The organism is Aliivibrio sp. S2TY2, assembly GCF_028765525.1.
Taxonomy (GTDB): Bacteria; Pseudomonadota; Gammaproteobacteria; order Enterobacterales; family Vibrionaceae; genus Aliivibrio; species Aliivibrio finisterrensis_A.
In genome coordinates, this window is the sequence record NZ_JARACS010000004.1 from 1 (window position 1) to 115,343 (window position 115,343).

At 41.0% G+C, this 115,343-nt stretch carries 106 protein-coding genes, 1 tRNA gene, 1 pseudogene and 2 riboswitches (1 of these 110 running past the window's edge); of the genes and pseudogenes, 59 read left to right on the top strand and 49 right to left on the bottom strand.

The window, feature by feature from the left end; all coding sequences use genetic code 11:
- The first annotated feature begins 259 nt into the window (after window positions 1-259).
- Window positions 260-802 (top strand): gamma carbonic anhydrase family protein, encoded by a 543-nt coding sequence (locus PVK63_RS08160; RefSeq protein ID WP_130087516.1) that lies wholly within the window; start codon window positions 260-262, stop codon window positions 800-802.
- Here the strand turns inward: PVK63_RS08160 and PVK63_RS08165 are convergent.
- The 3 genes from PVK63_RS08165 to PVK63_RS08175 form a co-directional block, all read right to left on the bottom strand.
- A complete protein-coding gene (locus PVK63_RS08165) occupies window positions 795-1,058 on the bottom strand; it encodes a DUF1488 domain-containing protein (protein WP_130049256.1) in 264 nt (87 codons plus the stop codon). The genes PVK63_RS08160 and PVK63_RS08165 overlap by 8 nt on opposite strands.
- A complete protein-coding gene (gene aroE / locus PVK63_RS08170) occupies window positions 1,058-1,879 on the bottom strand; it encodes a shikimate dehydrogenase (RefSeq protein ID WP_130049255.1) in 822 nt (273 codons plus the stop codon). The genes PVK63_RS08165 and aroE overlap by 1 nt, the downstream gene beginning before the upstream one ends.
- 71 nt (window positions 1,880-1,950) lie before the next feature.
- Complete coding sequence (locus PVK63_RS08175) at window positions 1,951-2,508, bottom strand: Sua5/YciO/YrdC/YwlC family protein (RefSeq protein ID WP_130049254.1); 558 nt, start codon at window positions 2,506-2,508, stop codon at window positions 1,951-1,953.
- 199 nt (window positions 2,509-2,707) lie between these two features.
- On the opposite strand from PVK63_RS08175, the gene purE reads away from it, so the two are divergent.
- Window positions 2,708-3,193, top strand: a complete 486-nt coding sequence (gene purE / locus PVK63_RS08180) for a 5-(carboxyamino)imidazole ribonucleotide mutase (RefSeq protein WP_005421516.1) — start codon at window positions 2,708-2,710, stop codon at window positions 3,191-3,193.
- A gap of 2 nt (window positions 3,194-3,195) precedes the next feature.
- Window positions 3,196-4,308: a 5-(carboxyamino)imidazole ribonucleotide synthase gene (locus PVK63_RS08185; RefSeq protein ID WP_130087514.1), complete on the top strand. Its 1,113-nt coding sequence runs from the start codon at window positions 3,196-3,198 to the stop codon at window positions 4,306-4,308.
- A gap of 36 nt (window positions 4,309-4,344) precedes the next feature.
- On the opposite strand, the gene PVK63_RS08190 is transcribed toward PVK63_RS08185, so the two are convergent.
- The 4 genes from PVK63_RS08190 to PVK63_RS08205 are packed head-to-tail and all read right to left on the bottom strand — an operon-like array spanning window position 4,345 to window position 7,588.
- Window positions 4,345-4,914 (bottom strand): DNA topoisomerase family protein, encoded by a 570-nt coding sequence (locus PVK63_RS08190; protein ID WP_130049252.1) that lies wholly within the window; start codon window positions 4,912-4,914, stop codon window positions 4,345-4,347.
- A gap of 9 nt (window positions 4,915-4,923) precedes the next feature.
- A complete protein-coding gene (locus PVK63_RS08195; RefSeq protein WP_130045727.1) occupies window positions 4,924-5,397 on the bottom strand; it encodes a DUF494 family protein in 474 nt (157 codons plus the stop codon).
- Between the two features lie 2 nt (window positions 5,398-5,399).
- On the bottom strand, window positions 5,400-6,503 hold the full coding sequence (gene dprA, locus PVK63_RS08200) for a DNA-processing protein DprA (protein ID WP_188863545.1): 1,104 nt from the start codon (window positions 6,501-6,503) through the stop codon (window positions 5,400-5,402).
- 14 nt (window positions 6,504-6,517) lie between these two features.
- A complete protein-coding gene (locus tag PVK63_RS08205; protein WP_130049250.1) occupies window positions 6,518-7,588 on the bottom strand; it encodes a LysM peptidoglycan-binding domain-containing protein in 1,071 nt (356 codons plus the stop codon).
- A gap of 117 nt (window positions 7,589-7,705) precedes the next feature.
- Between PVK63_RS08205 and def the strand changes: the two genes are divergently transcribed.
- The 5 genes from def to PVK63_RS08230 all read left to right on the top strand — a co-directional run bounded on the left by def (window position 7,706) and on the right by PVK63_RS08230 (window position 13,467).
- Complete coding sequence (gene def / locus PVK63_RS08210) at window positions 7,706-8,215, top strand: peptide deformylase (RefSeq protein ID WP_130049249.1); 510 nt, start codon at window positions 7,706-7,708, stop codon at window positions 8,213-8,215.
- A gap of 70 nt (window positions 8,216-8,285) precedes the next feature.
- Window positions 8,286-9,233: a methionyl-tRNA formyltransferase gene (gene fmt / locus PVK63_RS08215; protein WP_130087512.1), complete on the top strand. Its 948-nt coding sequence runs from the start codon at window positions 8,286-8,288 to the stop codon at window positions 9,231-9,233.
- A 104-nt stretch (window positions 9,234-9,337) separates the two neighbouring features.
- Window positions 9,338-10,618 (top strand): 16S rRNA (cytosine(967)-C(5))-methyltransferase RsmB, encoded by a 1,281-nt coding sequence (gene rsmB, locus PVK63_RS08220; protein ID WP_130045732.1) that lies wholly within the window; start codon window positions 9,338-9,340, stop codon window positions 10,616-10,618.
- 24 nt (window positions 10,619-10,642) lie between these two features.
- A complete protein-coding gene (gene trkA, locus PVK63_RS08225) occupies window positions 10,643-12,019 on the top strand; it encodes a Trk system potassium transporter TrkA (RefSeq protein ID WP_130045733.1) in 1,377 nt (458 codons plus the stop codon).
- A 2-nt stretch (window positions 12,020-12,021) separates the two neighbouring features.
- Complete coding sequence (locus PVK63_RS08230) at window positions 12,022-13,467, top strand: TrkH family potassium uptake protein (RefSeq protein ID WP_130049247.1); 1,446 nt, start codon at window positions 12,022-12,024, stop codon at window positions 13,465-13,467.
- 110 nt (window positions 13,468-13,577) lie between these two features.
- On the opposite strand, the gene trhA is transcribed toward PVK63_RS08230, so the two are convergent.
- Complete coding sequence (trhA, locus tag PVK63_RS08235) at window positions 13,578-14,225, bottom strand: PAQR family membrane homeostasis protein TrhA (RefSeq protein ID WP_130049246.1); 648 nt, start codon at window positions 14,223-14,225, stop codon at window positions 13,578-13,580.
- 121 nt (window positions 14,226-14,346) lie between these two features.
- Entirely contained in the window at window positions 14,347-15,135 is a 789-nt protein-coding gene (locus PVK63_RS08240) for a sporulation protein (RefSeq protein WP_130087510.1), read from the bottom strand.
- Window positions 15,136-15,385: 250 nt separating this feature from the next.
- On the opposite strand from PVK63_RS08240, the gene PVK63_RS08245 reads away from it, so the two are divergent.
- The 5 genes from PVK63_RS08245 to PVK63_RS08265 all read left to right on the top strand — a co-directional run bounded on the left by PVK63_RS08245 (window position 15,386) and on the right by PVK63_RS08265 (window position 19,249).
- Entirely contained in the window at window positions 15,386-15,544 is a 159-nt protein-coding gene (locus PVK63_RS08245) for a hypothetical protein (protein ID WP_165369971.1), read from the top strand.
- A gap of 127 nt (window positions 15,545-15,671) precedes the next feature.
- Window positions 15,672-15,935, top strand: coding sequence for a YihD family protein (locus tag PVK63_RS08250; protein WP_130045738.1), 264 nt, complete (start codon window positions 15,672-15,674; stop codon window positions 15,933-15,935).
- A gap of 210 nt (window positions 15,936-16,145) precedes the next feature.
- Window positions 16,146-17,564, top strand: coding sequence for a cytochrome c oxidase accessory protein CcoG (gene ccoG / locus PVK63_RS08255; RefSeq protein WP_130087508.1), 1,419 nt, complete (start codon window positions 16,146-16,148; stop codon window positions 17,562-17,564).
- A 57-nt stretch (window positions 17,565-17,621) separates the two neighbouring features.
- Window positions 17,622-18,605: a serine/threonine protein kinase gene (locus PVK63_RS08260; protein ID WP_130087506.1), complete on the top strand. Its 984-nt coding sequence runs from the start codon at window positions 17,622-17,624 to the stop codon at window positions 18,603-18,605.
- Between the two features lie 44 nt (window positions 18,606-18,649).
- Entirely contained in the window at window positions 18,650-19,249 is a 600-nt protein-coding gene (locus PVK63_RS08265; protein WP_207215676.1) for a thiol:disulfide interchange protein DsbA/DsbL, read from the top strand.
- A 36-nt stretch (window positions 19,250-19,285) separates the two neighbouring features.
- Here PVK63_RS08265 and PVK63_RS08270 read toward each other — a convergent pair whose 3' ends face one another.
- Window positions 19,286-20,149, bottom strand: a complete 864-nt coding sequence (locus PVK63_RS08270) for an acyltransferase (RefSeq protein ID WP_207215673.1) — start codon at window positions 20,147-20,149, stop codon at window positions 19,286-19,288.
- Between the two features lie 98 nt (window positions 20,150-20,247).
- Window positions 20,248-21,774: a YifB family Mg chelatase-like AAA ATPase gene (locus PVK63_RS08275; RefSeq protein ID WP_130087500.1), complete on the bottom strand. Its 1,527-nt coding sequence runs from the start codon at window positions 21,772-21,774 to the stop codon at window positions 20,248-20,250.
- 405 nt (window positions 21,775-22,179) lie between these two features.
- On the opposite strand from PVK63_RS08275, the gene ilvG reads away from it, so the two are divergent.
- The 5 genes from ilvG (at window position 22,180) to cspE (ending at window position 27,980) form a co-directional block, all read left to right on the top strand.
- Window positions 22,180-23,826: an acetolactate synthase 2 catalytic subunit gene (gene ilvG / locus PVK63_RS08280; protein WP_130045743.1), complete on the top strand. Its 1,647-nt coding sequence runs from the start codon at window positions 22,180-22,182 to the stop codon at window positions 23,824-23,826.
- Window positions 23,826-24,071 (top strand): acetolactate synthase 2 small subunit, encoded by a 246-nt coding sequence (gene ilvM / locus PVK63_RS08285; RefSeq protein WP_061030392.1) that lies wholly within the window; start codon window positions 23,826-23,828, stop codon window positions 24,069-24,071. The genes ilvG and ilvM overlap by 1 nt, the downstream gene beginning before the upstream one ends.
- A gap of 27 nt (window positions 24,072-24,098) precedes the next feature.
- On the top strand, window positions 24,099-25,955 hold the full coding sequence (gene ilvD, locus PVK63_RS08290; protein WP_274440337.1) for a dihydroxy-acid dehydratase: 1,857 nt from the start codon (window positions 24,099-24,101) through the stop codon (window positions 25,953-25,955).
- Between the two features lie 5 nt (window positions 25,956-25,960).
- Window positions 25,961-27,493, top strand: a complete 1,533-nt coding sequence (ilvA, locus tag PVK63_RS08295) for a threonine ammonia-lyase, biosynthetic (RefSeq protein WP_130087498.1) — start codon at window positions 25,961-25,963, stop codon at window positions 27,491-27,493.
- A gap of 277 nt (window positions 27,494-27,770) precedes the next feature.
- Window positions 27,771-27,980 (top strand): transcription antiterminator/RNA stability regulator CspE, encoded by a 210-nt coding sequence (cspE, locus tag PVK63_RS08300; RefSeq protein WP_005421580.1) that lies wholly within the window; start codon window positions 27,771-27,773, stop codon window positions 27,978-27,980.
- Between the two features lie 125 nt (window positions 27,981-28,105).
- Here cspE and glmU read toward each other — a convergent pair whose 3' ends face one another.
- The 23 genes from glmU to PVK63_RS08415 all read right to left on the bottom strand — a co-directional run bounded on the left by glmU (window position 28,106) and on the right by PVK63_RS08415 (window position 48,231).
- Entirely contained in the window at window positions 28,106-29,464 is a 1,359-nt protein-coding gene (glmU, locus tag PVK63_RS08305; RefSeq protein ID WP_130048467.1) for a bifunctional UDP-N-acetylglucosamine diphosphorylase/glucosamine-1-phosphate N-acetyltransferase GlmU, read from the bottom strand.
- A 221-nt stretch (window positions 29,465-29,685) separates the two neighbouring features.
- Window positions 29,686-30,108: a F0F1 ATP synthase subunit epsilon gene (locus PVK63_RS08310; RefSeq protein WP_130045748.1), complete on the bottom strand. Its 423-nt coding sequence runs from the start codon at window positions 30,106-30,108 to the stop codon at window positions 29,686-29,688.
- Between the two features lie 18 nt (window positions 30,109-30,126).
- Entirely contained in the window at window positions 30,127-31,530 is a 1,404-nt protein-coding gene (atpD, locus tag PVK63_RS08315) for a F0F1 ATP synthase subunit beta (RefSeq protein WP_130045749.1), read from the bottom strand.
- Between the two features lie 34 nt (window positions 31,531-31,564).
- Window positions 31,565-32,431, bottom strand: a complete 867-nt coding sequence (gene atpG, locus PVK63_RS08320; RefSeq protein ID WP_130045750.1) for a F0F1 ATP synthase subunit gamma — start codon at window positions 32,429-32,431, stop codon at window positions 31,565-31,567.
- Between the two features lie 45 nt (window positions 32,432-32,476).
- On the bottom strand, window positions 32,477-34,018 hold the full coding sequence (gene atpA, locus PVK63_RS08325; protein WP_130045751.1) for a F0F1 ATP synthase subunit alpha: 1,542 nt from the start codon (window positions 34,016-34,018) through the stop codon (window positions 32,477-32,479).
- A 13-nt stretch (window positions 34,019-34,031) separates the two neighbouring features.
- Window positions 34,032-34,565 carry a F0F1 ATP synthase subunit delta gene (atpH, locus tag PVK63_RS08330; RefSeq protein WP_130048468.1) on the bottom strand — a complete coding sequence of 178 codons (534 nt, stop codon included), beginning with the start codon at window positions 34,563-34,565 and terminating at the stop codon, window positions 34,032-34,034.
- A 17-nt stretch (window positions 34,566-34,582) separates the two neighbouring features.
- Window positions 34,583-35,053, bottom strand: a complete 471-nt coding sequence (gene atpF / locus PVK63_RS08335; protein ID WP_165366906.1) for a F0F1 ATP synthase subunit B — start codon at window positions 35,051-35,053, stop codon at window positions 34,583-34,585.
- Between the two features lie 56 nt (window positions 35,054-35,109).
- The gene (atpE, locus tag PVK63_RS08340; protein ID WP_004411110.1) at window positions 35,110-35,367 is read right to left on the bottom strand and encodes a F0F1 ATP synthase subunit C; all 258 of its coding nucleotides are present in this window, start codon (window positions 35,365-35,367) and stop codon (window positions 35,110-35,112) included.
- A 47-nt stretch (window positions 35,368-35,414) separates the two neighbouring features.
- On the bottom strand, window positions 35,415-36,212 hold the full coding sequence (gene atpB, locus PVK63_RS08345; RefSeq protein WP_130045753.1) for a F0F1 ATP synthase subunit A: 798 nt from the start codon (window positions 36,210-36,212) through the stop codon (window positions 35,415-35,417).
- 8 nt (window positions 36,213-36,220) lie between these two features.
- The gene (locus PVK63_RS08350) at window positions 36,221-36,610 is read right to left on the bottom strand and encodes a F0F1 ATP synthase subunit I (protein ID WP_130045754.1); all 390 of its coding nucleotides are present in this window, start codon (window positions 36,608-36,610) and stop codon (window positions 36,221-36,223) included.
- Between the two features lie 188 nt (window positions 36,611-36,798).
- Complete coding sequence (locus PVK63_RS08355) at window positions 36,799-37,683, bottom strand: ParB/RepB/Spo0J family partition protein (RefSeq protein ID WP_130087496.1); 885 nt, start codon at window positions 37,681-37,683, stop codon at window positions 36,799-36,801.
- Window positions 37,676-38,473, bottom strand: coding sequence for a ParA family protein (locus PVK63_RS08360; protein WP_130048470.1), 798 nt, complete (start codon window positions 38,471-38,473; stop codon window positions 37,676-37,678). The genes PVK63_RS08355 and PVK63_RS08360 overlap by 8 nt, the downstream gene beginning before the upstream one ends.
- A gap of 15 nt (window positions 38,474-38,488) precedes the next feature.
- Entirely contained in the window at window positions 38,489-39,121 is a 633-nt protein-coding gene (gene rsmG / locus PVK63_RS08365; protein ID WP_130048471.1) for a 16S rRNA (guanine(527)-N(7))-methyltransferase RsmG, read from the bottom strand.
- A gap of 1 nt (window position 39,122) precedes the next feature.
- Window positions 39,123-41,012 (bottom strand): tRNA uridine-5-carboxymethylaminomethyl(34) synthesis enzyme MnmG, encoded by a 1,890-nt coding sequence (mnmG, locus tag PVK63_RS08370; protein WP_130048472.1) that lies wholly within the window; start codon window positions 41,010-41,012, stop codon window positions 39,123-39,125.
- Between the two features lie 423 nt (window positions 41,013-41,435).
- The gene (gene mioC / locus PVK63_RS08375) at window positions 41,436-41,870 is read right to left on the bottom strand and encodes an FMN-binding protein MioC (protein ID WP_130048473.1); all 435 of its coding nucleotides are present in this window, start codon (window positions 41,868-41,870) and stop codon (window positions 41,436-41,438) included.
- A gap of 59 nt (window positions 41,871-41,929) precedes the next feature.
- Window positions 41,930-43,297 (bottom strand): tRNA uridine-5-carboxymethylaminomethyl(34) synthesis GTPase MnmE, encoded by a 1,368-nt coding sequence (gene mnmE / locus PVK63_RS08380; protein WP_130048474.1) that lies wholly within the window; start codon window positions 43,295-43,297, stop codon window positions 41,930-41,932.
- A gap of 98 nt (window positions 43,298-43,395) precedes the next feature.
- The gene (gene yidC, locus PVK63_RS08385; RefSeq protein WP_130087494.1) at window positions 43,396-45,021 is read right to left on the bottom strand and encodes a membrane protein insertase YidC; all 1,626 of its coding nucleotides are present in this window, start codon (window positions 45,019-45,021) and stop codon (window positions 43,396-43,398) included.
- Between the two features lie 2 nt (window positions 45,022-45,023).
- Window positions 45,024-45,281, bottom strand: coding sequence for a membrane protein insertion efficiency factor YidD (gene yidD / locus PVK63_RS08390; RefSeq protein ID WP_130045762.1), 258 nt, complete (start codon window positions 45,279-45,281; stop codon window positions 45,024-45,026).
- The gene (gene rnpA / locus PVK63_RS08395) at window positions 45,248-45,601 is read right to left on the bottom strand and encodes a ribonuclease P protein component (protein ID WP_130045763.1); all 354 of its coding nucleotides are present in this window, start codon (window positions 45,599-45,601) and stop codon (window positions 45,248-45,250) included. Before rnpA ends, yidD begins: the two co-directional genes overlap by 34 nt.
- Before the next feature lie 15 nt (window positions 45,602-45,616).
- On the bottom strand, window positions 45,617-45,751 hold the full coding sequence (gene rpmH, locus PVK63_RS08400) for a 50S ribosomal protein L34 (RefSeq protein WP_005416778.1): 135 nt from the start codon (window positions 45,749-45,751) through the stop codon (window positions 45,617-45,619).
- Between the two features lie 187 nt (window positions 45,752-45,938).
- The gene (locus tag PVK63_RS08405; RefSeq protein WP_130087492.1) at window positions 45,939-46,676 is read right to left on the bottom strand and encodes an amino acid ABC transporter ATP-binding protein; all 738 of its coding nucleotides are present in this window, start codon (window positions 46,674-46,676) and stop codon (window positions 45,939-45,941) included.
- On the bottom strand, window positions 46,673-47,344 hold the full coding sequence (locus tag PVK63_RS08410) for an amino acid ABC transporter permease (RefSeq protein WP_130048477.1): 672 nt from the start codon (window positions 47,342-47,344) through the stop codon (window positions 46,673-46,675). The genes PVK63_RS08405 and PVK63_RS08410 overlap by 4 nt, the downstream gene beginning before the upstream one ends.
- Before the next feature lie 134 nt (window positions 47,345-47,478).
- Window positions 47,479-48,231 carry an amino acid ABC transporter substrate-binding protein gene (locus PVK63_RS08415; protein ID WP_130048478.1) on the bottom strand — a complete coding sequence of 251 codons (753 nt, stop codon included), beginning with the start codon at window positions 48,229-48,231 and terminating at the stop codon, window positions 47,479-47,481.
- A gap of 294 nt (window positions 48,232-48,525) precedes the next feature.
- On the opposite strand from PVK63_RS08415, the gene dnaA reads away from it, so the two are divergent.
- The 5 genes from dnaA (at window position 48,526) to PVK63_RS08440 (ending at window position 55,452) form a co-directional block, all read left to right on the top strand.
- Complete coding sequence (gene dnaA / locus PVK63_RS08420; RefSeq protein WP_130048479.1) at window positions 48,526-49,935, top strand: chromosomal replication initiator protein DnaA; 1,410 nt, start codon at window positions 48,526-48,528, stop codon at window positions 49,933-49,935.
- Window positions 49,936-49,966: 31 nt separating this feature from the next.
- Entirely contained in the window at window positions 49,967-51,067 is a 1,101-nt protein-coding gene (dnaN, locus tag PVK63_RS08425; RefSeq protein ID WP_130045768.1) for a DNA polymerase III subunit beta, read from the top strand.
- 13 nt (window positions 51,068-51,080) lie between these two features.
- The gene (gene recF, locus PVK63_RS08430; RefSeq protein WP_130045769.1) at window positions 51,081-52,160 is read left to right on the top strand and encodes a DNA replication/repair protein RecF; all 1,080 of its coding nucleotides are present in this window, start codon (window positions 51,081-51,083) and stop codon (window positions 52,158-52,160) included.
- Between the two features lie 17 nt (window positions 52,161-52,177).
- Window positions 52,178-54,595 carry a DNA topoisomerase (ATP-hydrolyzing) subunit B gene (gyrB, locus tag PVK63_RS08435; protein WP_130048481.1) on the top strand — a complete coding sequence of 806 codons (2,418 nt, stop codon included), beginning with the start codon at window positions 52,178-52,180 and terminating at the stop codon, window positions 54,593-54,595.
- Window positions 54,596-55,017: 422 nt separating this feature from the next.
- Window positions 55,018-55,452 (top strand): Hsp20 family protein, encoded by a 435-nt coding sequence (locus PVK63_RS08440; RefSeq protein ID WP_130045771.1) that lies wholly within the window; start codon window positions 55,018-55,020, stop codon window positions 55,450-55,452.
- A gap of 376 nt (window positions 55,453-55,828) precedes the next feature.
- On the opposite strand, the gene PVK63_RS08445 is transcribed toward PVK63_RS08440, so the two are convergent.
- Entirely contained in the window at window positions 55,829-57,076 is a 1,248-nt protein-coding gene (locus tag PVK63_RS08445; RefSeq protein ID WP_130087490.1) for a valine--pyruvate transaminase, read from the bottom strand.
- Window positions 57,077-57,294: 218 nt separating this feature from the next.
- Here PVK63_RS08445 and glyQ point away from each other — a divergent pair, with 218 nt between their 5' ends.
- The 4 genes from glyQ (at window position 57,295) to PVK63_RS08465 (ending at window position 62,483) form a co-directional block, all read left to right on the top strand.
- Window positions 57,295-58,227 (top strand): glycine--tRNA ligase subunit alpha, encoded by a 933-nt coding sequence (gene glyQ / locus PVK63_RS08450; protein WP_130048483.1) that lies wholly within the window; start codon window positions 57,295-57,297, stop codon window positions 58,225-58,227.
- 2 nt (window positions 58,228-58,229) lie between these two features.
- On the top strand, window positions 58,230-60,311 hold the full coding sequence (gene glyS / locus PVK63_RS08455; RefSeq protein WP_130087488.1) for a glycine--tRNA ligase subunit beta: 2,082 nt from the start codon (window positions 58,230-58,232) through the stop codon (window positions 60,309-60,311).
- 143 nt (window positions 60,312-60,454) lie between these two features.
- The gene (locus PVK63_RS08460) at window positions 60,455-62,083 is read left to right on the top strand and encodes an alpha-amylase (protein WP_130087486.1); all 1,629 of its coding nucleotides are present in this window, start codon (window positions 60,455-60,457) and stop codon (window positions 62,081-62,083) included.
- 148 nt (window positions 62,084-62,231) lie between these two features.
- A complete protein-coding gene (locus PVK63_RS08465) occupies window positions 62,232-62,483 on the top strand; it encodes a hypothetical protein (protein WP_130048486.1) in 252 nt (83 codons plus the stop codon).
- 50 nt (window positions 62,484-62,533) lie between these two features.
- Here the strand turns inward: PVK63_RS08465 and tusA are convergent, their stop codons facing one another.
- Window positions 62,534-62,785: a sulfurtransferase TusA gene (gene tusA / locus PVK63_RS08470; protein ID WP_130045776.1), complete on the bottom strand. Its 252-nt coding sequence runs from the start codon at window positions 62,783-62,785 to the stop codon at window positions 62,534-62,536.
- Between the two features lie 177 nt (window positions 62,786-62,962).
- Between tusA and PVK63_RS08475 the strand changes: the two genes are divergently transcribed.
- Window positions 62,963-63,154, top strand: a complete 192-nt coding sequence (locus PVK63_RS08475) for a hypothetical protein (RefSeq protein WP_130045777.1) — start codon at window positions 62,963-62,965, stop codon at window positions 63,152-63,154.
- Between the two features lie 161 nt (window positions 63,155-63,315).
- Complete coding sequence (locus PVK63_RS08480; RefSeq protein ID WP_130045778.1) at window positions 63,316-64,257, top strand: LysR family transcriptional regulator; 942 nt, start codon at window positions 63,316-63,318, stop codon at window positions 64,255-64,257.
- A 113-nt stretch (window positions 64,258-64,370) separates the two neighbouring features.
- Here PVK63_RS08480 and acuI read toward each other — a convergent pair whose 3' ends face one another.
- From acuI to fadB, 3 genes are all read right to left on the bottom strand, one after another.
- On the bottom strand, window positions 64,371-65,351 hold the full coding sequence (gene acuI / locus PVK63_RS08485; RefSeq protein WP_130087484.1) for an acrylyl-CoA reductase (NADPH): 981 nt from the start codon (window positions 65,349-65,351) through the stop codon (window positions 64,371-64,373).
- A 797-nt stretch (window positions 65,352-66,148) separates the two neighbouring features.
- Window positions 66,149-67,312 carry an acetyl-CoA C-acyltransferase FadA gene (gene fadA / locus PVK63_RS08490; protein WP_130048488.1) on the bottom strand — a complete coding sequence of 388 codons (1,164 nt, stop codon included), beginning with the start codon at window positions 67,310-67,312 and terminating at the stop codon, window positions 66,149-66,151.
- A 13-nt stretch (window positions 67,313-67,325) separates the two neighbouring features.
- Window positions 67,326-69,506, bottom strand: a complete 2,181-nt coding sequence (fadB, locus tag PVK63_RS08495) for a fatty acid oxidation complex subunit alpha FadB (RefSeq protein ID WP_130087482.1) — start codon at window positions 69,504-69,506, stop codon at window positions 67,326-67,328.
- A gap of 243 nt (window positions 69,507-69,749) precedes the next feature.
- Here fadB and PVK63_RS08500 point away from each other — a divergent pair, with 243 nt between their 5' ends.
- The 13 genes and pseudogenes from PVK63_RS08500 (at window position 69,750) to thiH (ending at window position 84,067) form a co-directional block, all read left to right on the top strand.
- On the top strand, window positions 69,750-70,367 hold the full coding sequence (locus PVK63_RS08500) for a YigZ family protein (protein ID WP_130087480.1): 618 nt from the start codon (window positions 69,750-69,752) through the stop codon (window positions 70,365-70,367).
- A gap of 56 nt (window positions 70,368-70,423) precedes the next feature.
- Window positions 70,424-71,881, top strand: coding sequence for a TrkH family potassium uptake protein (locus PVK63_RS08505; protein WP_130045783.1), 1,458 nt, complete (start codon window positions 70,424-70,426; stop codon window positions 71,879-71,881).
- Window positions 71,882-71,911: 30 nt separating this feature from the next.
- On the top strand, window positions 71,912-72,436 hold the full coding sequence (gene hemG, locus PVK63_RS08510; RefSeq protein ID WP_130087478.1) for a menaquinone-dependent protoporphyrinogen IX dehydrogenase: 525 nt from the start codon (window positions 71,912-71,914) through the stop codon (window positions 72,434-72,436).
- Between the two features lie 118 nt (window positions 72,437-72,554).
- Window positions 72,555-72,631, top strand: a tRNA-Trp gene (locus PVK63_RS08515).
- Window positions 72,632-73,063: 432 nt separating this feature from the next.
- Window positions 73,064-75,817, top strand: coding sequence for a M16 family metallopeptidase (locus PVK63_RS08520; RefSeq protein WP_130087518.1), 2,754 nt, complete (start codon window positions 73,064-73,066; stop codon window positions 75,815-75,817).
- Between the two features lie 82 nt (window positions 75,818-75,899).
- Complete coding sequence (locus PVK63_RS08525; RefSeq protein WP_130087476.1) at window positions 75,900-76,094, top strand: hypothetical protein; 195 nt, start codon at window positions 75,900-75,902, stop codon at window positions 76,092-76,094.
- A 108-nt stretch (window positions 76,095-76,202) separates the two neighbouring features.
- A riboswitch (Fluoride riboswitch) is annotated at window positions 76,203-76,269 on the top strand.
- Between the two features lie 126 nt (window positions 76,270-76,395).
- A complete protein-coding gene (locus PVK63_RS08530) occupies window positions 76,396-77,775 on the top strand; it encodes a voltage-gated chloride channel family protein (RefSeq protein WP_130087474.1) in 1,380 nt (459 codons plus the stop codon).
- Window positions 77,776-78,174: 399 nt separating this feature from the next.
- Window positions 78,175-78,287, top strand: a riboswitch (TPP riboswitch).
- Window positions 78,288-78,476: 189 nt separating this feature from the next.
- Window positions 78,477-80,411, top strand: a complete 1,935-nt coding sequence (gene thiC / locus PVK63_RS08535; RefSeq protein WP_130087472.1) for a phosphomethylpyrimidine synthase ThiC — start codon at window positions 78,477-78,479, stop codon at window positions 80,409-80,411.
- A 67-nt stretch (window positions 80,412-80,478) separates the two neighbouring features.
- Window positions 80,479-81,141 (top strand): annotated as a pseudogene (gene thiE, locus PVK63_RS08540) (thiamine phosphate synthase); the annotation flags it as partial.
- Window positions 81,134-81,967, top strand: a complete 834-nt coding sequence (locus tag PVK63_RS08545; protein WP_130087468.1) for a HesA/MoeB/ThiF family protein — start codon at window positions 81,134-81,136, stop codon at window positions 81,965-81,967. The pseudogene thiE and the gene PVK63_RS08545, both read left to right, overlap by 8 nt.
- Entirely contained in the window at window positions 81,960-82,172 is a 213-nt protein-coding gene (thiS, locus tag PVK63_RS08550; protein WP_130087466.1) for a sulfur carrier protein ThiS, read from the top strand. Before PVK63_RS08545 ends, thiS begins: the two co-directional genes overlap by 8 nt.
- 1 nt (window position 82,173) lies before the next feature.
- Window positions 82,174-82,944, top strand: a complete 771-nt coding sequence (locus PVK63_RS08555) for a thiazole synthase (RefSeq protein ID WP_130087464.1) — start codon at window positions 82,174-82,176, stop codon at window positions 82,942-82,944.
- A 10-nt stretch (window positions 82,945-82,954) separates the two neighbouring features.
- On the top strand, window positions 82,955-84,067 hold the full coding sequence (thiH, locus tag PVK63_RS08560) for a 2-iminoacetate synthase ThiH (protein ID WP_274440336.1): 1,113 nt from the start codon (window positions 82,955-82,957) through the stop codon (window positions 84,065-84,067).
- Window positions 84,068-84,209: 142 nt separating this feature from the next.
- On the opposite strand, the gene PVK63_RS08565 is transcribed toward thiH, so the two are convergent.
- Both PVK63_RS08565 and PVK63_RS08570 read right to left on the bottom strand, forming a co-directional pair.
- Entirely contained in the window at window positions 84,210-86,003 is a 1,794-nt protein-coding gene (locus PVK63_RS08565) for an aminopeptidase P family protein (RefSeq protein WP_274440335.1), read from the bottom strand.
- Between the two features lie 82 nt (window positions 86,004-86,085).
- Entirely contained in the window at window positions 86,086-87,051 is a 966-nt protein-coding gene (locus PVK63_RS08570; RefSeq protein WP_130087458.1) for a LysR family transcriptional regulator, read from the bottom strand.
- 97 nt (window positions 87,052-87,148) lie between these two features.
- On the opposite strand from PVK63_RS08570, the gene PVK63_RS08575 reads away from it, so the two are divergent.
- Window positions 87,149-88,366 carry a multidrug effflux MFS transporter gene (locus PVK63_RS08575; protein ID WP_130045795.1) on the top strand — a complete coding sequence of 406 codons (1,218 nt, stop codon included), beginning with the start codon at window positions 87,149-87,151 and terminating at the stop codon, window positions 88,364-88,366.
- A gap of 148 nt (window positions 88,367-88,514) precedes the next feature.
- Window positions 88,515-88,799: an H-NS-like global regulator TsrA gene (gene tsrA, locus PVK63_RS08580; protein ID WP_130045796.1), complete on the top strand. Its 285-nt coding sequence runs from the start codon at window positions 88,515-88,517 to the stop codon at window positions 88,797-88,799.
- Between the two features lie 79 nt (window positions 88,800-88,878).
- Here the strand turns inward: tsrA and PVK63_RS08585 are convergent, their stop codons facing one another.
- Complete coding sequence (locus PVK63_RS08585; protein ID WP_130087456.1) at window positions 88,879-89,787, bottom strand: DMT family transporter; 909 nt, start codon at window positions 89,785-89,787, stop codon at window positions 88,879-88,881.
- Between the two features lie 127 nt (window positions 89,788-89,914).
- On the opposite strand from PVK63_RS08585, the gene rmuC reads away from it, so the two are divergent.
- The 7 genes from rmuC to tatC are packed head-to-tail and all read left to right on the top strand — an operon-like array spanning window position 89,915 to window position 95,966.
- A complete protein-coding gene (gene rmuC, locus PVK63_RS08590) occupies window positions 89,915-91,435 on the top strand; it encodes a DNA recombination protein RmuC (protein WP_130048505.1) in 1,521 nt (506 codons plus the stop codon).
- Between the two features lie 56 nt (window positions 91,436-91,491).
- Window positions 91,492-92,256 carry a bifunctional demethylmenaquinone methyltransferase/2-methoxy-6-polyprenyl-1,4-benzoquinol methylase UbiE gene (ubiE, locus tag PVK63_RS08595; protein ID WP_130045799.1) on the top strand — a complete coding sequence of 255 codons (765 nt, stop codon included), beginning with the start codon at window positions 91,492-91,494 and terminating at the stop codon, window positions 92,254-92,256.
- Between the two features lie 12 nt (window positions 92,257-92,268).
- On the top strand, window positions 92,269-92,892 hold the full coding sequence (locus tag PVK63_RS08600; RefSeq protein ID WP_274440334.1) for a ubiquinone biosynthesis accessory factor UbiJ: 624 nt from the start codon (window positions 92,269-92,271) through the stop codon (window positions 92,890-92,892).
- Window positions 92,889-94,523 carry a ubiquinone biosynthesis regulatory protein kinase UbiB gene (ubiB, locus tag PVK63_RS08605; RefSeq protein ID WP_130045801.1) on the top strand — a complete coding sequence of 545 codons (1,635 nt, stop codon included), beginning with the start codon at window positions 92,889-92,891 and terminating at the stop codon, window positions 94,521-94,523. Before PVK63_RS08600 ends, ubiB begins: the two co-directional genes overlap by 4 nt.
- A gap of 52 nt (window positions 94,524-94,575) precedes the next feature.
- On the top strand, window positions 94,576-94,827 hold the full coding sequence (tatA, locus tag PVK63_RS08610; RefSeq protein WP_130048507.1) for a Sec-independent protein translocase subunit TatA: 252 nt from the start codon (window positions 94,576-94,578) through the stop codon (window positions 94,825-94,827).
- 3 nt (window positions 94,828-94,830) lie between these two features.
- The gene (gene tatB, locus PVK63_RS08615; protein WP_130045803.1) at window positions 94,831-95,208 is read left to right on the top strand and encodes a Sec-independent protein translocase protein TatB; all 378 of its coding nucleotides are present in this window, start codon (window positions 94,831-94,833) and stop codon (window positions 95,206-95,208) included.
- A gap of 2 nt (window positions 95,209-95,210) precedes the next feature.
- Complete coding sequence (gene tatC / locus PVK63_RS08620) at window positions 95,211-95,966, top strand: Sec-independent protein translocase subunit TatC (RefSeq protein ID WP_130048508.1); 756 nt, start codon at window positions 95,211-95,213, stop codon at window positions 95,964-95,966.
- 1,802 nt (window positions 95,967-97,768) lie between these two features.
- Here the strand turns inward: tatC and PVK63_RS08625 are convergent.
- Window positions 97,769-98,530 (bottom strand): TatD family hydrolase, encoded by a 762-nt coding sequence (locus PVK63_RS08625; protein ID WP_274440333.1) that lies wholly within the window; start codon window positions 98,528-98,530, stop codon window positions 97,769-97,771.
- A 151-nt stretch (window positions 98,531-98,681) separates the two neighbouring features.
- Here PVK63_RS08625 and hemB point away from each other — a divergent pair, with 151 nt between their 5' ends.
- Window positions 98,682-99,695 (top strand): porphobilinogen synthase, encoded by a 1,014-nt coding sequence (gene hemB / locus PVK63_RS08630; RefSeq protein ID WP_130048026.1) that lies wholly within the window; start codon window positions 98,682-98,684, stop codon window positions 99,693-99,695.
- Between the two features lie 308 nt (window positions 99,696-100,003).
- Here hemB and gppA read toward each other — a convergent pair whose 3' ends face one another.
- Both gppA and rhlB read right to left on the bottom strand, forming a co-directional pair.
- Window positions 100,004-101,500: a guanosine-5'-triphosphate,3'-diphosphate diphosphatase gene (gppA, locus tag PVK63_RS08635; protein ID WP_274440332.1), complete on the bottom strand. Its 1,497-nt coding sequence runs from the start codon at window positions 101,498-101,500 to the stop codon at window positions 100,004-100,006.
- 33 nt (window positions 101,501-101,533) lie between these two features.
- Window positions 101,534-102,838 carry an ATP-dependent RNA helicase RhlB gene (rhlB, locus tag PVK63_RS08640; RefSeq protein ID WP_151654950.1) on the bottom strand — a complete coding sequence of 435 codons (1,305 nt, stop codon included), beginning with the start codon at window positions 102,836-102,838 and terminating at the stop codon, window positions 101,534-101,536.
- A 112-nt stretch (window positions 102,839-102,950) separates the two neighbouring features.
- Between rhlB and trxA the strand changes: the two genes are divergently transcribed.
- The 6 genes from trxA (at window position 102,951) to fre (ending at window position 109,103) form a co-directional block, all read left to right on the top strand.
- On the top strand, window positions 102,951-103,277 hold the full coding sequence (gene trxA / locus PVK63_RS08645; protein WP_005416871.1) for a thioredoxin TrxA: 327 nt from the start codon (window positions 102,951-102,953) through the stop codon (window positions 103,275-103,277).
- 240 nt (window positions 103,278-103,517) lie between these two features.
- Window positions 103,518-104,777, top strand: a complete 1,260-nt coding sequence (rho, locus tag PVK63_RS08650; RefSeq protein WP_130048028.1) for a transcription termination factor Rho — start codon at window positions 103,518-103,520, stop codon at window positions 104,775-104,777.
- A 161-nt stretch (window positions 104,778-104,938) separates the two neighbouring features.
- Window positions 104,939-105,934, top strand: a complete 996-nt coding sequence (locus PVK63_RS08655) for a hypothetical protein (protein ID WP_274440331.1) — start codon at window positions 104,939-104,941, stop codon at window positions 105,932-105,934.
- Between the two features lie 90 nt (window positions 105,935-106,024).
- Window positions 106,025-107,869 (top strand): 4-hydroxy-3-polyprenylbenzoate decarboxylase, encoded by a 1,845-nt coding sequence (gene ubiD, locus PVK63_RS08660; RefSeq protein ID WP_274440330.1) that lies wholly within the window; start codon window positions 106,025-106,027, stop codon window positions 107,867-107,869.
- Window positions 107,870-108,031: 162 nt separating this feature from the next.
- Window positions 108,032-108,295 (top strand): 2Fe-2S iron-sulfur cluster-binding protein, encoded by a 264-nt coding sequence (locus PVK63_RS08665; RefSeq protein WP_045100884.1) that lies wholly within the window; start codon window positions 108,032-108,034, stop codon window positions 108,293-108,295.
- 97 nt (window positions 108,296-108,392) lie between these two features.
- Window positions 108,393-109,103, top strand: a complete 711-nt coding sequence (gene fre, locus PVK63_RS08670) for an NAD(P)H-flavin reductase (protein WP_274440328.1) — start codon at window positions 108,393-108,395, stop codon at window positions 109,101-109,103.
- Between the two features lie 237 nt (window positions 109,104-109,340).
- On the opposite strand, the gene PVK63_RS08675 is transcribed toward fre, so the two are convergent.
- From PVK63_RS08675 to hemC, 4 genes are read right to left on the bottom strand one after another with little or no spacing between them, the layout of a single operon-like run.
- Window positions 109,341-110,525: a heme biosynthesis HemY N-terminal domain-containing protein gene (locus tag PVK63_RS08675; RefSeq protein ID WP_274440327.1), complete on the bottom strand. Its 1,185-nt coding sequence runs from the start codon at window positions 110,523-110,525 to the stop codon at window positions 109,341-109,343.
- Complete coding sequence (locus PVK63_RS08680; protein WP_274440326.1) at window positions 110,522-111,760, bottom strand: uroporphyrinogen-III C-methyltransferase; 1,239 nt, start codon at window positions 111,758-111,760, stop codon at window positions 110,522-110,524. The genes PVK63_RS08675 and PVK63_RS08680 overlap by 4 nt, the downstream gene beginning before the upstream one ends.
- Window positions 111,747-112,517: a uroporphyrinogen-III synthase gene (locus PVK63_RS08685; protein ID WP_274440325.1), complete on the bottom strand. Its 771-nt coding sequence runs from the start codon at window positions 112,515-112,517 to the stop codon at window positions 111,747-111,749. The genes PVK63_RS08680 and PVK63_RS08685 overlap by 14 nt, the downstream gene beginning before the upstream one ends.
- Window positions 112,518-112,519: 2 nt before the next feature.
- Window positions 112,520-113,455 (bottom strand): hydroxymethylbilane synthase, encoded by a 936-nt coding sequence (gene hemC / locus PVK63_RS08690; RefSeq protein WP_274440324.1) that lies wholly within the window; start codon window positions 113,453-113,455, stop codon window positions 112,520-112,522.
- Between the two features lie 255 nt (window positions 113,456-113,710).
- Between hemC and PVK63_RS08695 the strand changes: the two genes are divergently transcribed.
- Window positions 113,711-115,343, top strand: partial view of a class I adenylate cyclase gene (locus tag PVK63_RS08695; RefSeq protein ID WP_274440323.1) — the 5' portion only. It continues 884 nt past the right edge of the window; 1,633 of the gene's 2,517 nt are visible here — the first part of the coding sequence; the start codon lies at window positions 113,711-113,713; its stop codon lies beyond the right edge, outside the window.

The following is a 115,343-nucleotide window of genomic DNA, read 5'->3' on the forward strand; positions in this document are numbered from 1 at the left end:
TATTTAAGCTTCAGTGTCAAGCACTTATTTGAAACTAAATTTTTAACCATCATCCTGAACCAGATTGCTAACCCCTTATGGGACGGGCTCTCCGTGTCAGTGAGGTCGCATTATAGAGAGTTCGATCACATTAGCAAGGGCTTTTTTAATAATATTCCAATTTTATGTTTTTATGGTTAAAGTCCATACAATTCAGTGTTAAATTAGCCTTAAAGACGCATTCTATTAACAGTTAGTTATCATTTTAAGGGCATATAATATGAATTCTCCATTACGAAGCTATAAATCTACCTTTCCTGCTATTGGATCAAATACCTATATAGATATTTCATGTGTTCTAATTGGAGATATCACTATCGGTCAAAACTCTAGTGTTTGGCCTTTGGTTGTGGCTAGAGGTGATGTAAATAGTATCTCTATCGGCGATAGAACTAATATTCAAGACGGTTCAGTTCTGCACGTTACGCATAAAAATACAGAAAACCCAAAAGGAGCCCCATTACTTATTGGTAATGATGTCACTATTGGCCATAAAGTCATGCTGCATGGTTGCGTAATTGAAGATCGAGTTCTTGTTGGAATGGGAAGCATTATTCTAGACAACGCTTATATTGAAGCAGATGTAATGATTGGCGCTGGTAGTCTGGTTCCACCAAATAAACGACTGGAAAGTGGCTACCTTTATATAGGTAGCCCAGTTAAGCGAGTTCGCCCTCTATCTATAGAGGAAATAGCATCACTTAAAAAATCAGCATCAAATTACGTTGCATTTAAAAACGGCTACATAGAAGAAACTAGCTGATTTCAATTTCTCCTGAAGCATTGAACTCTTCATCTTCGATCAATGCTTCAGCTGTGTCTTCAATATCAAAACGCAAGTGATTAAAAATCTCACAGGCTTTCTCTTGACTGCAAACAGGTTCTCCGCTTTCTTCTTCAAGCCATGAGAATAAAACCAAGCAATTAATTAAGCTTCCCATTTGTTGTGCTGAAAAACGCACACACTGGTTATCCAGATCTACGGTTAAATCATCTGAAAATAGAATCGATTGATTCATTACATACCTTCTAAGTTTTTTCGTAATTCGCGTAAAATTTGTTTGCTGCCTGGACGTAGCCCTCTCCACACAGTAAAACTTTCTGCAGCTTGACCCACTAACATACCTAACCCATCATAAGCTTGGTAAGCATCGTTTTCTAATGCCCATTGGTTAAAGATAGTTTTTCCTGAACCATACATCATGTCATAGCTAATCGCACCACCAGAGAATATAACAGGATCAATTTGAGGAAGCTCTCCAGATAAACTTGCCGATGTTGAATTAATAATGACATCAAAACTCTTATTAATGTCACTCATCTCTTTTGCTTCGATCCTTCCATAAGAAGAAAACAACCCTTCAAGTTGTTTTGCTTTTTCATAAGTTCGATTAACAAGCGTAATAGAAGCTGGGTTTTGCTTTAATAAAGGAAGAATGACACCACGAGCTGCACCACCAGCACCAATTAATAAAATGTGTTTATCTTCTAAAGGTACTTGGTACTGCAATAAATCTTGAACTAACCCTTCGCCATCTGTGTTATCACCTAAAATAATGCCATCGTCCAATTTTTTAAGTGTATTTACGGCTCCTGCTAGCTTTGCTCTTTCGGTTAATTGATCGACAAACTGAAATGCTTCTTCTTTAAAAGGGACCGTTACATTACAGCCTTTTCCTTGTTGAGAAAAAAACGCGGTCACTGACTCAACAAAACCATTTATGGGTGCTTCAATTGCTGAATATTCTAAATTCTGCATTGTTTGACGAGCAAATAAGGTATGAATAAAAGGTGATTTACTGTGTTTAACCGGGTTACCAAAAACGGCATACTTATCCATGTGAAAATATTCCCTGCAATGAAAGCGCTAAATGATGTTAGTAACCTTACCTTAAACCTATCATTGATGCATTAACCCTGGCGTAGCGTATTACCTGTTTTCGCATCACGAATTTCGGTTGGTTGAGTGCGATTACCCACTTCTCCTTGAAAAATTACCACACCTGTATTTCCTAGTTGAGCTTCAACTTCGGCAACACTTCGACAAGGTTCTAATCCTGAGAGGTTAGCACTGGTTGAAGTAATGGGTTTACCAAATGCATTACAAATAGCTTTCACTTGAGGATGACCCGTTACTCTGACAGCAATACTATTAAACTGCCCAGTAACTAAAGATAATGTGGTTTCTTTAACAGGAACAATCCAAGTGACAGGACCAGGCCATGATGCTTTAATGGCATTAACTTGATCTTCTGTTAATTGTTCTAAATCTATATAAGGTAATAGTTGTTCAATAGATGCTGCAATTAAGATTAACCCTTTTTCTTTTGGTCTCTGTTTTACATCTAACAATTTTAGTAAGGCTTGCTCATTATCTGGATCACAACCAACACCAAAAACACCTTCGGTCGGATAAGCGATAACATTCCCTATGTTCAAGGCTTCTACGACTTGATTTAGATTCTTCACATTAATACCACTCTCTTCTATATATTGTATCTATTCTATTGATCTACTCAAATCACACAACTGCTTTCCTTTTTTGAATTGTCATCAATCATTAATAAGTTGAGCATTTCCTTACGCAAACGTTTTCCTTAATAAAAAATAACCGTATAATGCAGATAACTTTTCTATATTGCCAATATCTTTATTTAAGGAGTTCACAATGAAAGTCGGTATTATCATGGGTTCAAAATCAGACTGGCCAACAATGAAACTGGCCGCTGAGATGCTTGACCGCTTTAATGTGCCTTATGAGACAAAAGTGGTTTCTGCACACAGAACTCCTCAATTACTTGCCGATTATGCAACTCAAGCAAAAGATCGTGGCATTAAAGTAATTATCGCTGGAGCAGGCGGCGCTGCACACCTTCCTGGAATGGCCGCTGCATTCACAAGCGTTCCGGTTTTAGGTGTTCCAGTACAATCTCGCGCACTTAAAGGAATGGATTCATTGCTTTCAATTGTGCAAATGCCAAAAGGTATTGCTGTTGGTACGCTTGCGATAGGTGAGGCGGGAGCGGCTAATGCGGGTATTCTTGCTGCTCAAATCATTGGCACATCAAACGAAGAAGTAATGGCTGCGGTTGAAGCTTTCCGTAAAGAACAAACTGAAATGGTGTTAGAGAACCCAGACCCATCAGAGGATTAATCATGAATGTTCTTATTTTAGGTTCAGGTCAATTAGCTCGAATGATGTCTTTAGCTAGTGCTCCACTGAATATTGATGTGATCGCTTATGATGTTAATAGCCAACAAATTGTACATCCATTAACTCAACAGCCAATTGATTTATCATTAGAGCAAGCGATAAACAATGTTGATGTAATTACCGCTGAGTTTGAACATATTCCTCATCATATTCTAGATATTTGCAGTATTAGTGGAAAATTCCAACCAACGCCTGATGCAATAAAGGCGGGAGGAGATCGTCGTCTTGAGAAAAAGTTATTAGACAATGCTCATGTTGCAAACGCCAAATACCATATCATCAATACCAAACAAGACTTTCTTAATGCTATCGATACTGTAGGGATCCCTATGGTTTTGAAAAGTGCCTTAGGTGGTTATGATGGAAAGGGTCAATGGCGCTTAAAAGATCTTTCTCAAGTTGATTCTATTTGGGAAGAAATGGATGAGCTAATCAAAAACTCTCCAGATCAAGCCATGGTTGCTGAACAATTTATTCCATTTAACCGTGAAGTTTCACTTATTGGCGCTCGTAATAAAAACGGTCAAATGGTGACTTACCCACTGACTAAAAATGTTCATGTCGATGGAGTTTTGGCTTTATCAACCGCATTAGAAGGCACCAGTGAGTTGCAAGAACAAGCCGATCGTATGTTTACTGCTATCGCAGATGAGCTTAATTATATCGGAGTGCTTGCTATTGAGTTTTTCGATGTAGACGGAAAGTTACTTGTAAATGAAATCGCGCCACGAGTTCATAACTCTGGACATTGGACTCAGCAAGGTACTGATGTTTGCCAATTTGAAATGCACATTCGAGCAGTATGCAACTTACCATTAACAGGCAATGAATTACTTCGCTCAACAGCGATGATTAATATTTTAGGTGAAGATAGCTTACCAGATGAAATATTAACAATGCCGAATTGCCATATTCATTGGTATGGAAAAGAGAAGCGAGCGGGTAGAAAAATGGGCCATATTAACGTGTGTGCCGACTCTCCTGAAATGCTACAAAAAGAGCTTTCTAAACTTGCGAATATTTTAGATAAACAAGCCTTTAAAGCTCTTTCTTAAATCTTAGGTATGAGTAACTTAATACTAGTGATTAAGTTACTCTGCTTGGTTCTGAACTTCGGCACACTTTTTATCTGCACAAATGAGTCGTACCCCTACTGCTGTTTCTTTTTTTAGCAGCAACTCAAAACCACATTTTTGACAACACCCTTGTTGCGGCTCTAAATTGACAGCAAAACGACAGGCCGGATAAGCGTCACACGCATAAAATGATTTACCAAAACGTGACTGTTTTTCATGCAACAAGCCTTTTTTGCAACTCGGGCATTCAATCAACTCTTTTGGTTCTTCCTTTTTCTGCTCTAATGATTCAATGTGCGTACATATGGGATAAGTAGAACAACCGATAAACATTCCATATCGACCTTGCCTTAATACTAACTCATTTTCACACTCAGGACATGGGATCCCCAGCTCTTTAACTATATGACCATCATTACTTTTTAATGGGCGAATATAGTCGCATTCAGGATAATTTTGGCACCCCAAAAATGGACCTCGTTTACCATAACGGATCATAAGTTCACCGCTACATTCCGGACAACTTTGATGCTCTAGCGCGTGTTCGTGAGCTTGAAATAATTGCTTATCTATTTTCCCAGACATTCAAAAACCTTAATGCGTAATGCCTACATCTGCAGTATAAAGCAGCTCTTCCATCTGCGTATAAGCACTCTCTTGACCTGGAACATTGAACAACACCATTAGCACGACCCATTTCAAATCGTCCAAAGAAAGATCCTCTGTTTCTAATGCCATTACCTGTTCGATGACCATTTCTCTCGTTTCACTTGTCAGAACTTTAATTTGCTCTAAAAAAAGTAAAAAACCACGACAAGCAGTGTCAATTCCATCAATTTCTTGTTGAGTATACACGCGCATTGACGTTGATGTACTTGGTTCTATGTGCGTATAAGAATCCGATTCTTGTAGACGAGCTAAGTCTTCTAACCAATCAAGTGCTTTATAAATAGCCTCTTGGTGAAAGCCTGCTTTTAATAATTCTTCTTCAAGTTTTTCTTGTTCTACGTTTAGTTCAACATCACTATGGATATATGTTTCAAATAGATACATAAGAACATCCATCATGGCTAGCCCCTCCGCTTTTTAATGTAACCCCCTGGGACTGCAGCGATGAAACCTTGCAACTCTAATTCAAGTAATTGCATCATGATTTCATGTACAGGCATCTGACACCGCTCTGCGATTATATCAACAGGCGTCGCCTCACTGCCTACGGTAGCGAACACTTCAGGAAATGGCAATTGTTCTGTGATAACTTCTTGATCGAATAAGGACGGTTGGTGAGATATTGCACATTCAGTTAAAGCCCCAATTTCATCAAAAATATCTTCTGGAGATGAAACCAGTTTTGCTCCTGCTTTAATTAAGCTATTTGATCCTTGAGCCGTAGGGTTTTGAATCGACCCTGGAAGTGCAAAGACTTCTCGACCTTGTTCATTAGCATACCTTGCTGTAATCAGCGATCCTGAACGCTCAGCAGCTTCAACAACCAATACACCCGTCGAGAGTCCACTAATGATCCGATTTCGCCTGGGGAAATTATCAGCTCTTGGTGGTGTGTCAGGTCTAAACTCAGAAACCAAGGCGCCATTTTCACTCACTCGCTGAGCCAAGGCTCGATGCTTAGCTGGGTATATCTTTTCTAGTCCAGAACCAAGAACAGCAATGGTTTTTCCTTTTGCTTCTATTGCACCATGATGTGCATACCCATCCACACCTAACGCAAGACCACTGGTTACAACATAATTATGTTGAACAATTGAGCGAGCAAATTCTTTAGAGCAATCTAATCCTTCAAGACTGGCATTTCTACTCCCAACTATCGCAACTTGTGGTTCAGACAAACACAACGCATCGCCCTTAACAAAAAGTACAGGAGGTGGAGCACTAATCTCAGACAACAACTTAGGGTATCTAGGGTCGGTTAATGGCAAGATAGTATGATCAGAACTCTTTGCTTGCCAAGTCAAGCAGGCCTCAACTTGCTTATTCCCCATCTGTTTTAAATAAGTAATTTGAGATGAAGATAGGCCTAAAGCTTGTAACTGCTCATTATTGTATTGCAGAATATTTTCAACTGAATCGACACTGAGTAAACGAGACATTACCTTCCCACCTACTCTAGGACAAAAGCATAAAGTTAACCAAGCCGATAGATGATCTTCAGAAATGGGCATAACTTTATTTATTCCTCATTAGGAGACACCGCTATAACGCCTTTGTGTATTGGCATTTCACTTTTTGTAATGAGTGCTAAGCTAAATTTTTCATAAGGTCTAATAACGATTAACTCACCAATTTCAGTCTGGGGCAATTGAATACCTTTTTTCTTGGTGTCTTTATCCGTCTCATAGTAATACTCGCCTTTATTACCATTAACAATATTTCCTTTCTCTCTCAAAGAAAACATACTTCCTTGTAATAAGCCGTCATTACTTCCTTTATCGATCACTGCGACTTGATTAACCGCTAAGTATTCTCCACCATCAATTGAACCTAATATGGATACATCAATATCTATTGGTGCAGGCTGGGGATAAAAAGTTGTTGTTAATTCTGTTTTTATTTCATCAGAAGAAATAGGTAAAACCACATCGTTAATTGCAATTTCTTGCTGCTGTTTAATGATTTTTAACCCGCTCATTCCTTCATTTCTTTCTGCTAACTCTGCAACACCTACAAGACGAAGAGCATAAGATGAGGCTTTATCGTCCTTACGCGAAAACTCATTAACGACTCGGTATATGCCCCATTCTTTATGTGATAACTCAGCATCCACATACACTCTTTCACTCGCACTTAAAAATTTACGACCGTCACTGGTTCCTAGCACTCTGTATGACGTTTCATAATTTATGTCGTCGATTAAACGATCGGACTGTAAATAAGGCACAACTAAACTCGTCGGTAATGTAGGGACAGGCTCTTTCACTACCTTACGCACTTTAGGCGACAATTTCTTAAGCGGCTTAACACTTAATACTGGGCTTCCATTATGCCAAGTTAACGTTAATTCATCCCCTGGGTAAATTAAGTGAGGATTATTTATACCAGGGTTAATTTTCCATAGTTTTGGCCAAAACCAAGGACTATCTAAGAATAACGCCGAAATATCCCAGAGAGTATCCCCTTTCTTAACGGTGTATTGTTCCGGGTAATCTTGTTTTAAAACCAGTTTATCGTCACTTGATATTGATGGTGATGAAAATAAAATAGCGCTAATTAATGATGAAAAAATGAGTGTTTTTTTTAACATGGTCCGCTTTCCTTGTCAGACATACCAACCGATGCTGTCATTTGCTCAATAAAATGTCTAGAATTGGAGCTATTAGGTTTATGCCGTTTTCGGCGCAGTTCAACATTTAGAGTAATTATGGCTTTATTAGAAGTTTTAACGTTTCCGGACGATCGTCTACGCACCGTAGCAAAACCGGTAGAAGCAGTAACACCTGAAATCCAAAAGTTTGTCGATGACATGATTGAAACCATGTACGACGAAGAAGGTATTGGCCTTGCTGCTACGCAAGTTGATTTCCACCAACGTATTGTTGTGATCGATGTATCTGACACTCGTGACGAACCAATGGTATTAATCAACCCTGTTATCACACAAAAAAGTGGCGATGATGGCATAGAAGAAGGTTGCTTATCTGTTCCTGGCGCAAAAGGAATGGTTCCTCGTTCTGCTGAAGTATCAGTAACAGCTCTTGATCGCGATGGTAAAGAATTTAGCTTTGATGCTGATGATTTATTAGCGATCTGTGTTCAACACGAATTAGACCACCTTGATGGCAAATTATTCGTTGATTACTTATCGCCTCTAAAGCGTAAACGCATCAAAGAAAAACTAGAGAAGATTAAAAAATTCAACGCTAAAAACTAACCATCGTAAGCCCAAATAAGCAGTAAGTAACTGCCTTATTTGGGTTGATATTAGAGACTCCGAGGTCAACTTGAATAAACCATTACGCATTATTTTTGCGGGCACGCCCGATTTCGCGGCTCGCCATTTGTCAGCACTTATCGACTCTCACCATGAAGTGATTGGCGTATATACTCAACCAGATCGCCCTGCGGGTCGTGGTAAAAAGCTAACGGCAAGCCCAGTAAAAGAACTGGCGCTTGAGCACAATATCCCAGTGTTCCAGCCTGAAAACTTTAAGAGTGACGAAGCAAAACAAGAACTGGCTGACCAAAATGCAGATTTAATGGTTGTGGTTGCTTATGGCTTATTGCTACCACAAGCGGTGTTAGATACACCAAGGCTGGGTTGCATTAACGTTCATGGTTCTATTCTTCCTCGCTGGCGTGGTGCTGCTCCTATTCAACGCTCTATTTGGGCTGGTGATGCTGAAACAGGCGTAACCATTATGCAAATGGACATTGGTTTAGATACTGGCGACATGCTAAGCATTGCAACACTGCCAATTGAAGCAACAGATACCAGTGCGTCAATGTACAATAAATTGGCTGAACTTGGTCCTGTTGCTCTTGTTGAATGTTTATCGACGATTGCTGACGGCACTGCTGTTGCTGAAAAGCAAAACGATGAACAGGCTAATTACGCGAAAAAACTCAGCAAAGAAGAAGCTAAGATTGATTGGACAATGGATGCAGAAGCGATTGAACGTTGTGTTCGTGCTTTTAACCCTTGGCCAATGAGTCACTTCTCTGTTGAAGAGAAAGCCATTAAAGTGTGGCAATCTCGTGTTGAAGAATACGCAGGAAATGCAACGCCTGGCACCATCATTCAAGCAGATAAAACAGGAATTTATGTTGCCACTGGCTCAAATGCCATTGTATTTGAACAACTGCAAGTTCCTGGAAAAAAAGCAATGGGCGTTCAAGATATTTTGAACTCTCGCAAAGAATGGTTTGAAGTGGGTAATACCCTTAACTAATTCTTCAAAAATATAAAAAGGTGGCATAATTGCCACCTTACTTTTTAAATGGCAAATATTGTATTTGCCTTTTTATTTTTGCCAACCATATTTTAGGTGATGACATGAACGTTCGTGCTGCGGCAGCCAAAGTTATTTATCAAGTTGTCGATCAGGGTCATTCTCTCTCTTCAGCGCTTCCAAAAGCTCAATCTGAGATCAAACCTCGTGATCAGGCTTTACTGCAAGAGATCTGCTATGGCGTACTGCGCTTTCTTCCTCGTTTAGAGTCTGTTGCTCAATCATTAATGGATAAACCATTAAAGGGAAAACAACGAGTATTCCATCACCTAATTCTTGTTGGTATCTATCAACTGAGTTTCATGCGTATTCCTGCACACGCTGCTGTAGCTGAAACGGTTGAAGGCACAAAGAATTTAAAAGGTCCAAAGCTGAGTGGGTTGATCAACGCGGTACTACGTAACTATCAACGTAGCCAAGAAGAATTGGATGCGAAATCAGTAAGTCATGATTCTGGTAAATACGGTCACCCTGGTTGGTTATTGAAAATGCTACAACAAGCCTACCCAGAACAATGGGAAAATATTGTTGAAGCCAATAACAGTAAAGCACCAATGTGGTTACGTGTTAACAGTCAGCACCACACTCGTGATGAGTACATAGCTCTTCTTGAAAAAGAAGAGATTGAAGTGACTCCACACAGCCAAGCAACAGACGCATTATTGTTAGATAAAGCACGCGATGTATTTACACTACCAGGCTTTGAGCAAGGTTGGGTTTCAGTGCAAGATGCTGCAGCGCAATTATCGGCAGAATATCTACAGCCTCAAGATGGCGAGTTAATTTTAGACTGTTGTGCTGCGCCAGGTGGTAAAACGGCTCACATTTTAGAACGCACAAAAAACACCAATGTGGTTGCGATTGACTGTGATGAAACACGCTTAACTCGCGTGTACGAAAACTTAGAACGCCTTAACCTAACTGCAAAAGTTATTTGTGGTGATGCTCGTTATCCTGAACAATGGTGGAAAGGCGAGCAGTTTGACCGCATTTTATTAGATGCGCCTTGCTCTGCAACTGGTGTTATTCGTCGTCACCCAGACATCAAGTGGCTACGTCGTTCTGAAGATATTAAAGCGCTGGCTGAGCTGCAAAGTGAAATCTTTGATGCGATGTGGCTACAGTTAAAATCTGGCGGCACCATGGTGTATGCGACGTGTTCAATCACTCCGCAAGAAAACTGTGACCAAGTAAAAGCCTTTTTAGAGCGCACAGAAAATGCCTCTTTAGTAGACAATACCGATCCTGCGAAACCAGGACGTCAAATTCTTCCTGGTGAAGAGAATATGGACGGCTTCTATTACGCTGTTCTACAAAAAGCATAACCTATATACGAGCGAGCAAGCGGTATGAAAATCATAATCTTAGGTGCAGGGCAGGTTGGCGGCACACTGGCTGAAAACTTGGTGGGCGAAAACAATGACATTACCGTTGTTGATAAGAGTTCGGAGCGACTGCGTGAGTTACAAGATAAATATGACCTTCGTGTTGTTCAAGGATTTGCCAGTCATCCAGACACCTTGAGAGAGGCTGGGGCACAAGATGCCGATATGCTGGTTGCGGTAACCAATTCTGACGAAACCAATATGATTGCGTGTCAGATAGCATTTACGCTCTTTAATACCCCAAACCGTATTGCTCGTATTCGGTCACCTGAATACTTAAAAGAAAAAGATCGCCTGTTCCAATCAGACGCTATTCCTGTTGATCACTTAATTGCACCTGAAGAATTAGTGACGGGATATATTGAACGTTTAATTGAATACCCAGGTGCGCTTCAAGTGGCTAGTTTTGCAGAGAAAAAAGTCAGCTTAGTGGCAGTAAAAGCCTACTATGGTGGCCCTCTCGTTGGGAATGCGTTATCTGCACTTCGAGATCATATGCCACATATTGATACTCGCGTTGCTGCTATTTTCCGACAAGGTCGTCCTATTCGTCCTCAAGGCACCACCGTTATCGAAGCCGATGATGAGGTTTTCTTTGTTGCAGCAAGTAACCATATCCGTTCAGTAATGAGTGAATTACAACGCTTAGAACGCCCATACAAACGAATAATGATTGTTGGTGGCGGTAACATCGGTGCAGGCCTTGCGCGACGTTTAGAGCACAATTACAGCGTGAAATTGATTGAACGCAACATGAAACGCGCTGAAGAGTTATCTGAGTTACTTGAAGAAAGCATCGTTTTTTGTGGTGATGCTGCCGATCAAGAATTATTGAGTGAAGAACACATCGACCAAGTAGATGTGTTCATTGCTGTAACCAATGAAGATGAAGCCAACATCATGTCAGCCATGCTTGCAAAACGCATGGGAGCCAAAAAAGTCATGGTACTGATCCAACGTGGTGCTTATGTCGACTTAGTTCAAGGGGGCGTGATTGATGTTGCCATTTCTCCACAGCAAGCGACCATTTCAGCGCTATTAACACACGTTCGTCGTGCTGATATCGTAAATGTCTCTTCTCTTCGTCGTGGTGCAGCAGAAGCGATTGAAGCCATTGCTCATGGTGATGAAACGACATCGAAAGTGGTTGGCAAAGAGATTCAAAACATCAAACTCCCACCAGGCACAACCATTGGCGCTATTGTTCGTGGCGAAGAAGTACTCATTGCCCATGATAAAACCGTGATAGAACAGGATGATCACGTTGTTATGTTCCTAGTGGATAAGAAATACGTTCAGGATGTCGAACGCTTATTCCAACCGAGTCCGTTCTTCTTATAATTATGGTTAACTACAAACCGATCCTATTTGTAATAGGGCTTGTTTTATCTAAACTTGCCCTATTTATGTATATCCCAACACTCGTCGCTCTTTTCACTGGTACTGGCGGTTTCATCGAGTTTGGACAAGCGGTTGCTATTACTCATATAGTGGCATTTGCTTGTTTAACTTTTGGCCGTAGTAAACAGTTTAAAATGAACGTGCGGGATATGTTCCTTATCACCACATTAGTCTGGACCATTGCCAGTGCCTTTGCTGCATTGCCATTTGTCTTCATCAACCATATCAGCTTTACTGATGCCTACTTTGAAACCATGTCAGGAATAACAACAACAGGCTCTACGGTTCTCAGTGGTTTGGATGATATGGCGCCCAGCATTTTACTATGGCGATCAACGCTACAATGGCTTGGCGGAGTAGGATTCATTGTAATGGCGGTTGCTATTCTTCCAATGCTAAATGTTGGTGGTATGCGACTGTTCCAAACAGAATCGTCCGATTGGTCAGATAAAAGTGCACCAAGGACTAAATACGTAGCTAAATACATCGTCAGTGTGTATTTAAGTTTAACCCTTTTATGTTTTTTAAGTTACTTAGTGACAGGAATGACGCCGTTTGAAGCCATAAATCATGCCTTCACGACGCTATCCACTGGGGGCTATTCAACGTCAGACAGTTCTATGAACCGTTTCTCTAATAGCACACACTGGGTTGCTGCCTTCTTTATGTTTGCTGGCGGATTGCCTTTTCTGCTCTTTATTCAAGTATTGAAAAAGCGGGATCCAAAAGTATTATTTAAAGATGCTCAGGTGGTAGGCTTTCTCAAACTAGTTTTAATTACCAGTTTATCTGTTGCTATTTGGCTTGTTCTCCATAATGACTATACCGTTATGGATGCGTTACGCGTGTCAGTGTTTAATATCATTTCAGTGATAACCACAACAGGCTTTGGTTTGGATGATTTTACGGCGTGGGGGGCATTCCCTGCGATTATTTTTGCTTTTGTTATGATGGCTGGCGCTTGCTCAGGCTCGACTGCTGGTGGGATAAAAATCTTCCGCTTTCAAATTGCAGCAACAATGCTGAATAAGCAGATGATGAAACTCATTCACCCATCAGGTATTTTTGTTCAGCGTTACAATGGACGCCCTGTTACTGACGATATAGCACGCTCTGTCGTTGCCTTGGTGTTTACCTTCTTCCTCACCATTATTGTTATTTCTGCATTACTCGGTAGCTTAGGTCTTGATCCTGTTACCAGTATCACAAGTGCCATTACTGCTGTTGCTAACGTAGGACCGGGAATGGGGCACATTGTGGGCCCAACAGGAAACTTTGCCACTTTACCAGACAGTGCTAAATGGATATTAAGCATTGGTATGTTGATGGGACGACTCGAAATCCTAACAGTGCTTGTACTGTTCTTCCCAGCGTTTTGGAAGGGTTAAGTTAAGGGTTAATACTAAATTTAACTCACTAACGAATAACACAGTAACAATAAAAATGGCCTCGTATTTCTACTAGGCCATTTCTGATCACTTACTTACTGTTATTGGTATTAAACCGGCTTTACATAATAATAAATCGATAAAAATTGAGTAATGCAGCCACCTAACACAAACAAATGCCAAATAGCGTGGTTATATGGGATCTTCTTCGCGACATAAAAAATAACCCCTAAAGAGTAAATTACCCCACCAAGTCCTAACAAAATAACGCCATTAATATCGATATGAATAACCAATTGATAAACCGCAATAACTGACAACCATCCCATGATCAGATAAGTAATCAGCGACAATTTTTTAAATCGATAAACAAAGATAATCTTGCCAATAATGCCTATTAGCGCAATAGCCCAAATAACACCCATTAACCAGTACGCCAATGGGGTTCTCAAACTCACTAATAAATAAGGTGTATAACTACCTGCAATCAAAAGAAAGATAGCGCAATGATCTAAGGTTTTTAATAACCTTTTCGCTTTTGGTGCAGCAATAGAATGGTAAAGCGTCGACGCTAAAAAAAGTAAAATAATACTGGCGCCATAAACAGACATACTTGCTATGGTTAACCAATCTGCATCCGCAGCATTTGCTTTTACTAATAGTAATATTAAAGCAACAACACCAAACACCATCCCTAATGCATGACTTAAACTGTTGGCTAATTCTTCTTTTTTTGAATAAGTGGCAGAAGTGGACATAATTTATCTCATAGAGTGATTGCTCGATGAAATAAGTATGACACATTTAAGCGTACAACTGTAAGCTTAAATGTGTCCTTTTTTATTTGAATAACAAGTGAGACTGATAGTGCATAAACTATTAGGTCGTTTGATTTAAGAAATCAATAACTTGCTTTCCCGCCTCTTCCGGAGTTAAGCGCGTAGGTAAGCTTAATTGTCTTTTTAACTCACCACGTCCAAGCATTGATGATAGTAGCCCCAAAGCTCCGCCTTGATGTCTTCTGTCTATCTCAAACCATAGTTGCAGTTCATCCTTGGCTCTGTGAGCTATCATTTCAAGCTCTCGCCAGCGACCGTGATAAGGCCCATCGAACGGGACGAACTCAAACTCTTGAACAAAAGGCAGCTCAAACCCTTTGACATATTCACATTCAACCTGGCGAATTCGTAACCCTTCTGTTTCTAATGCCGTTAGAACACCATCAAATAAATCATCGGGACGAACGGTAATAGGATCTTTATCTTTTGGGTCTAAACCAAGAGAGATGTCTAACCCGGTTTGAACCCACACGTTGGCATCACCAATCGTAATAGGTGTATTTAATGGAAGGTCTAATTCAAGCTCAAACTTTCGTTCTTGCTTTGGCTCTATTGTAAATGCATAAGGTAAGCTCCAATCAGCCAAAACATGAGTCTGCTTAATGATTTGGGTTTGTGACCCATTTTCACTTTTACGATGAACTTCTTTTTTGTACTGACAACATAATTTCAGGTCAATGTTATCAATATGCTGCTCTGTCGCTCCACCAGTTACCTCTATTGTAACTTGAACTTTCTGACCTGGAACTAATGCTTCCTGATGAATAATTGTATCGACATTGGCAGAACCAATACCTAACGATGCTAATGTTTTCTTAAAAAAGGACATGGTTACTCTCCTCCGCCACGCATATATCTATCAACATAGTATTACGTAATATTCATAATTACGTTGAGATGTACCTCGACTAATTGACAGTTTATGATACTCTTACTGTGTGTTTTATGAACACATATCCCTGATGACTTATTTGGATTGGCGAAAGCTAAATAGAGTTCACCTTGATGTAACTCATAAGTTGTTAGGTCATTAATTTGGCCATGGAAGTGCCTGACTATAGAGATAACCAATGCGTCCTATGACTGTCAGGTTCTCACGCTCTGCTTCAACGCACAGCGTGGATCGTCGTCGCAGCCACTTTGTAAAAGTAGTTGCAACGAAAAAGAACGTACCAGAAATGACTCTTGTAATTTCCGAGAAAAAAGAAACTCAAGCTGATGTTTCATGTGCGGCTTAATTTAAAAGCGTAGCCTATGGGTTGCGCTTTTTCTTTTTGCATCATGATGTACTCTTCGACATATCACTTTCATTCCCCACCCTAACTTAGCTATACTTCTCCTTAATAAAAATAAGGAGAATGCTCAATGAAATGTCACCGCGTTAATGAACTTATCGAATTAATTCACCCAGAATGGCAAAAAGAACCAGAATTGAACTTAATGCAGTTCATTACGAAACTGGCTGAAGAAACAAAATACGAAGGTAAACTAGAAGATCTGACTGATGATGTTCTTATCTATCACCTAAAAATGCGCAATAGTGAAAAAGATGAAATGATCCCTGGTCTTGCAAAAGACCAAGAAGACGACTTTAAAACGGCAATATTAAGAGCGCGTGGCCTGCTATAACCTCATTATCTCGATCTGGTTTGCAATAAACCAGATCGATTTCCTATCAAATAAAACACACTTTTTTAACTAAATTTGAACCTTCCAACGTATTCATAACTCACATCAAGCTATAATTCAGCCGCAATGTCTTAATATCACCAACCTTGAAATGGTTCCGCTCAATAAAACCATCGTTGGGATACCTCATAAAAATAACTAGGAAGAATCATGAGTCAGGATAAAATCGACATCAAAGATGTGACTCCAAAACAGTTCAATCCCAAAACACACAAATCCAGTAGTGATCGTTTCAATCCCAATTCAGGTATTTACGTTCGTCAGAGTAAAGGGACATTTCAAAAATTACGCCGCTATGGCGCTTGGTTTTTATTAGCACTCTTTGTTCTTACTCCGTGGATTTCCTTTGGTGATCGTCAAGCGATTTTACTGGATATTGGCAGCCAACAATTTAATTTCTTTGGTACAACGTTATTTCCTCAAGATCTGACATTATTAGCGCTTCTTTTTGTGATCGCCGCCTTTGGTCTCTTTTTTATTACCACCTTTTTAGGCCGAGTTTGGTGCGGATACCTCTGCCCACAAACCGTTTGGACATTCATGTATATCTGGTTTGAAGAAAAACTAGAGGGTCCCGCCAATAAACGTCGCAAACAAGACCAAATGAAAATGACATCAAACTTGTTTCTTCGAAAAGCACTTAAACACTTTGCATGGGTAGCCATTGCGATAGCAACAGGCATCACTTTTGTTGGTTATTTTGTACCGGTAAAAGAACTTGTTGTTGATTTCTTTACCTTCAATAGTGATTTTCTACCTGCATTTTGGGTTATTTTCTTTGCTGGTTGTACTTATGGAAATGCAGGATGGATGCGCTCAATCGTTTGTTTGCATATGTGTCCTTACGCACGATTCCAATCAGCTATGTTTGATAAAGACACTTATATTGTCGGTTATGACCCTCAACGCGGTGAAACCAGAGGCCCACGATCTCGTAAAAAAGATCCGAAAACCCTTGGGCTAGGTGATTGCATAGACTGTAATTTATGCGTTCAAGTTTGTCCTACCGGCATAGATATTCGTGACGGCTTACAATATGAGTGTATTAACTGTGGTGCTTGTATTGATGCGTGTAATGAGACCATGAATAAAATGGGCTATGAAAAAGATCTTATTAGCTATACCACTGAGCATAAATTAGCAGGTCATAAAACTCATATCATGCGTCCAAAATTGATCGGTTATGGCCTTGTCATGCTATTGATGATGGGTCTTTTCTTTACTCAAATAGCCTCTGTAGAACCAATGGGACTTGATGTATTAAGAGACAGAAATCAACTTTCTCGCATTAATAGCACCGGTTTAATTGAAAATACTTACACGTTGAAAATTATAAATAAGACTCAACAGAGCCAAGAATATCAACTATCAGTTACCGGTATTAACAACCTGACTTGGTATGGCGAACAAAGCGTTAACGTCAATGCTGGTGAAGTATTAAGTTTACCAATGAGTTTGGGTGCACAAGACACTGAGTTGAGCAAAACCATTACCACCATTGAATTTAAAATTACCAATTCTGATGGCCAAGCGATAAAAGCTGAAAGTCGATTCTTTAAAAAGCTATAATCGTTCTATTACTGGATCAAAGGGCTCGCCATGAGCCCTTTTTATTTGAGAATAACTATGACTGAACATGCCTTTAATTTCAGCACGCTTACCCCTGATTTATTATGGAATGCGTTAGCTGATATTGGTATTCGCGCTGAATCAGGATTTCTTGCTTTAAACAGCTACGAAAACCGGGTGTATCAATTTACTGATGAAGAAAGACGCCGTTATGTCGTGAAGTTTTATCGTCCTCAACGTTGGTCTGAAGCCCAAATATTAGAAGAGCACCTCTTTGCTAGACAATTAGTTCAGCAAGATATCCCTATCGCAGCCCCGCTTGAGATTAATGGTAAAACACTTCACTTTGCCAATGGTTACTGGTTTGCCTTGTTTGATAGCTTAGGTGGCCGTACATTTGAAGTGGATAATTTTGACCAACTTGAATGGGTTGGGCGCTTTTTAGGCCGTATTCATAAAGTTGGCGAATCTGAACTGTTTCAACACCGCCCAACAATTGGTTTGGATGAGTATTTATACCAACCAAGAAAACTATTAGAAAACAGCTCATTCATACCCTCTCATTTAGAAAACAGCTTTTTTTCTGATATGGATATGTTGATCAAGCAAATCGAACAACATTGGCAACCAAGCAAGGCGATTCGTCTGCATGGCGATTGTCACCCAAGTAATATTTTATGGCGCGATGGCCCATTATTTGTTGATTTAGATGACGCGAGAAATGGGCCAGCAGCACAAGATTTATGGATGTTATTGAATGGCGAACGACAAGATAAGCTTGTTCAGTTAGATATTTTATTAGAGTCTTATTCCGAATTTTGTGACTTTGATTCTAACCAATTGAAACTAATTGAACCTTTACGCGGTCTACGAATGGTGCACTACATGGCATGGCTTGCAAAACGTTGGAAAGATCCGGCTTTTCCTATTGCATTTCCATGGTTTGCCGACGCAAAATACTGGGAAAGCCAAGTACTCGGATTTAAAGAGCAAATTGCAGCCTTGCATGATGCGCCTTTAGAACTGATGCCACAATGGTAAAATTAGAATACTAACCACAAATGGATTGGAGAGAGTTACACATGATGAAGAAAATGATGGCACTGTTTGGTGCTTTGGTACTGAGTTTTTCAGTAAACGCAGCAAACTTTACAGAAGGTGATTACTATAGAGTTCTTGACCTACCTGAGTCAAAAACACCAACAGTAAATGAATTTTTCTCTTTCTACTGCCCGCACTGCAGTAGCTTCGAACCTCTTATTCAGGGTTTAAAGAAAACACTGCCTGACAATGCGACATTTAAGAAAACTCACGTTTCATTTATGGGTGGACCAATGGGTTTATCAATGAGTAAAGCCTATGCAACCATGGTATCTCTGGGTGTAGAAGATAAAATGGTTCCTGTTTTCTTTAACCGTATTCATACTATGAATAAGCCACCACGTAACGAAAAAGAAATTCGCCAGATCTTCTTAGATGAAGGCGTAAATGCAAATGACTTCGATGGTACTTACAATAGTTTTGCAATTAACTCTATGGTTAACCGTTTTGATAAAGCATTTCAAGACAGCGGATTAACAGGCGTTCCAGCGGTTATTGTTAACAACAAATACCTTGTTGAAACAGGTAAAGTTCAAAGTGCTGAAGAATACTACGAGTTAGTAAGCTGGCTACTAAAGAAATAAGACACAAAAAAGGGAGCGATAATTCGCTCCCTTTTTTTATTCTTTATTTTTTAGAACGTCTTGTAGATAGTCGTCCTTCTCTTTCCATAAGTCATTTACCCACTTATGAAAGCCACGCTTAAAGGCCTTATCGCCAAAGTAGTCTCCATTTACCTTTTCATCATTAGGATGCAAATTAATACGAACAACGACTTTAGTTAATTTCCCTTGCAACATATCGATAAATGGCGAATTTTGGTTCTCTGGATACGCAAGCGTCACATCAACAATACCATCAAACAATTCTCCCATCGCAGATAACGTAAAAGCAATGCCACCAATCTTAGGCTTAAATAAATGCTGATAAGGCGTTCGAGCTTCCAGTAATTTTTCAGGCGTTGCACGAGTCCCTTCAACAAAGTTAACCACGGTTGTTGGTACTGCTCGGAAGTTTTCACACGACTTCTTTATCGCATTAAAGTCATCTTCACGACGCTCAGGATCTCGGCGCATGAATGGCATATCAGCCCCCCAACACGCCAAACCGACAAAAGGGACATAAAGTAATTCATACTTTAAAAAGAACTTAGTCATTGGGATCTTATCTTTCATTACTGAAGATAAAATCACGATATCAGCCCAACTCACATGATTCGAAAGTAATAAATACCAGTTATCTTGAGATAAGCTTTCACCACCTTCAATTTTCCACTCTATCGTATTGTTAATATTAAGCATCCATAGGTTTAGTGTTGCCCAACCCCATAATGTTTTGTTTGCCATAGATACTGTGATTTTTTTTACGATAGCAACAGGAAGAAGTAACTTAATCACAGCAAAAAAGCTGATAATTAAAGAGGTTAACGCTGTATTAAGCATAACAAGCAAAACACTGATAACCAGTCGAATATTAGCAAACATAGGATTCTTCATTTATTAACAGAGTGAAAATTGCGCATATAATAACAAGCCTCACTTAATATTGTTAATAAGTTTTATCCGTATCAGCATAAGTGACCTTAAACTGCTTGTGCTGTCAGTTGCTTTAAAAGCCTATCCATTGCGCGATAACCTACCGCTTCGGCTAAATGAATACGTTGAATGTGCTCTTCATTCGCTAAATCAGCAATCGTTCTCGCTACTTTAATGATCCGATGATAAGCACGAATAGAAAGGCCTAACTGATGTAGCGTATTCTCTAAAAAAGCCGCATCATCTTTATGTAATGGGCAATACTGTTCTATTTCTCGACTACCCAATAAAGCATTAATTTTATTACTGCGTTTAAGCATTCGCATTCGAGCTAAAATCACTCTTTCTTTCACGGTTTGAGTTGATTCTCCTCTATCTCCCCCTTCCGTTAAGGTTCCTTTAGGTAATAAAGGGATCTCTAAAGACATATCAAAGCGATCAAGCAACGGACCTGATATACGATTTAAGTAGCGCAAAATAAGCTGCGGATTAGTACGAGTTTGATTACCTTCGTAATAGCCCGTAGGACTTGGGTTTAATGCGCCAACCAATTGAAAGCGAGCAGGAAATCGAGTCTTACTTGCTGCACGAGAAATGACAATTTCACCTGACTCTAAAGGCTCACGCAATGAATCGAGCACTTTTCTCTCAAACTCTGGCATTTCATCTAAAAATAGAATCCCATTATGGGCTAACGAGATCTCTCCCGGTCTTGGTATCGAACCACCACCAACTAACGCGGCCATAGAGCTAGAGTGATGCGGAGAACGAAAGGGACGCGATCGCCAATTAGATTCTGTAATATTTTGATGAGTTAATGAAGCCACAGCCGCAGTTTCTAATGCCTCATCATTGGTCATCTCAGGTAATAGATCACTCATGCGAGAAGCCAGCATGGTTTTGCCTGTCCCAGGAGGACCGAGATACAATAAATTATGACCTCCTGCTGCAGCGATTTCTAACGCTCGTTTACCTTGTTGTTGGCCAATAATATCTTGTAGATCTCGCTCCATTGCCTCCACTTCTTGTTCTATTTTTTCAGACGTTAATAATCCAAGTTGCTGCTGCCCACAAAGGAAACCGCACACCGATAACAAATGAGGGGCTGATTTATGGATATCTTTTCCAACCAACGCAGCCTGATCACCATTTTCATCAGGAACCACTAAGCACCGATTAGATTTTAATGAGGCTAAAGCTGCAGGTAACACGCCTTTTACTCGACGCAACTCACCAGAAAGAGCAAGTTCTCCCACGAACTCATGCCCATCCAATTTCGTTTCTGGTATTTGATCTGAAGCAGCAAGAATGCCAAGCGCAATCGGAAGATCAAACCGCCCTCCTTCTTTAGGTAAATCCGCCGGAGCTAAATTCACCGTGATCCGCTTTGATGGAAATTCAAAGTTAGCATTAATAATGGCGCTTCTTACCCTATCTTTCGCTTCTTTAACTGTGGTTTCAGGTAATCCAACTAAGCTGAATCCCGGCATTCCATTACTGATATGAACCTCAACCGTTACCTCTGGTGCTTCAACACCAACACATGCTCGACTGTGTATTATTGCTAATCCCATTTCCCTACCCAATGATTTATAAAGCGACTATTTCGACGCTTTTTATTGATTTGTTATATATAAGCGCTAAATGAACGAGAATTGTGAATAAAATGAGAGTTTTTTCTTGTCATGAGAGCCATGTCTGTGTTACCACTAAGTTAATGTAACGAATTATCAAAAAAAACACGCTTACGGACAGATTAAATGACTTTTGTTGCTCAACTGAATATTCTAATTATTAACATTCTCGTGGTGATTCTAGTCACCGCGCGGGGATGAGTGAGCAAAAAGTCGCAATAGCAACGCACACTTAAAACCCCCAAGCTTACAAGCAAGGGGGTTTTTTTATAGATTCAGGAAGAAATGGGAGCACATGATGTGCAAGAATAGAGAAACAACCACTCACGCAGGGAGCGATAGTGTATGAATGGCTCACAGTTAGTAGTAAAAGCCTTAAGAGATGAAGGAATAAAAACAGTCTTTGGGTATCCCGGTGGCGCAATAATGCCTATTTATGATGCGCTGTACGATGGTGGTGTAGAACATATCTTGTGCCGTCATGAGCAAGGTGCAGCAATGGCAGCTATCGGAATGGCTCGCTCAACAAAAGACGTGGCTGTTTGCTTAGCGACGTCTGGACCAGGAGCTACTAACCTCATTACCGGCCTTGCTGATGCCATGCTTGATTCTATTCCTCTTGTCGCGATTACAGGTCAAGTTGCCAGTCATTTAATCGGTACTGATGCTTTCCAAGAAATGGATGTCATCGGGATGTCTCTCTCTTGTACTAAGCACAGTTACCTTGTTACTGATATCAATGAACTCGCTCCTGTTATTGCAGAAGCGTTTGAAGTGGCTAAAACAGGTCGTCCCGGCCCGGTTCTTATTGATATAGCAAAAGATGTTCAGGTTGCTGAAGCGCCTGTAACGACGCTTCCTCACTTTCAACCACCAGCAATTCCTGTTGCGTCACCAGAGAGTATTGAAGCTGCTGAAGCGATACTAAAAAACAGCGCTAAACCAGTATTATATGTTGGTGGTGGTGTGCAACTTGCTCATGCTACTGATTCTGTTCGTGAATTTTTACGTCACAATCCAATGCCTTCTGTGAGTACGCTTAAAGGGTTAGGGTCAATTGAGCGTCATGACCCATACTATTTAGGCATGGTAGGAATGCACGGAACTAAGGCTGCTAACCTTGTCGTTCAAGAGTCCGATCTATTGCTTGTTGTCGGTGCTCGTTTTGATGATCGTGTAACAGGAAAGCTAGAAAGCTTCGCTCCCCACGCCAAAGTCATTCATATCGATATTGATGCTGCAGAGTTCAATAAACTTCGTCACGCTCACTCCACATTACGTGGCGATATTAATGCCATCTTACCGCAGTTAAATACCTCTCAAGATTTAACGCCTTGGTTAGATCATGTATCAGCGCTGCGTACTGAATTTAAATGGCGTTATGATCATCCCGGTGAACTAATCTACGCTCCACTGTTATTAAAGCAATTATCTGACATGATGCCAGATAGCTCAATTGTTGCTACTGATGTTGGCCAGCACCAAATGTGGGCAGCGCAACATATTCAACCACGCGCTCCTGAGAATTACTTAACTTCTGCCGGTCTCGGCACCATGGGTTTTGGCTTACCTGCGGCAATGGGCGCTAAAGTGGCTCGTCCCGATGATCAATCCATTCTGATCTCAGGCGATGGTTCGTTCATGATGAATATTCAAGAACTTGGAACCATCAAACGCAAACAAATTCCCGTAAAAATGGTACTGCTCAATAACCAACGTCTAGGTATGGTTCGCCAATGGCAGTCACTATTTTTTGATGGTCGCCACAGTGAGACGATTCTAGATGATAACCCTGATTTTGTTGCACTGGCTGCAGCATTTGATATTCCAGGTAAAACCATCACGACAAAAGAAGAAGTTGAGCCGGCCTTAAAAGAGATGCTTGAAAGCAAGACCGCGTATTTATTACACGTACTGATCTCTGAAGAAGAAAATGTGTGGCCACTGGTTCCACCAGGCGCAGCAAATCAAGACATGGTAGAGGGTGAATAATGCAACGTTATATTTTAGAAATTGAAGCCACTGATAAGCCGGTATTACTAGAGCGTGTATTACGTGTTATTCGCCACCGTGGTTTTGCTATCAAACAAGTATTAGCGACTCAAAACCAAGCCAGTGGTGTTGCGGCTATCGAAATTATCGTAGAAAGCGATCGTCCAATCAGCCTTCTTACCAATCAAATTGAAAAACTTTGGGATATTACCGCGGTTCATGTATCTACCTTGAATCGTGCATAAGATTAAAAATTTAAAGGATTAATGACCATGTCTACAGCACCTAAAAATAAATACCGTTCAGCCACCACCACCCATGGCCGTAATATGGCTGGCGCACGTGCATTATGGCGTGCAACAGGGGTAAAAGAAGAGGATTTTGGCAAACCAATCATCGCTGTTGTTAACTCATTCACTCAATTTGTTCCGGGTCACGTTCACTTAAAAGACATGGGACAGTTAGTTGCTGGTGAAATTGAAAAAGCCGGCGGTATCGCTAAAGAATTTAATACCATCGCTGTTGATGATGGCATTGCGATGGGCCACGGCGGTATGCTTTATTCTCTACCATCACGTGAACTGATTGCAGATTCTGTTGAATACATGGTAAATGCACACTGTGCCGATGCGATGGTCTGCATCTCTAACTGTGACAAAATCACTCCGGGAATGATGATGGCGGCAATGCGTCTTAATATTCCAGTGATCTTTGTTTCTGGTGGCTCAATGGAGGCGGGTAAAACTAAACTTTCAGATCAAATCATCAAACTTGATCTTGTTGATGCGATGATCCAAGGCGCTGATCCAACTATCTCTGATGAACAAAGTGAGCAAGTAGAGCGCTCTGCATGCCCAACTTGTGGTTCTTGTTCTGGTATGTTTACGGCTAACTCGATGAACTGCCTAACTGAAGCACTTGGTTTATCTCAACCGGGTAATGGCTCAATGCTAGCTACTCACGCTGATCGTGAACAACTGTTTATCAATGCCGGTAAACGTGTCGTTGAATTAACGAAACGCTATTATGAGCAAGGGGATGATTCCGCATTACCACGCAATATTGCGAACCGTGCTGCGTTTGAAAATGCGATGGCGCTTGATATTGCAATGGGGGGATCAAGTAATACCGTTCTTCACCTTCTTGCGTCAGCTCAAGAGGGCGATATTGATTTTGATATGGGTGACATTGATGAAATGTCTCGTCGTGTACCTCACCTATGTAAAGTCGCTCCATCAACGCCTAAATATCATATGGAAGACGTTCACCGTGCTGGTGGTGTTATGGCTATTCTTGGTGAATTAGATCGTGCAGGCCTACTTAATGGTGATACCAATACCGTACTTGGCTTAACAATGAAAGAACAGCTAGCCCAATACGACATTATGCAAACTGAAGATGAAGCGGTACTTAAGTTCTTCCGCGCAGGTCCTGCTGGCATTCGAACCACCAAAGCTTTCTCACAAGATTGCCGTTGGGATCGCCTAGATGACGATCGCGAAAATGGCTGTATTCGAACAAAAGAGAACGCTTTTAGCCAAGAAGGTGGCCTAGCGGTCCTTTCTGGCAATATTGCAATCGATGGCTGTATTGTCAAAACGGCAGGTGTCGATGAAGATAATCTAAAATTCCAAGGCCCTGCGATTGTATTTGAAAGCCAAGACAGTGCTGTAGAAGGTATTCTAGGCGGAAAAGTAAAAGCTGGGGAAGTTGTGGTTATTCGCTACGAAGGACCTAAAGGCGGCCCTGGAATGCAAGAAATGCTGTACCCAACTACTTATCTTAAATCGATGGGACTAGGTAAAGCGTGCGCGCTTCTTACTGATGGCCGCTTCTCTGGTGGCACTTCAGGTCTGTCTATTGGCCATGTATCTCCAGAAGCTGCAAGTGGTGGCACCATTGGTTTAGTTAATTCCGGTGACATCATTACCATTGATATTCCAAACCGCTCAATTACCCTCGACGTTTCAGAATCAGAACTTCAACAGCGCCGTGAGAAACAAAATGAGCAGGGCTGGAAGCCTGTTAATCGTCAACGTGAAGTCTCTTTTGCACTAAAAGCCTATGCAAGCATGGCAACCAGTGCAGATAAAGGCGCGGTACGTGATAAATCAAAATTAGAAGGGTAGAGCTTATGACAACACCTTCTAATCAAACTGGCGCAGAATATCTGCGTCAGATCTTACGAGCGCCTATCTATGAAGTTGCCACAGTAACGCCATTTCAAGATATGCCTCGTTTATCAGAACGTATTAGTAACCGAGTGCAACTAAAACGAGAAGATCGCCAGCCTGTTCATTCTTTTAAACTTCGTGGCGCTTATAATATGGTCTCGAACTTAACTGAAGAACAAAAAAAAGCCGGAGTGATTGCAGCCTCTGCTGGAAATCATGCTCAAGGCATGGCGTTATCAGGCACTAAATTAGGCATTCAAACGACTATCGTTATGCCTAAAACCACCCCAGATATTAAAGTTGAAGCCGTAAAAGGATTTGGTGGTAATGTCGTACTTCATGGCAGTAACTTTGATGAAGCAAAAGCCGAAGCTGAACGCTTATCTAAACTTCACGGTTATACGTTTGTTCCTCCGTTCGACCACCCATTAGTCATTGCTGGCCAAGGGACAATAGGAATGGAGATGCTGCAACAAAATGGCCATCTCGATTATATCTTTGTTCCTGTTGGGGGTGGTGGTTTAGCAGCAGGGGTTGCTGTTCTTATTAAACAATTAATGCCTGACATCAAAGTCATTGCCGTGGAGCCCGAAGACTCTGCCTGTTTAAAAGCGGCACTAGATGCAGGTGAGCCTGTCATTCTTAATCAAGTCAGTATGTTTGCTGATGGTGTGGCGGTTAAACGTATTGGTGATGAAACCTTCCGTTTATGCCAAAAATACCTAGATGGTCATATTACGGTATCCAGTGATGAAATCTGCGCTGCGGTTAAAGATATTTTTGAAGACACTCGCGCAATCGCAGAGCCATCAGGTGCGTTAGCATTAGCTGGATTGAAAAAATTTGCCGATAAACATCAACTAGAAAATAAACAACTAGGGACGGTACTTTCTGGTGCCAATACCAATTTTCATGGTTTACGTTACGTCTCCGAGCGCTGTGAATTAGGTGAAAAACGAGAAGGCCTATTAGCGGTAACGATCCCTGAACGTCAAGGCGCTTTCTTTGAGTTTTGTAACCTGATTGGTGGCAGAGCCGTAACGGAATTCAACTACCGTTATAATGATGACAAACAAGCCAATATTTTTGTCGGTGTTCGCTTACAAGAAGGGCAGCAAGAGCTCGATAATATCATTAATGATTTACAGCAAGGCGATTACCCTGTTGTTGATCTCTCTGACAATGAAATGGCGAAACTGCATATCCGTTACATGATTGGTGGAAAGCCATCTAAACCCTTAAAAGAGCGTTTATACAGTTTTGAATTTCCAGAATACCCCGGTGCACTGGTTAAATTCTTAAGTACTTTAGGCACACATTGGAATATAAGTTTGTTCAATTATCGCAATCACGGAGCTGATTATGGACGTGTGTTATGTGGTTTTGAACTAGATGATAACGATCTCTTTGATTTCTCAAAGCACCTCAAAGAGTTAGGCTACCAATGTAAGGATGAAACAGATAACCCTGCTTATCAGTTCTTTTTATCTTAATAGCGTATGGCATTTATAAGGCTAATAATTTTTTAGCCTTATTTTCATTCATTTTTGAAATTCTACTATACAATCGGTTAAAAAATGCTATTATTTTTCTCGGCCTGTAAACAGACCTATTTATCTGTAATATTATGCTTTTGAAACCTTCGTTATACTGCTTTACCAGTTATGCTTGAAGCTTTTTATACATATGTTTTACCTCAAATAAATAATTCTTTATGGCTACAACTTCGCATTATGCGAATTATTTAATTTAAAAAAATTAGGATTTATTATGTCTAAATCAACTGGTATCGTTAAGTGGTTCAACGAAGAGAAAGGTTTCGGTTTCATTACTCAAGATAACGGCGGCGCTGACGTATTCGTTCACTTCCGTGCTATCGCAACTGAAGGTTTCAAAACTCTGAAAGAAGGCCAAGCGGTAACTTTCACTGTTGAACAAGGTCAAAAAGGCCCACAAGCTGCAGACGTTACTCCAGCTTAATTCGAATTTTTCGAATAGAATTTTAAAAAATGCTGACTTCGGTCAGCATTTTTTTTGCCTATAGACTGGTATAAAAAAAAAGAAGCCTAATGGCTTCTTTTTACTATCAATAGGTTACCTATTAATTATTTTTTAGTTGGACGCTGCCAATTAGCAATACGGCGCTCTTTAGCTCGGCTGATATAAAGCTCATTCTCCGCAACATCTTTAGTCACTGTAGAACCTGCACCAACCGTTGCACCATTGGCTACGGTAATAGGCGCAATAAGCTGGCTATCAGAGCCAACAAACACATCATCACCAATAATCGTCTTAAATTTATTCGCGCCATCGTAGTTACATGTGATCACACCTGCACCTACATTTACACGTTTACCAATCTCAGCATCACCAAGGTAAGTTAAGTGGTTCGCTTTAGAACCTTCCCCAAGACGAACATTCTTCACTTCAACAAAATTACCTACGTGAGCATCATTACACAGTTCAGCGCCTGGGCGTAAACGAGTAAATGGACCAACTGTACAATCTTCACCAACAGTAGCACCTTCAATCACACTGTATGGGCGAATAACTGTATTATCATCAATCTCACAATCTTTAAGTACACAGCCAGCTCCGATAACAACGTTATCACCGATCGTCACATTACCTTCAATGATCACGTTAGCATCGATCTCAATATCCATACCGCATTGCAATGATCCTCTAAGATCAAAACGGCTAGGATCGCGAAGCATAACGCCTTGTTCTAATAGCTTTTGTGCTTGCGCTAATTGAAATGCTCTTTCTAAACGAGCTAATTGAGCACGATCATTCACGCCTTCAACTTCAATAGGGCTTACTGGATGGACAGCTTCTACTGCACGACCTTCATCATGAGCTGCAGCAATGATATCGGTAAGGTAATATTCACCCTGAGCGTTTTCATTTTTAAGTGCCGCTAACCAACGTTTCAAATCACCGCCAGTCGCAACCATTACGCCTGTGTTAATCTCTTTAATTAACTTCTGTTCTTCCGTCGCATCTTTTTGCTCTACAATCGCAATCACAGGACCATTACGACGAATAATACGTCCATAGCCCATAGGGTTATCTAAAACAACGGTAAGTAGTGCAATACCACCTGTTGGTTGAGCTTCTAATAAATTCTCAACGGTTTCAGTGCTAATAAGTGGAACATCACCATATAAGACTAATACTTTCTCATCATCAGCAAACTCTGGTGCCGCTTGATTTACAGCATGGCCAGTACCTAATTGTTCAGCTTGAAGTACCCATTGAACACGCTCTTCACCCAACTCAGCTTTCATCTGATCACCACCGTGACCATAAACTAAATGAATGTTTTGAGCACCAAGACCCTCACATGTATCAATTACATGCTTCGCCATTGGTTTACCCGCTAAAGTATGAAGTACTTTAGGTTTGTTTGAGTACATGCGAGTGCCTTTACCCGCTGCTAAAATTACTGCACTGAATTTCATGAAAAGCCCATTCTATTATTATGCTAACTGGTATCGACTCTAACTCTGTATCGATACCATTTACCTAGCTAGTGGAAATCAAAATACTAAATCCATTACTGACTACTGAGTTAAATACAAAGTAATGATTAATGGAATTAACATGTGGATAAATAAGAATATTAACATTCAATAAAGAAAAGGCGACCAAAATAGGTCGCCTTCTTTCTAATGGTGCTTGATTAACGCGAACGTTTTGTCAGCTCGATAACTCGAAGCTGTGCGATCGCTTTAGCCAAATCACTGGCCGCTTGAGCGAAGTTAATGTCGCCATGCTGATTTTTGATGTTCTCTTCAGCCTTGCGTTTAGCTTCTTCTGCCTTAGCTGCGTCTAGGTCTTCACCACGGATACCGGTATCTGCAAGAACAGTAGCCGAACCAGGTTGAACCTCAACAATGCCACCAGAGACATAAATGTACTCTTCGTGACCATGTTGTTTAACAATACGCACCATACCAGGCGTGATAGCGGTCAGCAGCGGTGCGTGCCCATGGAAAATACCAAGTTCACCCTCGCTACCGGTCACCTGCATCGTTTCTACTAGTCCTGAGAATAATTTCTGCTCAGCACTTACAACGTCCAGGTGAAAGGTCATTGCTGCCATATCGCCTCCTAATCAGCCTTATAGCTTCTTCGCCTTCTCAAGCGCGTCTTCAATCTTACCGCAGTACATGAAGGCTTGCTCAGGAACGTCATCGTAATCACCCGCTAATAGACCTTTAAAGCCAGCTAATGTGTCTTTAAGTGGTACGTAAATACCTGGGTCACCGGTGAATACTTCTGCTACGTGGTAAGGTTGAGTTAAGAATTTCTCAATCTTACGAGCACGAGATACTACTTGCTTATCTTCTTCAGATAGCTCGTCCATACCTAGGATAGCGATGATGTCTTTTAGCTCTTTATAGCGCTGAAGTGTCGATTGAACGCCACGAGCGATATCATAATGCTCTTGACCAACAACAAGTGGATCAAGTTGACGAGATGTTGAGTCTAACGGGTCAATCGCTGGGTATAGACCCATTGAAGCGATATTACGGTTAAGTACAACTGTCGCATCTAAGTGAGCAAACGTTGTTGCTGGAGATGGATCCGTTAAGTCATCCGCAGGTACATATACCGCTTGAACTGAAGTGATAGAACCACTACGAGTTGAAGTGATACGCTCCTGAAGAACACCCATCTCTTCAGCTAGAGTAGGTTGGTAACCTACCGCTGATGGCATACGACCTAACAGTGCTGATACTTCAGTACCTGCTAGTGTATAACGGTAAATGTTATCAACGAACAACAGTACGTCACGACCTTCGTCACGGAAACGCTCTGCCATTGTTAGACCAGTCAGTGCAACACGTAGACGGTTACCTGGTGGCTCGTTCATTTGACCGTAAACCATTGCTACTTTTGATTCTTCAGGTTTCTCGATGTTTACAACACCAGCTTCCTGCATTTCAAAGTAGAAATCATTACCTTCACGAGTACGCTCACCTACACCTGCAAATACAGATAGGCCAGAGTGTTGTAATGCGATGTTGTTGATAAGTTCCATCATGTTGACAGTCTTACCTACACCAGCACCACCGAATAGACCGATTTTACCACCCTTAGCGAATGGACAAATTAAGTCGATTACCTTAACACCCGTCTCTAGAAGTTCAGTCGAGTTAGACTGCTCTTCATAGCTAGGCGCTTCGCGGTGAATTGAATAATGCTCTTCAGCACCAATCTCGCCACACTCATCAATCGCGTCACCAAGAACGTTCATGATACGGCCTAAAGTTTTAGTACCCACTGGAACAGTAATTGGCGCGCCAGTATTTTCTACTGTTAAGCCACGACGTAAACCATCTGAGCTACCCATTACGATACAGCGCACTACGCCGCCACCGATTTGCTGTTGCACTTCAAGAACAAGACGTTCTTTTGCATCAACAACATTCAAAGCATCGTATACACGAGGTACATTGCCTTGTGGGAACTCTACATCGACTACCGCACCGATGATCTGTACGATCTTACCTGTAGTCATCGTTAATCCTCTAAACTGTTTAAATACCTATTGCTTAAACCGCTGATGCGCCTGAAACAATTTCTGAAAGCTCTTGTGTAATCGCCGATTGACGGGCTTTGTTATACACAAGTTGCAGTTCATCAATAATGTCACCAGCGTTATCAGTCGCTGCTTTCATCGCAATCATTCGCGCTACATGTTCACACGCTAAGTTTTCAACTACACCTTGATATACTTGTGATTCAACGTATCGAACCAATAATGTATCTAGCAGTAGTTTAGGCTCAGGTTCATAAATGTAATCCCAAGAATGAGTACGTTTCATTGCTTCATCTTCAGATTTAGGCAAAGGAAGTAATTGGTCAATTGCTGGCTCTTGCACCATAGTGTTAATGAACTTATTGTTCACTACATATAGGCGATCCAGCTGGCCTTCATCGTATTTCTTTAGCATAACGCCAACACTACCGATCAATTCTTCAAGACTTGGGTTATCACCTAAGCCAGAGTTTTGAGCAATAACGTTACCGCCATAGCTGTTAAAAAATGCTGTTGCTTTAGAGCCAATAACGGCTAAATCAATTTCAACACCATCTTTTGACCATGCTTTCATTTCTGTCATGACTTTCTTAAACAAGTTAATGTTTAAGCCACCACACAAACCACGATCACTAGAAATAACAATGTAACCAACGCGCTTAGCTTCGCGTTCCTCAAGATACGGATGACGATACTCGAGGCTACCAAGCGCTAAATGACCGATTACTTTACGTATTGTGTCAGCATATGGACGAGACGCAGCCATCGACTCTTGCGAGCGACGCATTTTAGAAGCGGCTACCATTTCCATTGCTTTCGTGATCTTTTGAGTGCTTTTTACACTCCCGATCTTGTTACGAATCTCTTTCGCACCGGCCATCGTTACTCTCCGTTTTCGGGTGACCCATAACAGGTCACCAACGAATTACCAGGTCTGGGTTGCTTTGAAATCTTCAACCAGTTTCACGAACTGAGCTTCAATTTCATTATTCCAAGCACCCGATGAGTCGATCTCTGTTGCTAGATCGGCAAATTGACCACGAGCATACGACAGCAGAGCTTCTTCAAAATCTGCAAGCTTAGAAAGCTCAACATCATTCAAATAGCCTTTCTCAGCTGTAAAGATAACTAACGCTTGATCAAAAACAGACATTGGAGCGTACTGCTTTTGTTTCATAAGTTCAGTTACTTTTTCACCGTGATCAAGTTGCTTTTTAGTCGCGTCATCAAGATCAGATGAGAACTGAGCAAACGCTGCAAGTTCACGATACTGTGCAAGCGCGGTACGAATACCACCAGACAGTTTCTTAATGATCTTAGTTTGCGCAGCACCACCTACACGAGATACAGAGATACCTGGATCTACCGCAGGACGAACACCAGCGGTGAACAGTTCTGTTTGTAGGAAGATCTGACCATCAGTAATCGAGATTACGTTGGTTGGTACGAATGCAGATACGTCACCAGCTTGAGTTTCGATGATAGGTAGGGCAGTTAAAGAACCTGTTTTACCTTTCACTTCACCATTAGTGAATTTCTCAACATACGCTTCGCTTACACGAGCAGCACGCTCTAGTAGACGAGAGTGTAAATAGAATACGTCACCAGGGAATGCTTCACGACCCGGTGGACGTTTCAGTAGTAGAGAAATTTGACGATAAGCTACTGCTTGCTTAGATAGGTCATCATAAACAATCAGTGCATCTTCACCGCGGTCACGGAAGTATTCACCCATCGCACAACCTGAGTACGGTGCAAGGTATTGCAGCGCAGCAGATTCAGAAGCAGAAGCAACAACAACGATAGTGTTAGCTAGCGCACCGTGCTCTTCTAATTTGCGAACTACGTTAGCAATTGTTGATGCCTTTTGGCCAATCGCAACATAGATTGAGTAAATACCAGAATTTTTCTGGTTAATGATCGCATCGATCGCCATTGCTGTTTTACCAGTCTGACGGTCACCGATGATTAGCTCACGCTGACCACGGCCGATTGGGATCATTGAGTCAACTGACTTATAGCCAGTCTGTACAGGTTGGTCTACTGATTTACGATCGATTACACCAGGTGCAATCACTTCTACTGGAGAAGTCAATTTCGCATCAATAGGGCCTTTACCATCAATTGGCTCACCAAGTGTGTTTACAACACGACCTAGCATTTCAGGACCTACTGGTACTTCAAGGATACGACCAGTACCTGTTACTTTCATGCCTTCCTGTAGGTCAGCATATGGGCCCATTACTACCGCACCAACTGAGTCACGCTCAAGGTTAAGTGCTAGCGCATAACGGCCACCCGGTAATTCAATCATTTCGCCTTGCATAACGTCTGCAAGGCCGTGGATACGAATGATACCGTCGCTTACCGAAACGATTGTACCTTCATTGCGAGCTTCACTTACAACGTTGAATTTTTCAATACGTTGTTTGATTAGATCGCTAATTTCCGTGGAATTAAGTTGCATGCTCCATTCCCCATCAAGACTGCAATGTTTCACTCAGGCGGCTTAAACGGCCACGTGCTGAGTTATCAATGACTAGGTCTCCGGCTCGAATTATGACCCCAGCTAGTAGGGCCTCATCTACGCTACAATTCAGCTTCACTTTACGCTCTAGACGAGCTTCAAGTTTGGCACTAATGTCAGCTTTCTGCTGTTCTGTCAGCTCAATTGCTGAAGTAACTTCAGCATCAATTTCTTTTTCAAGTTCATGTTTGAAAAAGATAAATTGCTCTAACACATCAGGTAAAATCTTCAGGCGGCTGTTTTCAGCCATTACATGAATTAGATTTTGTCCAAACTCGTTCAGTTGTTCGCCACAAATTGAAATAAAGATTTCAGCTAACTGCTCTGGCGCAACAGCACCATCAAGCAACTGAGCAACGTCTTCATTTTTCGCGACTTCTGAACAAAAAGTTAGCATTTGAACCCATTGGTCCAATTCGCCTTTTTCGACCGCAAAGTCAAAAGCTGCTTTCGCGTAGGGGCGTGCGATGGTTGTCATTGTCGACATATCTTGCCCCCTTTTACTTACAATTTCGCAGTGATGTTATCAAGAATATCTTTTTGCGCTTCTACATCAATAGAGCGTTCTAAGATCTTCTCGGCACCAATCACAGCCAGAGTTGCAACTTGTTTACGCAGTTCATCGTGTGCACGTTTGCGCTCAGATTCAAGTTCTGCTTCACCTTGTGTAAGAATCTTCTGACGTTCAGTCAGCGCTTCTTCACGGGCTTCATCCAAAATTTGACCTTTACGTTTGTTCGCTTGTTCGATGATCTCAGTTGCAGCGCGTTTTGCTTCTTTCAGTTGATCAGAAGCATTGGCTTGTGCCAAATCAAGGTCTTTAGCTGCGCGTTCAGCGGCAGATAAACCGTCAGCAATTAGCTTCTGACGTGCCTCGATCGCTTCCATGATTGGTGGCCATACATATTTCATGCAGAACCAAACAAACAGTGCGAAAGCGATTGCTTGACCAAGCAGAGTTGCGTTCATATTCACAACAGCTACCCCTCGTTAAGAATCAGCTACAAAAATTCAATTAGCAAAAGGCTAGATTAGCCTGCTAGTTGACCAACAAATGGGTTAGCAAATGTGAATAGTAGCGCGATTACGATACCGATCATTGGAACCGCATCCAATAGACCAGCGATGATGAACATCTTAACTTGTAGCATTGGAGCCATTTCAGGTTGACGAGCTGCGCCTTCCAGAAACTTACCACCAAGAATAGCAAAACCAATTGCTGTACCTACAGCACAAAGACCAACAATAATAGCTACTGCGATAGCTGAAAAACTAAGAACGGTTTCCATTTATATTCTCCAATTGAATAGATAGAGTTGTATTAAAAATTTTAAAATTAATGATCGCCATCTTCATGAGCCATTGATAGATAAACTATCGTTAACATCATGAAAACAAATGCTTGGATTAATATAACCAAAATATGGAAGATAGCCCAAGGTAACGCACCGACCCATTGTAAATACCAAGGTAGCATTGCAGCGATTAGAATAAATACCACTTCACCAGCAAACATGTTACCAAACAGACGCATACCTAAAGAAAGAGGCTTAGCTAATAGCGAAACAACTTCAATTAGTAGGTTGAATGGGATCATTATCCAGTGGTTAAATGGGTGTAATGCTAATTCTTTTGCAAAACCGCCAAGTCCTTTCACTTTAATGCTGTAGTAAATCATTAAAGCAAATACACCAAGAGCCATTGCCATAGTAATGTTTACATCAGCAGTAGGAACCACCTTAAGATAAGGGATACCTAACCAATGTTCAGCAGGGTAAGGTAAGAAGTCAATTGGAACTAAATCCATGACGTTCATGATAATTACCCAACAAAATATGGTCAAAGCTAATGGAGCAACTAGCGGGTTTCTTCCATGAAAAGTATCTTTAACGTTGCTATCAACGAATTCAACCACCATTTCAACGAAACACTGTAATTTACCTGGTACTCCAGATGTCGATTTCTTAGCTACAGAACGGAAAACCCAAAGGAATAACATCCCTGTTAGCACAGAAAAAAACAAACTGTCTATATGCACATTCCAAAAACTTAATTCATCAACAATGCCCAACTTCCCTAAAGAGAGGTTTTGCAGGTGATGATTAATATATTCAGTAGGCGTTGACGCAGACATAACTTTTCCTATTTCCTGTTGTTAATAAAGAAAACTGGTGCAAAGATATTACTACCCAGTACCAGCAAATAGGTTAGTTTGAGGGGAACAAGTTCCACCTCTGTATACACGTAAACAATAGAAAATAAGACGATTGTTATAAGAATTTTAAGCACTTCACCCAAATAGAAAAAAGCTGCAACCATTTTAGCCGCTCTTGCTCCACTGAACATAAATGCACATTTTGAAAACACGGTATTAGCGATAATAAAAATACTACCCCCTACCAATGCTGACATTCCCCAACTAGCACTAACGGCTATGCTCATCCCTATTGTCATAACTGTAGTGACACTAAGCTGAATCAATAACAATCGCTTTGCAAGCAAACGCCCTGGTTTAGCTAGCGTAACTACCATGTATTCTTCCTTTTTAGCATCTTTGCCTTGATATAAATCAACCCAAGGCGAAGATTTTGCAAAAATTATACGTTGCACCCATATGAATGCAATCAAATAGCATTAAAAAGTTACATTTATGAGAACAATGCAGTAACTTTTACGACGTAAAAGACAATTTTACTTTCTAATACCGTTTTATATCACATTTAACTTTCTAGCTTTGCGATAAGTTGTTCTAATTTGTGAGCCTCGTCAAAGGTAATCGTTACCTTACCTGAACCTGATGAGTTTCTATTTATAACAACTTTAGACCCAAGAGCAGAAGTAAGTTTGTTCGATATCTCGATCATCTCTGAATCTTGCTTTACTGGTTCTTTCTCTGCTTTAGGAGATAATAAGGCTTTCACTTGTTGTTCAGTTTGACGAACCGTCAACTTCTTTTTAATCACAAGATGAGCTAATTCAATTTGCTGCTTACTCTCTAATGCTAGTAATGCACGAGCGTGTCCCATCTCAAGTTCTTTCTTCTCAACGAAACCTTTAACTTCATCAGTCAATGCGTTTAAACGCAGTAAGTTTGTTACTGTAGTTCGAGATTTACCGATAACATCTGAAATTTGTTGATGAGTTAATTCAAATTCTTGCTGTAAGCGCTCTAATGCTTGTGCTTCTTCGATAGCATTCAGATCTTCACGTTGAATGTTCTCAATTAAAGCCATTGCAATCACGGCTTTATCTTCAACCGATTTAACCACACAGGGTACATGCTTTAGACCTGCTTTTTTAGCAGCACGGAAACGTCGCTCACCCGCAATAATTTCATATTGCTGAGGAGCAACTTGACGAACAACAATCGGTTGGATGATACCTTGAGAACGAATAGAAGCAGAAAGCTCTTCTAAGGCTTCTTCTTCCATTGTTTTACGAGGCTGGTATTGGCCGGCACTTAGTTGATGAATACCCAATTCAATTAATTGAGCATCTTTTGAGATAGATTCACTTTGTTCGGCTGCTGATTGCTTTTCACGAGCAATAGAGCTTGTTGCTAATAGGGCATCTAATCCTTTGCCTAAACCACGTTTATTACCCATGAATTTCTGTTTCCCTTTCTTTTTCCATTTCGTCACGGCGAATTATCTCTCCGGCAAGGGCTAAGTAAGCCTTTGCACCATTAGAGTATTTATCATAATACATTGCAGGTTTACCATGACTTGGCGCTTCTGCTAAACGTACATTTCGAGGAATAACAGTGCGGTACACTTTTTCCCCAAAATGTTTTTTTAATTGATCTGATACATCATTAGCTAAGCGATTACGAGGATCGTACATGGTTCTTAATAACCCTTCGATCTTTAAATCAGCATTCACTACAGCGGCTAATTTACTGATGGTATCAATTAAAGCCGTTAATCCCTCTAGTGCGTAATATTCACACTGCATAGGGACCAATACAGAATCCGATGCTGCCATGGCGTTAATTGTAAGGAGATTTAGAGCGGGAGGGCAATCAATAAAGATGAAATCATAGTTACCACGAACCGAAGCAATCATATTGCGTAAGCGAACTTCACGCGCAAACACTTCCATCAATTTGATTTCAGCGGCGGTAACATCACCATTAGCAGCAATAAGATCGTAACCCCCGGAAGTTTCCTCTATTACAACTTTTTCAAAAGGCACTTCATCAACCAGAAGTTCATAAGCTGTGGCATCGACATCGTATTTATCAACACCACTGGCCATGGTCGCATTGCCTTGAGCATCTAAATCGATAAGTAATACTTTTCGATGAGTTGCTGCCATTGAAGCGGCAAGATTCACCGCTGTCGTTGTTTTACCTACGCCACCTTTCTGGTTCGCAATAGAGATAACTTTTCCCACACTAACCTCATTCCATTATTTTTTTCCGGTTAAGGTGACTAAATGTCTTTCACCCTCTAACTCCGGAACGATCAATGTCGCTACATCTTTGACTGAGCACCATTCTGGAAGATCATTAGCTTCATCTTCTGAATAGATCCCTTTTAACGCCAAAAACACACCATCTTCTTCTTTTGGTAGATGATGACACCAATTAACCATGTCTGTCATTGATGCAAATGCACGACTTAGGACTGCATCAAACTTTTCTTCAGGCTGAAACTCTTCAACACGGCTTTGGATTGGAGTGACATTGGTAATTTTTAACTCATGAATCACCTGTTTGATAAAGCGTATTCTCTTACCTAAGCTGTCTAATAGAGTAAACGATTTTCCAGGGTTCATGATAGCTAATGGGATACCTGGTAAGCCAGGACCTGTACCAACATCAATAAAACGCTCACCTGACAACTTTGGACTAACAACAATGCTATCCAGAATATGCTTAATGACCATTTCACTCGGATTTCTAACTGACGTTAGGTTATACGCTTTATTCCACTTATGAAGTAGCGCTACATAACCAAGTAATTGCTCTTTTTGCAATTCAGAGACAGTTAAATCAGTTTGAGCAATCAAACGATCGAATTGCTGAGATAAATCGGTCACGTTACTCACCTTTTTTTAATAAACCGTGTTTCTTTAAATGCACTAATAGAATAGAAACTGCAGCTGGTGTAATACCAGAAATACGTGATGCTATGCCAATCGTTTCAGGCTTAGCGTCTGTGAGTTTCGCAACCACTTCATTTGAAAGACCTTTTACTTCTTTATAATTAAGATCTAAAGGCAATTTTGTATTTTCATGACGTAATGATTTTTCAATTTCATCACGTTGACGCTGAATGTATCCGGCGTATTTTACTTGAATTTCAACTTGTTCAGACGCTTGTTGATCCTCAATAGCAGGACCAAAACCATCAATAGAGATCAATGACTCATAATTCACTTCAGGACGACGAAGAAGATCTTCACCACTTGCTTCACGAACAATCGGCGTTTTTAAGATCGAATTAACTTGATCAATATTTTCTGATTTAGGATTCACCCAAATGTCTTTTAAACGTTGACGTTCTTTTTCAATATTTTCTACTTTCTCGTTAAAGCGAGCCCAACGAGCATCATCAACTAAACCAAGTTCACGGCCTTGTTCTGTTAAGCGTAAATCGGCGTTATCTTCACGAAGTGATAAACGATACTCGGCACGAGACGTAAACATACGGTATGGTTCTTTGGTTCCAAGCGTTGATAAATCATCAATAAGCACGCCCATGTATGCTTCATCACGGCGTGGACTCCAGCCTTCTTTGCCTTGAGCAAACAAACTTGCATTAAGACCGGCCATTAACCCTTGTGCAGCCGCTTCTTCATATCCAGTAGTACCGTTAATTTGACCAGCAAAGAATAAGCCTTCAATAAACTTAGTTTCATACGTTGATTTTAAATCACGAGGATCAAAGAAATCATACTCAATCGCATAACCTGGACGAACAATGTGTGCATTTTCAAAGCCTTTCATTGAACGAACGATTTGCAGTTGTACGTCAAATGGCAAACTTGTTGAGATACCATTTGGGTATAATTCGTGTGTTGTTAAGCCTTCTGGTTCAATAAAGATTTGGTGGCTGTCTTTATCAGCAAAACGCATTACTTTATCTTCAATAGAAGGGCAGTAACGAGGGCCAATACCTTCGATAACACCAGCGTACATAGGGCTACGATCAAGGTTCTTACGAATTACATCATGTGTTTTTTCATTAGTATGAGTGATGAAGCAGTTAATTTGTTTAGGCTGTTGTTCACGATTACCCATAAATGAGAAAACAGGCGTTGGATTATCACCCGGTTGTGCTTCTAAATTTGAAAAATCAACACTACGAGCATCAATACGTGGTGGCGTACCGGTTTTAAGGCGATCGATCCTAAATGGACGATCTCGTAAACGTTGAGCAAGAGTGATCGAAGAAGGATCTCCTGCGCGACCTCCAGAGAAGTTTTCCATGCCAATGTGTATCTGACCCCCTAAAAAGGTACCAGCCGTTAATACAACGGATTTAGCACGGAATTTAAGGCCCATTTGAGTAATAGCACCGATAACTTTATCGTTTTCAATAATCAGATCATCTACTGCTTGTTGAAATAACGTTAAGTTTGGTTGGTTTTCTAATACTGAACGAACAAATGCTTTGTATAGTGCTCTATCTGCTTGAGCACGAGTCGCTCGAACTGCTGGGCCTTTGGACGCATTTAATGTTCTAAATTGAATACCGGCATGATCAGTGGCTTGTGCCATTAATCCACCTAAAGCATCCACTTCTTTTACCAAATGGCCTTTGCCGATCCCACCGATAGCAGGATTACATGACATTTGACCTAATGTGTCGATGTTATGTGTGAGTAGAAGTGTCTTTTGTCCTGTTCTTGCAGCTGCTAATGCTGCTTCAGTTCCAGCATGACCACCGCCAATAACAATGACATCAAAGTTTTCTTGGTAAAACATGAGTTGACCTTAGGTGTTATGAAAATAGTGAGAAGAATTTAATTTTAAGAGATCTATTTTACCCTTTTTCTAGCTTGGAAAGAAATGAAAAAGTGACGAAGTTCAAAAATTAAAGATCACTTAATATATATAAGATCTTTTAAAGAGATCTCTTATTAGATCTATTATATAGATCGTCGATCTCTGTGGATAAGTGGCAAATGATCAATAGGATCATGTACTTTAGTAAGATCCTAAGTTGTGATGAATCTTTGATCTTCGATCGGACTGCTTGAGGATAAAATTACTACTTATCCACAAGGGGGGAGGGCGTTAGATCTTATTCAATGGATAACTATAACTTGATCACTGGATCTTTCTATAGTTATCCACATAGTAGGTGTCAGCTATTTAATAACTTTTTTGATCGGTTAACACTTTTTATTAACAAAAGTGTTGTTTTAACCACAATTCAGCAGGCTCTTCTGGAATACTATTTTGAGTCACATCTATTTCTAGTAATGGATATTTTTCAGTAGCACCAAGTTTAATCAATGTACTTTGTAGTGATTTACCTGCTGCACAGAAAGTATCGTAGCTTGAATCACCAATCGCAACGATGGCAAAATTTATCGTAGATAAAGCGTTGGGATTATTTTGTAATTGTTCAATGAATGGTTTGATATTGTCTGGATAATCTCCTGCTCCATGAGTCGAAACGACGAAAAGCCAAAGACTATTACTGTCTATTTCATCTAAATTAGGTTGATTATGTATATCTGTTGTGAACTCCATATCTTCTAATAAATCAGCAAGATGATCGCCAACGTACTCTGCACCACCAAGGGTGCTACCAGTAATGATTGATGCATTTTTCATGAATTTTTCCTATAAAAAATGGGCTGTAATAGCCCATTATTGTGTAATTTGTTATTAGTTTATTTACCAATACAAAAAGAAGTAAAGATGCGGCCTAGTAAGTCGTCAGAAGTAAATTCACCTGTTATTTCACTGAGGTGTTGTTGCGCTATTCTCAATTCTTCAGCAAGGATTTCACCAGCCATATAGCCTTCAAGTTGTTGTTGACCTATATCTAGGTGCTGAGCTGCCTTTTCTAGTGCCTCTAGATGGCGACGACGAGCCATAAAGCCACCTTCTTGGTTGCCAGAGAAGCCCATGCATTCTTTTAAGTGGGTACGCAGAGCATCAACCCCTTCACCCGTTTTTGCTGATAGACGAATCAAGGTAGGATCATTCACATGACAAATACCAAGATCTTCACCGGTTTGATCGGCTTTATTTCGTATCACTGTCATGCCCATGTTTTTAGGTAAGCGATCAAGAAATTCTGGCCAGATTATTTTGGGGTCTGTTGCATCCGTTGTTGTGCCATCAACCATAAATAAAACGCGGTCAGCTTGAGCTATTTCGTCCCAAGCTCGTTCAATACCAATGCGTTCTACCTCATCAGAGGCTTCGCGAAGGCCTGCAGTATCAATGATATGTAAAGGCATACCATCAATATGAATATGCTCTCTAAGGACGTCACGAGTGGTCCCTGCAATATCGGTGACAATTGCAGTATCTTTACCTGATAGTGCATTAAGAAGGCTAGATTTGCCTGCATTTGGGCGGCCGGCGATAACAACTTTCATGCCTTCACGCATGATCGCACCTTGATTCGCTTCTTGGCGAACCGCATTTAAGTTATCAATGATCCCTTGTAAATCACCACTTACTTTGCCATCGGCAAGAAAGTCGATCTCTTCTTCTGGAAAATCAATGGCAGCTTCAACGTAAATTCGAAGGTAAATAAGTGATTCAACCAAGGTGTTAATCTTATTTGAGAAAACACCTTGCAGTGAATTTAAGGCTGATTTAGCTGCTTCTTCAGAGCTTGCATCAATTAAATCAGCGATAGCTTCTGCTTGTGCTAAATCCATTTTATCGTTTAGGAAAGCTCTTTCTGAGAATTCACCTGGACGAGCAGTACGGATACCGTCTATTTTTAGGATGCGTTTGATTAGCATATCCATGACAACAGGGCCACCATGCCCCTGAAGTTCTAAAACGTCTTCACCCGTAAATGAATGTGGGTTAGGAAAATAGAGTGCAATGCCTTGATCAAGCTCTAAACCATTCTCATCTTTGAATGGTGCATATTCGGCGTAACGTGGTTTCAGTTCTTTACCAATAACCTCTAAAGCCACTTCTTTCGCTTTAGGGCCTGATACTCGAATGATGCCTACGCCGCCTCGGCCTGGCGCTGTTGCTTGTGCAACTATGGTGTCTGTATGTAATGTCATGATTATTCTTAATGTCTATTGCTTGAGCATATTGTAAGCCGATAAAACAAAAAAGGCGACCAATGGCCGCCTTTTGTTTATTTCTTTAGAAATTCAACTTACTTAGAGTGTAAGCCTTTTTTCTCTAGTGCACGATAAATCAGAGTCTGCTGAATTAACGTTACGATGTTTGATACTAACCAGTAAAGAACTAGGCCAGCAGGGAACCATAAGAAGAACACGGTGAACATAACAGGCATGAACGTCATGATCTTCTGTTGCATTGGATCCGTTACTGTTGTTGGGCTCATCTTCTGGATTAAGAACATACTTGCACCCATTAATAATGGCAGGATGTAGTATGGGTCTTGTGCTGATAAATCCGTGATCCAACCAAAGAATGGTGCATGACGAAGCTCAACAGATTCCATTAGTGCCCAGTACAACGAAATGAAGATTGGCATTTGAAGAAGAATTGGTAAACAACCACCCAGTGGGTTTACTTTTTCTTTCTTATAAAGCTCCATCATTTCTTGGCTCATACGTTGACGGTCATCGCCAATACGCTCACGCATAGCAGTCAACTTAGGTTGAAGCATGCGCATTTTAGCCATTGATGTGTATTGTGCTTTTGTTAGTGGGTACATAGCGCCACGAACAATGAAGGTTAAGATGATGATAGCTAGACCCCAGTTCACAACAATGCCTTGGATGAAAGACAGTAGTTTATGAAGTGGTGAAGCAATAAACCATAACCAACCGTAATCAACTGTTAAGTCTAGGTATTTTTGAGTCGCTGCCATTTCTTTCTGCAGCTTTGGACCTGTCCAAAGTGTTGCAGAAAGCGTTGCTTCTTGACCTGCAGGAATTGTTACAGCAGGCATACGTACGCCAATGTAACCGTAATCGCCCGCTACGCGTGACGTCAGTGTTGCGTCATTTACGTTGCGAGGGATCCAAGCTGAAGCAAAGTAATGTTGTAGCATACCCGCCCAACCTTGACCGTTTGTCATGTCGATAGATAAGTTCTTATCTTCCATGTCGTCAAAGCTGTATTTTTTGTAACGAGTATCTTCTGTAGAGTAAGCACCACCACGGTACGTAGGCATCGTTAAGCTGCCGCCGTCGTCCATTAAGTTTTGCTTTAAGTTCGCGTACATTTCTACTGTTGCTGGTGCTGAAGATTGGTTATCAACCGTATAATCAACATTGATAGCGTAGCTGTCACGTTTAAGAATTAGTGTTTTAGTATAAGTAATACCGTCTTTCACTAATGTTAGCGGAACGCGTAATTCGTTTTGACCGTCAGCTAAAACATAATCTGTTTTTTGCGTAGTGAATTGTGCACGGCCGGTATTTGAATCGATACCTTGAGGACCGATAAGACCACTTTGAGCTATGTAACTGTGCGTAGCATCGTTCTTAAGAAGAACGAACTTTGCTTTAGAGTCTAATTCAGCGTCGTATTTATTAAGAATTGATTCAATGATGTCACCACCCAATGTATCTACTTTTAAAGTAAGTACATCTGTTGTGATAGTGATTAGCTTATCAGATTGCGCTGAATCAGCAGGCGTATCACTGTGTGCTGTTGAAGAAGTTGGAACATCACCATCCGTTTGTGTTTGTTGAACGGTACTAACTGTAGCTGGTTGCTGCGGATTAGTTTCTACTTGCCATTGTTGGAAAAGTAAAAAAGAAACTAAAGCCAGTGCGAGCAACAGAATATTACGTTGGGTATCCATCGTTATTGTTCTCTGTCTTTATGCTGCTTGGGTGGGACGGGGTCATAGCCCCCATCATTCAAAGGATGACATTTTAATAGACGTTTGCCAGATAGCCAACACCCTTTTACTAAACCGTGTGACTTTAGTGCGTCAATTGCATAATGTGAACACGTTGGAGTAAATCGACAGCGAGGTCCAATCAATGGACTGATGACGAGTTGATAAAAACGGATTAGACCGATTGCTATCCACGAGAAGGGCGAGACAGGCGATGCCATAATTTGTCTAATAGCTTGTTGAAGTCTTCGTTACTCAGATCTTGAGCACTCTTTTTAGCGATAACCACAAAGTCTTTCGCAGGTAATGAATGTTGCTTATTGCGGAAACTTTCACGCGTAATACGTTTGAACTTATTGCGACCTACAGCAGTTTTAATTTGCTTTTTAGGAACAGCAAGGCCTAAACGAGGGTGCGATAGTGAATTTTCTCTGGCAAGAATGGTGAAGTGAGGTGAGCCGGCTCGGTGAGCTTGCTTGAAAACAGATTTGTAATCTTCGGGAGTTAACAAGCGTAACTCCCGAGAGAAGTCGTAATTCATCAAAATAATCTAGGATTACTTAGATAGACGCTTACGGCCTTTAGCGCGACGAGCGTTAATTACGTTACGACCGTTCTTAGTAGCCATACGTGCACGGAAACCGTGAGAGCGTTTACGCTTAAGAACTGAAGGTTGGAAAGTGCGTTTCATTGGTATTACCTTTTACTGATCAGTAGTGTTTAGGTTTTTTGTATAAACCCGGCGTGGGACGTACATTCCGACGCCTCTCAACAAAGAGGCGGAATTGTAATCATTGACAGAAAAATAGTCAATAAGAGGTTCCACGATTTTTCCGGACGGTGAATTATACGTTTTGTGAGCCAGAGCGCAAGGATCTTTATGCGATCCCGACCTGATTCAAGAATTTTTTTAATTTAGGATCCTGTGGATAACCAAAAATTTGCTCTGGGGTTCCTTGTTCCACGATCTTTCCATCTGCCATATAGATAACTTTATCGGCGACTTCTTTTGCAAATTGCATTTCATGAGTTACAACCAGCATGGTTTGATGTTGAGTGGCCAGTTTTTTCATTAACGTCAGCACTTCATTAACCCATTCAGGATCAAGTGCTGACGTGGGTTCATCAAATAATAGCAGTTCTGCTTCTAAGGCCATTGCTCGTCCAATACCAACGCGCTGTTGTTGGCCTCCAGAAAGCGCTGAAGGGTAGTTATCCCCTTTATCACCAAGCCCAATATCATCTAAAATTTGTTGTGCTCTTTTAAGGGCATCTGCCTTATTCCACTTGTGGACAGTTATTAGGCCTTCAGCAATATTCTGTCGAGCAGTTAAATGTGCAAAAAGAGCATAGTTTTGGAAGATAAACCCTGTTTTTCGTCGCAATGCAATGATTTCTGCTTTGGTATTTTTTTCACTGTCGACGCTAATATCATCAATAGTGATGGTGCCTTTGTCGGCCGTTTCGAGAAAGTTGACACATCTAAGTAACGTAGACTTGCCTGTACCGCTTGATCCTATAATGGCAATTATCTCTCCTTTATTAATGGTGAGGTCAATGCCTGATAGTACGTTTGTGTCCCCAAAGCTTTTATGTAGGTTGGTAATTTTTATCATCGAACATACGCCTTATTTAATTTCACTTCAGCCCAAGTTTGTACTCGAGTAAGAATGACAACAACACCCCAATAAATCAGAGCTACGGCTAAAAATGCTTCAAAGAACTTAAAGCTTGAAGAGGCTTCCATTTGCGCTTTTGCCATTATTTCAGACACCCCAAGTGTAAAGGCTAATGACGTGGATTTAATCATATCGATGAAATAGTTCATTAATGAAGGTAAAGCTACTCGAGTCGCTTGAGGAAGGATAATACGACGCATTGCTTGAGATGTTGTCATACCAATAGAAAGACTGGCTTCCATTTGGCTACGATCAATACCAATAATAGCTGCTCGAATACTCTCTGCCATATAAGCAGCGAAATGGAGTGTTAAACCAATAACAGCAGCACTAAACGCATCTAATCCAATAAAAATAGGGAATACTTGCGGTAAGCCATAATAAAGAAGAAATAATTGAACCAGCAGTGGTGTACCACGGAAAAAGCTGATGTAAAGCTGGCTGAGTTGATCCAATACGGGCACTTTAAAGACTCTTAAGTTAGCGAGTACTAACGCCAGAGCCAAAGCAAAGAACAATCCCCATATCGCCATTTCTAATGTCGTACCTAAATACTTAAACAGTATTGGTAAGAGTTCAATCATATACGCAAAATCAAATCCCATGATGTCTCTCTATAATTAGTTTCAAAAGTGGTGAGTTGTACTGAGTTTATATAAGTAATAAACACAAAACCCACTACGTTACAGATAGTGGGTTTATTGTAAATAGAAGTAGGTACTTACCGAGTTAGTTTGATTTATTGTGTTACGTCAGCATCAAACCACTTTTGTGATATTTTTGCTAATGTACCATCTGCTCGCATTTCAGCTAATGCCTTATTAACTTCTTTTTGTAGCTTTTGACCTTTTTCATTTTTTACAAACGGCCATGCATTTTCAATGGTTTCAAATGGTTCGCCTGCAAGTTGCAGTGGTAATCCTGATTTTTTAATCAGTTGAGCTGCTGATAGACGGTCCATCACAAACGCATCTGAACGGCCTAAAGCGACATCGTGCTCAATACCAGTATCGTAGGTTTTAATGTTTATTTGGCCTGATTTATCGTTATCTCGCAGTAATTTTTCAAAATTAGAACCTAAGTTAACGGCAACGGTTTTTCCTTCCAAATCTTCAATACTTTTGATGCTGTCATTGCCTTTACGAACGGTAATTTGCGCACCGTCAACAACATAAGGGTCGGCAAATAGGTATTTAGCTTCACGTTCTTTGGTTTTGGTAATTTGATTTGAAATCGTATCAATTCGGCCTGTTTCTAATAGCCCAAATAAACCAGAAAAACTCGCAGTTACATATTCAACGTTATAGTCGTTACGGCGACCAATCTCATCCCATAAATCAACCTCAAAGCCTTGCAGTTGATCCTGTTTAACGAAGGTAAATGGGAAATAACGGCCCGACATCCCTACTTTAACGTCAGTGGCTGCTTGAGCAAATTGAGTGGCTGCTAGTGTCAGTGTTAATCCAGTAAGAATATTCTTTGTCCATTTCATGATTGATACTCCGTAATTCATCAGTATTGAGATAATACTTTTTTTGCGATTGAGCTCTAAATACCCTCTGGTTATGTGTAATAACTAAACCGTAAAATAAAGGGCATAATCTCCTCATTGTTGATGGTTTTGGGTATAAGTCAGGTAAAAAGTGTGTCGATCTAGGTAAAAAAGCGTGATCAGTGTGAATAACTTCGATCTTATTCACTGGATCATCGATCTAACACTGGCACAAAAGTTATCCACAGTATAAAATCGACAACCTTTTAAAAATAATTATGAGTGGGGTTGTCCGTGTCTTCATCGCTTTGGCTGCAGTGTTTACAGCGCCTTCAAGAAGAATTACCTTCCGCAGAATTTAGTATGTGGGTTAAACCCCTGCAAGCTGAATTAAATGACAATACCCTTACGCTATTTGCGCCGAACCGTTTCGTGTTGGATTGGGTTCGAGATAAGTACTTAAATAGCATTAACTCATTATTAAATGAGTTCTGTGGTAGTGATGTTCCTACATTACGCTTTGAAGTGGGTAGCAAACCTACGGCATCAGCACCTGTACCAAAGAGAACGGCAGCAGATGTTGCTGCTTCAACCTCAGCTCCTGCACAACTTCAAGCCTTACAGTCAGCGAATAAGCCATGGGAATCTCAGAGTTCAGAGCCTACTCCTGCTGATCTGAATCATCGCTCGAATGTAAATCCTAAACATAAATTTACTAACTTCGTTGAAGGTAAATCAAACCAACTTGGCTTAGCAGCAGCTCGTCAAGTGTCTGATAACCCGGGAACGGCGTATAACCCACTATTCTTATATGGTGGTACTGGTTTAGGTAAAACACACCTGTTGCAAGCAGTGGGTAATGCGATTCTTGAGCGCAAGCCTGACGCTAAAGTTGTGTATATGCATTCAGAACGCTTTGTTCAAGACATGGTTAAAGCGCTACAAAATAACGCCATTGAAGAGTTCAAACGTTATTACCGTAGTGTTGATGCCTTGCTTATCGATGATATTCAATTTTTTGCGAATAAAGAGCGTTCACAAGAAGAATTCTTTCATACCTTTAATGCGTTATTGGAAGGCAATCAGCAAATTATCCTAACGTCAGATAAATACCCAAGAGAGATTAATGGGGTAGAAGAGCGTTTGAAATCTCGCTTTGGTTGGGGTCTTACTGTTGCGATTGAACCGCCAGAATTAGAAACTCGCGTTGCTATCTTAATGAAGAAAGCAGAAGATCATCAAATTCATCTTGCCGATGAAGTGGCCTTCTTTATTGCAAAACGTTTACGTTCGAATGTACGTGAATTAGAAGGGGCGCTTAACCGTGTGATTGCAAATGCTAACTTTACTGGCCGTGCAATTACGATTGATTTTGTACGCGAAGCATTACGTGACTTATTAGCGCTTCAAGAGAAGTTAGTAACGATTGATAATATTCAAAAAACCGTTGCTGAGTACTACAAGATAAAAATGGCAGACTTGTTGTCTAAACGCCGTTCTCGTTCTGTTGCGCGTCCACGTCAATTAGCGATGGCATTGTCTAAAGAGTTAACCAATCACAGCTTACCTGAGATCGGTGACGCATTTGGCGGTCGAGACCATACCACTGTACTTCATGCTTGTCGTAAAATAGCGCAATTGCGTGAAGAGAGTCATGATATAAAAGAAGACTACTCTAACCTCATTCGTACGTTGTCATCGTAAGTTATTATCTACTTTTAAATAAACGAGTATTATGAAATTTTCTATTGAACGCAGTCTGTTATTAAAACCACTGCAACAAGTATCTGGTGCCCTTGGTGGCCGTCCATCATTACCTATTTTAGGTAACATCTTACTTCAGGTAGAAAATGGTCAATTATCAATGACCGCAACCGATTTAGAAGTAGAGTTGATCAGTAAGATTACGTTAGAAGGTGATTTTGAAGCGGGCGCTATTACCGTTCCTTCTCGTAAATTTTTAGATATTTGTCGTGGTTTACCTGACAGCGCAACTATCACTATCGTATTGGAAGGCGATCGAGTTTTAGTGCGTTCTGGACGCAGTCGATTCACTCTAGCGACTCTGCCTGCTAATGATTTTCCAAACATTGAAGGTTGGGAGAGTGAGGTTGAAATCACCTTATCTCAAGCACAATTGCGTAAGCTGATAGAAAGTACTCAATTCTCTATGGCGAACCAAGATGTTCGTTATTACCTCAATGGTATGATGTTTGAAACTCAAGGTGCTATTTTCCGTTCTGTAGCAACGGATGGTCACCGAATGGCAGTATGTAATATGCCTGTAGAGTCAGAACTTCCAGAGCAACAAGTGATCATGCCACGCAAAGGTATTCAAGAGCTAGTTCGCTTACTTGACTCACCCGATCAGAGTGTTACTTTACAGTTTGGTAATTCAAATGTACGTGCAGAAGTGAATAACTTTGTATTTACGTCAAAACTGGTTGATGGTCGCTTTCCTGATTATCGCCGTGTAATGCCGCAAAGCAGTAACAAGACGCTAGAAGCCGATTGTGATGAACTGCGCCAAGCATTCGCTCGTGCCGCTATTTTATCTAATGAAAAATTCCGTGGTGTTCGCGTTAATTTAGCAAATAATCAAATGCGTATTACCGCGAATAACCCAGAGCAAGAAGAAGCGGAAGAGATCCTTGATGTGGATTTCCAAGGCGATGATATCGAAATAGGTTTTAACGTTAGCTATGTATTAGATGTGCTGAATACTTTAAAATGCGAACGTGTACGTATTTCGATGACAACGGCTAATGCGAGTGCGTTAGTTGAAGATTGCGCTAATGATGAAGCGCAATATGTTGTTATGCCAATCCGTCTGTAGATTTTAACTATTAATGCCATTATCACGCCTAATCATTAATGATTTTCGTAATATAAAGACGTGTGATATTCAATTATCATCAGGCTTTAATTTTGTTACGGGAGCCAATGGCAGTGGCAAAACCAGTGTCCTAGAAGCGATCTATTTGCTCGGACATGGCCGTTCATTTAAGAGCTCGTTAACCGGTCGGATCATTAGAAATGACTGTAACGAGCTTTTTATTCATGGTCGTTTCACCACACCAGAAAACTTTGAACTGCCTATTGGTATAAATAAGCAGCGCGATGGCACAACAGAGGTTAAAATAGGCGGAGAAAGTGGGCAAAAACTGGCACAATTAGCTAAGGTTTTACCGCTTCAATTAATTCACCCTGAAGGGTTTGAATTAGTTACTGATGGCCCTAAATTTCGCCGAGCATTTATAGATTGGGGAGTGTTTCACGTGGAACCTGCTTTTTATGAAGCATGGAGCCGAGTGAAGCGATTAACCAAGCAACGTAATGCACTATTAAAAACGGCACACAGTTATAGAGAGCTAAGTTACTGGGATCTGGAACTCGCACAACTGGCTGAAAAAATAGATCAGTGGCGAGTGGATTACATCAATCACATATCTGAAGCAACTCAACAAATATGTCAGGCATTCTTACCAGAATATGACATAAAGCTGTCATACTATCGCGGTTGGGATAGAGAAACCCCATACGCAGATTTGCTCAAGAAGAACTTTGAGCGAGATAAACAGCTGGGTTATACCGTCGGCGGCCCAAATAAAGCCGACTTACGAATTAAAGTTGCAGGCACTCCTGTTGAAGATGTGTTGTCTCGTGGTCAACTAAAGTTGATGGTATGTGCGCTACGATTAGCGCAGGGGCAACATTTAACAGAAGCAACAGGAAAGCAGTGCATCTATTTAATAGACGATTTTGCTTCTGAACTGGATAGTCATCGCCGTCAATTGCTGGCTCAATATTTGAAACAGACAAAGGCGCAGGTGTTTATTAGTTCGATTACTGCTGAACAGATTGCAGATATGCATGATGAAGAAAGCAAGATGTTCGAGATAGAACATGGCAAAATAGCCCAAGGATAAAAACGCGAGAGTAACTCATGTCAGAAAATTATGATTCATCGAGTATTAAAGTACTAAAAGGCCTAGATGCAGTACGTAAGCGTCCGGGTATGTATATCGGCGACACCGACGACGGTACAGGTCTTCACCACATGGTGTTTGAGGTTGTCGATAACTCAATCGATGAAGCTCTTGCTGGTCACTGTAAAGATATTATTGTAACGATACACGAAGATAACTCGGTATCTGTAAGCGATGATGGTCGTGGTATTCCCACTGAAATTCACGAAGAAGAAGGCGTATCTGCTGCAGAAGTTATCATGACGGTACTTCACGCAGGCGGTAAGTTCGACGATAACTCTTATAAAGTATCAGGCGGTCTTCACGGTGTTGGTGTTTCAGTAGTAAACGCATTATCAGAGAAAGTTGAACTTACGATTAATCGTAAAGGTGAGATTTTCCAACAAACGTATTGTCACGGTGTACCTCAAGCCCCTCTAACAGTGACTGGTAAAACAGATACTACAGGTACTAAAATCCGTTTCTGGCCAAGTGACCAAACGTTCGCAAACATTGAGTTTGTTTATGAAATTCTAGCGAAACGCCTGCGTGAGTTGTCTTTCTTAAACTCTGGTGTGTCTATTATTTTACAAGACATGCGTGAAGAAGATAAATCTGATCACTTCATGTTTGAAGGTGGCATTCAAGCGTTCGTTAATCACCTAAATCGCAATAAGACACCTATTCATCAAAAAATATTCCATTTTGATTTCACGCGTGAAGAAGATGGCATTGCTGTTGAAGTGGCAATGCAATGGAATGATTCTTTCCAAGAAAATATTTTCTGTTATACCAACAACATCCCACAACGTGATGGTGGTACGCACTTAGCCGGTTTCCGTTCTGCGCTAACTCGTACATTAAACACTTTCATGGATAAGGAAGGCTTTTCTAAGAAAGCGAAAGCATCTACTTCTGGTGATGATGCGCGTGAAGGCCTAACAGCGGTTGTTTCGGTTAAAGTGCCTGATCCTAAGTTCTCAAGCCAAACTAAAGATAAACTGGTTTCTTCTGAAGTGAAGTCTGCGGTTGAATCTGCAATGGGTGAGAAACTGTCTGAGTTCTTAGCTGAGAACCCAGGTGAAGCGAAAATGGTTTGTTCTAAAATCATCGATGCAGCTCGCGCACGTGAAGCCGCTCGTAAAGCGCGTGAAATGACTCGTCGTAAAGGCGCGTTAGATATTGCAGGTCTTCCAGGTAAGCTTGCGGATTGTCAGGAAAAAGATCCTTCACAATCTGAACTATATATTGTGGAAGGGGACTCTGCTGGCGGTTCAGCCAAGCAGGGACGTAACCGTAAAAACCAAGCGATTCTGCCTCTTAAAGGTAAAATCCTAAACGTTGAAAAAGCACGTTTTGATAAAATGCTGTCTTCTCAAGAGGTTGGCACACTAATTACTGCACTTGGTTGTGGTATTGGTCGTGACGAATACAACCCTGACAAACTGCGTTACCACAATATCATCATCATGACCGATGCCGATGTCGATGGTTCTCACATCCGTACTCTTTTACTGACGTTCTTCTACCGTCAAATGCCTGAGCTGATTGAGCGTGGTTATGTATACATTGCTCAGCCACCACTGTACAAAGTGAAGAAAGGCAAACAAGAGCAGTACATTAAAGATGAAGAAGCAATGGGTGAATACCAAATCACGCAAGCGTTAGATAACGCATCGTTATTTGTTAATCCAAATGAATCAATCTTTGGTCAAGAGCTGGCTAATTTAATTGAGCAGTTTAATGGTGTAATGAAACTGATTGAGCGTATGAGCCGTCGTTACCCATTAGCGCTATTAAATCGTTTAGTTTATACCTCTCGATTAACTCAGGAAGCGTGTGAAAACGAAGCTGAAGTTAAAGCGTGGACTGAGGCGTTAGTTACTGATCTTAATGAGCACGAAACTGGTGCAAGTCAGTACACAGCAGCATTGGATTTTAATGAAGAATTAAACATTCACCAGCCTAAGCTTGTTGTTCGTACTCACGGTGTTCAACATGAATACGTATTAAGTGCTGATCTGCTTAACTCGAAAGAGTACGGCCGTATCGCTGAGCTATCAGAAGCGCTTAATGGTTTGATTGAAGAAGGTGCTTATGCACAACGTGGTGAGCGCAAACAACCAGTAGAAACACTAGATGAAGCGATTGCATGGTTAATTAAAGAATCTCGTCGTGGTGTTTACTTACAACGCTATAAAGGTCTGGGTGAGATGAACCCTGAGCAGCTTTGGGAAACAACAATGGATCCTGATTCTCGCCGTATGATGCAAGTAACAATCAACGATGCAGTAAGTGCGGATGAATTGTTTACTACGCTAATGGGTGACCAAGTTGAACCGCGTCGTAACTTCATTGAAGAGAACGCATTACGTGTAGCTAACTTAGACGTCTAAGTTGAGTAAATATTTGCTGTAATCACTAATTTCTGCGTCGAAGGTGCTCGCTTATATTCATAAGCTCCGCGCCTTCTCCTTGAACTAAGCGATTACAGCGGCAATTTATCTCAACTTAGAATTTAGATATATTAGGAAGCACTGCTGTTGGCGGTGCTTTTTTTTGTCAGGAATTTGGGGTTTGTTTTCGTTTGTAGTTCAGTTGTTTAGTATTAGTTTTGAATGGGAATGGAAAATATTTTTGGCTATATCTCTTGAAAATAAAATCACTGAGCCGCATATCTAGTTATGAAGAGGATGCCGAAAGGGTCTTCTGAACATGACTTGTCCAAAACGGAAAGTCTTATAATTTGATAGAGGCAACTAAGGACCTAAGTTTGGGGTAGTTGTACTCACTATTGCTTAAAGTAAAGGATAGTATTATGCGTAATGTAGATTTCACTCCACTGTACCGTTCAGCAATTGGTTTTGATCGTCTTTTCAATCAAATGGAAAGCCACTCAGCGAAAACTAATGGTGGTTACCCTCCCTATAACATCGAGCAAAAATCAGAACATAACTACCGTATAACCATGGCGGTGGCGGGTTTTGCTGATGAACAAATCGATTTAACTCAACACGAGAATATGCTGATTGTACGCGGTGAGCGTCCTGAATCGGATGAAGCGAAAACGTACCTATACCAAGGTATTGCAGAGCGTAACTTTGAGCGTAAATTCCAATTAGCGGATTATGTGAAAGTGGTGGGCGCAACCATGGAAAATGGTTTACTGCATGTTGATTTAGAACGTGAAATTCCAGAAGCGATGCAGCCTCGTAAGATTGCAATTAACGGTAATAACTTACTGGAAAGCTAATCGTAGATTGGTAAAAATTTGAAATGAAGGCGCTGTGATAGCGCCTTTTTTGTGTCTGTATTTTATTACAGCGGGTATTATACCAATCTACATAAGTATTTGATCATTCTTGCTTGTTAAAATCGATTATATCTGCGTTATAAATTTTGTAATTAGATCCACTAGTTACTGCAATTTATGCCTTGCTCTAATCGATTTTTCCTACGCAATTATCTGAACAACGACTTATCCAGAGTGGTATTAGAAATCGTGATGACTTATTGCTTTGGAATCACCAATGCTGTTTGTCATTGATGATCATTCAACACTTGATATTGCCATTTGTTGGTGATGGAAAAGCAATGAGTCATGAGTACCACAACTCACCGCTTTTTATTTACTCTGAATACGCTTTCAGCACTTCTTCTGCAATAATATTAATGCCTTTTTTCATCATATCTTCATCTTGAACGTAGTTCATACGTAAGCATTGATGAGCGTGCTCCCAACTGTCATCTTGCCCAATAAAGAAGTACTCTCCCGGAACAATTAATACGCCACGTGCTTTCAAGCGTTTGTACAGTTCCATTGTCGTGATAGGCAATTCATCAAACCATAGCCACAAGAAAATAGCGCCCTCAGGTTTATGAATGCGAAAACGAGGATCGGTAATCGCCGTTTGTAACATCTTAACTGCAGCTTGAGATTTATGGCGATAGAAAGGCTGGATAACCTCCTCACTTAAACGCAATAAGTCACCTGATTCAATCATGTGCAAACCAATTGCAGGGCCCATACTTCCTGGTGCAAGATTGATAATGCCATTTAGGTTAGTGATGGCTGCTGTCATTTCTTCATTGGCAATCACAATGCCACAACGTAACCCAGGTAAACCAAGCTTAGAAAGGCTCATGCAAAGAATGGTGTTTTCATTCCAAAATGGCGTGACTTCTTCAAAGATAATATTCGGGAAAGGGGTGCCATAAGCATTATCAAGAATTAACGGAATATTATGTTCACGAGCTAATGTGTCGAGTTTGGCCACTTCTTCATCCGTAATGACATTCCCCGTTGGATTGGTAGGACGAGAAACACAAATTGCTCCCACAGAATCGTCAACAGTTAACTGGCTAAAATCAACGTGGTATTTAAACAAACCGTTATCGAGTAATTCAATCTCAGGACGGTAAGAAATAAAACTGTCGACTTCTAGTTCAGAGTCCGCATAGCCAATATATTCCGGAGCAAGAGGCAGTAAAATTCTCTTTTTTGAACCATCCGCATAAGTGCCTGCTAAAAGGTTAAATAGACTGAAGAAAGCACTTTGAGAACCATTGGTTAGAGAGATATTTTTCTCTGAAATATCCCAACCGTAAGTCTCTTTTAATAGTTTTGCTAATGCTTTAACAAAAGAGTCTTTACCTTGTGGCCCATCATAATTGGCCATTGCAGCAACCAGCTCACCAGAATCGAGCATTTCTTGTGAGGCGCTTTTAAAGTAGTCGAGCATGGCGGGAATGCCAGCAGGGTTACCACCACCGAGCATGATTGCTCCAGGGGTACGTAAGCCATCATTTAGATCATCCATTAATTGGGTGATCCCACTGTAACGAGTAAATTTTTCGCCAAATTGAGTAAACTTCATTACGACTACCGCGCTATTTGTTGAGTCTGAGTATTGATTGTTTTAACAACATACCTCAACACCAAACAGAGATAAAGAGCCAAGATAAGCCCTGATTTTATTGATTAAGCCGTAAACTCACTGTGAATTTTAAGAAAGTGCTTATTTTTGCTACTCCCAAAGAGGGCAGCGAGGTATACTTCTTGGTTATATTTATCAACCATCGCGCGAATTAAATTATGCAAAAATACGATATCAAAACCTTCCAGGGAATGATCCTCGCGCTGCAGGATTATTGGGCACAAAACGGTTGTACGATTGTACAGCCTCTAGATATGGAAGTAGGTGCTGGTACATCTCACCCAATGACATGTCTACGTGCACTTGGCCCAGAGCCAATGGCTACCGCTTATGTTCAACCATCTCGTCGTCCTACGGATGGCCGTTATGGTGAAAACCCGAACCGTCTGCAGCACTACTATCAATTTCAGGTAGCGTTAAAGCCTTCTCCAGATAACATTCAAGAGCTGTACCTAGGTTCTTTAGAAGTGCTTGGTATCGATCCACTTGTTCATGATATTCGTTTCGTAGAAGACAACTGGGAAAACCCTACATTGGGTGCTTGGGGTCTAGGTTGGGAAATCTGGCTAAACGGCATGGAAGTAACGCAATTTACTTACTTCCAACAAGTAGGTGGCCTTGAGTGTAAACCAGTAACGGGTGAAATCACTTACGGTATTGAGCGTCTTGCTATGTACATTCAAGAAGTAGACTCAGTTTACGATCTTGTGTGGAACCATGGTCCTCAAGGTGTGGTTACTTACGGTGACATTTTCCACCAAAACGAAGTTGAGCAATCGACTTACAACTTTGAACACGCGGATGTTGATTTCCTATTTGGTTTCTTCGACCAGTGTGAAAAAGAGTGTAAAGAGCTGCTTGAACTTGAAAAGCCTCTACCTCTTCCAGCGTACGAGCGCATTCTAAAAGCAGGTCACGCATTCAACTTGCTAGATGCACGTAAAGCAATCTCTGTAACAGAGCGTCAGCGTTATATTCTTCGTATTCGTAACTTAACTAAATCGGTTGCAGAAGCATACTATGCATCACGTGAAGCATTAGGCTTCCCTATGTGTCGTTCTAATAAGCCGACAGCAACTGAGGAGAAGTAATCATGGCGAAGAATTTTCTAATCGAATTAGGCACTGAAGAGCTTCCACCAACAGCGCTTCGTTCATTAGCTGAAGCATTTGCTTCTAACTTTGAAGCGGGTCTTAAAGCGGCTGATTTAGCACACCAAGGTGTTAAATGGTATGCAACACCTCGTCGTTTAGCGCTTAAAGTGGCTGAATTAGATGAAGGTCAAGCAGATAAAATCGTTGAAAAACGTGGTCCAGCTATCGCATCTGCATTTGATGCGGATGGTAATCCAACCAAAGCGGCTCAAGGTTGGGCTCGTGGTAACGGTATTACGGTTGAACAAGCTGAGCGTCTAAAAACAGACAAAGGCGAATGGCTACTTCATAAAGAAGCAGTGAAAGGCCAACCTGTACAAGAGCTTGTTGTTGAATTAGCAGCAAAAGCATTAGCAGGCTTACCAATTCCTAAAACAATGCGTTGGGGTAACTCAGACATTCAATTTATTCGTCCAGTAAAAACACTGACTATCCTATTGGGTGACGAGCTGATTGAGGGTTCTATCTTAGGCGTTGCTTCTACTCGTACACTTCGTGGTCACCGTTTCATGGGTGAAAGCGAATTTACGATTGACTCTGCTGATCAATACCCTGCGATCTTAGAAGAGCGCGGTAAAGTAATGGCTGACTACGATGCGCGTAAAGCGATCATCCTTGCTGATGCTCAAAAAGCAGCGGCAGCAGTAGGCGGTACAGCGGATCTAGAAGATGACTTAGTAGAAGAAGTGACTTCTCTTGTTGAATGGCCAGTAGTATTAACGGCTAAATTTGAACAAGAGTTCTTAAAAGTGCCTTCAGAAGCGTTAGTTTACACAATGAAGGGTGACCAAAAATACTTCCCTGTGTATGACGAAGCGAAGAATCTACTTCCTAACTTCATTTTCGTTTCTAATATCGAATCTAAAGAGCCTCGTCACGTTATCGAAGGTAACGAGAAAGTAGTTCGCCCACGCCTTGCTGATGCAGAATTCTTCTTCAACACAGACCGTAAGCGTCCACTTATCGACCGTCTACCTGAGTTAGAACAAGCTATCTTCCAAAAGCAATTAGGTACGATCAAAGACAAAACTGACCGTATTACTGAGCTTGCAGGTTACATTGCTGAGCAAATTGGTGCGGATGTTGAGAAATCTCAACGTGCGGGCCTTCTAGCTAAGTGTGACTTAATGACATCTATGGTATTTGAATTTACAGATACACAAGGTGTGATGGGCATGCACTATGCAACTCACGATGGTGAAGATGAGCAAGTAGCTCTCGCTCTTTATGAGCAATACATGCCACGTTTTGCGGGTGATGAACTACCAAGCACAGATATTTCTGCATCAGTAGCAATGGCGGACAAACTAGATACATTGGTTGGTATCTTCGGTATTGGTCAAGCACCTAAAGGTTCTGATCCATTTGCACTTCGCCGTGCTGCGCTGGGTATTCTACGTATTATCGTTGAGAAAGATTACAACTTAGACTTAGTTGACCTAGTAGCTAAAGCGCAATCTCTATTTGCACTTGAAGATGGCTCAAGCAAGCTAACGAATGCAAACGTAGCGACAGATGTGATTGATTTCATGCTAGGTCGTTTCCGCGCATGGTACCAAGATGAAGGTTTCAGCGTAGATATCATCCAAGCGGTACTTGCTCGTCGTCCAACGAAACCTGCTGATTTTGATAAGCGTGTGAAAGCGGTATCTCACTTCCGTGAACTAGACGCTGCAGAATCTCTAGCGGCTGCGAATAAGCGTGTAGGTAATATCCTTGCGAAATTCGATGGCGAACTGGCTCAAGAAATCGATCTTGCTCTTCTTCAAGAAGATGCAGAGAAAGTATTGGCTGAGAAAGTAGAGATCCTAGCTGAAGCACTAGAGCCTGTATTTGCTGCAGGTAACTATCAAGAAGCACTAAGTCGTTTAGCTGAGTTACGTGAACCTGTTGATGCCTTCTTTGATGGTGTAATGGTTATGGCTGATGATGAAGCGCTTAAGATTAACCGCTTAACGCTGCTTAACAAGCTTCGTAATCTGTTCTTAGATATTGCGGATATTTCTCTTCTTCAAAAATAAGAAATAGCCAAATTTCATGAAATGCCTCGCTTTTGCGGGGTATTTTTTTGTCTAGATATCGTATTTTCGAAAATTAGAGGTTAATAATATACTTAACAATGACTACAATTGATGTTCTCTCTTTTATTAGGCTGCTGATTTCGATGAAATTATCTGTGTGTACAACTCTTATCTCCCTTTCACTTATGGTCGGGTGTCAAAGTACTTCATTACCAACCACGGATAATGCAAATTCTTCTTCACAGAATACTCCTGTAGTCTCAAGTGATTCGACGAATCAAGTCAGTGTATGTCCTTCATTAGGCATTCAGCCTGTGACGGTTACCGTTTCAGAATTGTGGTCTGAAGGTGCAGTCGTCACAGATGCTTACTCTGGCAATATTGCTCAAGTGAAGAATGGTCAAATAACGCTAACACCAAGTCGTCATAGTGGTGGATTACTGTTATTAGAATCAAGTTCAGTACAGGAAGCAGAAGCAGAGAAGCGTGATTTCCAATGGCAGAGTGCCACGTTTTATCATATCGCAACCGATCGTTTTTATAATGGAAACAGTTGGAATGACCACAGCTATGGTCGTCAAACCTCATCACAAGGTTTTAAAGGTGGTGATATTGCAGGGTTAACGCAAAAACTGGATTACTTAGCTGAGCTAGGTGTTGATGTACTTTGGATTTCGACACCACTAGAGCAAGTTCATGGCTGGCTTCCTGGAAAAAATGGCAATACACCAGAATATCCATACGCAGGTGGTGCCACATTAGATTGGACACAGCTTGATACCAATATGGGTTCAGAGCAAGAGATGAGAGCGTTTGTCGATCTTGCTCATCAATTAGGAATGAGAGTAGTGTGGAGTATTGATACTGCTCCTTCTCAACCAAGCCTTGCCGATTTGCAGCAATTTTCTATTCAACCTAAAGACAGCAGTGAACTGCCAAGTTACTGGAATGATTGGCATCCAAAAGAAGGGCAGAATCTAACGCATTATTTAGATGCATTTAAAGGTGAAGATGGTCAAGTCCCACAATGGTGGTCTTCAGATTGGTTTAATCCAAATTATGAAGGGGTAGTGTCAACGCCAACCTTCTTTACCAATAAACCGACAACTGCAGTGAGCCAAGTCAGTCAGGATAAACACGCATTATTAACGCAATGGGTGACTGAATGGATAACCAAGTTTGGTATTGATGGCATTGTTTTAGCTCAATCAACGCCTAAGTTAACAAAACAATTCGAAGAACAAGGCAGTAAGGCATTTGAAGCATGGAAGAAAGACAATCAATATAAAGCGCTTGAAGGGTCTTCTTTTATTGTGGTCGATTTAGAAAATAATAACCATTTTATCCCTCAAAAGCAGTCAATTGAATCTCAATGTGAAACACAACTAAGTGCTCAAAAAACGACTGAAAATAAAGTCGCCATGAATGCGTTAACCTGGTTTGATAAAGATAAGCAACAAGCGTTAACGGCTGATAATTATGCTCAATACAGAGATGCGGCCTCCGCTTTATTGTTATCTCACGACAGTGTTTCGATTTGGTATGGGGATGAAAGTGCAAAACCAGGTGATCTATATAGCATGATGAATTGGGAGGATGCGACAGGACTTAATTGGTCATTGCGTTCTCATTGGAAGAAACTACTTTCTTTTAGATCAAATCATACTGCGATATCACAAGGAAATTACCAAGTGGTTAAGCAAGAACCTTACTATGCTGTCATACGTAAAAATGAATCCGATAAGGTAATGATCGTTTATACGGGGGAGTAATTTTTGGTGATATAACGAGTGTCATCAAAGTTTCATAAAATCTGAGTGAGAGTGTGATACTAACCACATAGGTTTTGTGAGAGAGATGATAATCTATAGCTAGAATTAGTTGTATTGGTAGATGTTTCTTAAAGGAAAGGAGCTTATCATGACTCGTTTTTTAGCTATCTCACCACAAAGCCAGTGTTATTTATTTACCGTCGCTTTGGCGCTTAATTTATTAGGTATGGTATTGACCGATATGTGGATACCTATGGTCGTTGGGGCAATTGTCACGACCGCATTATCTGTGGATGCTTGGGTTCGCGTTCATTATGTATTACCAATGAAAAAAGAGATGCGTAACTTGCAACATGAGATTGAAAGCATTCAAAAACAAGTGCGAGATATCAATACATAAACTATCCCTAAACAGTATAAAGGCGACCTCGTGGTCGCCTTTATCATTTCTTAAGCTGAAAGCCCTTTACGGATAAGAAATCGGTAAGGCAGCGAATCAGTATCTTCCGCAATAAGCTCATGATCCATAAAACGACAGAAACTTGGAATGTCACGCGTGGTCGATGGGTCGTCTGCTTTGATCAATAGCGTTTCACCATCTTGCATCTGTCGAATTGTTTTTCTAACCATCATTACAGGCTCTGGGCAGCGTAATCCTTCCGCTTCTAAGGTTTGGTTGGCGGTATCAAAGTTGATGGTCATTGTTGTATCTCATTACAGTTAAAGGCGACCAAGATCATACTGCTGTAAAAAAAATAATCAATACACATTGGCAAAGAACTGAAAAGAGCGTAAATTATTTGTTAACAACAAATTAACATTGGACGGTTATTTCGTTGTTTTAGCTATAGATATGAAAGCAATAGAAGGATCGTCATTATGCTTACTCAAATAGATCGCTTAACCATTTATTGTGTTCTTTGTTTCGTTACCATTTGCTCATTAGTATTACGTACCCCTGAGAATATCAGCTTACTTCCTTTAATTAGTCTTGCCTCCGTTATGATCGCGCTGACGATTGAGTTAAAAACCTGGTCAGAAAGTGAAACCGCAGAAGAAAAAGATTACTAGAAACACCTTAACAATTAAAAATTACACCACACTCTAACTTTCCCGCCTTTTTATCGTTCTTGATTCCAACAAGAAATGAATGAATTGCGGGATTTTTTTTATTTTTAAAACCGTTAAACTACGTAATTACCATTAAGGTATATCAAACATAGGTGTAGGTAATGGAACTAGAAGAAGTTTATCGCCGTGATTTAAATTTACTCATTGCACTTCGAGTATTATTAGAAGAAAACAGCGTGAGCCAAGCGGCTGTTCGGCTCAACTTAAGTCAATCAGCGATGAGTCGAGTGTTGGGGCGATTGCGAGATCTCCTTGGTGATCCGCTCTTTACTCGTCAAGGCCAGCATTTAGTTCCTACACAAAAAGCTTTAGAAATTAATGCGCAAATAAATCAGCCATTAGAGTCTTTACGCCAGTTACTTACCCCTAGCGATTTTACGCCGATGCATTGTGATCAGCATTTCTTAATTGCGACCACTGACTATGCAATGCAAACCATTTTACCTTATGCGCTTCCTAAAATTTATGAGCAAGCGCCGAGCATCTCATTAGAGTTTACCTCACTTAATCATGAGAACTTGTTTAAACAACTGAGCACTGAAAAAGTGGACATGGCGATATGTCGACCAATTGGTTCTGTTTCTCCGCTTAAGCAGGATGTGTTAGGGCAGGTTGGGGTGTTATGTCTGTTATCTCAGAACCACCCACTCGCAGGATCAGTATTAACCCTGGATGATTATTTATCACTACCTCACGCCATGATTGCCATCAGTGATGGAGTAAAGGCGTTATTGGATACTGCGTTATTGGGTCAAAGAGAAAGAAGACAGGTACTTAGGGCGTATCATTTAGAAGCGGCGTTGGCCATTGTTGATAAAATGCCATTAGTGATCACGGTACCCGCGGATCTCGCATACTTGGTTGCTGAAAGATATGATCTGGTTATTAAACCATTGCCGTTTGAATTTACGCCGTTTGATTACTCTTTAATTTGGCATTCTCGTTGTGATTCATCACCGGCTCAAACTTGGCTTCGACGCGTAGTAAAAGAAGAGTGCGGTAAGTTAATTGAAAAACGAATTGAAGACATTGGATTTGTATAGCTTATTATTCTTTAGATAAGAAAAAGGCAGCGATTAAGCTGCCAGGTTTACTGATGTTTCACATTAAAACTAAGCTAGGTAGGGCTTAGTCTTAACTCTTTTACTATTATCGATTAAATTTTGATAACAACACGGCCCGTGATTTGACCGTTGGTAATGTCTTCTGCGGCTTGAATTGCGTCATCAAGAGACACTTCTTTCGTTGCTTGCTCAAAGAATGATGCAGGAAGTAACTCAGCTAATTGTTCCCATGCTTTAATGCGTTTCTCGCGAGGGCACATAACAGAATCGACGCCTTGTAAGCGAACATTACGTAGAATGAACGGCATTACCGTTGTTGGTAAATCAAACCCACCCGCAAGACCACAAATAGCCACTGCACCGTTGTAATCAATTTGCGCTAATACTTTTGCTAGCACTTTGCTACCAACCGTATCAATAGCGCCGGCCCATAGTTGTTTTTCTAATGGTTTCGCTGGTTCTTCTAGTTCACTGCGCTCAACAATGCGTGATGCGCCTAATGATTTAAGTAGGTCGCCATTTGAAGAAGCTCGGCCTGTTACAGCGGCAACTTTATAACCAAGTTGGTTAAGAAGCGTGATAGACACACTGCCTACACCGCCACTTGCACCTGTTACTAAGATCTCACCATCTTCTGGTTTAATGCCAGCATCAACAATCGCTTGAACACATAGCATTGCGGTAAAACCAGCTGTTCCGATAGCCATTACTTTTTTAGCGTCTAGGCCTTTTGGCATAGGGACTAACCAGTCACCGTTTAGGCTTGCTTTTTCAGCCATGCCACCCCAGTGACCTTCACCAACGCCCCAGCCAGTAAGTACCACTTCATCACCTGCTTTATAACGAGCATCGTCTGATTGAGAAACAACACCCGCTAAATCAATACCAGGAACCATAGGGAAATTACGAACAATACGTCCTTTACCAGTAATCGCTAAGCCATCTTTATAGTTTAGAGAAGAGTAGTTTACATCGATTTTCACATTACCTTCAGGCAGCTGAGACTCGTCGATCTCAGTAACAGCAGCAATGGTATTTCTCTCTTCTTGATTCAGAACTAGTGCTTTAAACATAACGAACTCCAATAAGAATAAATAACGATTATCAAACAGTGCGTTTGACCAATGAGATAAGTGTAGGTGAGTTAGTCAAATAAAAAAAATGATACTTAAACATTAGTAATATGCGTTTTCTGCATAGATCCTCTGCGATATTATTTTTCAAAAAAGAGTAAATAAGATCTTTACTTTTTATTGGATCGTGTTATTTTGCACCCTTGCTCTGATGTATAGAGTTATTAATACAAGCAATAAGTACAAGTAAAACCCTCAGAAAAATATCTTCGAAAAAGCTATTATCTCCGTGTTTCATTTCACTTTTCCAATCATTAATAATTGAACATTTCAGCAGATCGTTAGCAACGAATAAGCCTAACTGGATCTATTTATAATGTAATGTGACCGTGTGCTATCGAAGTTGTGAAAATGCGTTGGCTTTATACCTAATACCGTTAATTAGGCTATCTACTTTATTTTTGAAAAGCAGTTTTTAAACAACCGCTCTTCTTAAAAATAGCTAGATTGATAAGATAAAGAACGTACAACTTCCCTATGTATAAATTACATAAGATAAATATCTCTTCTCAGGCTGAACAAGCGCATCGTATTGATGCATGTTTATACTAAGTTAAGAAGGATATCTCATGTCTAAATCAACAGGCAGAAAGCGTTTTTGGTTCCACCAAGCGCGTGATACGAAAGTTATCTCAAAGAAATAAGATAACAAAAGCGATACCAAATTAGGTATCAACTCGAAAAAAGTCGCCCAAGAAGGCGACTTTTTTAGTTTTTATGGTTTGTATTTCAAAACACTAAGGGCGTTCGAATACTGTTGCGATACCTTGACCGAGGCCAATACACATAGTAGCGACACCAAGTTTAGCGCCAGTGCGTTCCATGTTATTGATTAATGTGGTGGCAATACGGGATCCCGAACAACCTAATGGGTGCCCTAGCGCAATAGCTCCTCCATTTAAGTTAATCTTCTCTTCCATTACATCCAGTAAACCTAAATCTTTAATGCATGGTAGGGATTGAGCTGCAAACGCTTCATTCAACTCGAACAAATCAATCTCATTAATCGACAAACCTGCTCGTTTAAGGGCTTTTTGAGTTGCGGGAACAGGTCCATAACCCATGATAGATGGATCGCAGCCAGAGACTGCCATTGAACGAACTTTAGCGCGAATGGGTAAACCAAGCTCATTGGCTTTTTCTTCACTCATGATCAACATTGCTGAAGCGCCATCAGAAAGAGCGGATGAACTACCTGCTGTTACGGTACCATTCGCAGGATCAAAGGCCGGTCGAAGCGCAGCTAATCCTTCAAGTGTGGTTTCTGGGCGAATGACTTCATCATGTTTTACTAAGGTGAGTGCGCCATTTTCATCATGGCCTTCAATTGGCAATATTTCAGAATCAAAATGACCCTCAATCGTCGCTCTATGTGCTTTTTGGTGAGAGGCCAGTGCAAAAGCGTCTTGTTGTTCACGAGTAATGCCGTGCATCTTACCTAACATTTCTGCCGTTAACCCCATCATTCCAGAGGCTTTAGCCACACTTTTTGATAAACCAGAATGGAAATCAACACCGTGGTTCATTGGTACGTGGCCCATATGCTCAACACCACCAATAATACAAATATCAGCATCACCAACCATGATCGCGCGAGAGGCATCATGCAGGGCTTGCATAGATGAACCACACAAACGGTTAACTGTGGTGGCTGCGATAGATTTTGGTAAGCCTGCTAATAATGAGGCATTACGTGCAATATTAAAGCCTTGTTCTAAGGTTTGTTGAACACAGCCCCAATAGATATCTTCGATTTGATTGGGGTCAACTTTTGGGTTTCGTTCGATTAAGCCTTTCATTAAATGCGCTGATAAATCTTCGGCACGGGTATGGCGAAATACGCCATTTTTAGATCGACCCATCGGAGTACGGATACAATCAACAATAACTACATTTTTCATGATAAATCCTTCCTTAGAGTGATGCCGATACAGAGGGTGCTTTAGGGGCTGGGTAATAACATTCGCCTGCCGCCGCTTTCTGCTTGATACTTTCAGGTACTTGGTAAACTGCACCAAGTTGCTCAAACTCTTTCGCCATCTCTAGGTAAGTAGGTAATCCAATCGCATCAAGGTAGCGGAAAACACCGCCTTTAAATGGAGGGAAACCTAAACCATACACTAACGCCATGTCAGCTTCTGCAGGAGAAGCAATAATGCCTTCGTCCAAGCATCGGATCACTTCGTTAATCATAGGTATCATCATACGAGCACTAATTTGCTCTGAGGTATAAGGTTGAGTTGTGTTGGTTACCGTGGCAATGATCGCACCGGTGCCATCATCCACATTTTTCTTCGGTTTACCCTTTCTATCTACTGTATAAGCATAAAATCCAGTACCATTTTTCTGGCCATAGCGATTAGCTTCAAACATCGCATCAATCACATCACGACCGTTTTTTGCCATACGTTCAGGGAACCCCTGAGCCATGACAGCTTGTGCATGATGCGCCGTATCAATACCTACCACATCAAGTAAGTAAGCTGGTCCCATTGGCCAACCAAACTCTTTTTCCATCACTTTATCGATTTGTTGATAATTACCACCATCACGCAGCAATAAGCTAAAGCCTGCAAAATAGGGGAAAAGGACACGGTTTACAAAGAAGCCAGGACAGTCATTCACAACAATTGGGGTCTTACCCATTTGAGAGGCGTAAGCAACAACGCGATCAATGGTTTGTTGTGAGGTTTTCTCACCACGGATAACTTCAACCAATGGCATACGATGAACAGGGTTGAAGAAGTGCATACCACAGAAATTTTCAGGACGCTTGAGTGATTTTGCTAATAACGAAATGGGGATGGTTGAAGTATTCGACGCTAAAATTGCGTTTTCGTTAACTTCATTTTCTACTTCTGCTAAAACAGCGGCTTTGATTTTTGGGTTTTCAACGACCGCTTCAACAATGACGTCTTTGCTATCAATGCCACCATAATTTAAAGATGGTGTTATGGATGAAAGCACTTGCGCCATTTTTAATCCAGATAAGCGCCCGCGCTCTAACTGTTTATTAAGCAGTTTAGAGGCTTCATTCATCCCAAGATCTAATGATGCTTGAGCAATGTCTTTCATTAAGACTGGTACGCCTTTAGATGCTGACTGATAAGCGATGCCGCCACCCATGATGCCCGCGCCAAGCACGGCTGCATTTGCGACAGGTTCACTGTTTTTCACTGCTTGTTTTGCTTTGCTTTTCACTAGTTGGTCGTTTAAGAAAATACCAACTAACGACTTAGCCACTTCGGTACGGGTTAGGGCAACAAAGTGTTTATTCTCAATTGCGAGCGCTTCATCACGGCTCATTCCTGCACTTTGTTCAATCGATTTAACCGCCGTTATTGGTGCTGGGTAATGTTTGCCTGCCATTTTCATTATCATGCCTTTAGCGACATTAAATGACATGGCAGCTTCTAGAGGCGAGAGTTGTAATGGCGCTTTCTTTTGTTCACGGCGTTGTTGCCAATTGAGTTGGCCATCAATCGCTTGTTTTAGCATAGAGACTGACGCATCTATCAAGGTTTCACGTGGAACAACACCATCAACCATTCCTAGTGTTAAGGCCTCTTTTGCTCGTTTAGGTTTACCTGTGGTAATCACTTCCATTGCAGGGTCTGCACCAATCAAACGAGGAAGACGAACTGAGCCTCCCCAGCCCGGCATGATACCTAATTGAGTTTCTGGTAACCCGATAGAAGCGGTCTCATCAGCTAAACGGAAATCAGTCGCTAAGACACATTCGCAACCGCCACCAAGTGCAAACCCTGTGATGGCTGTTAAGGTAGGAACCGGAAGGTCTTCTAGCTTATTAAAGATGATATTGGCTTGATGTAGCCATTCACTGAGCTCTTCTGGAGGAGTATCGAACAGACCAAGAAATTCAGTGATGTCTGCACCAACGATAAAGGCACTTTTACCTGATGATAGTAAGAGGCCTTGTAAGTCCTTTTGTTGGTAGAGTGCATCAATGGCTTCACCCAGCGAGTGTAGGGTTGCAAGGTTGAGCTTGTTTATGCTGCCAGTCGCATTAAATACGAGGTGAGCAACGCCAGGTTCGATGTAGTCTACAGAGAGGTTTTCACCTTGATAAATCATTTTCTATCTCCATGAAATGATAACCAGATAAGAGTATTCGTTATTATGATAATCTGGTTTGACCAGTTAATAGTGGTGTTAATTTAAACAGATTTCAAATTAAACTTAACAATTTGTTTACGTTTATCTTGGTTGATCACAAATTTCCTCTCTTTTAACTGTGAATAAAAGTTTGTGAATAAAGAGTAAATTTCATTAGAAGTGATACACTTTAAGGTTCCGTTTTTACTATCAGTGTAATCTATGAACGATCAGCCATATCAAGTGCCAAAAGCGATGGCGGTATTTGAAGAAGAGATTAAAAAAAGTGTTTTTATTACCTACCTTGCGAGAACCTCATCGATTGATGAAGCCAAAGCGTTTGTCGCTGAAATAAAAACAAAACACTCTGATGCTCGGCACAACTGTTGGGGCTTTGTTGCTGGTCGACCCGAAGATTCAATGAAATGGGGCTTTAGTGATGATGGCGAACCTTCAGGTACCGCTGGAAAACCAATTCTTGCTCAATTGAGCGGGAGTGGCATTGGTGAAATTACCGCGGTAGTCACTCGTTATTCTGGTGGGATTAAATTAGGAACAGGCGGATTAGTTAAAGCTTATGGTGGCGGTGTTCAACAAGCATTAAAGCTCATTGAAACAGAAGAGAAACGAATTACAGAGATGCTTGTTTTACATTGTGATTATAACTTAGTGAGTCTGGTCGAAACCTTGTTACTTCAATTTGAAGGGCAACAAGTAATGGCGGATTATAGTGATAAAGTTATCATGACTGTCGAGTTAGAAAAGCGTGCTATTAATGAATTTAAAACCGCAGTGATTAATAAAAGTGGCGCAAAAATAGAGTTTCCATCGCAAGAATGAAATTCATATAACATCAATTATTTAGGATGAGAATGACGCAAAGCGTCCAATAAATCATGCAGTTTCGTTCAATTATTCGAATCGTGGGTATCTTACTTGCGGTGTTTAGCTTTTTTATGTTGGCTCCAGCCTTCGTCGCATTCATTTATCGTGATGGTGCGGGTGTACCATTTGTTATTACTTTCTTCTTATTATTGGCAGGAGGTGGTGCACTTTGGTTTCCTAACCGCCAACATAAACAAGAATTAAAATCTCGCGATGGTTTTCTCATCGTCGTTCTTTTCTGGATGGTAATCGGCAGTGCAGGGGCATTGCCATTTTTGCTTTCAGGAGATCCTGCTGTATCGGTAACCAATGCCTTTTTTGAATCATTTTCAGGGTTAACGACAACAGGAGCTACGGTTCTTACAGGGTTAGATCATCTGCCAAAAGCGATTTTATTCTACCGCCAATTACTTCAATGGTTTGGTGGTATGGGTATCATCGTATTAGCGGTAGCTATTTTACCCGTATTAGGTATCGGTGGTATGCAGCTGTATCGAGCGGAAATTCCAGGCCCTGTTAAAGATTCTAAAATGACCCCTCGAATTGCAGAAACAGCAAAGGTACTTTGGTATATCTATCTTACGTTAACTATTGCGTGTGCTTTGGCGTTTTGGGCAGCAGGTATGGACTGGTTTGATGCCATTTCTCATAGTTTTGCTACCATAGCGATTGGTGGGTTTTCTACACACGATGCCAGTATGGGTTACTTTAATAGCCCATTGATAAATGGCATAACTGTGGTGTTTTTACTTATCTCTGCGTGTAATTTTTCATTGCATTTCGCCGCGTTTGCTTCTGGTGGCGTACACCCTAAGTACTATTGGAAAGATCCCGAATTTCGAGCGTTTATCTTTATTCAAATATTGTTGTTTCTTATCACCTTCTTGTTATTACTTAAACACAGTACGTATGACTCGATAGGAATGGCGGTTGACCAAGCTTTGTTTCAAACGGTATCAATATCAACAACCGCAGGTTTTACCACAACCAGCTTTGCTGAGTGGCCTCTGTTTTTGCCTGTGTTGTTGCTGTTCTCATCGTTTATTGGTGGTTGTGCAGGGTCAACGGGTGGTGGTATGAAAGTAATTCGTATTTTATTGCTGTCACTGCAAGGGATGCGTGAACTAAAACGCCTCATTCACCCAAGAGCTATTTTTACTATTAAGATTGGCAGTAAAGCCTTACCACAACGAGTGGTTGATGCCGTATGGGGCTTCTTTTCTGCCTATGCATTGGTATTTGTCATTTGTATGCTAGCACTTATCGCAACAGGACTTGATGAATTGACCGCGTTTTCTGCGGTAGCGGCGACATTAAATAACTTAGGTCCGGGCTTAGGTGAAGTAGCGGTGCATTTTGGAGAAGTGAATGATGCTGCAAAATGGATATTGATTGTTTCAATGTTATTTGGTCGTTTGGAAGTGTTTACCTTGCTTATTTTATTTACGCCGACGTTTTGGCGTAGTTAGTTTTAGATTAGAAAAATTAAAGGGTTTATTGTGGAAAGAGTATTACTTCTTCACTCAAGTCGTGAAGGTCAAACGATTAAGATATTGGATTATATTGCGACTAAGTTAGGAAGTGATGTTCAATGTGAGTTAGTCGATTTGCATCAACCATTAACGGTATCACTTGCCGATTATGATCGTGTCGTGATTGGCGCTTCTATTCGCTATGGCCATTTGAATAAAAAGTTATATCAATTTATTGCTAAGCACCAAATAGCATTAGAGAAAGCGAAGGCTGCTTTTTTTATTGTTAATTTGACGGCTCGTAAAGAAGGAAAAGATACGCCAGAAACGAGCGTGTATTTTAAAAAGTTCTTATTGAAGTCACCTTGGGCTCCTGCTTTGCAAGATACCTTTGCGGGTGCCTTGTTCTATCCTCGCTATAACTTTTTTGATCGATTCATGATTCAATTGATCATGAGAATGACTGGTGGAGAGACAGATCCAACGAAAGAAGTTGAATATACCAACTGGCAACGAGTGGATCAGTTTGTTGATAAGATAAAACTCGGTTAAATTCTATTCGTTTTTAGTAAAATAGTGCGATAGAAGTAGAAATTTTAGTTTAGATTCATGTTTTTAGCGTGGAAAGTGTAGATTTTATTATAGAAGTCATTACAATAGCACGCACAACAGGGGTGTAGCTCCAACTGGCAGAGCAGCGGATTCCAAATCCGCGTGTTGGGAGTTCGAATCTCTCCACCCCTGCCATATTTAGAAAAGGCTCATATCGAAAGGTATGAGCCTTTTTGCTATCTGCGGTTTGAGAAAAGAGCCGCGGATTCCCCCGCCATAAGAACGCGCGAGTTGGGAGTTTGAATCTCTCCACCCCTGCCATATTTAAGACCTCAGCAGAAATGCTGGGGTTTTTTCGTTTCTAGAGCATAGAAAAGAGCAGCGGATTCCCCCACCATAAGAACACGCGTATTGGGAGTTTGAATCTTTCACTTCTGCCATATTTAGAGAAGGCTCATATCGAAAGGTATGAGCCTTTTTGCTGTCTGGGGCTTGGAAAAAATCATAGTAAGAGTGATGAAACTAGCTTATTGATAATAATAACTATTTTGCTAATTTCTTGCAATTTCGCTCAGTTTGTGAACAAATGGAAAAATCGTAAACTGAGTATAATTACAAGGATGTATGATGAAACATTATTGGTTGGCGTTTATTGCTTTTTTGTTTATATCAGGATGTGCAACTACATCAGTTACAGAATTAAAATCTGATCCTCGTTGGGTCAGCGGTCAGCTTGATAATGGGTTCCGTTATCATATTTATCCTGACCGAGAGAAAGAGGTCTCTATTCGTTTTATAGTTCATGCTGGCTCATTCCAAGAGACAGAAAATCAAAAAGGATACGCTCACTTTGTCGAGCATATGGCTTTTAATGGTAGTGAACATTTTTCTCAAAATGATGTAATTTCTTTGTTTGAAAATGCAGGTTTACGTTTTGGGGCAGACATTAACGCCTACACCTCTTATGAAGAAACCGTTTATAAATTAGATCTTCCAAATAATAGTGAGATTAATAACGCATTTACCTGGATGAGGGATATTGCTGATGGAATTGAACTTTCTTCTACTGAAGTCGAAAAAGAGAAAGAGGTAATTCTTGGCGAGTTTCGTCATGCAAGATTAGAAGATAAACCTATCTCTGCTCAGTTTTATGAACATGTAATTGAGGGGACGATTTATGAAAGTAATGATCCTATTGGAAATAAAGAGTCGGTTTTATCCACCTCTTCAACACGGTTGTCTGAATTTTATAATCAATGGTATCAACCTCAATTAGCTGAAATTATTATTAGTGGTGATATTACTTTAGAAAATGCAATAAAACTTATCACAGAACATTTTGAGAGCTGGAAGAAAGGAACTTCGACAGTTAGCTTAAAACCGTTAGAGGCTTTAAACCAAAATAACTTTATAGGAAAAGTAGCAAGTGGTGAGGCACCAAGCATTGCTATAGTCATTGATCGTGGTGATTTTCGAACCAATACAAGAGAAGAACAACATCAGTTATGGCTAGATGAAATTGCTCATTCAATTATTCAGCAAAGATTAGGTGGGGTATACCTTGACGCAGCAATGCCAGTTCAATGGATTTACTCGACGGATTACTATGCGTCTGATCAGCGTTATTTCATCTCTTCAGTTTCGTTTCCTGCTAATTATAGAACCCAAAGCCAACAACTATTTTTAGAAACGCTAGCTTCGCTACGAGATCATGGCGTGTCATATAGTGAGTTAGATAATTTACTCCAACCTTACCATCATCAGCTTGATAATCTTGATGCAAACCGAGAAAAATTGACGCCTTATGACCATGTTGAAAATAGAGTTAACGGCATTGTGAGTCAGCAAATAAGTCAATCAAGTTTAGATTACAAAGCAAGTTTGAAGACATTTTTAGCAGCGACAGATTTGAAAGCAATTAATGATCATATTGATGAATTACTGTCATCTTCGTATCAATTTGCTATTGGTGTTGATTCGGTTGAGTCGATGGCTCAAATAGAATCAAGTATCCCTGAACTAAAATCAATATATGCAAAATCAGGAAATGAACCACTGATTAATAATGTGAGTGCTGCTTTTCCTGTTCCAATGACGAGTGGCACGATTCTATCTGAAATTCAATTATCTGATGAACTCGATTTAACGCGTTGGACACTAGACAATGGAGTAAATGTCCTTTATTTGAGAAAACTCGATGCTGGTGATGAAGTGGTGTTTTCACTAGCAAGTAAAGGGGGGATTGCAGCGTTGCCTTCTGAATTGATACCGGCTGCTAATATAGCTGTTCCTACCGTCACTCGTAGTGGTATAGGTAAGTTTACTGGCTCTCAATTAGATTCCCACTTAAGAAATAGAGGGATAGAACTTTATCCTTTTATAAACTTTACACATCATGGTATTGAGGGAATAACAGATAAAGAAGGACTAGCAGAGACGTTTGCAGTGCTGGCTACGATCATGTCTGAAATTAATGTAGATGAAGAGCAATTAAAAGCAGTAAAACAGGAGTTTGAGCAAAACAGAAGTGCGTATATATCAACCTCGCTTGGGCAGTTTACTAAAGCAATTAATAGAAATACTTTTCCTTCAACCAGTCGTCATCAATTGCTCGATGGTGATGGTGTAAACACGGTGACTAGTGATCAAATTAAACGTGTGCATCATTTACTATTTCATCAGAACCGTAATTATCAGTTAGTGGTTGTGGCTAATTTAAAACCGTCCGAGTTAAAACCGTTACTTCGTCAATATATAGCAAGCATGAAACTGAGTTCTGCGGATAAAACCGATTACGCCTTAACGTATAAGTCTGATCCTGTTCTCAGTATGACGATGGCGGTAAATACTGAGCAGAATAGTCATTATTTAGCTCAATTTATATCAGAGCAGAGCATCGAAAATAAATCAGCTAAATCCATTTTTATGGAAGATATGTTGCAACGAATCATATCTAAGAGGGTGATGCATTATGTTCGTGAAGAATTAAGTTTGGACTATGCACCCTATGCCGTAATGGTTAATGCAGACAGTGAATTTAAGCCTCATTGGCTTATTGGGGCACAAGTTGCCCCTAAGAATGCAGAGCTTATTGAATCTGCTGTTAACAAGGTGATAGAAGAGCTATTGAAAGGAGTCACTGATAGTGAGGTTAACGCTGCTGCTAAACAGTTGGTAGTAGATTTAGAATCATTAAAAGATAATTCAGTACAGCAAGCATGGTTCTTAAATCGTTACACGATACACAGCTATGGAATTGAAGCGTTATTTGATATTCCAAAAACAGCGAATTCAGTTAATGCCGAGGACATAAATAGATTAATTAAATCTTCATTCGGTAAAAATAGTCGCCAGATTAAATATTTAGCTACGCCAATCTGATTTTTTTTGTGATCTACATCTTGTTTTTTAGGGCGTAGATAGTAAAATCGCTGCTTAATTAATCATCTAGGGTTTTGTTTAAATGGGTTACGATTTAGGTTCTGTTTATCTTGGTCAAATGGCTGCAAAAAAAATGCTTAACGAAGAAATGTATGGCAGACAGCAACCAAGAACAAAGAAAACAGCAGTAACAAAAAAACTTTGGAAAGGATTCGAAAACGTTAATACTAAAATGGCAAACATGGTGAGTGGTTACACTCCGGTATTAACTTGGTAAATGATTTACTGAATAGTTTTGAAAAGGCATACCTAAGTTGGTGTGCCTTTTTTATTTGCCATTTATAAATGATAGGAGTAGCATTTGTTTTGTTGATTGATTCCAATGTCAGTCACGGGTGATGGATTTCCACCTTTAACCGCTCTAATTTAGAGATAATGATTCCTACTGTAGCGTTATCCTGATCAGTGATTTTGATCGTATTGGGATAGATCTGTCTATAGTAGAGCTGCTTGTTATTTCTCTTCTCTTCTAAGATCGTCTATCCTTTTGATTAACCATTATTAAAAGATAGAAATTCATGGCACATCCACTTAATCGAAATTTTCAAAACTTATTTCAAGTCGCACGCTGGTCATTATTAATTCTACCTGTTGCTCTATTGGTCGGTTCATTTAATGCTTTTTTTCTTTGGCTATTAAGCGAAGCGACTCAAGCCCGTATTGCTAACCCTTGGCTTATTTATCTTCTACCTCTAGCTGGTTTGGTTATTGTATACAGCTATCGTAATTGGGGTAAGAATTCTGCGGGCGGTAATAACCTAATCATGGATGAAATTCATCAAGCGGGTGAGGGTGTACCGGTTCGAATGGGACCACTGGTGTTATTTACTACGGTTATTACCCATTTATTCGGTGGTTCAGCAGGTCGTGAAGGGACGGCAGTTCAAATCGGTGGTGCTACAACGGATTGGCTATCTAAAGTATTTAAGCTGTCTGAAGATGATAGACGAATGATGTTAACTGCGGGTGTGGCTGCGGGTTTTGCGTCTATTTTTGGAACGCCTTTTACTGGCGCTATCTTTGCGCTTGAAGTGTTGTTTATTGGTCGTATTAAGTTTAATGCGATTATTCCTGCGTTATTGGCCGCTATCTTAGCTAATGTAGTCGCTTCTGCTTGGGGTGCTCATCACACCCATTATTTAATTAGCTTTGATCAGGTTAGTACCTTGTTTGGTCATACGGTTGATATTGATTTGGTATTAATGGCTAAAGTAATCATTGCTGCGATTGGCTTTGGTTTAGCGGGTTATTTATTTGGTGAGTTAACTCACGGCTTTAAAGATCTATTTAATGCCACGCTTAAAAACCCATATTTAATCGTAGTTGTAGGTGGCTTAATGGTTATTGCCATTACGCAGTTAATTGGTAATTACGATTACATTGGTATTGGTGTTTATCCAAGTCGTGATGGTGGAGTGAGTATTACTTCGGCATTCAGTGCTGGTGGTGCTGAGTGGTATAGTTGGATTTTAAAACTACTCTTAACGGCGATCACATTAGCGGCAGGGTATAAAGGTGGTGAGGTAACACCTCTGTTCTTTGTTGGTGCGACTTTGGGTAATTTCCTTGCTTGGGTTTTGGGTGCTCCAGTTGATTTGTTTGCAGCATTAGGTTTCTTAGCCGTATTTGCTGCGGCAACCAATACGCCATTAGCGTGTACGATAATGGGGGTTGAGTTGTTTGGTGCGGATTACTTACCTTACTTTGCCTTAGCGTGTTATACCGCGTATTACTTTAGTGGCCATACGGGTATTTATTCTTCACAACGCGTTGCGGTGTCTAAAACATTAGTGCATGGACGTGATCATGATGGCTCTAATAAAATTGGGTCATATCGTGAATATAATTCTTCATGGTTAAAACATTTAGCGAATAAGCTAACTAAAAAGGACAAATAGTTTCACGTGAAACATGGTGGTTTATCTAGATTAGAACCTAATGTGCTTCTCCACAAAAAAGAACACTGTATTTGTAGATGTAAGATCTACGGATGACAAAGGTGGTTTTTTGCTGCGAAGCACACAAGGTTTAATATGTAATGATGGTGTGTTTAGAACCTAATGTGCTTCTCCACAAAAAAGAACATTGTATTTGGTGGTGTAAGAGCTGCGGATGACAAAGGTGGTTTTTTGCTACGAAGCACACAAGGTTCAATATGAATTGTTACATACAAAGCTCAATATGCGTTCACTCACAAACTCAGCCAACCACTTGATAACTTTTTTCTCTTCCATTTCATTTCTTGCATACTTTCTTTATACTCCGAAGACGTTCAGATTTTGATTCAAAGATCTGAAAGAAACTTGTCGGAGTGCTTAGTGCTTTTTAAAGTACGAGCTGAGACCGCATTGCGGGATCCGTAGAACCTGATCAGGCTAATACCTGCGAAGGGAACAAGAGATAATTTTTATCTTAGTATGTTAGCCACTAATCGAATTATTTAATGATAAATCGCAGCTGAATTTTAGCTTTAGTTTATTTGTTTAATTCATCGCATATAAATACGCAGGCTTACTCTCGTTGTATCTCATACTAAGAACCTCTTTCTACAACTCAAATCCGACAAGCAATTATTCTATTTTTATCAAGGAATTTTGCTATGTCGTCAAGTCGCAAACAAGCACGTTTAGATGCTAAAACTAATATTGAATCTTTATCGGTTCAACCATACCCAAACTCAAAAAAAGTTTATATTGAAGGATCTCGCCCTGATATCCGCGTACCTATGCGTGAAATTTCACTGGCAGATAGCTTAGTTGGTGGAACTAAAGAAACGCCAATTCTTGAGCCTAATGAGCCGATTCAAGTTTATGACACTTCGGGTGTGTATACCGATCCAAGCTACGATATCGATGTATACCAAGGATTACCAAAACTTCGTGAGCGTTGGATTGAAGAGCGAAATGATACCGAGTTGCTTGATGGCGTTAGTTCCGTTTATTCGCAAGAGCGTTTAGCGGATGAAACCCTTGATGAACTTCGTTATGGAAACCTCCCAACGATTCGTCGCGCTAAACAAGGTCAATGTGTTACTCAACTGCATTATGCGCGTCAGGGAATAATCACACCTGAAATGGAATATATAGCTATCCGTGAAAATATGGGTCGCCAGAAATTCGCTGATGAGCAGTTAAACCATCAACACCCTGGACATAGTTTTGGAGCTAACTTACCAAAAGAAATCACACCTGAATTTGTGCGTAAAGAGGTTGCTGAAGGGCGCGCAATTATCCCATCAAACATAAACCATCCAGAAGCAGAACCAATGATTATCGGCCGTAATTTCTTAATAAAAGTTAACGCCAATATTGGTAACTCGTCAGTGAGCTCATCGATTGAAGAAGAAGTGGAGAAGCTAGTTTGGTCAACGCGTTGGGGCGGTGATACGGTTATGGATTTATCTACGGGCCGAAATATTCATGAAACCCGTGAGTGGATTCTACGTAATAGCCCTGTCCCAATTGGCACGGTTCCTATGTACCAAGCGCTAGAAAAAGTAAACGGTGTAGCCGAAAATCTTAATTGGGAAGTGATGCGAGATACCTTAATCGAGCAGGCAGAACAGGGCGTCGATTACTTTACCATTCACGCAGGTTTACTGCTTCGTTATGTACCAATGACAGCAAAACGCGTAACCGGGATTGTTTCGCGCGGTGGCTCAATCATTGCGAAGTGGTGTTTGGCTCATCACCAAGAAAGTTTCCTATATACCCATTTCCGTGAGATCTGTGAAATCTGTGCTAAATACGATGTAGCCTTATCCTTGGGTGATGGATTGCGTCCGGGCTCTATTGCTGACGCTAATGACGAAGCGCAATTTGCTGAATTAAGAACGTTAGGCGAGTTAACTAAAGTTGCGTGGGATTACGATGTTCAAGTCATTATCGAAGGCCCCGGCCATGTTCCTATGCACATGATTAAAGAGAACATGGACGAGCAACTTAAACATTGTCATGAAGCACCATTCTATACATTAGGTCCATTAACGACAGATATTGCACCTGGGTATGATCACATTACTTCAGGTATTGGTGCTGCCATGATTGGTTGGTATGGCTGTGCCATGTTGTGTTATGTAACGCCAAAAGAACATTTAGGATTACCAAACAAAGACGATGTTAAAACGGGATTAATAACTTATAAGTTAGCCGCTCATGCAGGTGACTTAGCCAAAGGCCATCCGGGGGCACAAATTCGTGATAACGCATTATCAAAAGCTCGTTTTGAATTCCGCTGGGAAGACCAGTTTAATCTATCACTAGATCCTATCACTGCACGTGAATATCACGATGAAACCTTACCGCAAGAGTCGGGCAAAGTCGCTCATTTCTGTTCAATGTGTGGGCCTAAATTCTGTTCAATGAAAATCTCACAAGAGGTTCGTGAGTACGCTAAAGATATCGATCAAGTCGCATTAGACCAAGCGATTGAGATCAACATGATTGATGATCCTCTAGAGGGAATGCGTCAGAAATCAGAAGAGTTTAAAGCGTCAGGTTCTGAACTTTATCATCCAGCGGTAGAAGCTGAATAACGAGATAGTAAGGGGTGTTTCACGTGGAACATCTCTTATCTTTTGTGTACGGAATTGAAGTGAGACTGCGATGTTTGCGTTCCCTAGAATTGATAAAAGTAAGTTTGGCCTGTATCCCGTGGTTGATGATGTGTCATGGATTGAGGTGTTATTAAAACTTGATGTAAAGACAATCCAACTGAGAATTAAGGATTCGGAACAAACCGATTTAGAGCAACAGATTATCAAAGCGATTAAACTTGGACGAGAATACGATGCTCAAGTGTTCATCAATGACTATTGGCAATTAGCCATTAAGCATAAGGCATTTGGTATTCATCTGGGACAAGAAGACATAGAAATTGCCGATTTACAGGCTATTTCTGATGCCAGTATTTGTCTTGGATTATCCACACACGATGATAGAGAGTTACTAAAAGTAAAAGCATTAAATCCAAGCTATTTAGCGCTGGGCCATATTTTCCCGACACCAACGAAAGATATGCCATCACAACCACAAGGTTTAACCAATCTTGCAAAGAATCAACAATTAGCTGGAGACACTCCGACCGTTGCGATTGGCGGTATTGATTTATCCGTAGCTGAAGATGTTTGGCAAACCGGTGTAGACAGTATTGCTGTGGTTCGCGCTATAACTCAAGCTGAAGATATTCCCCAAGCGGTATCTCAATTTAACGCCATTATTGCGAAACCAAGAAAAGTAAACCAACAGGAGGTTACTCATGAGTAACCAGCTAATGGAAGGGTTAAGTGACCAAGATTTTCTGCGTTATAGCCGTCAAATTATGTTGCCGGACATTGGTGAAAAAGGGCAAGTCACATTAAGAAATAGTACGGTTCTGATAGTCGGTTGTGGCGGACTAGGCTCTTCGGTTGGAATGTATTTATCCGCTTCTGGTATCGGTACATTAATTATTGCCGATGGAGACAAGCTTGAGTTAAGCAACTTACAGCGCCAAGTGGTCTATCGCGATAACAACCTAAATCAAAATAAAGCAATGGCAATGGCGCAGCAACTTAAAGGGCTGAACGGTACAACTCATATTGAAGTGATCAGTCACAAGTTAACAGAGCCAGAATTATCTCGCTTTATTAACCAAGTGGATGTGGTTTTGGATTGTTCTGATAATTTGCCGACACGACATGAAATTAACGCGGCGTGTGTGAAGCATAATGTTCCTCTTATTTCAGGTGCAGCAATTGGTTGGCAAGGGCAGTTAATGCTGTTTTCAAATCAGGTTACGGAAAATAACACCTCTTGCTATCACTGCTTATTTCCTTTTGCCGAAAGCCACCAAACACAAAACTGTCAGTCGTTCGGAATTGTGGGTCCGGTGGTAGGCATGATAGGAAACCTACAGGCATTAGAAACCATTAAATATCTTACACAACCGAGTTACATGAAGTGGGACTCAATTCATCAGTTTGATGGTCGATCTTTAAGTTGGACATCGATAAAAATTCCAAAAGACAATCAATGTTCAATCTGTTCTTCAACAGTAAGCAATGATGTTTCACGTGAAACATACTCAACGGGAGAGGCTTGTCATGAGTGATTTAATTTCAATAGAACTTAATGGTGTGACTTACCGAGTTGAAGCATCCCATACTATGGCTTCATTTTTAGAACACCATGGCATTAATACACAAGGGTGTGCTATCGCGATCAGTAATCAGATAATACCGAGATCGGAATGGCAAAAGCGTGGGTTATCGCAGGGTGAATCCATCTCTTTATTTCAAGCTATCGCAGGGGGCTAACATGAGTGACTTATTAACCATTGGAGATAAGACGTTTAGTTCGCGTTTATTTACAGGGACAGGAAAATTTCCTAATTCAGAGATCATGCAAAAAGCACTCATCGAATCTGGTTCTGAATTATCAACCATGGCGTTAAAGCGTGTTGAGGTGAATAACCCAGCAGACAATATTTTAAAACCCATAGTAGATGTTGGAATTCACTTATTACCCAATACGTCTGGTGCTAAAAATGCTCATGAGGCAATCTTTGCCGCACAACTGGCGCGTGAAGCATTGGGAACAAACTGGCTAAAATTAGAAATTCATCCAGACCCTAAGTACTTAATGCCAGACCCAATTGAAACACTAAAAGCAGCAGAAGAGCTAGTGAGGCAAGGGTTTGTTGTCTTGCCTTATTGTCATGCTGATCCGGTGTTGTGCAAGCGATTAGAAGAAGTAGGTTGCGCTGCGGTAATGCCACTAGGTGCGCCGATTGGTTCAAATAAAGGCATTGTCAGTCGCGATTTTTTAGAGATTATTATCGACCAATCACGAGTGCCTGTTGTGGTTGATGCTGGCATTGGTGCGCCATCACATGCGGCTTTTGCGATGGAACTTGGTGCTGATGCTGTTCTTGTGAACACGGCGATTGCAGCTGCAAGAAATCCAATCGCAATGGCGACCGCCTTTAAGTTAGCGGTGCAATCTGGTCGATTAGCTTACGAGAATGGCTTAGCGCCCGTAAATACCCAAGCGGTTGCTTCTAGTCCATTAACGGCATTTCTTGATTAAGGTGAATGAAATGACATTTACTGATGAATGGAAAAAGTTAAATTGGGATGAGGTTAAACTCTCCATCTATAGCAAAACTTATCATGATGTTGAAAGGGCGTTGAATAAACCCAAGCGGGATCTAGAAGACTTTAAAGCATTAGTTTCTCCAGCAGCAGAAAGATACCTTGAACAAATGGCTCAAGAATCTGCCCGTTTAACTCGTCAGCGATTTGGTCACACGATTGGTTTTTATATTCCTCTGTATCTTTCTAATCTATGTGCCAACGCATGTACTTATTGTGGTTTTTCAATGGAGAATCGAATTAAGAGAAAGACACTTAATCAAGATGAAATAGCACAAGAAATGGCAGCAATTAAAACGATGAACTTTGATAGTGTGCTTTTGGTTACAGGAGAGCACGAAACTAAAGTTGGAATGAATTATTTTCGTCAAACACTACCACAGATAAAGCAGTCGTTTAATTACCTTGCGATGGAAGTTCAGCCTCTTGAACAAGAAGAGTATGCAGAATTAAAAACCTTAGGGTTGGATGCGGTAATGGTGTATCAAGAAACGTATCATCCATCGACGTATGCAGAACATCATCTTCGTGGAAATAAAATGGACTTTCAATATCGCTTAGAAACACCAGATAGATTAGCAAAAGCGGGCATAGACAAAATAGGTATTGGTGCGCTTATCGGTTTAGAAGAGTGGCGAACGGATTGTTTTTTTGTGGCGGCGCATTTGGACTACTTAGAGCGTCGATATTGGCAGACTCGTTACTCTATTTCTTTTCCAAGATTGCGACCATGTGAAGGTGCACTCCAACCTAAATCAATCATGAGTGACAAACAACTGGTGCAATTAATTTGTGCTTATCGGTTGTTAAACCCAGAGGTTGAACTGTCATTGTCTACTCGAGAGTCGGCACACTTTAGAGATAATGTGTTGCCTTTGGGGATAACGTCAATATCAGCGGCATCGAAAACACAACCGGGTGGTTATGCAAATGATGACCAAGAGCTTGAGCAGTTTTCTATTAGTGATGAACGATCTGCTGAATCTGTTTCTTTAGCTGTACAAGCAAGGGGGTTTGAACCAGTTTGGAAAGATTGGGATAGAAGCTATTCAAGTTGATGTTTCACGTGAAACATCAAGGGATAAATGATTGTTTTATCCCTTAAGAGATTTTTAAGTAAAAATGCCACGTTTGCTCTTCTATACATTTACTCTTCTATGCAATAGATACGTGGCATTTTCTTTATTGTGCTTTAATTGATTAGCTTTCGTAGCGTAATTCAGCAGTCGCTTGTTTAAGCCATTCTTTTACTTCACCATCAACAAGAGGACTAACATCATCCCACACTTTCTGGTGATAGTTGTTTAGCCAAGTAAGTTCTGGGCGGTTCAACATATCAACATTGATTAAACGCTTATCGATAGGACAACGAGTTAAAGATTCAAAACCAAGAACTGAGAAATCACCTTGAGTTTCGATTTCAACGACCAGCTCTAAGTTCTCAATACGGATACCAAACTCATCTGCACGATAATAACCAGGCTCATTAGATAACACCATTCCTGGGATAAGAGCGGTGTTGTTGACTACTTTAGCAATACGTTGAGGTCCTTCGTGAACACTTAGGAAGTGACCAACACCGTGACCCGTACCGTGATCGTAATCGTAGCCTTGAGCCCATAAATGCTGGCGAGCAAGGATATCTAGTTGATGACCGCAAGTTCCTTTAGGGAAGCGAGCAGAAGCCAAACCAATGTGGCCTTTTAACACCAAAGTAAATTGCTGCTTGATGTCATCACTTGGTGTACCTACTGGCAAGGTACGAGTAATGTCTGTTGTGCCATCTGGGTACTGACCGCCTGAATCAACAAGGTATAAGCTGTTCATTTGTAGCTTACCTGGTTCAGGTTGGTTTTCATGATTGTAGTGGCACATTGCTGCATTGCCGGCTGCTGCTGAAATGGTGTCAAAACTTAAATCAGCTAAGGTTGCATCCTCCTCTCGGAAACCTTGAAGTTTATCAGCAAGTACCGCTTCGTCATGTAGATTGCCCGCTTCGATCTCAGCGTCAAACCAAGTTAAAAATTTCACCATCGCAACGCCATCACGAATATGACACGCTTTCATGCCAGCCTTTTCTGTTTCGTTTTTAGCGGCTTTTGGTAGTAAACATGGATCTGACGCTTCAATGATTTCTGCATCTGCATCAGATAATACTAATGACATCCATGCGTTTGAGGTTGCTGAATCAACTAACACTTTTTTACCAGTAAGTGATTGTAGAATTGATTGAAGTGCTTCTGGTTTGTGAACACGAACACCGTTACCTACATGAGCGTCAAACTCTGCAGGAAGGCGGTTCGGATCTAAGAAGAAATCCACGGTTTCATCTGCGTGAATAATCGCATGAGAAAGCAATACTGGAAGGCGAGATACGTCTAAACCACGCACGTTCAGTAACCAACAAATTGAATCTAATTGCGTTAATAGTGCCGCATCTGCATTTTTCTTTGTTACTTCTTTGGCTATTTCTTGACGTTTATCGGCGCTTGATTGGCCTACTAGAGCTAATTTCATTAAACGAACATCAGAGACTTTTACCTCAGGACGGTCATTCCAAATTAAGTCGATTGGATTTTCGCTGACCGTTTCGAGTGTGACAAAACCTTCAACGGTTTTTGTTGCACTCTTAAGCCATAGTGCGGTGTGCATGCGAGGATCAATAGCCACTTTAGCATTCGTAGTTAACGTATCTTTAATCCACTCTAATAGCGGCTCTTCATGAAGGTGACGATATTCAAACACTTCTGCAGGTACTTGTTTACGAACTTGAACCGTGTAACGGCCATCAACAAAAATAGCGGCTTTATCTTTGGTGATAACCGCAGCACCAGCAGAGCCAGTAAACCCTGTTGCCCACAATAGACGTTCGTTATGCTCAGGAATGTACTCGCCTAAAAATTCATCTTCATGTGGAATGATAAGGGCGTCGAAATCTTGTTGAGCAAGCCAAGAGCGAAGTTGCTCTATGCGTTGAGAAGTTTGAGGATGCATCTGGATTGTCCTTATTATTGTTCTGTCCGTATCGTTCCGAGGCAGAAGCATAGTTATATGATTGAGCTATAACCTAGCGCTTTTATTGCGTATCTGCAATTGTTGATGCTGATAAATCTTTACAGTGGCTGATTATGATATTGCGTAGCCAACAATTGGCAGCATCATTGTCTTTTTGTTGGTGCCAAAAGAGCGTGTAGGCCATTTGGGGCAGCTCTGTTGGTAGAGGCAATACAACCAAATTGAGTTGCTTGGCGATAAGTTTAATAAAATGACTTGGCGCGGTGAACACTAAGTCGGTATGGGTGCATAAACTGGCTGCGCTATTAAAGTCAGGGACGATAATACCAATGCTTCGTTCAAGTCCTTTATCGGCAAGTTTGTAATCAAGCAGCCATTGGTCTTTACCATCACAACGCACTTGAACGTGACGTTGTTGAAGATAAGTATCTAATGTCCACTCTTGAGTGAGTACCGGATGGTCTTGGCGAACCAAGCACATTTGACTGTCTCGATAAATCTCTTGGCCTCGAATATCAGCAGGCATTTGCATCGTGATGTTTGCGTATTTTGGATCGAGATCTTTCCCGGTAATACCAATGTCCATTTCGCCTGATTGCAGTTTCTTTAGAGTATTGGTATCCCAGGCGTGGGTATCTAGCATGACATTCGGCGCTTCATTTAAAATGTAAGACATGAAGTGTGGTAAAAGCAATGGATAGGTACTCTCCACTAAACCGACACGAAAACGATAATGACTGCGCTGAGGCTCAAAGGTGGCTGATTCTGTGATGCTTTCCAAATGACTTAATAAGGTTTGCAGTTGTCGCTGAAGATTACGAGCTTTGGCTGTGGGTAGTAGGCCATAAGCAGTACGAGTAAACAGAGGGTCATTAAATTGTTCCCGCAGTTTAGCTAAGTTTTTACTGACCGCAGACTGGCTTAAACAAAGACGCTGCGCTGCACGTGTAACGCTTTTTTCTTCCAACAATAGATGAAGTGTAAGCAATAAATTGAGGTCGACTTTGCTCAGTTTTTCAAAAAACATAGAGATATTCCAAAATAGAATGTTAGATCTGAATATAAACCATTTCTGTTCATATCTCTAATTACGTACACTCCACGGACTATTTTAGGAGTTATACATGCACACGCCAGTTTCAGCATTACCAATACAACAATCAGATAAAAAAATTATTACGTTAATGGTTATTTTGGTTTTATTTAGCCCATTAGCTATCGATATATATCTTCCTGCTTTACCTATGATGGTAAGCGAGTTTCAAGTAGCGCCAACGTTAGGTCAAGATACGATTACTTGGTTTATGTTTAGTATGGGCCTTGGTCAGTTGTTCGCAGGTCCACTTGCTGACCGTTATGGGCGTCGTCCAATTGCTTTAACGGGTATTGTCATTTATGGCTTGAGTGCGGCTCTTGCGTATTCAGCTCAAGAGATGGAAATGCTATTAGTTGCTCGATTGCTGCAAGGTTTTGGTGCATGTGCGACGTCAGTTGCTGCCTTTGCTTCGGTTCGCGATTCATTTGGTGCAGAAAAAAGTGGCCGAATGATCAGTTACCTTAACGGAGCTATCTGTTTTATACCGGCATTAGCCCCTATTTTGGGCAGTTACTTAACCATTCATTTTGGTTGGCGTTCAAACTTCAGTTTTATGGCTGGTTTTGCACTAGTCGCTCTTGCGTTGATAGCGATTAATTACAAAGAAACAAAACCGAAAGATACAGTACAAACAGGGCGATTAATTAGCCCATCTCGCTACTGGTCGGTATTACAGCATCCAACATTCTTATTCCACGCAACCTTATGTATGTTAGCGATGGGAGTTATCTTAGCTTACGTAACTTCTGCACCGGTTTTCCTGATTGATAAGTTAGGGCTAACAATGCAAGAGTTTACTAATTGGTTTGCAGTAAATGCGGTATTAAATATCGCGGCGTGTTTTGCTGCACCTAAATTTATGATCAGATTCGGAACTCGAAAAGCACTTCTTTTTGGCTTGAGTGTGCTCATCGCTGCAGGTGGGTTGATGCTAGGGTTCCAACATATTCAGCAAGCTTGGGCGTTTATGATCCCGATTTTCTTCTCGTCAGTAGGCTTCGCATGGGTACTGGGTTCGGCGGCAGGTAAAGCATTAGCACCTTTTGGTGATAGAGCGGGCACTGCTGCTGCATTATTAGGGTTATTCCAAATGAGTGGTGCGGGCGTCATTGTTGGCACAATGCAAAGATTAGCACTCCCTTCTGCACAGCTTTTAACGCTAATGATGTGGCTTCTTATCCCAGGCTTGCTGATTCTATTGAGTAAAAAAGGAAAAGTATGGCATTCAGAGAAAATCGTGGAATAATTTTATTTGTGTAATCGCCATTAATCGCATAATTTGTACATAAATAAAGCATTTTTGACTTTTAATATATTCAGTTAGTTTTCGTTTCGGTGTATATTCAGCACTTATATTATTATTGATTGATTATAAAAACAGGGCAAAACACGCAATGTCGATGTCTATTATTGAAATGGCTCGTGTTCTAGAGCAAATGGAAGAGTCGCCAGAGAAACTCATGTTTGGTCGACTTCTTTCAGAACTTGGTAATCAAAGCCAAGAACGAGTACGAAGTGCGGCACGACAAGTGTCTGTACCAACATTGCGTGATCTTATTTACCAATTCCAAGTGGTAATTGAAGAGCGCAAAGGCGAAACAACAAAAAAATTAGCCGAAGAAATGGCCAAAGAAGGCGTCTCTTTAGAAGATTTTCAAGCTTATTTAGCAAGCAAATAATGTGTGCTGACTAAATAAGTAACAACAATAAAAAAGCAGCGAATGATCGCTGCTTTTTTTGTGTCTGATAAGCTGCTATCTATTCATTCTCAATTGCAATTTCTTCTTTTTTCTTACCATAAAATTGTTGAACTAATAATCCGCACACAATCATAATTAAACCAATTAAGGTTGATGGATGGATCTCTTCACCAATAATGTTTGCCAACAGCAGTAACGAAATAAAAGGAGAAGCAAAAATTAGGTTACTGATACGCGCTGTATTTTTAGTTAAACGCAGTGCTGATAACCACAATACAAACGTTATGCCCATCTCAAACAAACCGACATAAGACACCGCTAGCCAACCACTCATTGGGATTTGTGCCCAAGGCGCACCTTCATAAATACTCAAGCCAATCGCCACAGGCAAAGCGACTAAAAAACCAAGCAGTAAACCAAGAATTGGGTCGGCCTTATTTTTCGCATTTAAAATCCAGTAACTTGCCCACAATAAGGTTGAAACGAGAGCCAGACCGACACCTAAAGGGCTATCAAATTCTAAGCCTAAGACATCACCTTTGGTAGCAATAACGATAACCCCGGCGTAGCCCAAGACACAGGCTATCCAATCTTGCTTACGTATTTTTTGACCAAGAAAAACCGCCGCCATTAAAGTCAAAGTAATTGCCCAGCTGTAATTGATTGGTTGGGCTTGAGAAGCGGGTAGTAAATCGTAAGACTTGAAGAGAACTAAGTAGTAAGCCAGTGGATTAATTGCGCCTAATAAAATGTAGTACAAAGGGTTGGCTACAAAGGTATCCACTAATTTCGATAAGTTTTTTTGATAAGCGGCCACCCCCGCTAATGCAAGAATAGAGACGGCACTTGCGATAGTTAGCATCTGAGTGGGGGTAAAATGCTCAAGGGTGATTTTAAAAGCGGTTGCGACGGTTGACCATAATAGAACAGCAGCGATTCCAAATCCTAAAGCACGACGTTCATTCATTGTTATTATTCTCAGTTAGAAATCCATTTAGATCAGGAGTGTACCTGTGCTTGAAAAATAGTGTTAACTGGACATTTATCCAGTATCAAAATATCCTATAAGAATAAGTTTTTGTATTGAGTGAGTTATGGAATTTTTTAATCAATTTGGTGGCCATTTATTGTTTGGTTTTGCAGGGGCAAGCATTGCTTATGCCGTTGCACATGTATTAACAAAAAGTCGTAATCAGCAAGAATTAGCCTTATTAGAGCATGAATTAGAGTCAGAAAAAAAACTCGCCTCAACTCAATTAAGCCAACTCAATCTGCAGTTAGAAAAACAACAAATAGCGCTGAATGAATTAGATGGCGAAAGAGATCAGTTAGCACAAGAACAAAAACAATCTCATGGTCGCCTAATGGCAGCAATGGAAAAGTTGCGCTATTTTGATTCGATCCAAAAAGAGAAAGAATATTTAACCCAGCAATTGGAGTTTTCACGCCAAGCAAATTCGAATGTTGAAGCAGAGCTGAGAGAGCAAGAAGCTCGTCATGAAGAAGAGCGTAAATCGAGCCAAGAAAAGCTTGAGATGCTAGAGCGTGCAGAGTTGCGTTTAAAACAACAATTTGAAAACTTAGCCAACCAACTTTTTGAACAAAAAACCAAAACAGTAGATGAGCAAAACAAAGTCAGTTTAGAAGGTTTGTTGTCACCATTAAAAGAACAGTTAGAAGGATTTAAAAGACAGGTTAACGACAGTTTTGGTTTTGAAGCTAAAGAACGTCACACCTTAGTGCATGAAATTCGTAGCTTGCAACAGTTGAACGAACGAATGACACAAGAGGCGGTAAACCTGACCAACGCACTTAAAGGTGATAACAAACAGCAGGGCAATTGGGGTGAAGTGGTCCTTGCTCGTGTATTGCAAGAGTCCGGTTTGCGAGAAGGCCATGAGTACGACACTCAAGTCAGTATGGATGACGAAGACGGTAAGCGTTTTTACCCTGATGTGATTGTTCACTTACCTGATGAGAAAGACGTCGTGGTCGATTCAAAAATGACCTTAGTGGCGTATGAGCGATTTTTTAACAGTGATGACTTTAATCAAAAAGAGCAAGCGTTGGATGAACACTTGATGGCTATCCGCGCTCATTTACGCGGATTAAGTAAAAAGGATTACCATAAGTTAAATGGCTTACGTAGCCTTGATTATGTCTTAATGTTCATTCCTGTAGAGCCTGCATTCCAAGTTGCAATTGAAGCTGACCCTTCTTTGATATCAGATGCTATGGAACAGAACATTATAATTGTAAGCCCTACAACGTTACTTGTGGCACTAAGAACCATTAGTAACTTATGGCGTAACGAGAGACAAAACCAAAACGCAAAAATCATTGCCGATCGCGCCAGTAAGTTATACGACAAAATGCGTTTATTTGTTGATGATATGGAAGCGGTGGGTGGCTCATTAGATAAAGCCAACCAAAGTTACCAAGGTGCAATGAATAAGCTCGCCAGTGGACGAGGCAATCTTATTCGCCAGGCAGAAAGCTTTAAAGAGTTAGGCGTTGAAGTGAAGCGAGATATAAATCGTAAATTTATTGAGCAATCTTTTGAAGCAGATACACTGCAAACACTTGGTGATAATGGCTTGGATAAAGTAGACTAGAGCGCTGTTGAATTCAGAGAGTAGGGATTCAGCGAACAATCTCTAGAGGACGAAAAATGACGGACAAGATGAACATGGCTGAAGAAACAACGCACTTCGGCTTCACCACAGTCGCGAAAGACGAAAAAGTAGCGAAAGTTGCAGAGGTATTTCACTCTGTAGCAGCAAAATACGACATCATGAATGACCTTATGTCTGGTGGTGTTCACCGTGTTTGGAAACGATTCACGATTGATTGCAGTGGCGTACGTCCTGGTCATAAAGTTCTTGATTTAGCCGGTGGTACTGGTGATCTTACCGCTAAATTCTCGCGTATTGTTGGTGATACAGGCCAAGTGATTTTAGCGGATATCAATAACTCAATGTTGAACGTTGGTCGCGACAAATTACGCGATATGGGTATTGTTGGTAACGTGAATTACGTACAAGCAAATGCGGAAGAACTGCCATTCCCAGATGATCACTTTGATTGTATTACCATTAGTTTTGGTCTTCGCAATGTGACAGACAAAGACAAAGCATTACGTTCGATGTTCCGCGTGCTTAAGCCGGGTGGTCGTCTACTCGTGCTGGAATTTTCAAAACCAATTCTTGAGCCATTATCAAAAATTTATGACGCGTACTCTTTTCACCTATTACCAAAAATGGGTGAGTTGATTGCAAATGATGCAGACAGCTATCGTTATCTTGCTGAATCCATTCGTATGCACCCAGATCAAGAAACATTGAAGGGCATGATGGAAGAAGCGGGCTTTGAACAAGCAAACTACTACAACCTAACGGGTGGTATTGTTGCTCTGCACCGCGGTTACAAGTTTTAAAGGATAAAACCAATGCCATTAGAACCGTTTGTAACAGGCGTGATGGAAACAGGGTTAAATACACTGTTGAAAGAATCACCAGATAGTAAAGCTGCTTTATTGCGCTTAAAAGGCAAAATTATTCATGTTCATTTAAATGAAGTGAACAAGGATCTTTTCTTTGTCTTTAGTCATTTACAAGTTGATATTCTTTCTCAATTTGAAGGCCAAGCTGATTGCTATCTTGCTTTAAATCTTTCTGTTTTGCCGCAATTGCGTAACCAAAACAATATTACTCAACTTATCAAACAAGATAAGTTGGTATTAGAAGGTGATTTAAAACTGGCTCAGCAATTTTCAGGGTTACTTGAAGAGTTAAAACCTGATGTAGAAGAGAAGTTATCTCAATACACAGGAGATATTGTTGCTCATATGTTAGTAAGTGGCGTGAAAGGCAGTGCGTGTTGGGTAAAAAAACAAATTACTCGTCAAACACGTCATGCAGCAGAAGTATTAACGGAAGAGTGGAAAATCGCACCAGTACCATTAGAAATTGCACACTTCTGTGACCAAGTGTCTGATGTTGAAAATCAACTCGCAAAGTTAGATGAACGTTTAACGCGATTATTAACCAATAATCCAATGGAGCGCGCATGACGCCATCAGAGTTAAAACGCCTATATCATATTACCAAGGTTCAACTTGAGTATGGCTTGGATGAACTGCTGCCTGATCATGCGTTAACTCAACTACCAAAGCGTTTACGTCGTGGCCTTTTTTGGATTAAAAATAAGCATCCAGAAAAACCACTGGGGGAACGCTTACGTTTAGCGTTGCAAGAACTGGGTCCTGTTTGGATTAAGTTCGGTCAAATGATGTCGACTCGTCGTGATCTCTTTCCTCCGCATTTAGCAGACCAGTTGGCATTATTACAAGATCAGGTCGCTCCATTTGATGGTCAATTAGCAAAAGACCAAATGGAAATATCATTAGGTGGACCACTAGAAAATTGGTTTACTGATTTCGATATAATCCCATTGGCTTCTGCTTCGATTGCACAGGTTCATACCGCCAAACTTAAAGAGTCTGGTCGTGAAATTGTTCTGAAAGTAATTCGTCCTGATATTCGCCCTGTGATAGAAGCCGATATTCGTTTAATGTATCGCATGGCAAGGTTAGTTGAACAACATATTCCTGAAGCGCGCCGTTTAAAGCCGGTTGAAGTCATTGAGGAATACGAAAAAACCCTAGTGGATGAACTAGACTTAAGAAGAGAGGCTAGCAATGCAATGCAGCTACGCCGAAACTTCGAAGGTAGCGAAGAGCTGTATGTACCAGAAGTCATTTTAGATTTAAGCTCTGAACATTTAATGGTGTCTGAGCGTATTTATGGTATTCAAGTATCAGACATTGCCCAGTTAGAAAGAAATGGTACTAACATGAAGCTATTAGCTGAGCGTGGTGTATCGGTCTTCTTTACTCAAGTATTCCGTGACAGTTTCTTTCATGCCGATATGCACCCTGGCAATGTTTTCGTTAATCCAGATAATCCAGATAATCCACAATGGATTGGATTGGACTGTGGTATTGTTGGAACACTCAATAAAGAAGATAAGCGCTATTTAGCTGAAAATCTATTGGGTTTCTTTAATAGTGATTATCGTAAAGTCGCACAATTGCACGTTGATTCAGGTTGGGTTCCGGCAGACACGAATGTCGAAGAGTTTGAGTTTGCAATCCGCATGGTGTGTGAGCCAATTTTTGCCAAGCCATTAGGGGAAATCTCTTTTGGTCATGTGCTATTGAACTTATTTAATACCGCACGTCGCTTTAATATGGAAGTGCAGCCACAACTGGTATTATTGCAAAAAACATTATTGTACATAGAAGGGTTAGGACGACAGCTTTATCCTCAACTGGATCTATGGGCAACCGCCAAACCGTTTTTAGAAACGTGGATGGCAAAACAGATTGGACCGGCAGCCTTTGTGACTGCTTTGACTGAGAAAGCGCCATTCTGGGCAGAAAAACTACCTGAGCTACCTGATTTAGTTTATGACAGTTTGCGCCAGGGCAAAGTTCTCAATCAGCGAATGGATAAACTCTACGCAGGGTATCGTCAAAGTAAGCGACAACAAGCAAAAGGTAAATTCCTATTTAATGTTGGCGCAACTCTGCTGATTTGTTCTGCGGTGTTATTAACCAGTAACATTACTGCGTTAGCATCAATTAGTGCTGCTACAGGAGTCACGTTTTGGCTATTAAGCTGGCGAGCATATCGTCAATAAACGTTACTCTATTTAGCAATTTTTTAACCCCTAACACGCTGAGGAAATAAGCATGGGTGGTATTAGTATTTGGCAACTTCTTATTATTGCAGTAATCATTATTCTACTATTTGGTACGAAGAAATTACGCGGTGTAGGCAGTGATTTGGGTTCTGCAGTTAAAGGCTTTAAAAAAGCAATAAGCGATGAAGACACAGCAAAAGATGCGAAAAAAGACGCAGACTTTGTTGCTCCTCAAAACTTAGAGAAAAAAGAAGCAGAAACAGTAGAAAAACAAAAGCAAAACGACAAAGAGCAGGCATAACACGTGTTTGATATCGGTTTTTGGGAACTGATACTGATCTCTGTTGTTGGGCTTGTTGTATTAGGACCTGAACGTTTGCCAAAGGCGATTCGTTCGGTTGTTCAATTTGTGAGTGCAGCAAAAAGCATGGCGAATAACGTCAAAGATGAGCTGTCTCAAGAGTTGAAAATACAAGAGCTACAAGAAAATTTGCGTAAAGCAGAACAGATGAATATGGAAGACTTAGCCCCTGATCTTAAAAAATCAGTGGAAGAGTTAAAACAAGCGGCAGCTGATGTCACTCGTCCATATGCAAAACCAGAAGAAAGCGTAGATACTCAAAAGGTAGATACAGCAGCTCCTGTGACATCTGATTCAACTTCTAAAACAAAAGCAGAGTAATTATGTCATCAGCTGAACACTCTCAACCGTTGTTAACTCATCTGCTAGAGCTAAGAAATCGTCTATTAAAGGCATTAATTGCTGTAATAGTAGTATTTTTAGGTCTGGTTTGGTTTGCTAACGACATTTATGAGTTCTTATCTGCACCCTTGGTAGAAAGATTACCAGCGGGCGCAACGATGATAGCAACTGATGTCGCGTCACCTTTTTTCACGCCCATAAAGCTGACTTTGGTGGCATCGGTATTTGTTGCTGTACCTATGATTCTTTATCAGGTGTGGGCATTTGTGGCTCCAGGACTGTATAAGCATGAGAAAAAACTTGTCATGCCATTACTGTTCTCAAGCTCTTTATTGTTTTACGCCGGTGTTTCTTTTGCTTACTTTGTTGTCTTTCCTTTGGTGTTTGGTTTCTTTACCACAATTGCACCTGAAGGGGTTCAAGTAGCAACGGATATTGCCAGTTATCTTGATTTTGTCTTAGCGCTATTTATGGCTTTTGGTATTGCATTTGAAGTACCTGTTGCCATTATCTTACTGTGCTGGACAGGAGCAACAACGCCTGAAACACTCAGAGAAAAGCGACCATACATTGTAGTGGGTGCTTTTGTTGTTGGTATGATGCTGACGCCACCAGATATTATCTCTCAAACCTTGCTTGCAGTACCTATGTGTATTCTGTTTGAAATTGGTTTGTTCTTCTCACGTTTTTACGTAAGAGAAGAGAATGAAGATGATATGGAAAAAGATGAAGCGTAATGCTTGATTAAGAATCTATATTAAAGCGCTGATATGAAGTCAGCGCTTTTTTTATGCCTCGCTCTAATTAAATTCTCCTACGCAATTTTCTGATCACCTATTTATCCAGCTTGCTATAAAGTGATCATGATCACTATTAAACTTTAGCATTAGAATAGAAAGAAGAGACAAAGTAGAACTCTCTTGTGCGAGATCTCTTACAAGTGGGTAAGATTTTGCACTTTATTTGTAGTTTATATTACCTGTTCATTTATAACATACTGATAAATAATGATTTATATTTCGTGGTGAAATAACAGATAATTTTTTTGCAAATATTCGTAATTAGTCTATTGCTGAAATAATCGAAAAGCGTAATCTTAATGGTGTCGGAAGGATGCTGACACGGAACAGGAACTAGCCAAGGATTTGGTACGCTTCAGGATGAGGCACTCGGTTACTTAGGATTAGTAATCGGCACGGATAGCGAAATGGACATTGAATGGACGCAATAGTAACTAGGATGGTTGCTACTAAGGAAAGACAATGGACACCTCTAGGATTGAGGTAAATGGACTGCACATCAGGATGATGTAAGGGACACCGCTCAAGGAACAAGCGAAGAGAGTTAACTACGGACTGTTAACGGATCAGGATAAGATCAAGGACACCGCTAGGATAGCGAGAAAGGAATGCACTGAAGGAATCAGTATACTATCAAGGATTTGATGCATGGAGCACCATTAGTAGCCGGATTGCTGCGAGTAAAGTTATAACCCCGTTAGACGAGAGTCTAGCGGGGTTTTTCTTGTTTGGGGTAAAGTAAAAGAGCAGGGTTCAGATCGGTCGCAAGCTCCCTTAAAGGTTTCAGGGGTATGCGTGATGAGTTTATCTATATTCGCTAGAAACTATACGCTGTGCTAACTAGATACTATAAGACTGAGTATTGTGACGTTGGAATAGCAGCGTTAAAGAATCAGCTTTTTCTCTTATAGAAGCGAAGCGGTCTAGCCTCTAGTTAGCGCAGCGTATAGGCTCTTCCTGAAACCTTCAAGCAAAGCGATCTTAATCCTTATTCCAGAAACTCCATCACCCGTGTGCGAGATCTCTCACAAGTAAGTGCGCTTTTTCGCTTTATTCATGGGTAAACATAACCAATCTGCAGTTAACTTATTGATATTTGGTTGTTTTCTATATTTAAGTAAAAGGGCGATATTTCTTTTTGCAAAAGTTTGAATTTAGTCTATTGCTGAAAATAATGAAAAGCGTAATCTTAATGGTGTCGGAAGGATGCTGACACGGAACAGGAACTAGCCAAGGATTTGGTACGCTTCAGGATGAGGCACTCGGTTACTTAGGATTAGTAATCGGCACGGATAGCGAAATGGACATTGAATGGACGCAATAGTAACTAGGATGGTTGCTACTAAGGAAAGACAATGGACACCTCTAGGATTGAGGTAAATGGACTGCACATCAGGATGATGTAAGGGACACCGCTCAAGGAACAAGCGAAGAGAGTTAACTACGGACTGTTAACGGATCAGGATAAGATCAAGGACACCGCTAGGATAGCGAGAAAGGAATGCACTGAAGGAATCAGTATACTATCAAGGATTTGATGCATGGAGCACCATTAGTAGCCGGATTGCTGCGAGTAAAGTTATAACCCCGTTAGACGAGAGTCTAGCGGGGTTTTTCTTGTTTGGGGTAAAGTAAAAGAGCAGGGTTCAGAACGGTCGCAAGCTCCCTTAAAGGTTTCAGGGGAATGTGTGATTAGTCTATCTATATTCTTCCTGAAACCTGAAAACGTTTTTTGGCTCTTAAATCCCAAAAAGTTTTCTCGCATTCGCCGTCGTAATCGCATCCACATCCGCCAAACTCATTTCACGCAAATCCGCTACACGCTGAGCAACTAACTGCGTATACGCTGGTTCATTACGCTTACCACGGTGTGGTACAGGTGCTAGATAAGGGCAGTCTGTCTCTAAGATTAAGTAATCCATATTAAGGTGAGGAATGATTTTATCCATACCACCATTTTTAAAAGTAGAAACACCACCAAGACCTAAATGAAAGCCTAAATCATTGATCGCTTTGGCTTCATCAACAGAGCCACCAAAGCAGTGGAAAGTGCCTGATAATGAGCCATCTTGCTCTTGTTTTAGCAGGGTTAATGTCTCTTCAATAGAATCACGAGTATGAATCACAACAGGCAACTTCATCTCTTTAGCCCAATTTAATTGGGTGATGAATGCCATCTCTTGTTCCGCTTTAAAGGTTTTATCCCAGTATAGATCAATACCTATTTCACCTACTGCAATGAAGTTGTGTTTTTCAAACCAAGAGTGAATAGTTGCTAAGGTCTCTTTGACATCAGCATTCACATAGCAAGGGTGTAATCCCATCATTGAATGGCAAATCTCAGGGTAAGCCGCTTCGGTTTTTAGCATTGGTTCGATAGATTCTAAATCAATATTAGGCAATAGAATCTTGCTAATGCCTTGTGCTAGTGCGCGCTGAACAACAGCATCTCTATCTTCATCAAATTCTTTAGCATAAATATGAGCATGAGTATCGATCATGGTGAAACCCTAAAAGAAGAATAATTATCGCTATCATACCAAGTTCAAAGTAAAAATCAGATCTATACGAAAAAGTCAGGGTAAAGACTACGATTAGCTACTCGATAGGTATATATTGGAACGCATCATAAATACAAAAAAGGAGCACAGTGTGTCTGTATCCATTCTAGGTGCGTTTCCAAACCGCCGTATGCGTCGTATGCGTAAACATGAATTTAGCCGTCGTCTAATGGCTGAGAACCAATTAACCGTTAATGACTTAATCTATCCAATGTTTGTACTTATGGGTAAAGATCGTCGTGAAACGGTAGAGTCAATGCCGGGTGTTGAGCGCTTATCAATTGATTTATTGCTTGAAGAAGCACAACGTCTTTATGATTTAGGTATTCCTGCGATTGCACTTTTCCCTGTGGTTTCACAAGATGCGAAGAGTCTTTGTGCTGCTGAGGCTCACAACCCTGAAGGTTTAGTTCAACGTACAGTTAAAGCTTTGAAAGAGCATGTGCCAGAGCTTGGTGTGATTACAGATGTGGCTCTAGACCCATTCACAACACACGGCCAAGATGGCATCATCGATGAAGATGGTTACGTAATGAATGACGTAACGACAGAAGTTCTGATTAAGCAGGCGTTATCACATGCTGAAGCGGGTGCTGATGTGGTGGCTCCGTCTGATATGATGGATGGTCGTATTGGTGAGATCCGTAAAGCACTAGAAAAAGCGGGCCACGTTCATACACAAATCATGGCGTACTCTGCAAAATACGCGTCTTGTTATTATGGCCCGTTCCGTGATGCAGTGGGTTCTTCATCAAACCTGAAAGGCGGTAATAAGAAAAATTACCAGATGGACCCAGCAAACAGTGATGAAGCAATTCATGAAGTGGCAATGGACATCAATGAAGGTGCGGACATGGTGATGGTAAAACCAGGTATGCCTTACTTGGACATCGTTCGTCGTGTTAAAACTGAACTTCAAGTGCCTACGTTTGCTTATCAAGTATCAGGTGAGTACGCGATGCATAAAGCCGCTATTATGAATGGTTGGTTGAGTGAGCGCGATACAGTGATGGAATCACTGCTGTGCTTTAAGCGTGCTGGTGCGGATGGCATCCTAACTTACTTTGCGAAAGATGTAGCAGAGTGGTTGGCGGAAGAGAAATAGATCTAGAACCTATACGCTGTGCTAAACGAGAGGCTATAAGAGCAGAATTCAGATCGGTCGCAAGCTCCCTTGCAGAGTTCAGAATTTAGTGCTGTTAACTTTTTCGAACAAATAAAAAAGCATGATGATTTTAGTTAATCATCATGCTTTTATTTTTTGTGCCATCTAACTACAGATTCGTAGTTAAATTGATTTAAAAATCTAGCAGCAATCGCCTCTGAATTCTGCAAGCGAAGCGATCTGAGCTCTGCTTTTGCTCTTATAGAAGCGAAGCGTTCTAGCCTCTAGTTAGCGCAGCGTATAAGCTCTTATTCGCTTTTAGCGTCGATAACCAAATCCCAACCAATATTCGTCTGCTTATCCGCTTCAATCTCTAACTCCGATCTCGTTAGAGGATTCGCCGCCAACCAAGCCCCATCAACCGACAATGACAACACATCATTTTTTTCTGATAGCGTTACCGCTGGCGCTAAATTCACATCACGACGATGAGTGAGAATAATCGCTAAACGTAAAATACGTAGCATACGTTGCGCTGAGGAATCTGAAACAGCATGTTGGGCGGGCATTGCTGAAAACGATTCACGGTAACGGCGTAATAGTTCACCAAGTAAATGTTTTTGAGCGCGAGTAAACCCAGGTAAATCAAGGGCATTGATTAAATAGGCAGAGTGCTCTCCACCTTTTTTATAATCAATACACATACCAATTTCATGCAGTTGAGTTGCAGCCGTTAGTAAAGGTAATGCTTGAGGTTCAACAAGCCAGTTATCACCACATTGTTGAACTAATTGGATAGACAAGTCTGTCACTTGTTGTGCGTAATCAACATCTAGCTGATAGCGTTGTTGAACGCTTTTAATCGTACGTTGACATACTTCATCGTGCTGCAATTCATCGATCATGCCGTAGCACAGACCTTCACGTAAAGCGCCGCCAGCTAACGTCATAGAATCGATGTCTAATAATTCAAAAATAGCAATAAGGATGGATAAACCGCTCGGGAACACGAGTGCTCTCTCAAGCGTTAATCCATCGATATCTAATTCTTCTAGGTGTTCATATTGCATTGCTTGTTTTTGAAGGCGCTTTAGCTTGGCCAAGGTAATCACCTCATCCATGCCTTGCGCCAACATAATTTCTTGCAATGCTTGGACCGTACCACTTGCCCCTACACAAGTTTGCCAACCAAGGTCGGTATATCGAGTTAGGATAGGTGCTAGTGTCTCTTTTGCGCCAGCAATGGCCGCATCAAAGTTACTTTGCGTTAATGCACGATCTTTAAAATAGCCTTCTAACCAAGTTACACAGCCCATTTTTAAGCTTGTGAGTGCTTGAGCTTCAAAGCCATCGCCAATAATTAACTCTGTACTTGCTCCGCCGATATCAACAACTAAACGGCGACCATTACCACCTGAAGTGTGCGCAACTCCTTGGTAAATCATACGAGCTTCTTCTTCGCCTTCGATCACATTAATGTCATGACCTAAGATTTGATTGGCTTTTTCTAAGAAGACATCCACATTGGTCGCGACGCGCAATGCTGCGGTTCCGACAATGCGAATGTTTTCTACAGGAATGTCTTGCAGGCGTTCTGCAAATAAGCTCAAACAATCCCACCCACGCTGCATAGCTTCATGGCTGAGTGTGTAGTTTTCATCTAATCCCGAAGCCAAACGAACTTTACGTTTAATTTTGGCCATGGTTTGCACACTACCATTTATATGACGCACAACAAGCATATGGAAGCTATTGGAGCCTAAATCAATGGCGGCATACATAGGTGATATTGTTGAACTTTTCATAACATCCTTTTAATTTTTTCCGTAGAACTCAGATTATGCTTGAGGGCTACGAGGTTGACGTGGGCGAGAGTATTTACGATTTCCGCCTTGACGTTGACCATTGTTGTTGCCGTTACGACGATTTTGCTGCGGACGACGTTGAAGACGTAGTGGTGCAGGTAAATCTTCAAGTAATGCTGAAGCGTCGTAATCAGATTGTGGAATTGAATGCTCAATATACTCTTCGATTGCTGGAAGATTAATTGCGTATTCTTCACATGCGAAGCTAATAGAGTTACCACTTGCACCAGCACGACCAGTACGGCCAATACGGTGAACATAATCTTCTGCTTCGTTTGGTAAATCAAAGTTAAATACGTGCGTTACTTGTGGAATGTGAAGACCACGAGCAGCGACATCAGTAGCCACTAAGATATCAACATCACCTTTAGTAAACTCTTCTAAAATGCGCTCACGTTTTTTCTGTGGAACGTCACCCGTAAGAAGACCAACACGATGTTTGTCAGCAGCTAGGTGACCCCAAACTGATTCACACTTGTGTTTAGTGTTTGCAAAGATAATCGCGCGATCTGGCCATTCTTCCTCAATAAGCGTTTGAAGTAATGCCATTTTGTGATCATTTGAAGGATAGAAAAGCTCTTCCTTGATGCGATGACCTGTTTTTTGTTCTGGTTCAACAACAACGTGCTCTGGCTCTTGCATGTGTTCAAAAGCAAGCTCTTGTACACGGTAAGATAGCGTAGCAGAGAACAACATGTTCAAGCGTTCAGTTGGCGCAGGCATACGACGGAAGATAAAGCGAATATCTTTAATAAAACCAAGATCGAACATGCGATCGGCTTCATCAAGAACAACTACTTGGATCATCTTAAAGTCGATGTGACCTTGCTTATAGAAGTCGATGATACGACCGGTAGTACCGATCAAAATATCAACGCCTTGCTCAATCACTTGTTGTTGTTTTTCGTAACGTTCGCCACCGTAAGCTAACGCGGCTTTTAGACCCGTGCTTGCGATCAGTGACTCTGCATCATTGAAGATTTGAATCGCTAGTTCACGTGTTGGCGCCATGATGATGGCACGCGGTTGCGTGATTTTACGACCTTCAGGTGCCGGTGTCGTTAATAGGTGATTAAAAGTAGCAGTAAGGAACGCTAACGTCTTACCTGTACCCGTTTGGGCTTGGCCTGCAATGTCTTGGCCGGCGAGCAGTACCGGCAATGCCTTAGCTTGAATAGGAGTACATTTAATGAACCCTTTTGCATTCAAACCGTCGATAACCTGAGGCTGTAAACCTAGGTCGGCAAAGTTTTGCTCTGTGATGTGCGTCTTTTTCATTGCTATAGAATATCAGTTAAAGCTTGCAATACGAAACGTATTCCATTCAAATAGAGAATCAATTTGCTGGTTATCATCAAATCAGCCTTTAAATTTAACGTTGGAGTTGACGATGAGCGACAAAATTTTGCAGCTTACAGATGGCGGTTTTGAAGAAAGTGTGATCAATGCTGCAGGCCCAGTATTAGTAGATTTCTGGGCGGAATGGTGTGGTCCTTGTAAAATGATCGCTCCTATTTTGGACGAAATTGCTGACGAGTACGAAGGCAAATTAACGATTGGTAAATTAAATATCGATCAGAATGCTGGAACACCACCAAAGTTTGGTATTCGCGGTATTCCAACACTGCTTCTTTTCAAAGATGGCGGCGTAGCTGCAACGAAAGTGGGTGCACTTTCTAAGACTCAACTTAAAGAGTTTCTTGATGCAAACCTGTAATATAGGACAGCATTAAAGTAGATAGAACCGCATATAATGAGAAATTATGTGCGGTTTTGTTTTATCTGAGCTAAGCTAAGCTCAGAAATTAAGGGGAATCCCCTAGACTAAAAAGCGAATAAGTGATAATTTATCGCGCGTAATTCATACGATTTCATTTCTTGACCGAGCTCGAAGGTCATCCATTCTTAAATCAACTAAAGATAGAATCTGATTTTGACTAAACAACTACCTACCACTATGAATCTTACTGAACTTAAAAACCGACCTGTATCGGATCTTGTTGCTCTTGGCGAATCATTAGGCCTAGAAAACCTAGCGCGTCTAAGAAAACAAGACATCATCTTCTCCATCCTTAAGCAACATGCGAAAAGCGGTGAAGACATCTTTGGAGATGGGGTTCTTGAGATTCTTCAAGATGGCTTTGGTTTCCTTCGTTCTGCAGATTGTTCTTATTTGGCTGGCCCGGATGACATTTATGTGTCTCCAAGCCAAATTCGTCGCTTTAACTTGCGTACTGGTGACACGATTTCTGGAAAGATTCGTCCACCGAAAGATGGCGAACGTTACTTTGCTCTTCTTAAAGTAAACGCAGTTAACCATGATCGTCCTGATAATGCTCGTAACAAAATCCTTTTTGAAAACCTTACTCCTTTACATGCGAACGATCGTTTACGCATGGAGCGTGGTAATGGTTCAACAGAAGACATTACAGCACGTGTTCTTGATTTAGCATCACCAATTGGCCGTGGCCAACGTGGTCTGATTGTTGCTCCGCCAAAAGCGGGTAAAACAATGTTGCTTCAAAACATCGCCCAAAGTATTGCGCATAACCACCCTGAGTGTGAGTTGATGGTTCTACTTATCGATGAACGTCCGGAAGAAGTAACAGAGATGCAACGCCTAGTTAAGGGTGAAGTAGTTGCGTCTACGTTTGATGAGCCAGCGTCTCGTCACGTACAAGTTGCTGAGATGGTTATCGAGAAAGCAAAACGTCTTGTTGAACATAAGAAAGACGTAGTTATCTTGCTTGACTCAATCACTCGTCTAGCTCGTGCATACAACACTGTAATTCCATCATCTGGTAAAGTTCTTACTGGTGGTGTGGATGCAAACGCACTTCACCGTCCTAAGCGCTTCTTCGGTGCTGCTCGTAACGTTGAAGAAGGTGGTAGCTTAACTATCATCGCAACAGCGCTTGTTGATACTGGCTCTAAAATGGATGAAGTTATCTACGAAGAGTTCAAAGGTACAGGTAACATGGAATTACACCTAAACCGTAAGATTGCGGAAAAACGTGTATTCCCAGCTATCGACTTTAACCGTTCAGGTACTCGTCGTGAAGAGTTGCTAACTAAGCCGGATGAGCTACAGAAAATGTGGATCTTGCGTAAGATTGTTCACCCAATGGGCGAGACTGACGCAATGGAATTCCTAATTGATAAGCTATCAATGACGAAGACTAACGACGAATTCTTTGATGCGATGCGTCGTCAATAATTGATACTTAACTCAATTATTGGTACCAAGGTCAATAAATAATGAAACGCTGCCTATTTAGGTGGCGTTTTTTGTTGAGTTTTTGTTAATTTGACTGCATCATCATTTGTACTAAGCTTTGGAATAGGAATGTCCGCTTAGTTTATCTAAAGGAGTAACATATGCGACAAGGACTGTTAGCATCGATCCTCCTCTCTGCAAGTTTGCTGACGAGTCAGGTCTCTGCATCTGATGTTCAACCAAGCTTCGTCAATAGCTTGCTGGTTGACCAGCAGCTCAATAAGAAGGTCGATGAACTGCATCAATATTTGATTGATGGCGATATCATCACGCTCAACTTTTCTCTTAATCGTCTCTCTATGCCACAGCAAGAAGCCGTTCGCTTCATGTTGGTACAGCAAATAGAACAAAAAAAGCTGATATTAAGCCCTAAGGGGACCATTTGGCTGAAAGAACAATTGGCTATTCATCCGACTTATACCATTAAAGAGCAAGGTAATGGGTATGTGGTGACGAAACTCGCTTTTGATTATTCTAGTATTGCTTCGCGCGTTCTAAACCAAATGAAAAAAGACCAACAGGTGTTGGATTTTATTCTTGCCGCTGAGGAACATCGTTTAGTGTTGTCTGAATGGCTAGTGGGTGAACCTCATGAGGTTCGTGTTCGTCAATCGATCGTCTTAGCTGAATTGGATAGCTTAACCCCTGAAGCGCTAGGTTATCTTGTATCACAAATTACCGATGATCCTTTATCTGTTTGGTTGCCAACGACTGAGGTAATGGTACGTCTTGCTCAATTATCTCAAAGCAGTGATGTGTATAAAATCTTATGGAAAATGCGTACTGATCAACACAGCATTGCAGAGCTTGAGCGTTTATCTCGTATCGCTCCCGATCCATTTGCGACTCAGCAATTAATGTCAGCAACCAATAATCCATCTTTAAAACAGAATGCTTTTGCTTCATTAGCTCAGTTGCATCCTCTGCCTCAAGATGTTCAACAGTTTTTATTGGCTAAAATTGATCATATTCAAGACGGCGGTGCGGTGGCAATGCATCTTGCTAATTATGGTCATACATCGTGGTTAGAAAGTCTGCCAACAACACGTAATAAAGTTCGAAAGCAACACGTTAGTTTAGCGTTATCACAACGCTAATCACGAGCTTGATTGGCAAAAGTAAATAGAGAGTGTGAGTTTGAATTGGGTTGGGTATAATCTATTCAAACTTCACGACAGTAGATAGCGATGAAATATAAGGATTTACGTGATTTTCTCGATCACTTGGAACAGATCGGACAGTTAAAACGCATTTCACACCCCATTGACCCGCATTATGAAATGACAGAGATCAGCGATCGTACTTTACGAGCGGGTGGTCCAGCATTGCTATTCGAAAACCCTACCGGTTACGATATCCCTGTATTAACGAACCTATTTGGTACTGCTGAACGTGTTGCGATTGGTATGGGTCGTAAGGACGTTCTTGAGCTGCGTGAAGTGGGTAAATTATTAGCGTATTTAAAAGAGCCAGAGCCCCCAAAAGGCTTTAAAGATGCTTTAGATAAACTGCCAGTATTCAAACAAGTATTGAATATGCCAACCAAGAATATTCGTAAAGCAAATTGCCAACAGATTGTTTGGCAAGGTGATGAGGTTGATTTAGATAAAATCCCCGTAATGAGTTGTTGGGCAGATGATGTCGCACCGCTATTAACTTGGGGTTTAACCATCACTAAAGGCCCAAATAAGAAACGTCAGAATTTGGGTATTTATCGCCAGCAAAAGCTCAGCAAAAATAAAGTCATCATGCGTTGGCTTGCTCACCGTGGTGGTGCGCTTGATTTACGTGACTGGATGGAAACGAATCCAGGTGAACCTTTCCCAGTATCTGTGGCGTTTGGTGCCGATCCCGCGACTATTCTTGGTGCTGTAACGCCAGTTCCTGACACCTTATCTGAATACGCGTTTGCCGGCCTTCTACGAGGTAGTCGAACTGAAATTACTAAGTCGATTAGTAACGATTTAGAAGTCCCTGCCAGTGCTGAAATTGTACTTGAAGGCTATATCGACCCAACAGAATTTGCCGATGAAGGCCCTTATGGTGATCACACCGGTTACTATAACGAAATTGAAAAGCATCACGTATTTACCGTAACGCATATCACCATGCGTAAAGAGCCTATCTATCACAGTACTTATACTGGCCGTCCGCCAGATGAGCCTGCTGTGCTTGGTGTGGCATTAAACGAAGTATTTGTACCTATCTTACAAAAGCAGTTTCCTGAAATTATTGATTTCTATTTACCACCAGAAGGGTGTTCGTATCGCATGGCGGTAGTGACGATGAAGAAACAATATCCAGGACACGCAAAACGCGTGATGATGGGTGTGTGGTCGTTCTTGCGTCAGTTCATGTACACCAAATTTGTATTAGTATGTGATGAGGATGTCAATGCACGAGATTGGTCACAAGTGACAGCAGCAATGTCTCAGCATATGGATCCAGCTCGTGATAGTTTGATGATAGAGAATACACCAATCGATTCATTAGATTTTGCCTCTCCAGTGGTTGGTTTAGGCTCAAAAATGGGCTTAGATATCACTAAAAAATGGGACGCCGAATTAGCATTATCACCTAATGTCGAATATTCACTGACAGACAGTGAGCAGATTGAAGGGTGTTTGGCGGAAATTACCAAAGCGTGCCCTGAGATTATCGATATTCACTTGCAAAATAACAACGCCAACATGGTTGTCGTTTCTATCAATAAGCAAGCGGTCGGTAATGGTAAGAAAATTATGGAAGCCGTTTGGTCTCAATTTAGTGAGAACAAGTTTGTTATCGTGTGTGATGACGATGTCAATGTGAGTGATTGGAACGACATTATTTGGGCTGTCACCACTCGAATGGACCCTGCAAGAGATACGTTATTTTTGCAAGATGGCCACGGACACTCAAAAATGGGATTAGATGCGACCAATAAATTGGGCTCTGAATGTCTCCGTGAGTGGGGAACACCAATCAAGAAAGACCCAGAAGTGGTCGCTAAAATTGACTCTATTTGGGATGAATTAGGTATTTTCAAATAAGTATTGGTTTACTACCTATTTTAATGAAGTGTAATGTCTTGTAGCAAAACAGTTGTTGTTATCGATAAGCTATCAACACCAATTAAATCCATTCTGCTTTTGCGGAAAGACATTTCATTTCACTGAATAAAGTGAAGTATTAAAATTAATAAATTAAGTGTAATGAAAAAAATAATACTACTCCCACAGCAAAAAGAATTCAGCATCGAAGAAGGGCAGACCATCTTAGATGCGGCATTGGAAGCGGGGATAAACTACCCAAATCGATGCCAAGTAGGAGCATGTGCCATGTGCTTATGTAAAAAGTTAGAAGGGGAAATAGAATACGATTTAGAACCGCTTCTAACCGACAAAGAACAACAAGAAGGGTGGGTATTTGCGTGTCAGGCAACAGCAAAAAGTGATTTAGTGCTGTTGTTAGAATAAATCCTCCCCGTATAATTAGAGCTTAATGCTCAATACACATAATAATGACAGCGTATAAATACCATGTTAAATAGGTATCAGCTGAAAAAGGAAAGTCATGCCAATCAATTGCAAAGTAAAGTCTATCGAGCCATTGGCTTGTAATACTTTTCAAATATTACTTCACCCAGAGCAGCCAGTAGAATTTAAAGCAGGCCAATACCTCATGGTAGTAATGGGAGAGAAAGACAAGCGTCCATTCTCAATCGCGAGTAGCCCGTGTCGTCATGAAGGCGAAATTGAACTACACATTGGTGCTGCTGAGCATAATGCTTATGCAGGTGAAGTGGTTGAATCAATGAAAGCGGCACTAGAAAGTGGCGGAGACATTCAAATTGATGCCCCTCATGGTGAAGCGTGGATCCGTGAAGACAGCGAACGCTCAATGCTGTTAATCGCAGGTGGCACTGGTTTTAGCTACGTACGTTCAATTTTAGACCACAGCATTAGCCAAAACATTCAAAAACCAATCTTCCTATATTGGGGTGGCCGTGATGAATGTCAGCTATACGCAAAAGCAGAAATTGAAACCATTGCTGCAGCGCATGAGCACATTACCTTTGTTCCCGTTGTCGAGAAAGCAGAAGGCTGGACAGGCAAAACAGGTAATGTACTTGAAGCAGTAAAAGAAGACTTTAACTCATTAGCAGAGATGGATATCTACATTGCAGGTCGTTTTGAGATGGCCGGTGCTGCGCGTGAGCAATTCACCACAGAAAAACAAGCGAAGAAAGAACAGTTATTTGGTGATGCGTTCGCTTTTATCTAATACCATTCTGGATAAGTAGTTGTTCAGATAATTGCGTAGGAAAAATCGATTATAGCAAGGCATAAATTACAGTAACTAGTGGATCTAATTACAAAATTTATAACGCAGATATAATCGATTTTAACAAGCAAGAATGATCAAATACTTATGTAGATTGGTATAATGTAGCTTTAGTTAATGCAAATAAAAATGCCACTGTAATAGTGGCATTTTTTATGGGTATAAATTACTTTTGTATTACTCTGTATCATCAACCATAGTCAGTGCTTTACGAGATAAGTCCGCTGCTGCTTGTTTACGGTTTTGCTTATCTAGTACTCGTGCAAGGTAGGCGTAATCAGACATATCTTCACGCACCTCTAATGCCGCTTCAAAGTGGTCGCGTGCGGGCTGCCATTTTTCTGTGCGCATATATAGCTGGCCAAGCGTACTTTGAATAACAGGGTTACGAACGTCGTAATTGGCCATGTTTTCTAGTAATACGGTTGCAGGATGATAATCAGCCAGATTCAACGTAGGTAAGAGTGCGACTAGGCGATCATCCGCACGTTTCTTCAAGTTATCACGCAGGATAATATAAGCTTCAGAGTCTGCTTTACGCTCGTGTAATTGTTTGATTAAACAGATTAAAACAGGAACGTGTTTTTTTAGTTTCTTAGGCAACGTATTCCAATGCTCTAATAAGCCAGCAGTGCCTTTATTGGTTGCGATAAAGGCCATTAATCCACATTCCGCTTTCTCTTCCAATTCTAACGCTTGCTGTTCTGAAATAAGGTTCGCTTTAGTTAAAGGGTGAATGATGTTCTTTAGGGCTTGCCATTCATTAAGTGCCAAATAACACTCTTTAAGTAGCTCAAGTAAAACAGGGTTACGTGGGTAATCGACTTTGACAGACTGAAGAGTAGCAAGGGCGCGTTCATACTCTTCTTCACGCATTTGTAATTTCGCACTTGTTAGCGCTACCGCTAGTGTACTGTCTGATTGTTCAGAAGCCAGTTGTAGGTAGCGATCACGCTGCTCTATCTGTTGACGACCCTGAGCGGCTTCTGCTGCTGCAAGGTAATTCAATAATGGAAAGTCGTTATGGCGACCACCTTTGGTGATTAGACGTTCCGCTTCTTTCCATTCACCCTCATGCAGTTTGATCATACCTTTAAAGGTGTTGTAACGCGCTTTACGTAAGTGACGAGCACTGAACCAACCGCGAGTAAAATTACCAACAGAAAGAATGCGTTTTACCAGTATTTCTAATAAAAATAACCCTGCGATCAAGGCTGCAATAAAGATAACCAATGTGGTTAGGCTCATTTCAATCGTAGTATCAGCCACAGAAATAAGCACATAACCTTGTTGGTCGGCAAATGTCGTCCCTACGATTAATCCACCGACTAAGACAATGGCCAGAAGAAGTAATCGGATCATGATTTATCTCCTTCAGTGGTATTTTCTACACTTGCTTGCTTTTCAGGAACAAGGGCTTTCTTTGCGGGCTCTGTTTTTACTTGCGTTTCGCCAATGGATTGTACGTTACGACGCAGACGCTCAGAGATGAAATCAGACAGTAGCGCTTGAGTTTTAAGCTTTTGTGGATAGCGCACATCGACTTTGAATTTTGCTAAGGAATCCAACTGAGCCATAAAGCTTTTTACTGCTGGGTCATCTTGTTGGAAATATTGTGAAGACCATAATTTCGCACTTTCTAAAGCCGTTGCGTACACTTCACTTTGTTCACGGTATAACGCTTTTGAAGCCAGTAGCAATTTACCTTTAATGTTTTCTTTTAGGTAGAAGTGTTGCTCAGGACTTAGTAATGGGATGACATTGCCTTCACGCACACGATAAGTAATAAAGTGTCCTGCGAAGTCATCCAGTGATTGCATTAAGTTCGATTGCCAATCATTGATATTGGCAGACACTTCTTTTTTCTCAATCGCATTGGCTTCAGGAAGAATCGCGCTGGCTAATGGTAATTGATTAATCTGTTGTTCAAGGCTATTCAGTTTAAGAACTAACCCATCACGGTCAATAAGAGGAATGGCTTTTAATGTCGCGATGTCATTGGCCATCGCACGGCGTAGAGGGGTTAAGCTTGGGTCGTTTAGTGCAGAGATTCGTTGGTCGGCATTTTCCATTAAGCGAGTAGCACTAACCACATCATGCTCAAGCCACAGCTTACGACCCGCCATTTTTACCAAGTAATCGGCTTCAGCAAGTAGCCAGTCATTCGGGCGACGACCTTGCACATCAGCAATCGCCAGTTGTAGGCTCGCAATGCTTTTATCTTGCTGTTGCATTAATACTGTTGCTTTACGAACGATTTCGTCTGCTTTATCGGTAATACGCTGCTCTGCGGTGACCAGTTTTGCATCAAAAGTGCTATCAGCTGCCTTGAGTTGTTGTTCAAGCTGAGCGATTTTAATTTGCTGTTGTGTTGCTTGTTGTTGAGAGGCAAGGAAGGTTCCGCCACTCAAAAGAATAGAGATAATAATAGCAACAGTGCCTAGGCGACGACTTTTTTTATCAACAGATGCGTCTGTTTTTGTCGTTGATTGTGGTGGTGTTTGCTCTGTTTTCTTCTGTTCTTTTTCTATTGCAGGAGAAGAGGAAACCAGTTCTGCTTCTTCTGCAGTCTGTGGTTTATTATTATTTTTTGTCATTTGAAATCCCATCATGATGATGCTCACTGATATAGTGCAGCAAGTCGGAATTAGAGGCTCCGCCAACCGTTTCAATATGTTGATAACCAAGTTGTTGTCCAAGTTGGTTAATTCGTTCGCTAGGCACTAACAATCGACAGTGCAGTACCCAATCTAAATCTGTTCCAGAAAATTGAGAGGTGAAAAACGACAGTTGCTCTCCGCTGGTAATAATTATGGTATTGATGCTTTGTGATTGCCATTTTTTGGCGTTGAGTTTGCCATCAAAAGGCGTCATTTTACGTTGATAAGCTTCACAGTAATTTACTTCTGCACCGAGTGCTTCAAGTGCTTGATAAATTAGGTCACGTCCTCCGTTTCCTCGTAAAATAAGTACTTTCTTACCTGCCACACTATTTAGCACAGGAAGCGCTAATAAATGTTCACTGTCGCTCGGTGTCGGGAAGTGTACTGTATCTGAAATATAGGTTCTGAGGTGTTGGGCGCTCTTTTGACCAACCGCAAGGTAATTTAGCCCTTTTTTCCACTCGATTTGATGGTGTTGCAAGTAATCTTGAGTGTGTTCGACGGCATGCTGACTGACCGCAATAAGGAAATCCCCATCAGAGAGTGGTGAGAAAAGTTCTGGAAGTTGGGAGAGATCTTTACCGGGGTGAATAGTTAACAGAGGATGAGAAATAGCAGGATGCCCTAATTGATTAAGGGCATCACACAATGCTTGGCTCTCTTGCTCTGGGCGAGTCACCAAAATCGTCATCGTTAGGCGTCAGCGTAAAGGCGATCTAAAATATCTTTCGCGCCATCGTTAAGTAACTGCTCAGCCAGTTGTGTACCTAATGCTTCTGCGTCTGATACAGGACCTGTAATTTCACCACGTACCATGATAGAACCATCAGGCTCACCAACTAACGCGCGTAACCAGATTTGGTCACCATCAATAAGAGAGTAGCTACCGATAGGAACCTGACAGCCACCTTCAAGACGGTTATTCATTGCGCGCTCACACAACACTCGATGTGCGGTTTCTGGGTGGTTAAGTGGCTCAAGTAGAGCGCGAATGCGAGTATCGTCCAAACGCGTTTCAATACCCACCGCACCTTGACCAACCGCCGGTAACGATTGTTCTGGTTCAATTGAGCTTTTGATTCTATCTTCTAGACCAAGACGGATAAGGCCTGCACACGCAAGAATGATCGCGTCATAATTACCATCGTCTAATTTTTGTAGACGAGTGCCTACGTTGCCACGTAGTTCTTTAATGATTAAGTCAGGGCGAGCTTCTTGTAATTGACATTGACGACGCAAGCTACAGGTACCAACAACAGAGCCCAGCGGTAAATCCTCAATACAAGTATACGTATTAGATACGAATGCATCACGCGGGTCTTCACGCTCACAAATCGTCACCAATCCTAAGCCTTCAGGAAACTCAACAGGAACATCTTTCATTGAGTGAACCGCAAGGTCAGCGCGGCCTTCTAACATAGCCACTTCAAGTTCTTTTACGAATAATCCTTTTCCGCCTACTTTTGCTAATGGCGTATCAAGAATGATGTCGCCTTTAGTTACCATGGTAACTAATTCTACTTCCAAACCTGGGTGAAGTGTTTGCAGTGCATCTTTAACAAAGTGTGCTTGCCATAGAGCCAGAGGGCTTTTGCGAGTGGCAATTCGAACTGGTAATTGCTGTGACATAGTAGTATCCGATAAAAATAATTACCTTATCCTACCACTACTTGAGGGTGAGGTGAAAATACAGGATGACAACAGTGTGATTATAGGTTAAAAACGACACCGAAATGGTATGGACACCCATATTGTTGTAAGCGTGTAAACTTTACGAGCATAATGAAAAGTGTTATCTTGATCACGTTTTACAGTCGGTATTGAATAAATGATATTCAATATTAACCGTCATCAGTGATGACAAAGATGAGCTAGGCTTTCTATTTGCAAACCTATATTGAAACTTTAATTGCTAGACAACAACGCCTTACTGAACAACGTATAGAGCGTGCACTGGCATTAATGAAACCACTCGGGCAAGAGATTTTCCATCAATTGCCATTATTGTTGCATTTCAATCACTCGGAGCTTCCGGGGTTTATTGAAGGTGCACCTAGTGGTATTAAACAGTTTCATGCAAATAAGAAGCAGCGTGAGTGGATGGCTCAACTGACGCTTCGTTATCCTTTATCTACCTCTAATCAGGGCAGTATCCTTGGTTTGTATTCTATGGGTAGTACCTCTTCTATTGGCCAAACCATTGGCAGTGACCTTGATATATGGGTCTGTATTCCAGAAGATCTTCCCGCAGAGAAAAAAGTATTATTGCAGCAAAAATGTAATGCGCTAACAGAGTGGGCAGAGCAGTTTTACATTGAAGCAAACTTTTTCTTAATGGAACAAAGCCGTTTTCGTGAAGCCTATTCAGAAGAGATGACGGGCGATAACTGTGGTTCTTCTCAGCACTTATTATTGTTAGATGAGTTCTACCGTACTGCTGTATGTCTCGGTGGACAGCAACTGTTATGGCAAATTATTCCACCAGAAATGGAAGAAAGCTATGACGAATATGTCGATCAGTTGTGCTCTCAAGGCATCATCAAAAGAGAACAGTGGATTGATTTTGGCCGCTTAAACCATATTCCTGCAGAAGAGTATTTTGGCTCTAGCTTATGGCAACTCTATAAAAGTATCGATTCACCGTTTAAGTCGGTGTTAAAAGCGATCTTATTAGAAGCCTATTCTTGGGAATACCCACACACTCAATTATTAAGCATTGATAGTAAACGTCGATTCTTTGCCGATGAGCCCGATCTCTACGGTATGGATGCGTATTATCTGATGCTAGAAAAAGTGACGCGTTATCTTGAGCGAACCAATGATCCGGCTCGTTTAGAATTAGTACGTCGTAGTTTCTACCTTAAAACCCATGAGAAACTGTCTCGTCGTCAAGGTCAAGGCTCTGTTGAATGGCGCCGTAAAGCGCTAACAGAATTGACGACTCAGTGGGGATGGTCTCAAGCGACGATTGTTGAGCTTGATTCTCGTCGTACATGGAAGGTAGAACAAGTTAAAAAATCGCATAACGACTTACTCGAAGCGTTAATGCAAAGTTATCGTAACTTGATCCGTTTTGCGCGTAATAATGATATAACGTCGTCGATTAGCCCTGAAGATATCAGTATTCTTGCTCGTAAGCTGTATGCGGCATTTGAAGAGCTCCCAGGCAAGGTGACCTTGCTGAACCCACAAATTTCCCCAGACTTGCATGAAGCAGATTTAAGCTTCGTTGAAGTGCAAGATGGCGGTATTAATAAAGCGGGTTGGTATGTCTATAAAAAACCATTAATTGCAAAAGAATTAATGGGAGCGAAGCACCTAGAGCATAACCGATATTTGAGTAAGTTAGTGGCATGGGCATTTTTTAATGGCTTACTAACCGAATCAACGCGTTTAGATGCCGTGGTTCGCGATGCTGATTTGAACATTGATAAGTTCTATCAAATGGTCAGTGATCTAAGAAATACCTTTTCTGTTCATATGCCACAGCCAACCAAAGAAGAGTTGGGTAGTCCAT

What these genes read in the sequence shown, in the direction of transcription:
- rho (WP_130048028.1), top strand. Translation starts at nt 103,518, where the DNA reads ATGAATCTTACTGAACTTAAAAACCGACCTGTATCGGATCTTGTTGCT.
- PVK63_RS08230 (WP_130049247.1), top strand. Translation starts at nt 12,022, where the DNA reads ATGGTTAACTACAAACCGATCCTATTTGTAATAGGGCTTGTTTTATCT.
- PVK63_RS08310 (WP_130045748.1), bottom strand. Translation starts at nt 30,108, where the DNA reads ATGGCAGCAATGACCTTTCACCTGGACGTTGTAAGTGCTGAGCAGAAA.
- PVK63_RS08530 (WP_130087474.1), top strand. Translation starts at nt 76,396, where the DNA reads ATGGCACATCCACTTAATCGAAATTTTCAAAACTTATTTCAAGTCGCA.
- thiS (WP_130087466.1), top strand. Translation starts at nt 81,960, where the DNA reads ATGAGTGATTTAATTTCAATAGAACTTAATGGTGTGACTTACCGAGTT.
- tusA (WP_130045776.1), bottom strand. Translation starts at nt 62,785, where the DNA reads ATGACCATCAACTTTGATACCGCCAACCAAACCTTAGAAGCGGAAGGA.
- gyrB (WP_130048481.1), top strand. Translation starts at nt 52,178, where the DNA reads ATGTCAGAAAATTATGATTCATCGAGTATTAAAGTACTAAAAGGCCTA.
- PVK63_RS08355 (WP_130087496.1), bottom strand. Translation starts at nt 37,683, where the DNA reads ATGGGTAATAAACGTGGTTTAGGCAAAGGATTAGATGCCCTATTAGCA.
- glmU (WP_130048467.1), bottom strand. Translation starts at nt 29,464, where the DNA reads ATGAAATTCAGTGCAGTAATTTTAGCAGCGGGTAAAGGCACTCGCATG.
- ilvM (WP_061030392.1), top strand. Translation starts at nt 23,826, where the DNA reads ATGCAACGTTATATTTTAGAAATTGAAGCCACTGATAAGCCGGTATTA.
- thiC (WP_130087472.1), top strand. Translation starts at nt 78,477, where the DNA reads ATGTCGTCAAGTCGCAAACAAGCACGTTTAGATGCTAAAACTAATATT.
- PVK63_RS08160 (WP_130087516.1), top strand. Translation starts at nt 260, where the DNA reads ATGAATTCTCCATTACGAAGCTATAAATCTACCTTTCCTGCTATTGGA.
- PVK63_RS08195 (WP_130045727.1), bottom strand. Translation starts at nt 5,397, where the DNA reads ATGATGGATGTTCTTATGTATCTATTTGAAACATATATCCATAGTGAT.
- rsmB (WP_130045732.1), top strand. Translation starts at nt 9,338, where the DNA reads ATGAACGTTCGTGCTGCGGCAGCCAAAGTTATTTATCAAGTTGTCGAT.
- atpA (WP_130045751.1), bottom strand. Translation starts at nt 34,018, where the DNA reads ATGCAACTTAATTCCACGGAAATTAGCGATCTAATCAAACAACGTATT.
- recF (WP_130045769.1), top strand. Translation starts at nt 51,081, where the DNA reads ATGCCATTATCACGCCTAATCATTAATGATTTTCGTAATATAAAGACG.
- acuI (WP_130087484.1), bottom strand. Translation starts at nt 65,351, where the DNA reads ATGTTTAAAGCACTAGTTCTGAATCAAGAAGAGAGAAATACCATTGCT.
- cspE (WP_005421580.1), top strand. Translation starts at nt 27,771, where the DNA reads ATGTCTAAATCAACTGGTATCGTTAAGTGGTTCAACGAAGAGAAAGGT.
- PVK63_RS08555 (WP_130087464.1), top strand. Translation starts at nt 82,174, where the DNA reads ATGAGTGACTTATTAACCATTGGAGATAAGACGTTTAGTTCGCGTTTA.
- ubiB (WP_130045801.1), top strand. Translation starts at nt 92,889, where the DNA reads ATGACGCCATCAGAGTTAAAACGCCTATATCATATTACCAAGGTTCAA.
- fadA (WP_130048488.1), bottom strand. Translation starts at nt 67,312, where the DNA reads ATGAAAAATGTAGTTATTGTTGATTGTATCCGTACTCCGATGGGTCGA.
- ilvD (WP_274440337.1), top strand. Translation starts at nt 24,099, where the DNA reads ATGTCTACAGCACCTAAAAATAAATACCGTTCAGCCACCACCACCCAT.
- aroE (WP_130049255.1), bottom strand. Translation starts at nt 1,879, where the DNA reads ATGGATAAGTATGCCGTTTTTGGTAACCCGGTTAAACACAGTAAATCA.
- ilvA (WP_130087498.1), top strand. Translation starts at nt 25,961, where the DNA reads ATGACAACACCTTCTAATCAAACTGGCGCAGAATATCTGCGTCAGATC.
- gppA (WP_274440332.1), bottom strand. Translation starts at nt 101,500, where the DNA reads ATGAAAAGTTCAACAATATCACCTATGTATGCCGCCATTGATTTAGGC.
- tatC (WP_130048508.1), top strand. Translation starts at nt 95,211, where the DNA reads ATGTCATCAGCTGAACACTCTCAACCGTTGTTAACTCATCTGCTAGAG.
- hemC (WP_274440324.1), bottom strand. Translation starts at nt 113,455, where the DNA reads ATGTCACAGCAATTACCAGTTCGAATTGCCACTCGCAAAAGCCCTCTG.
- atpE (WP_004411110.1), bottom strand. Translation starts at nt 35,367, where the DNA reads ATGGAAACCGTTCTTAGTTTTTCAGCTATCGCAGTAGCTATTATTGTT.
- PVK63_RS08275 (WP_130087500.1), bottom strand. Translation starts at nt 21,774, where the DNA reads ATGGGATTAGCAATAATACACAGTCGAGCATGTGTTGGTGTTGAAGCA.
- PVK63_RS08350 (WP_130045754.1), bottom strand. Translation starts at nt 36,610, where the DNA reads ATGGTAGTTACGCTAGCTAAACCAGGGCGTTTGCTTGCAAAGCGATTG.
- PVK63_RS08265 (WP_207215676.1), top strand. Translation starts at nt 18,650, where the DNA reads ATGAAGAAAATGATGGCACTGTTTGGTGCTTTGGTACTGAGTTTTTCA.
- mnmE (WP_130048474.1), bottom strand. Translation starts at nt 43,297, where the DNA reads ATGACATTACATACAGACACCATAGTTGCACAAGCAACAGCGCCAGGC.
- PVK63_RS08575 (WP_130045795.1), top strand. Translation starts at nt 87,149, where the DNA reads ATGCACACGCCAGTTTCAGCATTACCAATACAACAATCAGATAAAAAA.
- PVK63_RS08505 (WP_130045783.1), top strand. Translation starts at nt 70,424, where the DNA reads ATGCAGTTTCGTTCAATTATTCGAATCGTGGGTATCTTACTTGCGGTG.
- atpH (WP_130048468.1), bottom strand. Translation starts at nt 34,565, where the DNA reads ATGTCGACAATGACAACCATCGCACGCCCCTACGCGAAAGCAGCTTTT.
- ilvG (WP_130045743.1), top strand. Translation starts at nt 22,180, where the DNA reads ATGAATGGCTCACAGTTAGTAGTAAAAGCCTTAAGAGATGAAGGAATA.
- PVK63_RS08245 (WP_165369971.1), top strand. Translation starts at nt 15,386, where the DNA reads ATGACTGTCAGGTTCTCACGCTCTGCTTCAACGCACAGCGTGGATCGT.
- PVK63_RS08625 (WP_274440333.1), bottom strand. Translation starts at nt 98,530, where the DNA reads ATGATCGATACTCATGCTCATATTTATGCTAAAGAATTTGATGAAGAT.
- PVK63_RS08525 (WP_130087476.1), top strand. Translation starts at nt 75,900, where the DNA reads ATGGGTTACGATTTAGGTTCTGTTTATCTTGGTCAAATGGCTGCAAAA.
- PVK63_RS08460 (WP_130087486.1), top strand. Translation starts at nt 60,455, where the DNA reads ATGAAATTATCTGTGTGTACAACTCTTATCTCCCTTTCACTTATGGTC.
- mnmG (WP_130048472.1), bottom strand. Translation starts at nt 41,012, where the DNA reads ATGTTTTACCAAGAAAACTTTGATGTCATTGTTATTGGCGGTGGTCAT.
- fadB (WP_130087482.1), bottom strand. Translation starts at nt 69,506, where the DNA reads ATGATTTATCAAGGTGAAAACCTCTCTGTAGACTACATCGAACCTGGC.
- atpG (WP_130045750.1), bottom strand. Translation starts at nt 32,431, where the DNA reads ATGGCCGGTGCGAAAGAGATTCGTAACAAGATCGGGAGTGTAAAAAGC.
- atpD (WP_130045749.1), bottom strand. Translation starts at nt 31,530, where the DNA reads ATGACTACAGGTAAGATCGTACAGATCATCGGTGCGGTAGTCGATGTA.
- PVK63_RS08585 (WP_130087456.1), bottom strand. Translation starts at nt 89,787, where the DNA reads ATGAATGAACGTCGTGCTTTAGGATTTGGAATCGCTGCTGTTCTATTA.
- PVK63_RS08570 (WP_130087458.1), bottom strand. Translation starts at nt 87,051, where the DNA reads ATGTTTTTTGAAAAACTGAGCAAAGTCGACCTCAATTTATTGCTTACA.
- PVK63_RS08440 (WP_130045771.1), top strand. Translation starts at nt 55,018, where the DNA reads ATGCGTAATGTAGATTTCACTCCACTGTACCGTTCAGCAATTGGTTTT.
- tsrA (WP_130045796.1), top strand. Translation starts at nt 88,515, where the DNA reads ATGTCGATGTCTATTATTGAAATGGCTCGTGTTCTAGAGCAAATGGAA.
- glyQ (WP_130048483.1), top strand. Translation starts at nt 57,295, where the DNA reads ATGCAAAAATACGATATCAAAACCTTCCAGGGAATGATCCTCGCGCTG.
- PVK63_RS08480 (WP_130045778.1), top strand. Translation starts at nt 63,316, where the DNA reads ATGGAACTAGAAGAAGTTTATCGCCGTGATTTAAATTTACTCATTGCA.
- PVK63_RS08685 (WP_274440325.1), bottom strand. Translation starts at nt 112,517, where the DNA reads ATGACGATTTTGGTGACTCGCCCAGAGCAAGAGAGCCAAGCATTGTGT.
- PVK63_RS08250 (WP_130045738.1), top strand. Translation starts at nt 15,672, where the DNA reads ATGAAATGTCACCGCGTTAATGAACTTATCGAATTAATTCACCCAGAA.
- ubiD (WP_274440330.1), top strand. Translation starts at nt 106,025, where the DNA reads ATGAAATATAAGGATTTACGTGATTTTCTCGATCACTTGGAACAGATC.
- rpmH (WP_005416778.1), bottom strand. Translation starts at nt 45,751, where the DNA reads ATGAAACGCACTTTCCAACCTTCAGTTCTTAAGCGTAAACGCTCTCAC.
- mioC (WP_130048473.1), bottom strand. Translation starts at nt 41,870, where the DNA reads ATGAAAAATGCATCAATCATTACTGGTAGCACCCTTGGTGGTGCAGAG.
- PVK63_RS08500 (WP_130087480.1), top strand. Translation starts at nt 69,750, where the DNA reads ATGAACGATCAGCCATATCAAGTGCCAAAAGCGATGGCGGTATTTGAA.
- PVK63_RS08415 (WP_130048478.1), bottom strand. Translation starts at nt 48,231, where the DNA reads ATGAAATGGACAAAGAATATTCTTACTGGATTAACACTGACACTAGCA.
- PVK63_RS08165 (WP_130049256.1), bottom strand. Translation starts at nt 1,058, where the DNA reads ATGAATCAATCGATTCTATTTTCAGATGATTTAACCGTAGATCTGGAT.
- ubiE (WP_130045799.1), top strand. Translation starts at nt 91,492, where the DNA reads ATGACGGACAAGATGAACATGGCTGAAGAAACAACGCACTTCGGCTTC.
- PVK63_RS08190 (WP_130049252.1), bottom strand. Translation starts at nt 4,914, where the DNA reads ATGTCTGGGAAAATAGATAAGCAATTATTTCAAGCTCACGAACACGCG.
- tatA (WP_130048507.1), top strand. Translation starts at nt 94,576, where the DNA reads ATGGGTGGTATTAGTATTTGGCAACTTCTTATTATTGCAGTAATCATT.
- PVK63_RS08405 (WP_130087492.1), bottom strand. Translation starts at nt 46,676, where the DNA reads ATGATAAAAATTACCAACCTACATAAAAGCTTTGGGGACACAAACGTA.
- purE (WP_005421516.1), top strand. Translation starts at nt 2,708, where the DNA reads ATGAAAGTCGGTATTATCATGGGTTCAAAATCAGACTGGCCAACAATG.
- PVK63_RS08240 (WP_130087510.1), bottom strand. Translation starts at nt 15,135, where the DNA reads ATGTCCTTTTTTAAGAAAACATTAGCATCGTTAGGTATTGGTTCTGCC.
- yidD (WP_130045762.1), bottom strand. Translation starts at nt 45,281, where the DNA reads ATGGCATCGCCTGTCTCGCCCTTCTCGTGGATAGCAATCGGTCTAATC.
- ccoG (WP_130087508.1), top strand. Translation starts at nt 16,146, where the DNA reads ATGAGTCAGGATAAAATCGACATCAAAGATGTGACTCCAAAACAGTTC.
- PVK63_RS08185 (WP_130087514.1), top strand. Translation starts at nt 3,196, where the DNA reads ATGAATGTTCTTATTTTAGGTTCAGGTCAATTAGCTCGAATGATGTCT.
- rhlB (WP_151654950.1), bottom strand. Translation starts at nt 102,838, where the DNA reads ATGAAAAAGACGCACATCACAGAGCAAAACTTTGCCGACCTAGGTTTA.
- PVK63_RS08410 (WP_130048477.1), bottom strand. Translation starts at nt 47,344, where the DNA reads ATGGGATTTGATTTTGCGTATATGATTGAACTCTTACCAATACTGTTT.
- PVK63_RS08600 (WP_274440334.1), top strand. Translation starts at nt 92,269, where the DNA reads ATGCCATTAGAACCGTTTGTAACAGGCGTGATGGAAACAGGGTTAAAT.
- def (WP_130049249.1), top strand. Translation starts at nt 7,706, where the DNA reads ATGGCTTTATTAGAAGTTTTAACGTTTCCGGACGATCGTCTACGCACC.
- PVK63_RS08270 (WP_207215673.1), bottom strand. Translation starts at nt 20,149, where the DNA reads ATGTTTGCTAATATTCGACTGGTTATCAGTGTTTTGCTTGTTATGCTT.
- PVK63_RS08675 (WP_274440327.1), bottom strand. Translation starts at nt 110,525, where the DNA reads ATGATCCGATTACTTCTTCTGGCCATTGTCTTAGTCGGTGGATTAATC.
- PVK63_RS08520 (WP_130087518.1), top strand. Translation starts at nt 73,064, where the DNA reads ATGAAACATTATTGGTTGGCGTTTATTGCTTTTTTGTTTATATCAGGA.
- trhA (WP_130049246.1), bottom strand. Translation starts at nt 14,225, where the DNA reads ATGTCCACTTCTGCCACTTATTCAAAAAAAGAAGAATTAGCCAACAGT.
- PVK63_RS08655 (WP_274440331.1), top strand. Translation starts at nt 104,939, where the DNA reads ATGCGACAAGGACTGTTAGCATCGATCCTCCTCTCTGCAAGTTTGCTG.
- PVK63_RS08465 (WP_130048486.1), top strand. Translation starts at nt 62,232, where the DNA reads ATGACTCGTTTTTTAGCTATCTCACCACAAAGCCAGTGTTATTTATTT.
- PVK63_RS08680 (WP_274440326.1), bottom strand. Translation starts at nt 111,760, where the DNA reads ATGACAAAAAATAATAATAAACCACAGACTGCAGAAGAAGCAGAACTG.
- PVK63_RS08565 (WP_274440335.1), bottom strand. Translation starts at nt 86,003, where the DNA reads ATGCATCCTCAAACTTCTCAACGCATAGAGCAACTTCGCTCTTGGCTT.
- trkA (WP_130045733.1), top strand. Translation starts at nt 10,643, where the DNA reads ATGAAAATCATAATCTTAGGTGCAGGGCAGGTTGGCGGCACACTGGCT.
- glyS (WP_130087488.1), top strand. Translation starts at nt 58,230, where the DNA reads ATGGCGAAGAATTTTCTAATCGAATTAGGCACTGAAGAGCTTCCACCA.
- PVK63_RS08445 (WP_130087490.1), bottom strand. Translation starts at nt 57,076, where the DNA reads ATGAAGTTTACTCAATTTGGCGAAAAATTTACTCGTTACAGTGGGATC.
- PVK63_RS08260 (WP_130087506.1), top strand. Translation starts at nt 17,622, where the DNA reads ATGACTGAACATGCCTTTAATTTCAGCACGCTTACCCCTGATTTATTA.
- PVK63_RS08665 (WP_045100884.1), top strand. Translation starts at nt 108,032, where the DNA reads ATGAAAAAAATAATACTACTCCCACAGCAAAAAGAATTCAGCATCGAA.
- trxA (WP_005416871.1), top strand. Translation starts at nt 102,951, where the DNA reads ATGAGCGACAAAATTTTGCAGCTTACAGATGGCGGTTTTGAAGAAAGT.
- rmuC (WP_130048505.1), top strand. Translation starts at nt 89,915, where the DNA reads ATGGAATTTTTTAATCAATTTGGTGGCCATTTATTGTTTGGTTTTGCA.
- PVK63_RS08205 (WP_130049250.1), bottom strand. Translation starts at nt 7,588, where the DNA reads ATGTTAAAAAAAACACTCATTTTTTCATCATTAATTAGCGCTATTTTA.
- rnpA (WP_130045763.1), bottom strand. Translation starts at nt 45,601, where the DNA reads ATGAATTACGACTTCTCTCGGGAGTTACGCTTGTTAACTCCCGAAGAT.
- PVK63_RS08545 (WP_130087468.1), top strand. Translation starts at nt 81,134, where the DNA reads ATGAGTAACCAGCTAATGGAAGGGTTAAGTGACCAAGATTTTCTGCGT.
- yidC (WP_130087494.1), bottom strand. Translation starts at nt 45,021, where the DNA reads ATGGATACCCAACGTAATATTCTGTTGCTCGCACTGGCTTTAGTTTCT.
- atpB (WP_130045753.1), bottom strand. Translation starts at nt 36,212, where the DNA reads ATGTCTGCGTCAACGCCTACTGAATATATTAATCATCACCTGCAAAAC.
- PVK63_RS08475 (WP_130045777.1), top strand. Translation starts at nt 62,963, where the DNA reads ATGCTTACTCAAATAGATCGCTTAACCATTTATTGTGTTCTTTGTTTC.
- dnaN (WP_130045768.1), top strand. Translation starts at nt 49,967, where the DNA reads ATGAAATTTTCTATTGAACGCAGTCTGTTATTAAAACCACTGCAACAA.
- thiH (WP_274440336.1), top strand. Translation starts at nt 82,955, where the DNA reads ATGACATTTACTGATGAATGGAAAAAGTTAAATTGGGATGAGGTTAAA.
- fre (WP_274440328.1), top strand. Translation starts at nt 108,393, where the DNA reads ATGCCAATCAATTGCAAAGTAAAGTCTATCGAGCCATTGGCTTGTAAT.